The sequence below is a fragment of the Aquimarina sediminis genome, from assembly GCF_002895435.1.
Classification (GTDB): Bacteria; Bacteroidota; Bacteroidia; order Flavobacteriales; family Flavobacteriaceae; genus Aquimarina; species Aquimarina sediminis.
Genome location: NZ_POYJ01000001.1, coordinates 115,344 through 230,686 on the forward strand (window position 1 = coordinate 115,344; position 115,343 = coordinate 230,686).

106 protein-coding genes (2 of these 106 cut by a window edge) are annotated in these 115,343 nt (G+C 32.6%); 48 read left to right on the forward strand and 58 right to left on the reverse strand.

The features are described from left to right. Positions 1–530: the 3' portion of a threonine aldolase family protein gene (locus tag C1X07_RS00505; RefSeq protein WP_103068020.1), read on the forward strand. It extends 517 nt beyond the left edge of the window; only the last 530 of its 1,047 coding nucleotides appear in the window; the start codon falls outside the window, past its left edge; the stop codon is at positions 528–530. Between the two features lie 30 nt (positions 531–560). On the opposite strand, the gene C1X07_RS00510 is transcribed toward C1X07_RS00505, so the two are convergent. Beyond that, positions 561–881 (reverse strand): YegP family protein, encoded by a 321-nt coding sequence (locus tag C1X07_RS00510; RefSeq protein ID WP_103068021.1) that lies wholly within the window; start codon positions 879–881, stop codon positions 561–563. 233 nt (positions 882–1,114) lie between these two features. Here C1X07_RS00510 and C1X07_RS00515 point away from each other — a divergent pair, with 233 nt between their 5' ends. Further along, complete coding sequence (locus C1X07_RS00515) at positions 1,115–2,218, forward strand: OmpA family protein (RefSeq protein WP_103068022.1); 1,104 nt, start codon at positions 1,115–1,117, stop codon at positions 2,216–2,218. A gap of 55 nt (positions 2,219–2,273) precedes the next feature. Here the strand turns inward: C1X07_RS00515 and C1X07_RS00520 are convergent, their stop codons facing one another. Next, positions 2,274–2,723 carry a thioredoxin family protein gene (locus C1X07_RS00520; RefSeq protein WP_103068023.1) on the reverse strand — a complete coding sequence of 150 codons (450 nt, stop codon included), beginning with the start codon at positions 2,721–2,723 and terminating at the stop codon, positions 2,274–2,276. A 44-nt stretch (positions 2,724–2,767) separates the two neighbouring features. After that, positions 2,768–3,094 carry a YbaB/EbfC family nucleoid-associated protein gene (locus tag C1X07_RS00525; protein ID WP_103068024.1) on the reverse strand — a complete coding sequence of 109 codons (327 nt, stop codon included), beginning with the start codon at positions 3,092–3,094 and terminating at the stop codon, positions 2,768–2,770. A gap of 70 nt (positions 3,095–3,164) precedes the next feature. Here C1X07_RS00525 and C1X07_RS00530 point away from each other — a divergent pair, with 70 nt between their 5' ends. The 4 genes from C1X07_RS00530 (at position 3,165) to C1X07_RS00545 (ending at position 9,106) form a co-directional block, all read left to right on the forward strand. Further along, a complete protein-coding gene (locus C1X07_RS00530; RefSeq protein WP_103068025.1) occupies positions 3,165–5,300 on the forward strand; it encodes a S9 family peptidase in 2,136 nt (711 codons plus the stop codon). 88 nt (positions 5,301–5,388) lie between these two features. After that, entirely contained in the window at positions 5,389–6,429 is a 1,041-nt protein-coding gene (locus C1X07_RS00535) for a PLP-dependent cysteine synthase family protein (RefSeq protein ID WP_103068026.1), read from the forward strand. 276 nt (positions 6,430–6,705) lie between these two features. Continuing rightward, positions 6,706–7,965: an aminotransferase class I/II-fold pyridoxal phosphate-dependent enzyme gene (locus tag C1X07_RS00540; protein ID WP_103068027.1), complete on the forward strand. Its 1,260-nt coding sequence runs from the start codon at positions 6,706–6,708 to the stop codon at positions 7,963–7,965. Between the two features lie 697 nt (positions 7,966–8,662). Beyond that, on the forward strand, positions 8,663–9,106 hold the full coding sequence (locus C1X07_RS00545) for a methyltransferase family protein (protein ID WP_103068028.1): 444 nt from the start codon (positions 8,663–8,665) through the stop codon (positions 9,104–9,106). Between the two features lie 113 nt (positions 9,107–9,219). Here C1X07_RS00545 and C1X07_RS00550 read toward each other — a convergent pair whose 3' ends face one another. Next, entirely contained in the window at positions 9,220–10,338 is a 1,119-nt protein-coding gene (locus C1X07_RS00550) for a GNAT family N-acetyltransferase (protein WP_103068029.1), read from the reverse strand. A gap of 96 nt (positions 10,339–10,434) precedes the next feature. Next, positions 10,435–12,117 carry a transporter gene (locus C1X07_RS00555; RefSeq protein ID WP_164914061.1) on the reverse strand — a complete coding sequence of 561 codons (1,683 nt, stop codon included), beginning with the start codon at positions 12,115–12,117 and terminating at the stop codon, positions 10,435–10,437. A 100-nt stretch (positions 12,118–12,217) separates the two neighbouring features. Between C1X07_RS00555 and C1X07_RS00560 the strand changes: the two genes are divergently transcribed. The 5 genes from C1X07_RS00560 to C1X07_RS00580 all read left to right on the forward strand — a co-directional run bounded on the left by C1X07_RS00560 (position 12,218) and on the right by C1X07_RS00580 (position 19,624). Continuing rightward, complete coding sequence (locus C1X07_RS00560) at positions 12,218–12,487, forward strand: DUF4834 family protein (RefSeq protein ID WP_103068031.1); 270 nt, start codon at positions 12,218–12,220, stop codon at positions 12,485–12,487. 32 nt (positions 12,488–12,519) lie between these two features. After that, entirely contained in the window at positions 12,520–14,967 is a 2,448-nt protein-coding gene (locus C1X07_RS00565) for a YfhO family protein (protein WP_103068032.1), read from the forward strand. Between the two features lie 4 nt (positions 14,968–14,971). Beyond that, positions 14,972–16,255: a glycosyltransferase family 4 protein gene (locus tag C1X07_RS00570; protein WP_103068033.1), complete on the forward strand. Its 1,284-nt coding sequence runs from the start codon at positions 14,972–14,974 to the stop codon at positions 16,253–16,255. Between the two features lie 308 nt (positions 16,256–16,563). Next, the gene (locus C1X07_RS00575) at positions 16,564–18,051 is read left to right on the forward strand and encodes a BspA family leucine-rich repeat surface protein (RefSeq protein ID WP_103068034.1); all 1,488 of its coding nucleotides are present in this window, start codon (positions 16,564–16,566) and stop codon (positions 18,049–18,051) included. A gap of 115 nt (positions 18,052–18,166) precedes the next feature. Further along, complete coding sequence (locus C1X07_RS00580) at positions 18,167–19,624, forward strand: oligosaccharide flippase family protein (RefSeq protein WP_103068035.1); 1,458 nt, start codon at positions 18,167–18,169, stop codon at positions 19,622–19,624. A gap of 63 nt (positions 19,625–19,687) precedes the next feature. On the opposite strand, the gene C1X07_RS00585 is transcribed toward C1X07_RS00580, so the two are convergent. The 5 genes from C1X07_RS00585 to uvrA all read right to left on the reverse strand — a co-directional run bounded on the left by C1X07_RS00585 (position 19,688) and on the right by uvrA (position 26,793). Beyond that, entirely contained in the window at positions 19,688–20,992 is a 1,305-nt protein-coding gene (locus C1X07_RS00585) for a hypothetical protein (RefSeq protein WP_103068036.1), read from the reverse strand. Positions 20,993–21,201: 209 nt separating this feature from the next. Beyond that, the gene (locus C1X07_RS00590) at positions 21,202–22,296 is read right to left on the reverse strand and encodes an amidohydrolase family protein (RefSeq protein ID WP_103068037.1); all 1,095 of its coding nucleotides are present in this window, start codon (positions 22,294–22,296) and stop codon (positions 21,202–21,204) included. 149 nt (positions 22,297–22,445) lie between these two features. After that, complete coding sequence (locus C1X07_RS00595; RefSeq protein WP_103068038.1) at positions 22,446–23,111, reverse strand: hypothetical protein; 666 nt, start codon at positions 23,109–23,111, stop codon at positions 22,446–22,448. A 115-nt stretch (positions 23,112–23,226) separates the two neighbouring features. Beyond that, positions 23,227–23,871, reverse strand: a complete 645-nt coding sequence (locus C1X07_RS00600) for a peroxiredoxin-like family protein (protein ID WP_103068039.1) — start codon at positions 23,869–23,871, stop codon at positions 23,227–23,229. 141 nt (positions 23,872–24,012) lie between these two features. Next, positions 24,013–26,793 carry an excinuclease ABC subunit UvrA gene (uvrA, locus tag C1X07_RS00605; protein WP_103068040.1) on the reverse strand — a complete coding sequence of 927 codons (2,781 nt, stop codon included), beginning with the start codon at positions 26,791–26,793 and terminating at the stop codon, positions 24,013–24,015. A 240-nt stretch (positions 26,794–27,033) separates the two neighbouring features. On the opposite strand from uvrA, the gene C1X07_RS00610 reads away from it, so the two are divergent. Next, the gene (locus tag C1X07_RS00610) at positions 27,034–27,618 is read left to right on the forward strand and encodes an RNA polymerase sigma factor (protein WP_103068041.1); all 585 of its coding nucleotides are present in this window, start codon (positions 27,034–27,036) and stop codon (positions 27,616–27,618) included. Positions 27,619–27,849: 231 nt separating this feature from the next. On the opposite strand, the gene C1X07_RS00615 is transcribed toward C1X07_RS00610, so the two are convergent. The 3 genes from C1X07_RS00615 to C1X07_RS00625 all read right to left on the reverse strand — a co-directional run bounded on the left by C1X07_RS00615 (position 27,850) and on the right by C1X07_RS00625 (position 31,666). Next, positions 27,850–28,518, reverse strand: coding sequence for an endonuclease III domain-containing protein (locus C1X07_RS00615; protein ID WP_103068042.1), 669 nt, complete (start codon positions 28,516–28,518; stop codon positions 27,850–27,852). 130 nt (positions 28,519–28,648) lie between these two features. Further along, a complete protein-coding gene (locus C1X07_RS00620; RefSeq protein ID WP_103068043.1) occupies positions 28,649–29,395 on the reverse strand; it encodes a LytR/AlgR family response regulator transcription factor in 747 nt (248 codons plus the stop codon). Continuing rightward, complete coding sequence (locus C1X07_RS00625; RefSeq protein WP_103068044.1) at positions 29,396–31,666, reverse strand: tetratricopeptide repeat protein; 2,271 nt, start codon at positions 31,664–31,666, stop codon at positions 29,396–29,398. It lies immediately after the preceding gene. A gap of 341 nt (positions 31,667–32,007) precedes the next feature. Between C1X07_RS00625 and bcp the strand changes: the two genes are divergently transcribed. Then, positions 32,008–32,457: a thioredoxin-dependent thiol peroxidase gene (bcp, locus tag C1X07_RS00630; RefSeq protein ID WP_103068756.1), complete on the forward strand. Its 450-nt coding sequence runs from the start codon at positions 32,008–32,010 to the stop codon at positions 32,455–32,457. Positions 32,458–32,527: 70 nt separating this feature from the next. Here the strand turns inward: bcp and C1X07_RS00635 are convergent, their stop codons facing one another. After that, positions 32,528–33,976 (reverse strand): nicotinate-nucleotide adenylyltransferase, encoded by a 1,449-nt coding sequence (locus tag C1X07_RS00635; RefSeq protein WP_103068045.1) that lies wholly within the window; start codon positions 33,974–33,976, stop codon positions 32,528–32,530. Between the two features lie 166 nt (positions 33,977–34,142). On the opposite strand from C1X07_RS00635, the gene C1X07_RS00640 reads away from it, so the two are divergent. After that, positions 34,143–34,904, forward strand: coding sequence for an MBL fold metallo-hydrolase (locus tag C1X07_RS00640; protein ID WP_103068046.1), 762 nt, complete (start codon positions 34,143–34,145; stop codon positions 34,902–34,904). Between the two features lie 3 nt (positions 34,905–34,907). Further along, a complete protein-coding gene (locus C1X07_RS00645; RefSeq protein ID WP_103068047.1) occupies positions 34,908–35,405 on the forward strand; it encodes a hypothetical protein in 498 nt (165 codons plus the stop codon). A 148-nt stretch (positions 35,406–35,553) separates the two neighbouring features. Here C1X07_RS00645 and C1X07_RS00650 read toward each other — a convergent pair whose 3' ends face one another. Beyond that, positions 35,554–35,904 carry a hypothetical protein gene (locus C1X07_RS00650; protein ID WP_164914062.1) on the reverse strand — a complete coding sequence of 117 codons (351 nt, stop codon included), beginning with the start codon at positions 35,902–35,904 and terminating at the stop codon, positions 35,554–35,556. A gap of 421 nt (positions 35,905–36,325) precedes the next feature. Between C1X07_RS00650 and C1X07_RS00655 the strand changes: the two genes are divergently transcribed. The 3 genes from C1X07_RS00655 to C1X07_RS00665 all read left to right on the forward strand — a co-directional run bounded on the left by C1X07_RS00655 (position 36,326) and on the right by C1X07_RS00665 (position 39,877). Beyond that, the gene (locus C1X07_RS00655) at positions 36,326–38,722 is read left to right on the forward strand and encodes a glycoside hydrolase family 31 protein (RefSeq protein ID WP_103068049.1); all 2,397 of its coding nucleotides are present in this window, start codon (positions 36,326–36,328) and stop codon (positions 38,720–38,722) included. Positions 38,723–38,877: 155 nt separating this feature from the next. Then, positions 38,878–39,273 carry a hypothetical protein gene (locus tag C1X07_RS00660; protein ID WP_103068050.1) on the forward strand — a complete coding sequence of 132 codons (396 nt, stop codon included), beginning with the start codon at positions 38,878–38,880 and terminating at the stop codon, positions 39,271–39,273. Positions 39,274–39,286: 13 nt separating this feature from the next. Next, positions 39,287–39,877, forward strand: a complete 591-nt coding sequence (locus tag C1X07_RS00665; protein WP_103068051.1) for a YdeI/OmpD-associated family protein — start codon at positions 39,287–39,289, stop codon at positions 39,875–39,877. Between the two features lie 53 nt (positions 39,878–39,930). Here C1X07_RS00665 and C1X07_RS00670 read toward each other — a convergent pair whose 3' ends face one another. From C1X07_RS00670 to C1X07_RS00715, 10 genes are all read right to left on the reverse strand, one after another. After that, positions 39,931–40,659: a hypothetical protein gene (locus tag C1X07_RS00670; protein WP_164914063.1), complete on the reverse strand. Its 729-nt coding sequence runs from the start codon at positions 40,657–40,659 to the stop codon at positions 39,931–39,933. Further along, entirely contained in the window at positions 40,589–41,080 is a 492-nt protein-coding gene (locus C1X07_RS25245; protein WP_241507164.1) for a hypothetical protein, read from the reverse strand. The genes C1X07_RS00670 and C1X07_RS25245 overlap by 71 nt, the downstream gene beginning before the upstream one ends. Before the next feature lie 14 nt (positions 41,081–41,094). Continuing rightward, positions 41,095–41,550 carry a hypothetical protein gene (locus tag C1X07_RS00680; protein WP_103068053.1) on the reverse strand — a complete coding sequence of 152 codons (456 nt, stop codon included), beginning with the start codon at positions 41,548–41,550 and terminating at the stop codon, positions 41,095–41,097. 233 nt (positions 41,551–41,783) lie between these two features. Next, on the reverse strand, positions 41,784–42,176 hold the full coding sequence (gene tssD / locus C1X07_RS00685; protein ID WP_103068054.1) for a type VI secretion system tube protein TssD: 393 nt from the start codon (positions 42,174–42,176) through the stop codon (positions 41,784–41,786). Between the two features lie 102 nt (positions 42,177–42,278). Continuing rightward, positions 42,279–43,013 carry a DUF6261 family protein gene (locus C1X07_RS00690; RefSeq protein WP_103068055.1) on the reverse strand — a complete coding sequence of 245 codons (735 nt, stop codon included), beginning with the start codon at positions 43,011–43,013 and terminating at the stop codon, positions 42,279–42,281. A 341-nt stretch (positions 43,014–43,354) separates the two neighbouring features. After that, entirely contained in the window at positions 43,355–44,014 is a 660-nt protein-coding gene (locus C1X07_RS00695; RefSeq protein ID WP_103068056.1) for an alpha/beta hydrolase, read from the reverse strand. Positions 44,015–44,018: 4 nt separating this feature from the next. Further along, the gene (locus C1X07_RS00700; protein ID WP_103068057.1) at positions 44,019–44,828 is read right to left on the reverse strand and encodes a hypothetical protein; all 810 of its coding nucleotides are present in this window, start codon (positions 44,826–44,828) and stop codon (positions 44,019–44,021) included. 54 nt (positions 44,829–44,882) lie between these two features. Continuing rightward, a complete protein-coding gene (locus C1X07_RS00705) occupies positions 44,883–45,212 on the reverse strand; it encodes a DUF4870 domain-containing protein (RefSeq protein ID WP_103068058.1) in 330 nt (109 codons plus the stop codon). 60 nt (positions 45,213–45,272) lie between these two features. Then, on the reverse strand, positions 45,273–46,526 hold the full coding sequence (locus C1X07_RS00710; RefSeq protein WP_103068059.1) for a dihydroorotase: 1,254 nt from the start codon (positions 46,524–46,526) through the stop codon (positions 45,273–45,275). Further along, positions 46,523–48,448: a vWA domain-containing protein gene (locus C1X07_RS00715; RefSeq protein WP_103068060.1), complete on the reverse strand. Its 1,926-nt coding sequence runs from the start codon at positions 48,446–48,448 to the stop codon at positions 46,523–46,525. Before C1X07_RS00715 ends, C1X07_RS00710 begins: the two co-directional genes overlap by 4 nt. 243 nt (positions 48,449–48,691) lie before the next feature. Here C1X07_RS00715 and C1X07_RS00720 point away from each other — a divergent pair, with 243 nt between their 5' ends. Further along, positions 48,692–49,927: a DEAD/DEAH box helicase gene (locus C1X07_RS00720; protein ID WP_103068061.1), complete on the forward strand. Its 1,236-nt coding sequence runs from the start codon at positions 48,692–48,694 to the stop codon at positions 49,925–49,927. A 78-nt stretch (positions 49,928–50,005) separates the two neighbouring features. Here C1X07_RS00720 and C1X07_RS00725 read toward each other — a convergent pair whose 3' ends face one another. Continuing rightward, positions 50,006–50,554: a porin family protein gene (locus C1X07_RS00725; RefSeq protein ID WP_103068062.1), complete on the reverse strand. Its 549-nt coding sequence runs from the start codon at positions 50,552–50,554 to the stop codon at positions 50,006–50,008. Between the two features lie 149 nt (positions 50,555–50,703). On the opposite strand from C1X07_RS00725, the gene C1X07_RS00730 reads away from it, so the two are divergent. Next, complete coding sequence (locus tag C1X07_RS00730) at positions 50,704–52,263, forward strand: NAD(P)/FAD-dependent oxidoreductase (protein WP_103068063.1); 1,560 nt, start codon at positions 50,704–50,706, stop codon at positions 52,261–52,263. Between the two features lie 4 nt (positions 52,264–52,267). Here the strand turns inward: C1X07_RS00730 and C1X07_RS00735 are convergent, their stop codons facing one another. Beyond that, positions 52,268–53,476, reverse strand: coding sequence for a sensor histidine kinase (locus C1X07_RS00735; protein ID WP_103068064.1), 1,209 nt, complete (start codon positions 53,474–53,476; stop codon positions 52,268–52,270). Between the two features lie 437 nt (positions 53,477–53,913). Between C1X07_RS00735 and C1X07_RS00740 the strand changes: the two genes are divergently transcribed. Further along, positions 53,914–55,470, forward strand: a complete 1,557-nt coding sequence (locus tag C1X07_RS00740; RefSeq protein WP_103068065.1) for a PhoX family protein — start codon at positions 53,914–53,916, stop codon at positions 55,468–55,470. Between the two features lie 82 nt (positions 55,471–55,552). Continuing rightward, positions 55,553–57,379 carry a cytochrome c peroxidase gene (locus C1X07_RS00745; RefSeq protein ID WP_103068066.1) on the forward strand — a complete coding sequence of 609 codons (1,827 nt, stop codon included), beginning with the start codon at positions 55,553–55,555 and terminating at the stop codon, positions 57,377–57,379. A gap of 73 nt (positions 57,380–57,452) precedes the next feature. On the opposite strand, the gene C1X07_RS00750 is transcribed toward C1X07_RS00745, so the two are convergent. Continuing rightward, positions 57,453–58,226, reverse strand: coding sequence for a TIGR02757 family protein (locus C1X07_RS00750; protein WP_103068067.1), 774 nt, complete (start codon positions 58,224–58,226; stop codon positions 57,453–57,455). A gap of 235 nt (positions 58,227–58,461) precedes the next feature. On the opposite strand from C1X07_RS00750, the gene C1X07_RS00755 reads away from it, so the two are divergent. Together C1X07_RS00755 and C1X07_RS00760 are read left to right on the forward strand one after the other, a co-directional pair. Further along, positions 58,462–59,520, forward strand: a complete 1,059-nt coding sequence (locus C1X07_RS00755) for a helix-turn-helix domain-containing protein (protein WP_103068068.1) — start codon at positions 58,462–58,464, stop codon at positions 59,518–59,520. Positions 59,521–60,081: 561 nt separating this feature from the next. Beyond that, positions 60,082–60,918 (forward strand): M57 family metalloprotease, encoded by an 837-nt coding sequence (locus C1X07_RS00760; RefSeq protein WP_103068069.1) that lies wholly within the window; start codon positions 60,082–60,084, stop codon positions 60,916–60,918. Between the two features lie 105 nt (positions 60,919–61,023). On the opposite strand, the gene C1X07_RS00765 is transcribed toward C1X07_RS00760, so the two are convergent. Both C1X07_RS00765 and C1X07_RS00770 read right to left on the reverse strand, forming a co-directional pair. After that, a complete protein-coding gene (locus C1X07_RS00765) occupies positions 61,024–61,686 on the reverse strand; it encodes an ABC transporter ATP-binding protein (RefSeq protein WP_103068758.1) in 663 nt (220 codons plus the stop codon). Positions 61,687–61,739: 53 nt separating this feature from the next. After that, positions 61,740–64,175 (reverse strand): DUF5916 domain-containing protein, encoded by a 2,436-nt coding sequence (locus C1X07_RS00770; protein ID WP_103068070.1) that lies wholly within the window; start codon positions 64,173–64,175, stop codon positions 61,740–61,742. Between the two features lie 364 nt (positions 64,176–64,539). Here C1X07_RS00770 and folE point away from each other — a divergent pair, with 364 nt between their 5' ends. Both folE and C1X07_RS00780 read left to right on the forward strand, forming a co-directional pair. Then, positions 64,540–65,136 carry a GTP cyclohydrolase I FolE gene (gene folE / locus C1X07_RS00775; protein WP_103068071.1) on the forward strand — a complete coding sequence of 199 codons (597 nt, stop codon included), beginning with the start codon at positions 64,540–64,542 and terminating at the stop codon, positions 65,134–65,136. A gap of 63 nt (positions 65,137–65,199) precedes the next feature. After that, positions 65,200–65,499: a hypothetical protein gene (locus C1X07_RS00780; RefSeq protein ID WP_103068072.1), complete on the forward strand. Its 300-nt coding sequence runs from the start codon at positions 65,200–65,202 to the stop codon at positions 65,497–65,499. On the opposite strand, the gene C1X07_RS00785 is transcribed toward C1X07_RS00780, so the two are convergent. From C1X07_RS00785 to C1X07_RS00820, 8 genes are all read right to left on the reverse strand, one after another. After that, positions 65,496–66,017: a DUF6787 family protein gene (locus tag C1X07_RS00785; RefSeq protein ID WP_103068073.1), complete on the reverse strand. Its 522-nt coding sequence runs from the start codon at positions 66,015–66,017 to the stop codon at positions 65,496–65,498. The two genes, C1X07_RS00780 and C1X07_RS00785, sit on opposite strands and share 4 nt — an antisense overlap. 31 nt (positions 66,018–66,048) lie before the next feature. After that, positions 66,049–66,477 (reverse strand): DUF6146 family protein, encoded by a 429-nt coding sequence (locus C1X07_RS00790; protein WP_103068074.1) that lies wholly within the window; start codon positions 66,475–66,477, stop codon positions 66,049–66,051. A 47-nt stretch (positions 66,478–66,524) separates the two neighbouring features. Continuing rightward, positions 66,525–67,421 (reverse strand): hypothetical protein, encoded by an 897-nt coding sequence (locus tag C1X07_RS00795; protein WP_128755164.1) that lies wholly within the window; start codon positions 67,419–67,421, stop codon positions 66,525–66,527. Positions 67,422–67,424: 3 nt separating this feature from the next. Beyond that, positions 67,425–67,937 (reverse strand): hypothetical protein, encoded by a 513-nt coding sequence (locus C1X07_RS00800; RefSeq protein ID WP_103068076.1) that lies wholly within the window; start codon positions 67,935–67,937, stop codon positions 67,425–67,427. Between the two features lie 89 nt (positions 67,938–68,026). Next, entirely contained in the window at positions 68,027–68,665 is a 639-nt protein-coding gene (locus C1X07_RS00805) for a DUF937 domain-containing protein (protein ID WP_103068077.1), read from the reverse strand. Between the two features lie 188 nt (positions 68,666–68,853). Continuing rightward, the gene (locus C1X07_RS00810; RefSeq protein ID WP_103068078.1) at positions 68,854–69,804 is read right to left on the reverse strand and encodes a D-2-hydroxyacid dehydrogenase; all 951 of its coding nucleotides are present in this window, start codon (positions 69,802–69,804) and stop codon (positions 68,854–68,856) included. Positions 69,805–69,845: 41 nt separating this feature from the next. Then, positions 69,846–70,910 carry a 3-phosphoserine/phosphohydroxythreonine transaminase gene (gene serC, locus C1X07_RS00815; protein WP_103068079.1) on the reverse strand — a complete coding sequence of 355 codons (1,065 nt, stop codon included), beginning with the start codon at positions 70,908–70,910 and terminating at the stop codon, positions 69,846–69,848. 231 nt (positions 70,911–71,141) lie between these two features. Next, the gene (locus C1X07_RS00820; RefSeq protein ID WP_103068080.1) at positions 71,142–72,203 is read right to left on the reverse strand and encodes an acyl-CoA reductase; all 1,062 of its coding nucleotides are present in this window, start codon (positions 72,201–72,203) and stop codon (positions 71,142–71,144) included. Between the two features lie 66 nt (positions 72,204–72,269). Between C1X07_RS00820 and C1X07_RS00825 the strand changes: the two genes are divergently transcribed. From C1X07_RS00825 to C1X07_RS00840, 4 genes are all read left to right on the forward strand, one after another. Next, the gene (locus C1X07_RS00825) at positions 72,270–72,620 is read left to right on the forward strand and encodes a 4Fe-4S dicluster domain-containing protein (protein ID WP_103068081.1); all 351 of its coding nucleotides are present in this window, start codon (positions 72,270–72,272) and stop codon (positions 72,618–72,620) included. Between the two features lie 115 nt (positions 72,621–72,735). Continuing rightward, positions 72,736–73,329, forward strand: coding sequence for an outer membrane beta-barrel protein (locus C1X07_RS00830; protein ID WP_128755165.1), 594 nt, complete (start codon positions 72,736–72,738; stop codon positions 73,327–73,329). A gap of 103 nt (positions 73,330–73,432) precedes the next feature. Continuing rightward, entirely contained in the window at positions 73,433–74,302 is an 870-nt protein-coding gene (locus tag C1X07_RS00835) for an alpha/beta hydrolase (RefSeq protein WP_103068083.1), read from the forward strand. Between the two features lie 148 nt (positions 74,303–74,450). Then, on the forward strand, positions 74,451–75,098 hold the full coding sequence (locus C1X07_RS00840; protein ID WP_241507165.1) for an alpha/beta hydrolase: 648 nt from the start codon (positions 74,451–74,453) through the stop codon (positions 75,096–75,098). 77 nt (positions 75,099–75,175) lie between these two features. Here C1X07_RS00840 and C1X07_RS00845 read toward each other — a convergent pair whose 3' ends face one another. Both C1X07_RS00845 and C1X07_RS00850 read right to left on the reverse strand, forming a co-directional pair. Then, the gene (locus C1X07_RS00845; RefSeq protein ID WP_103068085.1) at positions 75,176–75,544 is read right to left on the reverse strand and encodes a hypothetical protein; all 369 of its coding nucleotides are present in this window, start codon (positions 75,542–75,544) and stop codon (positions 75,176–75,178) included. A 542-nt stretch (positions 75,545–76,086) separates the two neighbouring features. Next, a complete protein-coding gene (locus C1X07_RS00850; protein WP_103068086.1) occupies positions 76,087–77,793 on the reverse strand; it encodes an alpha-amylase family glycosyl hydrolase in 1,707 nt (568 codons plus the stop codon). A 199-nt stretch (positions 77,794–77,992) separates the two neighbouring features. On the opposite strand from C1X07_RS00850, the gene menA reads away from it, so the two are divergent. The 7 genes from menA to C1X07_RS00885 all read left to right on the forward strand — a co-directional run bounded on the left by menA (position 77,993) and on the right by C1X07_RS00885 (position 86,662). After that, complete coding sequence (menA, locus tag C1X07_RS00855; protein WP_103068087.1) at positions 77,993–78,892, forward strand: 1,4-dihydroxy-2-naphthoate octaprenyltransferase; 900 nt, start codon at positions 77,993–77,995, stop codon at positions 78,890–78,892. Positions 78,893–79,050: 158 nt separating this feature from the next. Then, complete coding sequence (locus tag C1X07_RS00860) at positions 79,051–79,731, forward strand: metal-dependent hydrolase (protein WP_103068088.1); 681 nt, start codon at positions 79,051–79,053, stop codon at positions 79,729–79,731. Beyond that, positions 79,731–80,771, forward strand: a complete 1,041-nt coding sequence (locus C1X07_RS00865; protein WP_103068089.1) for an o-succinylbenzoate synthase — start codon at positions 79,731–79,733, stop codon at positions 80,769–80,771. Before C1X07_RS00860 ends, C1X07_RS00865 begins: the two co-directional genes overlap by 1 nt. 18 nt (positions 80,772–80,789) lie before the next feature. Further along, entirely contained in the window at positions 80,790–81,710 is a 921-nt protein-coding gene (locus C1X07_RS00870; protein ID WP_103068090.1) for a CPBP family intramembrane glutamic endopeptidase, read from the forward strand. Positions 81,711–81,777: 67 nt separating this feature from the next. Beyond that, positions 81,778–82,884, forward strand: a complete 1,107-nt coding sequence (locus C1X07_RS00875) for an AMP-binding protein (RefSeq protein WP_103068091.1) — start codon at positions 81,778–81,780, stop codon at positions 82,882–82,884. A gap of 82 nt (positions 82,885–82,966) precedes the next feature. Beyond that, positions 82,967–85,210 (forward strand): TonB-dependent receptor plug domain-containing protein, encoded by a 2,244-nt coding sequence (locus tag C1X07_RS00880; protein ID WP_103068092.1) that lies wholly within the window; start codon positions 82,967–82,969, stop codon positions 85,208–85,210. A gap of 132 nt (positions 85,211–85,342) precedes the next feature. Further along, positions 85,343–86,662: a M24 family metallopeptidase gene (locus C1X07_RS00885; RefSeq protein WP_103068759.1), complete on the forward strand. Its 1,320-nt coding sequence runs from the start codon at positions 85,343–85,345 to the stop codon at positions 86,660–86,662. 160 nt (positions 86,663–86,822) lie between these two features. Here the strand turns inward: C1X07_RS00885 and C1X07_RS00890 are convergent, their stop codons facing one another. The 6 genes from C1X07_RS00890 to C1X07_RS00915 form a co-directional block, all read right to left on the reverse strand. Next, a complete protein-coding gene (locus tag C1X07_RS00890; protein WP_103068093.1) occupies positions 86,823–87,524 on the reverse strand; it encodes a TapB family protein in 702 nt (233 codons plus the stop codon). Positions 87,525–87,527: 3 nt separating this feature from the next. After that, positions 87,528–88,163, reverse strand: coding sequence for a VWA domain-containing protein (locus C1X07_RS00895; protein ID WP_164914064.1), 636 nt, complete (start codon positions 88,161–88,163; stop codon positions 87,528–87,530). Positions 88,164–88,263: 100 nt separating this feature from the next. After that, on the reverse strand, positions 88,264–88,896 hold the full coding sequence (locus C1X07_RS00900) for a hypothetical protein (RefSeq protein ID WP_103068095.1): 633 nt from the start codon (positions 88,894–88,896) through the stop codon (positions 88,264–88,266). A 132-nt stretch (positions 88,897–89,028) separates the two neighbouring features. Continuing rightward, complete coding sequence (locus tag C1X07_RS00905) at positions 89,029–89,778, reverse strand: LytR/AlgR family response regulator transcription factor (RefSeq protein ID WP_103068096.1); 750 nt, start codon at positions 89,776–89,778, stop codon at positions 89,029–89,031. Positions 89,779–89,803: 25 nt separating this feature from the next. Beyond that, a complete protein-coding gene (locus C1X07_RS00910; RefSeq protein WP_103068097.1) occupies positions 89,804–91,645 on the reverse strand; it encodes a tetratricopeptide repeat-containing sensor histidine kinase in 1,842 nt (613 codons plus the stop codon). Between the two features lies 1 nt (position 91,646). Continuing rightward, positions 91,647–93,275, reverse strand: coding sequence for an acyl-CoA carboxylase subunit beta (locus C1X07_RS00915; protein WP_103068098.1), 1,629 nt, complete (start codon positions 93,273–93,275; stop codon positions 91,647–91,649). A gap of 464 nt (positions 93,276–93,739) precedes the next feature. Between C1X07_RS00915 and C1X07_RS00920 the strand changes: the two genes are divergently transcribed. From C1X07_RS00920 to C1X07_RS00945, 5 genes are all read left to right on the forward strand, one after another. Beyond that, entirely contained in the window at positions 93,740–93,922 is a 183-nt protein-coding gene (locus C1X07_RS00920; protein WP_103068099.1) for a CAL67264 family membrane protein, read from the forward strand. 49 nt (positions 93,923–93,971) lie between these two features. Then, positions 93,972–95,663, forward strand: a complete 1,692-nt coding sequence (gene ettA / locus C1X07_RS00925) for an energy-dependent translational throttle protein EttA (protein ID WP_103068100.1) — start codon at positions 93,972–93,974, stop codon at positions 95,661–95,663. Between the two features lie 28 nt (positions 95,664–95,691). Beyond that, positions 95,692–96,021 carry a hypothetical protein gene (locus tag C1X07_RS00930; protein ID WP_103068101.1) on the forward strand — a complete coding sequence of 110 codons (330 nt, stop codon included), beginning with the start codon at positions 95,692–95,694 and terminating at the stop codon, positions 96,019–96,021. Positions 96,022–96,302: 281 nt separating this feature from the next. Then, complete coding sequence (locus C1X07_RS00940; RefSeq protein ID WP_103068103.1) at positions 96,303–96,995, forward strand: HAD family hydrolase; 693 nt, start codon at positions 96,303–96,305, stop codon at positions 96,993–96,995. A gap of 3 nt (positions 96,996–96,998) precedes the next feature. Further along, entirely contained in the window at positions 96,999–97,628 is a 630-nt protein-coding gene (locus tag C1X07_RS00945; protein WP_103068104.1) for a chloramphenicol acetyltransferase, read from the forward strand. Between the two features lie 3 nt (positions 97,629–97,631). Here C1X07_RS00945 and C1X07_RS00950 read toward each other — a convergent pair whose 3' ends face one another. Further along, positions 97,632–98,753 carry a histidine decarboxylase gene (locus C1X07_RS00950; protein WP_103068105.1) on the reverse strand — a complete coding sequence of 374 codons (1,122 nt, stop codon included), beginning with the start codon at positions 98,751–98,753 and terminating at the stop codon, positions 97,632–97,634. A 200-nt stretch (positions 98,754–98,953) separates the two neighbouring features. Further along, positions 98,954–99,544, reverse strand: a complete 591-nt coding sequence (locus C1X07_RS00955; RefSeq protein ID WP_103068106.1) for a pseudouridine synthase — start codon at positions 99,542–99,544, stop codon at positions 98,954–98,956. A gap of 308 nt (positions 99,545–99,852) precedes the next feature. Here C1X07_RS00955 and C1X07_RS00960 point away from each other — a divergent pair, with 308 nt between their 5' ends. Further along, on the forward strand, positions 99,853–100,302 hold the full coding sequence (locus tag C1X07_RS00960; protein WP_103068107.1) for a cold-shock protein: 450 nt from the start codon (positions 99,853–99,855) through the stop codon (positions 100,300–100,302). Between the two features lie 78 nt (positions 100,303–100,380). Here C1X07_RS00960 and C1X07_RS00965 read toward each other — a convergent pair whose 3' ends face one another. Both C1X07_RS00965 and C1X07_RS00970 read right to left on the reverse strand, forming a co-directional pair. Then, positions 100,381–101,139: an MBL fold metallo-hydrolase gene (locus tag C1X07_RS00965; protein WP_317046056.1), complete on the reverse strand. Its 759-nt coding sequence runs from the start codon at positions 101,137–101,139 to the stop codon at positions 100,381–100,383. Positions 101,140–101,407: 268 nt separating this feature from the next. Continuing rightward, positions 101,408–102,163, reverse strand: coding sequence for a sulfite exporter TauE/SafE family protein (locus C1X07_RS00970; protein WP_103068109.1), 756 nt, complete (start codon positions 102,161–102,163; stop codon positions 101,408–101,410). 160 nt (positions 102,164–102,323) lie between these two features. Between C1X07_RS00970 and C1X07_RS00975 the strand changes: the two genes are divergently transcribed. After that, positions 102,324–104,123 carry a SulP family inorganic anion transporter gene (locus tag C1X07_RS00975; protein WP_241507166.1) on the forward strand — a complete coding sequence of 600 codons (1,800 nt, stop codon included), beginning with the start codon at positions 102,324–102,326 and terminating at the stop codon, positions 104,121–104,123. 38 nt (positions 104,124–104,161) lie between these two features. Here C1X07_RS00975 and C1X07_RS00980 read toward each other — a convergent pair whose 3' ends face one another. Then, positions 104,162–105,127, reverse strand: a complete 966-nt coding sequence (locus C1X07_RS00980) for a carboxypeptidase-like regulatory domain-containing protein (RefSeq protein WP_103068110.1) — start codon at positions 105,125–105,127, stop codon at positions 104,162–104,164. Between the two features lie 338 nt (positions 105,128–105,465). Here C1X07_RS00980 and C1X07_RS00985 point away from each other — a divergent pair, with 338 nt between their 5' ends. Beyond that, positions 105,466–106,293 carry a DMT family transporter gene (locus C1X07_RS00985; RefSeq protein ID WP_241507167.1) on the forward strand — a complete coding sequence of 276 codons (828 nt, stop codon included), beginning with the start codon at positions 105,466–105,468 and terminating at the stop codon, positions 106,291–106,293. A gap of 157 nt (positions 106,294–106,450) precedes the next feature. Here the strand turns inward: C1X07_RS00985 and C1X07_RS00990 are convergent, their stop codons facing one another. Next, positions 106,451–106,702: a hypothetical protein gene (locus C1X07_RS00990; protein ID WP_103068111.1), complete on the reverse strand. Its 252-nt coding sequence runs from the start codon at positions 106,700–106,702 to the stop codon at positions 106,451–106,453. Positions 106,703–106,894: 192 nt separating this feature from the next. Next, a complete protein-coding gene (locus C1X07_RS00995; protein ID WP_103068112.1) occupies positions 106,895–107,530 on the reverse strand; it encodes a LysE family translocator in 636 nt (211 codons plus the stop codon). 117 nt (positions 107,531–107,647) lie between these two features. On the opposite strand from C1X07_RS00995, the gene C1X07_RS01000 reads away from it, so the two are divergent. Then, a complete protein-coding gene (locus tag C1X07_RS01000; protein WP_103068113.1) occupies positions 107,648–108,091 on the forward strand; it encodes an Lrp/AsnC family transcriptional regulator in 444 nt (147 codons plus the stop codon). 111 nt (positions 108,092–108,202) lie between these two features. Here C1X07_RS01000 and C1X07_RS01005 read toward each other — a convergent pair whose 3' ends face one another. Beyond that, the gene (locus C1X07_RS01005) at positions 108,203–108,559 is read right to left on the reverse strand and encodes a hypothetical protein (RefSeq protein WP_103068114.1); all 357 of its coding nucleotides are present in this window, start codon (positions 108,557–108,559) and stop codon (positions 108,203–108,205) included. Positions 108,560–108,685: 126 nt separating this feature from the next. On the opposite strand from C1X07_RS01005, the gene C1X07_RS01010 reads away from it, so the two are divergent. Beyond that, a complete protein-coding gene (locus C1X07_RS01010) occupies positions 108,686–109,522 on the forward strand; it encodes a helix-turn-helix domain-containing protein (RefSeq protein ID WP_103068115.1) in 837 nt (278 codons plus the stop codon). A 104-nt stretch (positions 109,523–109,626) separates the two neighbouring features. Here C1X07_RS01010 and C1X07_RS01015 read toward each other — a convergent pair whose 3' ends face one another. The 4 genes from C1X07_RS01015 to C1X07_RS01030 all read right to left on the reverse strand — a co-directional run bounded on the left by C1X07_RS01015 (position 109,627) and on the right by C1X07_RS01030 (position 112,596). Next, on the reverse strand, positions 109,627–109,983 hold the full coding sequence (locus C1X07_RS01015; protein WP_103068116.1) for a YciI family protein: 357 nt from the start codon (positions 109,981–109,983) through the stop codon (positions 109,627–109,629). A 46-nt stretch (positions 109,984–110,029) separates the two neighbouring features. Continuing rightward, positions 110,030–111,289 carry an RNA polymerase sigma factor gene (locus tag C1X07_RS01020; protein ID WP_103068117.1) on the reverse strand — a complete coding sequence of 420 codons (1,260 nt, stop codon included), beginning with the start codon at positions 111,287–111,289 and terminating at the stop codon, positions 110,030–110,032. A gap of 149 nt (positions 111,290–111,438) precedes the next feature. Further along, positions 111,439–111,930: a DUF2867 domain-containing protein gene (locus C1X07_RS01025; RefSeq protein ID WP_103068118.1), complete on the reverse strand. Its 492-nt coding sequence runs from the start codon at positions 111,928–111,930 to the stop codon at positions 111,439–111,441. 90 nt (positions 111,931–112,020) lie between these two features. After that, complete coding sequence (locus tag C1X07_RS01030) at positions 112,021–112,596, reverse strand: Crp/Fnr family transcriptional regulator (RefSeq protein ID WP_103068119.1); 576 nt, start codon at positions 112,594–112,596, stop codon at positions 112,021–112,023. A gap of 225 nt (positions 112,597–112,821) precedes the next feature. Here C1X07_RS01030 and C1X07_RS01035 point away from each other — a divergent pair, with 225 nt between their 5' ends. Further along, positions 112,822–115,343 carry the 5' portion of a carboxypeptidase-like regulatory domain-containing protein gene (locus C1X07_RS01035; RefSeq protein WP_103068120.1) on the forward strand. 316 nt of this gene lie beyond the right edge of the window, so 2,522 of the gene's 2,838 nt are visible here — the first part of the coding sequence; its start codon is at positions 112,822–112,824; the stop codon falls past the right edge of the window.

Below are 115,343 nucleotides of genomic sequence, written 5' to 3' on the forward strand. Positions count from 1 at the left end.
GATTATGGAATGCTTTAATTGCTAAAAAAGAAAGTGCTAAACAATATGGAGATGTTTTTGATACAATTTCTGTTTGTTTGAGTAAAGGGTTAGGAGCACCAATTGGATCTATATTGATTGGTGATGATAAGATTATGGAGAATGCAATTCGAGTAAGAAAGATTTTGGGAGGAGGGATGCGCCAGGTCGGATATCTTGCGGCTGCTGGATTATATGCTATTGATAATCATATGGATCGTTTAGCCGATGATCATAAGAAGGCTAAAGAAATTGGAGATGTTTTAGAAAAATTATCTTTTGTTAAGCATGTTGAGCCTATTGATACTAATATTGTCATATTTACGATTGACGGTGATGAAGAAGATTTTATTTCTACTATGAAATCAAAAGATATTTATTTCTATGGGATGGGGCAAGGTAAATTGAGATTCGTGACTCATTTGGATTATACTCAAAATATGCATGAATATTTTCTAGAAGTATTAAATACGGTTACCTTTATAAATAACAAAGCTGCTCATATACAATGAGCAGCTTTGTTATTAACACTTTATAAAAAATTAAATTTCTTTGGTATCTGCCCCAGAGGCGTTCTCTTTAACAGAATTGATACCGTTTTCCATTCCTGACTCCGAAGCATACATTTGACTACTCCCTATTACCTGACCATTACCAGCCTTTAGGTTAAAAAAGAATTTACCATTCTTAGCAGTCTTACGTTCATATCTACCATCTTCAGAGGCATTCTTTTTAACTGATGCGATTCCATTTTCTGCAGCAGCTTTACTGTTATAAACCTCGCTACTTAAGATTACTTGCCCATTTTTAGCTTTTAAAGTAAAGTGGTAGCTAGACCCTTCTTTATTTTTGAGTTCAAACATATTGTCAGATTTTAGTTAATTTTTTAGCTTTTGTTAAAAATATATAATTAAAAGGAGAAAGAAAAATGTATTAGAAAGTAACGTTACTTTAAAGGTGTATTTTGTCGAAAAAAGAGACTGGTTGTCGGTAATAATAAATTTTATTAATAATGATTAAGAAATAAAATGTGTGTTAAAAATTAATTTCGTAATTTATTATTTAAATTAAAATTCACTACAAAAACCATTCAACTATGAGAAAAATAACGCTATTAGTGTTTCTTATCTTTTTAGGGACTAATTTACAAGCTCAACAAGATTTGCCAGAAAACCCAAAACCGGGAAAATGTTATGTTCGTTGTACAACTCCTGATGTTTATGAAAACAAAACAACAAAAGTGCAAATTACCCCAGAATATAAAAAGTTAAAATCTTTCCCAGCAGAGTATAAAACGGTTACCGAAAAAGTAGTAATCAAAGAAGCTTCAAAAAAGTTAAGAGTTGTAGCTGCAAAATATGAGACAAAAACAGTTACATTTGTTAAGAAACAAGGGGCTTCTTCCTTAAAGGTTATTCCGGCTAAACTGACGAATAGCTCAGAAACAGTAGAGGTTAAACCGGCTTTTGCACAATGGGAATTAGGGTCTCCGGCACCTGATTGTGCTTCTAGTAATCCTGATGATTGCCGCTATTGGTGTTATAAAGGATACCCAGCAGAATATACAACAATACCTGTTAAAAAACTTGGAGCAGACGCTACGACTCAAAAAACTCCAATAACAGAACAAAGTAATACCTATACAAAAAGAGTAGTAGTAGAGCCGGCAAAAGTTATTGAGGAAGAAATTCCGGCAGAGTATGGAACAATAACCAAAACGGTTTTAGTAAAAGATGCATATACTGAAGAAGTAGTTATTCCTGCAACATATGAAGAAGTGTCGAAAGAAGTACTTACTCAAAAAGGAGGTTTAACAACCTGGAAAGAGGTAGAGTGTTCACTTGTAGAGTATTCAGCATTACCTATAAATTGGAATCTAGGAAGTTCTACTTTAACGGCAGAGGCCAAAAACTTAATAGACACAAGATTAATGCCAGTGTTGGCTAATAACGCAGGTACTAAAATGGAAATAGCATCCCATACAGATGCCAGAGGGTCAAAATCAAGCAACAAAGAGCTTTCTGATAGAAGAGCGCAATCAGTTGTAACTTATTTGATATCTAAAGGTATTAATGCAAGTAGATTGGTAGCTAATGGGTATGGTGAAACTAGACTTAAAAACAGATGTGCAGATGGTGTGTCATGTACAGAAAGAGAACATGCTGCAAACAGAAGAACCGAATTTAGATTAATTCAGTAATTTGTACAATGTTAAAAAAATTGCGAGAGACCTCAAATAGAGGTCTCTTTGTTTTTTATTTTGTAAACTTATCTAGGAGTTGAAAATGAAAACTAGGGTCCCTAAGTGAACTATATCCAGATATTTTATCAAGGACTTTCCCTTTTGATGATAAAATGACAACCAAAGGAAAAGATTTACCCTCGTTATATTGATCTAGCAATTCATAATTTTGTACCCTCTGTTCATCGGTGAGAATATCTGAACTTCTTGGGATATCTACTAGAACTAGAGTGAAATCTTTTTCGTATTTTTTAAACTTTTCATTGTCAAAGAAATCCTCTTTTAGCATCTTACAAGGAGAACACCAATCGCTTCCACTGAAATACATTAGAATTGGTTTTTTATTGTTTTTCGCCTTTAGTCTAGCTTTTTCAAAATCCTGTAACCAACTAAGATCTTTTGAATCTTGTTGTGAAAATCCTATAAAACTAAAAAAAACAAAAATTAAAAAAATCTTATTCATTCCTTATTCATAATTAAAAATCCGTTACCTAAAAATATCAAAAATTATTCCATAAACCTATCTAAACCTGGAATATTCGGCATACCTTCTTTTGCAACAGCGGCTAATTCGGTTTCATTAACTTTTGTGGCTTTGGTTATGGCGTTATTTAGACCTAAAATAAGATAATCTTCTAACTGCTCTTTATCTTTCAATAGCTCATCTGCAATAGTAATATTCTTGATCTCTCTATTAGCGGTGATCGTAATTTTGAGTAAACCATCTGTACTTTCTTCATCAACTAGAACAGAGTTTAACCTCATTTTTGTTTCTTCTACTTTTTTCTGGGTCTCTTTTAGTTTACCCATCATTCCCATCATATCTCCAAACATGATTATTTTTTTTTAAAATTTGTAAAAACAAAATTAGTATTTTGGCTGTTAATAAACTAACAAGATTATTATGAAAACTCCGCACATTATATTCTTATTATCTCTTACTTTTGCTACTTCATGTAAAAAAAATACCATGACTACATTGGATACTAAAGTTTTACCACCCATTGCTGATAAAGAACCAACGAATCTAGAAAAACACAATGATATTCGTGTCGATAATTATTTTTGGTTAAATGAAAGAGAAAATCCAGAAGTTATTGATTATTTAGAGCGAGAAAATGATTATAATGAAAAGATGACAGCCCATACAAAAGAGTTCCAGACGGCTCTTTTTGAAGAAATGAAGGGGCGTATTAAAGAGGATGACTCTTCTGTTCCATATAAACTAAATGGCTATTGGTATTTAACTAGATTTGAAAAAGGGAAAGACTATCCTATTTATTCCAGAAAAAAGGAAACGCTAGATGCACAGGAAGAAATTCTTTTTGATTGTAATAAAGAAGCAGAAGGGCATAGTTATTATAAATTGTCTGGTCTTAATATTAGTCCTGATAATAAACTAGCTGCTTTTGGTGTCGATACAGTAAGCAGGCGTAAATACACTATTCGAATAAAGAATATCGAAACAGGTGAAATATACCCTGAGGTTATAGAAACAACAACGGGAGGGAGCACATGGGCAGCAGATAGCAAAACCCTTTTTTATACCAAAAAAGATGATGAAACTCTTAGGTCAAACAAAATATACAGACATGTTTTAGGGACTCCCGTTTCTGAAGATGTAGAGGTGTTTAATGAGACAGATGACACTTTTTATACGTTTGTATATAAAACAAAATCTAAGAAATATCTTGTGATAGGATCTAGTAGTACGCTAACATCAGAGTATAGGATTCTACGTGCAGATGATCCTATGGGGCAATTTAAAGTCTTTCAGCCTAGAGTTAGAGGTTTAGAGTATGGAATTGCACATTATGAAGATCACTTTTATGTGCTAACCAATGCTGATAAAGCAACAAATTTTAAACTAATGAAAGTTTCAGAGGATGATACCTCAAAAGATAATTGGAAAGATATTATCCCACATAGAAATGACGTACTCATAGAAGATGTTGAGATTTTTAAAGATTATTTAGTAGTAAGCGAGCGAGACAATGGTCTCAATAAGATAAATGTCAAGAGATGGGATGGAACGGCTGATTATTACCTTCCTTTTGACAATGAGACGTATACCGCCTATGTGAGTACTAACCCTGATTTTGATACCCATTTGCTTAGATACTCCTATAATTCTCTTACAACTCCTAATTCTGTAATCGATTTTGATATGGAAACTAAGGAGAAAGAAGTAAAAAAAGAGCAAGAAGTACTTGGTGGCAAATTTGATAAAAATAATTATGTGTCAGAAAGAGTTTGGGCTACTGCAGAAGACGGTACTAAGATTCCTATATCCTTAGTGTATAAAAAAGGAATACAAAAGGATGGAAATAGTCCTTTATTGCAATATGGGTATGGATCTTATGGATCTACTATAGATCCTTATTTTTCTACAGTAAGACTAAGTTTGCTGGATAGAGGGTTTATTTATGCAATCGCTCATATTCGGGGAAGTGAATATTTAGGAAGATCCTGGTATGAAAACGGAAAACTATTAACAAAGAAAAATACATTTACAGATTTTGTAGATTGTTCTAAATTTTTGATAGACCAAAAATATACCTCACCAGATCATTTATATGCTATGGGGGGATCTGCAGGTGGATTATTGATGGGAGCAGTAGTTAATATGGCTCCAGAATTATATAATGGTGTAGTAGCAGCAGTACCTTTTGTAGATGTTGTAACTACTATGCTAGATGACAGTATTCCTTTAACTACAGGAGAATATGATGAATGGGGTAATCCTAACGAAGAAAAGTATTATACCTATATGAAGTCTTATTCGCCATACGATAATGTTACTGCTCAGGATTATCCAAATATGCTGGTTACTACTGGTTTGCATGATTCTCAAGTGCAATACTGGGAGCCTGCTAAATGGGTAGCAAAACTAAGAGAGTTAAAAACAGATGATAATCTATTATTGTTGCATACTAACATGGACGCAGGGCATGGAGGAGCCTCAGGGAGGTTTGAAGCACTTAAAGAAGTGGCTGAAGAATATGCATTTTTGTTAGATTTAGAAAGTATAAAAGATTAATTCAAAAAAATAGTGTAACTTCGTACCGTTTTTGAAACAGCTAGTGGTCTCCCCAATTTGTACCACATATCTGTTAAAACACTACTATATGAGAGAAGATATTAGGGCTTATAATAATATTTTGGAACTTATCGGTGACACCCCACTGATAAAACTAAATAGAATTATGAAAGGCTTTCCGGGAAATTACTACGCCAAAGTAGAATCTTTTAACCCAGGGCACTCGACCAAAGATAGGATCGCACTTTATATCATAGAAGAAGCCGAAAGAAAAGGTATTCTTAAACCAGGTGACACTATTATTGAAACTACAAGCGGTAATACAGGCTTTAGTTTGGCAATGGTAAGTGTGATTAAAGGCTATGACTGTATTCTTGCGGTTAGTTCTAAATCGTCAAAAGATAAAATAGCAATGCTAAAAAATATGGGAGCAAAGGTATATGTATGCCCTGCCCATGTTAGTGCTGATGATCCAAGATCGTATTATCAGGTAGCAAAAAGGCTTCATGAAGAAATTAAAGGTTCTGTGTATATAAATCAATATTTTAATGAATTAAATATTGATGCACATTACAATTCTACCGGACCAGAAATCTGGAATCAAACTAATGGAAAACTTACACATTTTATAGCTTGTTGTGGGACCGGAGGTACTATTTCTGGAACAGCTAGATTCTTAAAAGAAAAGAATAGTGATGTACGTGTTTTTGGAATTGATGCCTATGGGTCAGTTTTAAAGAAGTACCATGAAACCAGAGAATTTGATGAAGAAGAAATCTATCCATACAGAATTGAAGGTTTGGGTAAGAATTTAATCCCCACGGCTACAGATTTTGATGTAATAGATAAGTTTGAAAAAGTTAGCGATGAGGATAGTGCTCATACCGCAAGAGAGCTAGTAAGAAAAGAAGGTATGTTTTTAGGATATACTAGTGGAGCTGCCTTGCAAGGAGTGAAACAACTTGCAGAGCAAGGTGAATTTGACGAAAACAGTAATGTTATAGTAATTTTGCCTGATCACGGTTCTAGATATATGAGTAAAGTATTTAGTGATGATTGGATGGAAGAGCAAGGATTTTTTGATAGTAAAAATGAAGTCGATGCTACAAAAGTTCAATTTATTAAGTAATAAAAATATTTCAAAACGATTTAAAAAAAACATCCAGATTAATTCTGGATGTTTTTTTTATTCTGTTTCTTAATACTACCACCATAAAATCTTAGTGTTGGGATGTCAATTTTATTTACTAAATTACGGGAAATCATTAGTGTATATATAATTTGGGATGTCATAAGGTTTAGTTCGATGAAAATAAAACTTTATAAAAGTGAATTTAAATATAATTATGTCATCAATTCAATTTTATGTATTTTCGCAAACTTATAAGAAACAATTTTTTGGTAAATGAGAGATTTATTTGATAAGATTTACAAAGACAAAGGACCATTAGGAAAGTGGGCAGATAGGGCAGAAGGATATTTTGTTTTTCCAAAACTTGAAGGGCCTATATCAAATAGAATGAAGTTTCAAGGGAGAGAAGTTATTACCTGGAGTATCAATGACTATTTGGGGCTAGCAAATAAAGAAGAAGTTCGTAAGGTAGATGCAGAAGCTGCAGCTGAGTATGGTTCTGCATATCCAATGGGAGCCAGAATGATGAGTGGTCATACCGATCTTCACGAACAATTAGAGAATGAGCTAGCTGAGTTTGTTGATAAAGAAGCTGCATACTTATTAAATTTTGGTTATCAGGGTATGGTGTCTACAATAGATGCTCTGGTAAGTAAAGATGATATTATCGTATATGATGTAGATGCACATGCATGTATTATTGATGGAGTACGATTACATCAGGGGCAACGATATACTTATCGCCATAATGATATGGAGAGTATCGATAAAAACCTGATGAGAGCTACAAAGATGGCTGAAAAAACCGGAGGAGGAATTTTATTAATCTCTGAGGGGGTTTTTGGTATGCGTGGTGAGCAAGGAAAATTAAAAGAAATAGTAGCACTAAAAGAAAAGTATAACTTTAGGTTGTTTGTTGATGATGCTCATGGTTTTGGTACCTTGGGAGCTACTGGAGCAGGAACAGGAGAGGAGCAAGGTGTTCAGGATCAGATAGATGTTTATTTTGCCACTTTTGCAAAATCTATGGCTAGTACAGGTGCATTTATTGCTGCAGACCAAGGGATAATAGATTATTTGAAATATAATTTACGTTCTCAGATGTTTGCAAAATCTCTTCAGATGCAACTCGTAATTGGTGCACTTAAGCGTTTGGATATGCTTAGAACCATGCCAGAGTTAAAAGCTAAATTGTGGGAGAATGTAAATGCACTACAAAATGGGCTTAGAGAAAGAGGGTTTGATCTAGGAACAACGCAAAGTTGTGTAACACCAGTATATCTTAAAGGTAGTATTCCTGAAGCTATGGCTTTGGTGAAAGATCTTAGAGAGAACTATGGTATTTTCTGTTCTATTGTTGTATATCCGGTAATACCAAAAGGTTTGATTTTGTTAAGGTTAATTCCGACAGCATCTCATACCATGAAAGATATTGAAGAAACCTTAAATGCATTTTCTGCTATACGTGAGCGACTCGAAAATGGAACTTATAAACGCATGTCTGCTTCTGTTGCTGTGGCGATGGGAGAGTAAAATTATAGAATTCACACTGCTCAAAAGAGCTGACAAAATATTCTAATAAAAAATGTTTAAAACCAGTGAAGTTAACTTCGCTGGTTTTTTTTATCCCATTTATAGATTAAGACAATAGTTTTAAGCAAATCAAAAAAAACATAAACGAGTTCTATGGTAGAAATGGTTTCATTTGTTTTGAAGGAGTTCTTTTTGGTATTATAGTTCTATATTTCTTTACAAGGAAGTACGATTTTTTGGTAGGGGTGATGTTTTTTACGTCAGAATTGGTATTATCTAACAAGCAAGAGAATTTGTCTAGGGTGGAGGGTTCACTATTCCAGACGAAAGATGCTTTATCCGACACGGAGGACGAGAAGGTTCTTTATCTAACACGGAAGACAATTTATCCAAAGAGGAAGATGTTTTATTCAACATGAATAGTGATTTATCCTATGCGGAATACCTTTCTATAAACTTGTTAGAGTATAATACTATCTAAATGAAAGCGCTTATTACTTGCTTACTTACCTTATAAAATGAACTCTTAGTGGTAATTTGATAATACTATGCAATAAAAGAAAAAGGACAACGTGAATTTTTGATACTGGATGCAGGAACTTTGAGCACGATAAAAAAAAGATGACAGAATTAACTTATGTTAATGCAAATGGATTTTCAACTAAATAACTTTGTAGTATTGATAAATCCTTAATGCATGAAAAAGTTAATTCCACCAATTTTATTCCTGATCTGTATAGCTGCTATGATATTTATTAAAAACCTAATTATTATTCAGGAAATAATCCCAAGACCTTTTAATTATATTGGAATACTGTTTATCCTTACTGGTTTGATTATGACAATAAAAGTCAGAAAGCAATTTGATAAATCCCATACAGAAATACATACCTTTAAAAAACCAAGAAAACTGATAACAAATGGACTTTTTAAGGTTAGTAGAAACCCAATCTATCTAGGCTTTACGATAAGTCTACTCGGAGTTTGGGTGTTTTTAGGAACACTTCTACCCGTCGTTGGGTTTCTGTTTTTTATCTTGGTTACGAATAATTATTATATTCCCTTCGAAGAAGATTCAATGGAAAGAATATTTGGAACTGAATATAAAAATTATAAATCGAAAGTGAGACGGTGGATATAAAATTGCCATCAACACTGGTAGCCGCTGTACATGTCCGTAAAAAACGTGAGAAAACCAATGATCTGGATTTTAAATCCAGATTTTCTAAGCTATGTGGTTATCCAAAGAAAAAACTAAATACTTTTTCTATACGTTCTACGCATTTTATGTTGTTCATGTTCATAGCCGTTCCATAAAGCTTGAATAGCTTTGTTTTCCTCTAACTCCGGGTTGGTTTCTACAGTTTCGATACCATTGCGTAAAAAGGCTTCATTCATTTCTTTAAAGATAAGAGCTGTTACACCTTTATTTTGGTATTCAGGATCTACTCCTATAAGATAGAAAGCAGCAGTGTCATTTCTGCGTTGCGCCTTTAAAATATGTAAAAAACGAAGAGGGTATACTTTACCATTCATTTTCTTTAGTGCTTTAGAAAAAGAAGGCATAACGATTGAGAAAGCTATAAGCTTGCCTGTTTTATCAGCTATGCAAGTAATGTATTCAGGATTTAGATAGGGTAAGTATTTTTTCTTATACATATCTATCTGATACTGCTGTATAGGGACAAAAGTTTGTAAGCTACTATATGTTTTGTTTAGTAGATCAAACATGTCATCTGCGTATTGTAGTATTTCTTTACTTTTATTAAACTTAAGGAGTTTGAGTTGATATCGTTCTTTGATTACCTTGGCGAATTTGATTACCTTTTCTTTTGTCTCTTTAGGTACTTTAATTTTGTACTCTACCCAGGTAGCGGCAGGTTCAAAATTAAGTTGTTCCATATGCTTTGAATAATAGGGGTAATTATACCATGTGATCATTGTGTTTAATTCTTCAAACCCTTTGATTAGAATACCGGCTTTATCCATATTTGAAAACCCAACAGGACCTTCTATATACTCTAATGAGTGTTGAGACCCATATTCGGCTACCTTTTGCAAGAGAGCTTTAGTTACTTCAATATCATCGATAACATCAAACCATCCAAAGCGTACTTTTGGTTTTTTTTGTTCATTTACCTCAATCCAATTTATAATTGCTGCAATCCTTCCTACTATGGTTTTTCCTTTGTAAGCTAAGAAATACTTAGCATCAGCATTTCTGAAAACAGGATTTTTTTGAGGATCCATTACGTCTACTTCTTCTTTGATAATAGACGGCACGTAATATGGGGAGTCTTTATATAACTCAAAAGGAAATTTAACAAATGTGGTCAAATCTCCTTTTGAAGTAATTTCTTTAATCGTAATCATATATCATCTCTAATTCGCTACAAATATATAATCCTTTTATTAAATATTATGATTGCTTACAAATAATAATACAATAGATTCTTTATTTTGTTATTGTTACTGATCTATCTGGTCTAGTTCTTTATCTATATCAGAGTCTTCATTGTTTTCCTTTTCTTCTTTGGCTTTACGTTTTTCTTCTTCCTTTTTTCTTTTCTTTTCTTCTTTTTGACGCTTTTTCTCCTCTTTCTTCCTTCTTTTTTCCTCTTCTTTTTTATTCTTTTCTTGTTCTTTTTGATATTTTTCGTACTCAGCGTCTACATCTTCTTCTTGTTCTTTTTCTTTTTCTTCTTGTTTTTCTTCTTGTTTTTCTTCCTGCTCTTCTTTTTGTTCAAGGTCTAACTCTTTTTCCATTTTCTCCAACTCTTGTAGCTCTTTGTCGATATCTTGTAATTCTTGATCTACACCTTGTTCTTTTTCCATTTTATCAAGCTCGGCATCTATATCCTCAATCATTTTTTGCTTTTCCTTTTCTGCCTGTATCGCTGCTTTTTCTGCTTTTCTAGCTTCTTTTGCTTCTCTTTTTAGGCGTCTAGCTTCTTCTTTTTTAAATTTCTTGCCTTCTTTTTTAGCTATCTTTTCATTTTCGATACGTTCACGTTCTAATCGTTCGGCAGTTCTTCTTTCATCAAGATCTTTTTCGATATTCTCCCTTAGGCTATCATCTTCAAAATCATTAATAAAAGGTGTTTTTTCTAATTTAATACTATCATTTTCAATTTCTTCTCCTTCTTCTAACTCTTCTAATTCTCCGTCAATATTTTCTTCTCCATCTTCGGTATCTATTTCAGGTTTTTCTTCTTCTTCTTTAACACCTCCTTCTAAACCCGGTTGTTCGATAATTTCATCTTTGGTATGCCAATCAAATCTGTATGATGCTCCAAAGCTAACGGTGAAAATTGAAGGTGTGTCTTTAAAATTAAAAGCAATATTTGCATCAAACTGAAGGTCCTTATCATAGAGATATGCACCTCCCATTCTTAATATATTATCGCTGTAAAAATCACTTTTTTGCCCTTGATATTCTCCAAAAGCAGCCCATTTTTCATTAATTGTATGAGTAGAAGTGATGATCCAACCAATGATAGGATCATCTGTGGTAACTTTGTCAATTATTAAATTGGTCACTAATACCCAATCCCCATTTAGGCTTGTAGACCAGTTATTTTGTGTCATTAAAACAATTTTTGGGCTAAAAGTATCATCATTAGGAGCAGTAAAAGGATTGTCTGCAGAAACAAAATTGGCACCCAGATAAGCAGAAACTGCAGGGATAAGGCTTTTCCATTTAAATTTATGACGTTCTTTCCAACTTTTTAATTCATCATAATTGATAGAATCCTTTTTTGGCTTTTTATATGGATCATAAATTAGATATTTTGCTCCAAATGTATTTGCTTCAAAATTGCTTCTTTTTATTTTTTCTTCGTTAGCACCAATAGTTTGCTTAACTCCATCTGCTCTAAATGTTCCGTTTATTCTAAGCTCTAATTGTTCAATTAATAGACCATATCTCACTGCATAATCAATTTTGAAAACATTGGTCTTAGTATTCAGGATTTTATGTTTTTCTTTACCCAAGCCAAAGCCTCCTTCTAATTGTAATACATTATTACCAACAGAGAAGGCGCCCTGAGAGGTTCCAGGTCTATTCGTATTGATTTTCTCTGTGTATTGTGCAGAAACTGCTAAACAGGATAAAAACATGCTAGCTATTAACAGAAGAAACTTAGGGCTCATATTCAATAGATTTGGTTCAAATATAGCAGATTTTATCATTTTTTTAGGATTGTCTACCTGTAATTGTATACAGAGTTCATTATTTTTGAAAAAAAATAATATGCAAGAAGCATCACTGCAAGGGGTACTGAAGATAATTCTCATTATAATCTTAATATATTATGTATTTAAAGTATTAACGCGTTTATTTGGTCCTCTATTGTTTAAGTATGTTACAAAGAAAGCTGGAGAAAAATTTGAGCAGCAGTTTAATCAATATCAGCAAACTAGTCCATCTACAAAAGGAGAAACTACTATTGAAAAAGGACCGAAAAAAAAATCTTCTAATAAAGATGTTGGAGAATATATCGATTATGAGGAAATTGATTAATTTGGCGCTTCAATAGTAAACTCACACACATCATGTCTTTCATAAAAAGATTCTTACCCCATATTTTTGTTGTCTTAGGTTTTATCATCGTTTCTTTAGTCTATTTTAATCCTGTTTTGAGTGGGAAGAAAATGAGACAGGGTGATATTGTTCAATATACCGGAATGGCACGACAACAAACTGATTTTAGGAATCAAACAGGAGAAGAGCCTTATTGGGCAGATAATGCATTTGGAGGAATGCCTACGTACCAGTTAGGAGCACAGTATCCTCATAGCTATATTAAGAAGTTGGATAGGTTAATTAGGTTTTTACCTAGACCGGCTGATTACTTGTTTTTATATTTTGTTGGTTTCTATATTTTACTACTAGTATTAAGAGTGGATTACAAACTTGCTTTTTTGGGCAGTTTGGCTTTTGGATTTTCGACATATTTTATAATTATAATTGGTGTGGGACATAATGCCAAGGCTCATGCTATTGGTTACATGCCTTTAGTTTTGAGTGGTATAATACTTACCTTTAGAAAAAAATATATTTGGGGGTTTCTGTTATTGGCTATATCCATGGCTTTAGAGATAGCAGCAAATCACTTTCAAATGACTTACTATTTATTTTTGTTAGTACTGGTATTGGGAGTTTCTTACTTAGTAGATGCATATCGGAAAAAGGAAATACCAAGTTATTTTAAGTCTATTGGAGTAATGATGGTAGCAGTATTATTTTCTATACTGCTTAATGCTACTAGTCTTTTGGCAACAAAAGAATACACACAATTTAGTACAAGGGGGGATACAGGTCTTACGATTCAATCCGATGGAAAAGAAAAGAAAAGCTCTGGATTAGATTTTGATTATATAACTCAGTATAGTTATGGTAAATTAGAGAGTTTTAATCTTTTTATCCCTCGTTTTATGGGAGGAGCGTCTTATGAAAATTTGGGTACAGATTCTAATGTTTATAAGGAATTACTTAGACTAGGAGTGTCTCCATCACAAGCAAAGTCATATACAGAACATGTGCAAACTTATTGGGGTGATCAACCAATTGTTGGGGCACCAGCATATATAGGTGCAACTGTATTGTTTTTATTTGTATTTGCATTGTTTTTGGTAAAAGGTAGATTGAAATGGTGGATTGTAGGAGGATCAATTTTGGCATTGTTATTATCCTGGGGGCATAATTTTAGCTTTCTAACCGAATTCTTTATCAACTTTTTTCCATTGTATAACAAGTTTAGGGCGGTGTCTTCTATACAAGTAATTATTGAATTATGCGTTCCTGTTTTGGCTATAATTGGAATCCATAAATTATTAAATGATTCTGTTATCCATGAAACAAAGATTAAAGCATTAAAGTACACAACAGCAATAGTAGGAGGAATAGCACTACTCTTTTTGTTGTTTAAATCTACTTTGTTTAATTTTAGTGGATTAGGTGATAGCATGCTCCTTGAGCAAGGTGGTCCAGATTATTTGAGGGCTATAAAAGAGGATAGAAAAGAGATATTTACTATCGATACTATACGTTCTTTAGTTTTAGTACTGCTAATAGCTTCAGGATGTTGGTTTTATTTAAAAGGAAAATTAAAAGAAAATCTACTTTTGGTAGGGTTGGGAGCGTTAATTGTTTTTGATCTGGTATTAGTAGATTGGAAATATGTTAATAATAGTAATTTTGTTTCATCAAGAGAGTTTAATAAACCTTTTATAGCGAATGAAGCGGATAAAGAAATTTTTAAGGATAAGGGACATTTTAGGGTATTTGATTTAACGGCAAATCCTTTTAATTCGGGTAGAGCTTCTTATTTTCATAATGCATTAGGCGGGTATCACGCTGCTAAACCTGGAAGAATACAAGATTTATTTGAGTTCTATCTAGCAAAGAATGACGTCGAGGTGATGAATATGTTTAATATAAAATATATTATCACACAAGATAAAGAAGGTGTCAAAGCTCTTACGAATCCTTATGCTAATGGAAATGCGTGGTTTGTTTCGACAATCAAACAAGTGGATTCTGCAAACGACGAAATTTTGGCTTTAAAAGATTTAGATATCAAAACAGAAGCTATTATCAATTCTAAATTTAAAGAGGAATTTCCTAAAACTAAATATTCGACTGATTCTTTGTCTTATATTACTTTAATAGATCACAAACCAAATCATTTGGTGTACGAATCGAATTCTAAGGAAGATGGTTTTGCCGTTTTTTCTGAGGTGTACTATCCTGGTTGGCAAGCATTAATTGATGGGAAACCTATGAGTCATGCTCAGGTGAATTATATTTTGAGAGGAATGCCTATTTCTGCAGGGAAACATAAAATTGAATTTAGATTCGAACCTCAAGTTATAAAAACAGGAAGTGTAATTACCCTTACTAGTTCGATCATTTTTATGTTAATATTGATTGGTGGGATATATTTTCAATATAAAAAGACTGGGAGTATACTTCCTTTGACACAAGAGGAGGATAAGTAAAAATATTGTGAAAGCCTTAATTATAACATATTATTGGCCACCAGCCGGAGGTCCGGGAGTACAACGATGGCTTAAGTTTGTAAAATACTTTAGGGATTTTGGTATTGAGCCAGTGGTTTATATTCCTGAGAATCCTACATATCCAATTGAAGATAGTTCTTTGTCTTCTGAAATTCCGGAGGGGATAGAGGTGTTATCGAGTCCTATTTTTGAACCTTATCAATTTGCACAGTTTTTTTCTAAAAAAGAGACAAAAACTATTAGTAAGGGAATCATTACAAATCGTAAAAAGCAATCTTTTATACAAAAACTATTGTTATACATACGGGGGAATTTTTTTATTCCTGATGCTCGGAAGTTTTGGGTAGCCCCTTCGGTTAAATATCTAAAAAAGTACCTATTAGAAAACAAAATTGATGTAATAATCACTACAGGTCCCCCTCATAGCGTACACTTGATAGGAAAAGAATTGAAAAATCAACTTGATGTGAAATGGTTGGCAGATTTTAGGGATCCTTGGACTACTATTGGCTATCACAATAAATTAAAACTTACAAAACGATCAATACGAAAACATAAATTATTAGAGAAAGAAGTGTTGAATACTGCCGACCATATTGTTGTTACAAGTTTTACCACTCAAAAGGAGTTTACCAATATTACCAAGACTCCAATTTCTGTAATAACCAATGGATATGATACAGAAACTCTTTCTAAAGTAGTTTTGGATACTAAATTTACAATTTCGCATATCGGATCTTTGTTATCAGGCAGGGATCCAAAATATCTTTGGAAAGCGTTGTATGATCTGACAAAGGAAAATGAAGAGTTTTCGGAGATGTTTCAGTTACAATTGGTCGGTGCAGTTAGTGCCGATGTTTTATCTTCAATAAAAGAAGCAGGATTATCAGATTTCTTAATAACAAAAGAGTATGTTCCTCATATAGAAGCAATATCAATCCAAAGAAATGCTCAGGTTTTATTATTAATCGAAATAGATAGTAAGCAAACTCGATGTATTATTCCTGGAAAATTATTTGAGTATATGGTATCGAGAAGACCTATTCTGGCAATTGGACCAGAAGGTGCTGATGTATCAAAGTTAATTACAGAAACAAATTCGGGGTGCTTTTTTGAATATCAGGAATATGATAAAATAAAAACACAAATACTTCAATATTTTACCCAGTTTCAAAACGGAGAATTAGCTTCTCACGTTATTGGAGTAGGAAAATATAGTAGAAAAGAACTGACCAAAACTCTATCAGGACTTCTAAAAGCTCTATAGATATAGAAAACCAAAGTTTATTCCTTTTTCATTTTTCATGGTTTATGGCATTTTACATTTAACTCTAAAAATGTAATAGTTCAATAATGCATTATTTTTTTGTAAAAGATATAGTGTTGATATCAAATATCAAGTAAAGTGCAGCGTATATCAAACAAGATACAGCGAATAAAAAGAACTCTCTTTCCTTACAGAACCTCTTGTTATGTTTGTTTTAAAATTTAAACAAATTAGAATAAAAACCATGAATTCTCTACGCTTTTTGAATAAGAAAATCCAAGAGCGCGCTTCAAAAAAAATAATGCAAAATGATGAAACTAAAACAAATTAAAGGAGATATAACGATCTTGTTACTGATGATTATATTAAGTGTTGGATGTAATAATGATGATGATATTCAGCCTACGGTAAGCCCAGATGAACCTCCTGTAGTTAATACAGCTCCAGAAATCAATGCTCAAACATTTACCGTAAAAGAAGATATCACGGATGATGTATTAATTGGTAAGGTGGTAGCTACAGATGTAGAGAATGACCCACTTACTTTTGTACTGACTAAAAATAACAATGACCTTTTTGAGATGACCAAAACTGGAGAGTTGAGTTTGGTAGCTGATAAAAAATTGGATTTTGAAACTACAACTACTTATACAATAACCGTAGAGGTTTCTGATGGAACACTTAAAGCTAGTGTGGATATTACAATAAGCGTTGAGGATGTTATAGAAGCCTTTATTACCCGCTGGAAGACCACAACGCCCTATGAAATAGTTACTATTGGACTAAACAAGGATATTACCTATGGCTTTACAATAGATTGGGGCGATGGTACTGTCGAAAAGAACCAAACTACTACAGCAAGCCATTCTTATGCAACTGTTGGGACACATAAAGTTGCTATATCCGGAGTATTTCCAATGTTTAGGATTACTGAAGGAGCAAACGTACTTGAGTCAATAGAGCAGTGGGGAGATAATACATGGGAATCTTTTGATGGGGCTTTTGCAGGTTGTGTAAACATGACTTATAATGCTGTAGACATACCAAACCTGTCAAAAGTTACAAACATGTCTGATATGTTTTCTGGTTGTGCTAAGTTTAATGCAGATCTCAATAATTGGGACGTAAGTACAGTTACTAATATGCATCAAATGTTTTCTAATTGTACTAGCTTTACTATAGGCCTTAATGGTTGGGATGTTAGTAATGTTATGGATATGGAGAGCATGTTTTACAGAGCTACTTCATTTAATGGAGATGTAAGCAAGTGGAGTGTTGCTAAAGTTACAAGTATGTTGGGAATGTTTTATGGCGCCACTGCTTTTAATGGAGATCTTAGTTCATGGGATGTAAGTAGTGTTGAAAAAATGGATTATATGTTTATTGGAGCTTCTTCTTTTAATGGAGATCTTAGTACATGGGATACGAGTAATGTTACAAGTGTATCTAGTATGTTTTCTGGTTGTGGTAAGTTTAATGCGGATCTTAGTAAATGGGATGTGAGTAAAGTTACCAATATGAGATCAATGTTTTTTGGAGCTATTTCTTTTGATAGTGATATAAGTGATTGGGATATACAAAATGTAACAACAATGGATGGGATGCTAGATAATACGAATCTGTCGACAACACATTATGATGCTTTACTCGTAAAATGGTCGGCTTTACCAAATTTAGAATCAAATGTAACCTTTGGGGTAGAGGGGTTAGTTTATTGTAATGCCTATACCGAGAGAATTAATTTGACCGATGGTAAACGATGGAGAATTGTTGGTGATATTAGTTGCCCTAGGTAAAGTTAATCTTTAATAATCATTTAAAAAGAGACTATTTAGTCTCTTTTTATGTTTTGATAGCTCTGTATTTTGTACTTTTGAAATTTGAAATTAAAAACCCTGATGAAGTCTAAGTATGGGAGTAGTAGTTAATCAGACTATAAGGAATATTATTATTACTTGTCTTGGATTTGGTATCGGAGCTGCAAATACCTTGTTTTTGTTTACCAATTTTATGGATGAAGAACATTATGGTTTGGTTTCGTATTTGATGACAGCATCTAATTTGATATGGCCCATTATAGCTTTTGGCACTCCAAATACTATCATTAAATTTTTTTCATCTTATTCTGATCAAGACCAGCAGGATAGGTTTTTGACCGTAATGTTAGTGTTTCCTTTTTTTATTGCTATTGCTGTCGGAGGGATAGGAGTTATTTTTTATTCTTCAATCCTTGATTTATTTAGTACTAAAAACACAATAGTCCAACCTTATGTGTGGACAATTTTTGTACTGGCTATTTCAGGTGCTTATTTTGAAGTATTTTTTGCTTGGTCAAAAGTAAAACTCAAAAGTGTTTTTGGAAATATAATGAAAGAATTGTTCTTAAGGGTATGTATCAGTATTCTTTTGATTTTAGTGTATTTTGAAATACTTACAATTTCTCAATTCATTTATGCACTAATGGCTGCATATATATTGCGTATGGTTGTTATGAAAATATACGCAATGGGGCTTTATCGTTTTAGTCCCCGTTTTTTGTTACCAGACAATTATGTCCCTGTATTCAAGTATTCTGCTTTGATATTAATTGCGGGATCTGTTGCCACTTTGTTGATTGATATGGACAAGACGATGATCGAACGGTATCTTCCTATAGAGAATGTAGCCAAGTATGGTATATGTGCCTATATAGCAAGTGTAATTATAATTCCGTCGAGGGCAATGCATCAAATAACGTATCCTTTGACAGCTAAGTTGCTTAATGAAAAAGCAAACGACAAATTAGAAAGTTTGTATAAAAAAAGTTCTTTGAACCTTTTAGTTACAAGCGGGTTGCTCTTCGTTTTAATTATTTGTAATGTACAGCAGCTTTTTAAAATTATTCCTAATGAATATGAGTTATTTATATGGGTAGTAGTTTTGATTGGATCAGCCAAATTATTTGATAACCTTTTGGGAAATAATAACTCAATTTTATACAGTTCTGATTATTATAGGATAGTGTTATATATTGGTGTAGGAATGGTTGTTATTACCGTGATTTTAAACATTCTTTGTATTCCGGTTTTTGGAGTTACTGGCGCCGCAATTGCTACGGTTATTGCAGTTTTTTGCTATAACTTGGCTAAGTTATGGATTGTTTATGCTAAGTTTAAAATGCACCCTTTCTCTAAGAAAACTATCATTTCTCTGGTACAAATTGTGGTTTTTACGTTTGGATTTTATTTTTGGGAACTACCATTTCACCCTATTTTCAATATAGTTCTTAAAAGTGTTTTAATTGGTATAGCATATGCAGGAGTAGTGTATGCTCTTAATATATCTAAAGATATTAACGATTTAATAAAGAAAATCCCTCGAGGTGCTTAAGCATTCAACTCTTGAGGGATTTTCTAACTAACCAACCAAAAAAATAAATATTTTTATGTCTTATTAACTTCTACTTCTAGAGGTACGAGAACGAGTGTTACTTGATCTTGATGCTCTACTATTAGAAGTGTTACTTCTTTGTCTTTTTACATTTGCTCTAGAAGAACTTGTTCCTCTATTATTACTACTATAACGACTATTATTAGAACGTTTTGTTACATTTCCAGAGTATTTTTTATTTGTATTTCTTTGTCTCTGAACCGGAGTACTTCTAGATATTGACCTCTTATTACTACTCTGATACCTTGATTTGCTATCTGTTCTAGGAGATCGGCTAGTTACCGTATTTCTGGTTCTTTGGGTCGTTTGCACATTTCTTCTAGGTGTTGCACTTCTATTATTTGATCGTACTCTCTGTTTTGGTTGTACAGATCTACTTGCCGTACGCGTTCTGGTATTAGGTGTTGTAGTACGCGTTCTACTTGTATTTGTAACTTTAGATCTACTTCTGTCTGTACTTCTAGTACCATAATTATTTGATCTATTTCTACTATTTGTACTTCTGTTGTTATAATTAGATCTGTTACGTGTTATTTTACTATAGTTACGATCATTTCTTTTATACATAGCCGTTCTGTGGCTTCTTGTTCTGTAGTTAAGACCTCTTGCTGTAGTGCCTCTATATCCTCTGTTGTAGCTTGATACTCGACTATGCGGTCTGTAGTAATTACGACTTCTGTATGGTCTAGTATAGTATCCATTATAATAGTTGCTTCTATAAGTTGTGTAAGAACATCTGTAAGGTGTATAGTATCTTCTGTATGGTCTATTGTATACAATACATCTTGTAACTACAGGAACGGTAAAGTAGGCATGAAAAGGTCTGTATTCATAATATCTGTTATAACGGTTGATGTATCCTGTACAGTTTAGAAAATTTCCATAACTGTTATAGTGTACATATAATCCACCTACTCTAGATATACGACCATAGTCATTATAATTAATGTAAATATCACCAGCCTGCGTAATTCTACCATAGTAATCATAAAAGATGGGTACGTTTTCTACTTGTACTACAGCTCCGTAATCATCATATTGTACATAAGCGTCATAATCATATCCAGAATTGAAACTTATATTTACTCCAGGAGTATTAACACCAATACGAACACCATTTCTACGACCATTGATATAAAAATCAAATTGTCCGTCTGCATACACCGAAAAATCGATTCCTCCTTCTGAGAAGATAAATGATTTCCCATAGTTATAATATCGAGCAGATGATTCTGTATTGGTTTCTGTTGCGTTAGCTGTGAATGAAGCTAACAATAAACCTGCAAAAAGTAAAACAAAATTTTTCATAATCTGTGATTTTAAAATTAGAATAGAAATTAATTTTCGATTCTCAATTTTATAGTATCAAGCAGCGTGCCAAAAAAATAAATTACTGATAAACAGTGGTGTATGTTTTTTTGCGAAGTTTGTTTTACAAGGACTTAAGATATATTTAGTTATTATGTCATAAAAAAAAGGAACAGGTATTACGATAGAAAGCTGTTTTTTATCACATCTCATTTTGGAAACAAACTCTTATCGATATTTGGAATTACCTGTAAAGCATTTTTATAGTATAATTTTCTCAATACTTCATCATCGAGATCTAGACCATACATTTTCCAAAAGGCATGATATCTTTTATAATATGGAAAATACTCATCTTTTGATTCTAAAACCCTAAAGTAAGTATAGTATTCTTCAGGATTCCACGAATCTTTTCCAAACATAATTCTATCTTGATATTTGGTAAGAAAAGCTTTTGCATGACGAGGTTGGCGACCCAATTCTGCAATGACAGCTCCGATCTCACTATACATATTTGGCATTTCATCCATGAGTTTTGCCAGCTTTGCTAGATCGTTTCCATACCAACCTAAATGTGCATTGATAAATTTAGTGTTTTTATGTTTTCTAAAAATATTATGTTGCTCTTGTATAATGGTCTCCCATGAACCTGTAACTTTTGAATCTCTTTTTCTTCTGGATCTTAGTTTAAGTTCTAACCAACGCTCATTTTGATTATCATGAGCATCCCAAAATGGTTTAGGGTCTGCAGAGTGTATTAAAACAGGGATTCCTAACTCACCACATTTTTCCCAAACAGGATCAATTCGAGGATCGTCAATTTTGATACGTTTTCCTTTACTATCTTTATTATCCATTCCTTGGCTTTTATAGATCTTTAATCCATTGGCTCCCATAGCTACATCTTTTTCTAATTGAGCTACTGTTTTTTTTGTCCAATCAGGATCATCAATTCCTGTAAGACGAATATTGGTAAATACAATAAACCTGTTTGGAAAATTTGTTTTTACATTTTCTAAAGATTTGTGTAAGTGTTCATCAGATCCTCTTCCTCTTCCAGATAAGTTTACCATTACCATCATATTGAGTTTATCCATTTCTGTAACGACTTCCTGTAGGTTTTGAGTTGGCATCCTAAATTGATGATTATGTACATCAATAAAAGGAAATTTTGCTTTTTTGATTTCGGTACCTGGAACAACGAGAGTAGATGGAGGATCATAATCCTCAAACTCCATTTTTTGAGCGGTCATTGAAGTTAAGGAGATGATAAATAGAAATAGGAGTGTTTTATGAAAATTCATACCGATAAGAATATATATTGAACAGAATAAATATAGGACAATCATCTTTTTTTGAAGAAAACTTAACAACACTTTATAAATAGAAGAACCCGCTACCAAATATATTAGGTAACGGGGTCTAAACAACTAACCAATTCTTAATTTATATCTTAATCATCATCATCATCATCATCATCGTCATCATTATGATGTTTTTTTATTCTTCTTCGGTTCTTATAGTAATGATCATCATCATCGTCGTCGTCATCGTCGTGATATTTTGGTTTCCAAGCTTTCTTGTAATATGGTCTATGTGTAATTGAACATCCATCAATCCCACAATATCCACAGCCATCATAATGCACATTACCTTCTGTATAATGTATTCGATCATATCTTTTGTAATAGATATATAATCCACCAATTCTATGCACTAATCCTCTTCGATTGTATCTTATTGAAATGGTTCCGATTCTACGTACCCTGTTATATCTATCGTAGTTGATATAATTTGGTCCTACTTTCTTTAATCTACCATAATAATCATATCTAATAAAGTTATTATATGGTCTATGGCGTTCATAGGAACCAGGCGCATTATAAACATTATTATTCCAACTATTGTGGGGTCTGTGCCTTCTTCTAAGAATTTTGTAATCAATACCTCCATCTGGGTAGACAAAAAACTTTATGCCACCTTCTATAAAGATTATAGGTTGTGCGTGGTGATAGCGTTTTGTAACCCTATCCTTATGATCCGAGTAATTTTGATCGGTCGCTTGTGCAGTTGTTCCTACTAGTAATAATACTGCAATAAAAAGTATCATTTTTTTCATAACTTACATGTTTTGGGTTTATGCCTACTTATTAGCTTTTCGGCTTTCGCTATTTGATTAGTACCTTCTCAAATCATGTGCCAAAAACATATAAGAAATGAAGAGTAATATTTAACTATTTGTTTTTGAGTTGTTTAATTATTTCTTTAGGATCAGCTCTTTCTTTATAATCTTCTTTAATAAAATCGTAGACAATTGTTCCATCTTGATCAATTATATAAGTTGCTGAGACTGGTAATTGTTGATTTTTGTTTCCATTGCTTTTTTCTAGATCAATGTTAAAACCTTTATATACCTCTATAAGGTCATCAGGTAATGAAAAGGCAAGATTAAATTCTTTTGCAATTTTGTTATCGATATCTGAAAGAACTTCAAAGCTTAAATTATTTTTTTCTGAAGTAGTTAATGAATTATCCGGAGTTTCTGGGCTAATTGCGATTAGTGTAGCGCCATATTTTTCGAACTCGTGTAATGATCGTTGTAGTGCAATTAGTTCCAGGTTACAATAAGGGCACCAACTTCCGCGATAAAAGGATAGTATAACTTTCTTATCTAATAAAACTTCCTGAACAGAGATGTTTTTATGCGCTGCATTCGGAAGTGTAATTTCTGGTATTAGATCTCCCGTTTTTAGGGCTTTGGAAATCATATTTGTATCCTTTAGAATTTGTATTCCGTTACTCATTACTTTACGAATATTCTCAGGATACTTTTTTGCAGATACTTCTGCACGAGCTTTTAGATCTTCGGTAAGTGACATTATATTTTGGTTTATAATTAGACACTTTTAGCCGAAGTGGCTATAATAACATTACATCAACATCTAATATAATAATGTTAATGTCTTAATATTATAATGAATTCACTCTTAGAAACAGTGTTGGATATGGTGATTTTTTATTTATAGTTTTTCTTTTAGAAATGTTGCTGTATACGATTCTTTGACTTTTACGATTTCTTCGGGTGAGCCTTTCGCAATAATATTTCCTCCATTTTTTCCACCTTCGAGCCCTAGGTCAATGATATAATCTGCGCATTTAACAAGATCAAGGTTATGTTCTATAACCAGAATAGAATGTCCTTTGGATATTAGTTCATTAAAAGATTTGAGTAGTTTTTTGATATCATGAAAATGTAGACCGGTAGTGGGTTCATCAAATATAAAGAGTGCTTTATCCTTTGTATTACCTTTTACCAAGAAAGAGGCAAGTTTGATTCTTTGTGCTTCACCACCGGATAGGGTAGAAGAACTTTGTCCTAACTGCACGTACCCAAGACCAACATCTTGTAGAGGTTGAAGCTTTCTTTGGATTTTGGTTTGGTTGTGTTCAGTAAAGAAATCAATTGCATTATCAATAGTCATAGAGAGGATATCATGAATATTCTTATCATGAAATGTCACTTCAAGAACGTCTTTTTTGAATCTTTTTCCGCCGCAGGTTTCACATTCGAGATGTACATCTGCCATAAACTGCATTTCGATGGTAACTTCTCCTTCTCCTTTACAGGTTTCACATCTACCTCCATCTACATTAAAAGAAAAGTGTTTTGCTTTATAATTACGTATTCCGGATAGTTTTTGAGTAGCGAATAGGTTACGAATATCATCATAAGCTTTGATATAAGTAACAGGGTTGGAGCGAGAAGATCGACCAATAGGGTTTTGATCTACAAATTCTACATGTTTAATATTGCTATAATTTCCCTTTAGTTCAGTAAATTCTCCAGCTTTTTCACCATACCCACCTAATTGTTTTAAGACAGAGGGGTATATAATTTTTTTGACCAATGTACTTTTACCACTCCCGGATACTCCTGTTATGGCTGTAAACATTCCAAGTGGAATTTTTACATCTATATTTTTTAAATTATTTTCCCGGGCACCAATAATCTCTAGATAATATTTTGAGGTTCTTCGGGTTTTAGGGACTTCAATTTGAAGAGTTCCATTAAGATATTTTGCGGTAAGAGAATCTGCTTTAAGAATCTCATCAAAGGTGCCTGTAGCTACTACATGTCCTCCATATGTTCCTGCCTCTGGACCAATATCAATGATTTCATCGGCAGCTAGCATAATATCTTCATCATGTTCTACAACAATTACAGTATTGCCTAAATCTCGGAGTGATTGTAGTACTTTTATTAGTTTTTCAGTGTCTTTTGGATGTAATCCTATACTAGGTTCATCCAAAATATACATGGAGCCAACAAGGCTACTACCTAATGATGTTGCTAGATTGATACGTTGGGACTCTCCTCCGGATAACGTATTAGATTTTCTATTAAGTGTTAAATATTCTAACCCCACATTTTGTAAGAATTCTAATCGGCTGTTTATTTCTTTGAGAAGACGTTTAGCAATTTTAGAGTCATATTTATCAAGAGTTAGGTTTTTGAAGAAAACTGCTAATTCATTTAATGGCTTCTCGACTAGATCTGTTAACGTAGCTTCTGCAATTTTTACATAATCAGCTTCTTTTCTCAGTCGTTTTCCTTTGCAAGTAGTACATTTTGTTTTTCCACGATAGCGAGACAGCATTACACGATTTTGAATTTTATATGCTTTTGCTTCTAGTTCTTCAAAAAAACCAGTAATTCCTTCAAAGTACTCATTTCCTTTCCAAAGGAGCTCTTTGTCCTTGTCAGATAATTCAAAATAGGGTTTATGAATAGGGAAATCAAACTTATACGCGTTATTTACCAGTTGATCTTTGTACCATCCTATACTATCTCCTTTCCAGGGAAAAACGGCTCCCTCAAAAACACTTAATGAGGTATTGGGAACAACCAAATCTTCATCAATACCAATAACATCTCCATATCCTTCACATTCCGGACATGCCCCATAAGGGTTATTGAAGCTAAATAGGTGAATGTTTGGTTCTAAGAAAGATATTCCGTCTAATTCAAATTTATTACTAAACTGTCTTTGATTGCCATCATTTAGAGTTTCTATAAAACAAGTTCCTTTTCCTTCAAAAAAAGCAGAATCTATAGCGTCAGCGAGGCGATTAAAAAAATCTTCTTCATCTCTTTTTATGATTCTGTCAATAACGAGATAGTACTTTTCTTTTTCATTAATAATCACTTCTTCTATTCTGGATACAGCACCGTTACTCTTTATTCTTGCATATCCTTGCTGTTGTAAGACTTTTAGTTTTCCTTCTAGTGTACGACCTTCTTCTATATGAATTGGAGCAAGTAGCAGTAGTTTTTCGCCATCATTAAAAGTTTTTACATATTCTATAACATCGGTAACTCTGTCTTTTTTTACTTGGTTTCCCGAAATAGGGGAGTACGTTTTTCCAATTCTTGCAAAGAGCAGCTTTAGATAATCATAAATCTCTGTGGTAGTACCAACTGTTGATCGTGGATTGGTAGAATTAACTTTTTGTTCTATAGCTATTGCAGGGGCAATACCTTTGATATAATCTACTTTGGGTTTATTAAGCCGTCCAAGGAATTGTCTTGCATAAGAAGATAGACTCTCAACATATCTACGTTGCCCTTCTGCATACAAAGTATCAAAAGCAAGACTAGACTTCCCAGAACCAGATAACCCAGTAATTACAACTAGCTTGTTTCTAGGTATAACAGCATCTAAATCTTTCAGATTGTGAAGCTTAGCTCCTTTGATGATTATATTTTCTTTTGGATCTACGGTTGTAATGTCTTGAATCATAGTAAATACGCGGTAAGAGCGCAAAGATAAGGATTACTATAAAAGTATAATACACTATGTATATTGAAAGTTTAGTTAAAAAAATTAACAGGAAATTGTTTGAAATTAAATGATTGTTACTATATTAGCCCCTCATAAAGAATCAAAAAATTAAACAAAACTGCCTATAGCATACCTTTACTTTTAAAGTTTAACATAGCACGAGCCCCAAGCTTGTTGGTACTAAAATAAAGTCTAGGTATGAAAAATTACACCCTGTCAGACGCAGTTCTGGTTAATAACTACATTAAAGGAGACGAATGTGCTCTTTCTGTTCTAATTGAACGTCATAAGCAACGTATTTATAGTTTTATATACTCTAAAGTTTTTGATAGAGACATTTCTGAAGATATTTTTCAGGACACTTTTATTAAAGTAATTCGTACTTTAAAGAATGGTAAATATAATGAAGAAGGTAAATTTCTTCCTTGGGTAATGCGTATTGCTCATAATTTGGTGATTGATCATTTTAGAAAAGGGAATCGTATGCCAAAATTTGAAGATAACGGAGAGTTTAGTATTTTTTCTGTTATCAGTGATGGAAACCTTAATGCAGAGAAGAGATTGATAAAAGATCAGGTTGAAGAGGATTTAAGAAATTTAATCCAAGAACTACCAGATGATCAGAAAGAAGTGCTAATTATGCGTATGTATCGGGATATGAGCTTCAAAGAAATATCTGATAAAACAGGTGTTAGTATTAATACTGCTTTAGGTAGAATGAGATATGCTCTAATTAACCTAAGAAAGGTAATAGAGAAAAATAACATTGTTTTAACGAATTAATAATTTTTTTATACAATAAAGTATAATTAGTGCCGTTATCATCTTATAATATTTTAAATAAGATCATATAATATGGCAAAATTTTACTTTAAGTCTTCAAGAAAAGAAGAAAAACATTTAGTACCAAATAGAAGAACAATAGATTTTCTTCTTAATTATTCAAAATCGTTACAAGTGGTAGAATACCAAAAAATTAAATTCGAAACGATTTTAAACTAAACATATAAAAGCCTATTTTTTAATAGGCTTTTTTCCTTTTTGGTATTCATCAAGAACCGTTTTTCTACCGATAGTTTTGGTAATTATATCTTTTTCAAGATCCCAGCCTCTTGCAGGAGAGTATTCTCTTCCATACCATATGATCTGAAGGTGTAAATCATTCCATAGCTCTTTTGGAAATAATCTTTTGGCATCTTTCTCTGTCTGAGTCACGTTTTTGCCATTCGTAAACCCCCAGCGATACATTAGACGGTGGATATGAGTATCTACAGGAAATGCTGGTACTCCAAAAGCCTGTGACATAACAACACTAGCAGTTTTATGACCCACTGCTGGTAATGCCTCTAGAGCTTCAAAACTTTGGGGAACCTCTCCGTTGTGTTCATTTATCAGAATATGTGATAATTCATAAATCCCTTTAGATTTCATAGGGCTCAAACCAACAGGTTTTATGATTTCTCTAATTTCTTCTACAGAGAGTCTAATCATCGCATGTGGATTATCTGCCCGTTCAAAGAGAAGAGGAGTAATCTTATTAACTCTTACATCTGTACTTTGAGCACTCATCAATACGGCTATTAGCAAAGTATAAGGGTCTTTATGATCTAATGGAATTGGTATTCTAGGGTATAGTTCCTTAAGTGTCTGTATAGTAAAATCTACTTTTTCTTGTTTAGTCATATCTCGAGCTTAATTTGTACTAATGTATGAAATAATGAAATTTTGGAATTAATAGAAAAGATTAAATTTTCTTGAAAAGTTGTTTTTTGTAGAATGGGTAAGATTATCAAATAAAAATTGGGGAACCAAGCTATTTTGCATTAATGATTTTCAGTAGGCTTTCTTTTTTTCTAGTTGCTAAAGGAACTTTGCTTTTATCCTTTAAAACAAGAAAGTCTCCGTCTCGTTTGTCATACCTTAATAAATAATCTAGATTAATCAAGTGAGATTGATGGCATCTAAAAAAATGCTGAGAAGAAAGGATGTTTTCATAATCCTTAAGACCTTTGGATACTAATAGATTATCCTGCCCATTGATAAAAAATTTTGTGTAACTCCCATTCGCTTCGAGATGAATGATATCTTTAATAGATACGATTTGAATACCATATTTATCCTTTAGAATTAACTGTGTAGGTTCTTTTGATTGACTACTAATGTTATTTATAAGTGTTTGTACTCTTTGTTGTGTTTTGTGATGTTCAAATTCGGATTTTGCTTTCTCCACGGCTTCGACTAATTCTTCTGGGTCAATAGGTTTAAGTATATAATCTAGCGCACTTGATTTGATAGCTCTCAGTGCATATTTTTCATGAGAGGAAACAAATATTACTTGAAAACTAATCTCTGGTAACTTTTGTAGTAAATCAAATCCGTTACCATCGGGCATTTCTATATCCAAAAACATGAGGTCAGGTTGGCTGGCACTAATCGTAGCTATTCCTTCGGCAACATTTGAGGCTTGACCTATAAGTTGTATATCGGGACAATACTCATTAAGTAGGTTTAAAAAACTTTTTCTGGCAGATGGGTTATCTTCTATAAGGATTGCTTTCATTTATAAATATTGAAATGGTAAATTAAAGGTTACTTGGGTACCTTGCGAAAGATCTTGGATATCAAATGAAATTCTTTTCTTTTGCATTCGACGATAGAGGTCAATTCTTTCTGTTGTGATTTTTATAGCGTGAGACTCGTGATTTTTGCGTTTTATGCTCATAGCTTCTTCTATTCCTGATCCATTATCAGATATTTTTAAAACCAGATGATCTTTTTCAACAGAAAAACAGATACGAATAATTGCCCCTTCTTTTATAGAAGAAAAACCATGTTCTATTGCATTTTCAATAAATGGTTGTGCAAACATTGGAGGGATTGTAATTTCATCACTTAACAAACCATCTTCTACTTCTATTTTAAAATTAAAGGGATATTCTCGTTTTAAGTTCTGGATGCTTAAATAGTTATCCAGCATGTTTATTTCCTGTTCTAGGCTAATGAATTCGGTTCTAGAGTTATCTAAAACTTGCCTGATTAGCTTAGAGAATTTTACCAAATACATACTTGCTTGCCTGGCATCTCCTTGATTCATAAAATCCTGGATAGAAGTCATGGCATTAAAAATAAAATGTGGATTCATTTGTACACGCAATAGGTTTTGTTCTATGTTTTGTGCTTTTTGCTTTAATGCTAAACGTTTTTGTCTACTTATCAAATATAGGATCAATCCAAGTAATAATAAAACTATACAAATGGCACCAAAGATGGTTTTGTTAAAATTAGCTTGTTTTAGTTGAAGAGATTGGATTGAGGCTTGCTGAGCTAGGCTTTTAATTTTCTGTTCTTTTTTTTCGGTTTCATACTGCACTTGTAATTGAGAGATTTGTTTTGATTTTTCTTTACCTAATAATGAGTCATAGGTAGAATGATACATCTCGTAGTTCTCTAATGCTAATTTGTAATTTCCTAAAGCTTTATGAGTGTCTGATAATAATTTAGTACCGTATCTAAGTGCACTTAAATACCCAAGTTCTTTGGATAGGTTAACCCCTTGGCTAAGGTATTTTGTAGCGCCAAGATAATTTCCTAAGCGTAATTGAACTTCTCCTAAGGCATTAAAAGTTTTTGCCATAATTGGCTTGTTACCGATTTCTTGGCTATTACTTAAGGCTTTTTCATAATAATGTGTTGATTGGAGGTAGTTTTCTTGAGCCAAATAAACATTTCCGATATTTAAAAAACTTGAAGCTAAGCCTCTTTTGTCTTTTATTTCTTCTCTTATTTTGATGGCTTTTTGGTGATACTCAAGAGCTTTGGGGTAGTTTTTTTTACGATAGTATATAATCGCAATATTATTGCAACTCGATGAAACACCACGTTTTAGCCCTAGTTTTTCTTTAATTTGCAATGATTTATGGTAATGTTCTAGTGCCTTTACATACTTTCCTTGTTCATGATAGATACCACCAATGTTATTATAACTTCTTGCTGTTCCCTTTTGATCTTCTAATTCTTGACTAATTTTTAAAGCTTTAAAATTATATGATAGGGCTTTAGTATAATTACCTTGCTTCACATAGTTTATACCTATATTAAGGTAAGTTGAAGCTAAGTCTCTTTTGTGCCCTGATTTTTCGATTATCTCAAGTGATTTAAGGTGATAAACAAGGGCATTGTCAAAATCACCTTGTTTAGAATATATAATACCCATGTTCGTATAAATCTTTGAAACTAGATTTATGTGATTAGAATCTTCTATCAATTCTAAAGCTTGGGTCAGATAGTCTAGGGCTTTTGGGTAATTAGCTTGATTATAATAAATACGACTTACCCCTACATAGGCATCTGCAATATCTTTATCTTTTTTTAGTTTTTTTCTTACCTCAATAAGTTTTTCATAGTAATCTAGTGCTTTTGAATAGTTCCCTTGGTCGTTGTAGATTGTTCCTAAACCACTATACATTTTTGCATACCCATTTAGGTAATTGGTTTTTTCTATAAGAGGCAGGGTTTTCCTAAAGATATCAATAGCTCTTTTATACCTTCCAAATTTCATGTTGGTCCATGCAATCTGATGATAAGAATCGATAGAACCTTCAGAATACTTTATTTGTTTTGCTATTTTGATGGCAAGATTAGAAAAATAGATAGTTTTAGTAGAATCAGACTCTGCATGTTCTATTGCAAGAAAATTGTATATATCTACTTTTTCTTTCTCTGTAATTTTTGTTTTTAAGACTTGTAAAAGAGAATCAATTCTTGTTTGATTTTGAGAAAAGACATTAAGTGCAAAGAGGTGTATAAAGACGACTAGCGTAATTTTTTTCATGCTAAAAATTATGAGTTGAAATCAATGTGAGGGATTATGAATAGGTTGGTAGTTAGTTATTGTATCAATACTTTTTTATGTATTAACATGCTTATAAAATATTAGGGTTATAAATTAATGGATTTTATAAGATATAAGAAGCATATTTTTAATAATAATTTATACTGATAGTTGAGGAAGATCAAAAAGTAAAAAAATCTAATTCGTTTCTTATATTTTATAATTCCATAATTTGCCATACTTTTATGGTAAATAAAAAAATAAGCAAATTATAGGGTTGGTGTTCTATGAGAAATGAATACTCTGCGGTATACTTTGATTATAAATACAATTTATATACAGTGATAGAATTAAAAAAAGGAGATAAAGCTCCTAATTTTTCGGCATTAGATCAGGATGGTAATACAATTTCTCTTGAAGACTATAAAGGGAAAAAATTAGTAGTTTTTTTCTACCCAAAGGCTAGTACCCCCGGATGTACAGCAGAGGCTTGCAATCTTAGAGATAACTATCAAACATTTTTGAATCAAGGATACGAGATTATTGGAGTTAGTGCAGATAGTGCAAAGCGACAACAGAATTTTAGAAATAAGCATGAATTACCTTATCCTTTATTGGCAGATGAAGATAAAAAAGTAATTGAAGCTTTTGGTGTATGGGGACCTAAGAAATTTATGGGTAGAGAATATGATGGAATACACCGTTCTACATTTGTAATTGATGAAAAAGGGGTGATTTCTGAGGTTATTGTTAAGGTAAAGACCAAAGACCACGCGTCTCAAATACTATAAGGTATTTGTTTATAACAAAAAAAAGCAGCTTATCTTCATAGGTAAGCTGCTTTTTCTGATATATATAATTCTATTTTACAGATTGTTTTGTTTTATATCCAAAAAAGTTATTGGCTTTAATCATTTCAGGAATAAGTTCTGGCAACTGTTCTTCCCATCCAGGTTCTCCTTCTTGGATTTTACGCAGAACTTCTCTAGAGAAAATATCCATTATAGAAGGATCATAATCTTTGATGTCTTGTAATTTTCCATTGTACTTAAAGAATTTATACAATTCTTTCATTCGTGGATGTACTTTGAGGGTGTCACTATTGGTTAACTCTCCTGTTTTATGGTTTTTTAATGGATATAGGTATACTTTTAAATCTTTAAAGAATAATTTACCAAAAGCTTCTAGAATACCACCACTTAAATGTCGGTAGTATTTTTCGTCAAAAATATCTATTAAATTATTGATTCCCATAGATAGAGCCATTCTCTCTTTGGTATAATTGGAGAAATATTCAACTACTCTATAATATTCTTTAAAATTAGAGATCATTACAGTTTGTCCCAAAGAGCAAAGTAATCTTGCTCGAGCCATAAAGTCTTCTTCATCGATTTCACCTTCTGCTCTTAAGTTAGACAAGGTAACTTCAAAAATAACCACGGTTTTATCTTTATTTACTTTGTTTTCACTCAAAAACATATTGAGTGATTTTTTGTAAATATCCATATTCACCTTAGTCACAGGTCTAAAACTCCCTCTAAGGGCTAATATATTTTTCTTATACAATATAGCTGCAGGTAGTATATTATTACCATCAGGACCAAACATTACGGCTTCGGTCATCCCATTTTTAACCAATTGTAAGCTCATCAAGCGGTTATCAACTTTTGTAAACCTCGGACCAGAGAAATTGATGGTGTCAATCTCTATTTGATCTTTATCTAGATGATCATACAGATATCGTAATAATTTTTTGGGATTATCATACTTGTAATATGCTCCATATATAAGGTTAACACCTAATATCCCCAAAGTCATCTGTTGTAGCTTGGCATCATTTTCATGAAATCTAATATGCAGGGAGATTTCATTATAATCCTCATTCGGAGTAGTTTGATAGCGAATACCTACCCAACCGTGACCTTTATATTTTTTTGCAAAGTCAATTGTAGCTACTGTATTAGCATAACTAAAGAATAGTTTGTTAGGATGTTTTTCTCTAGTAATCCTCTCTTCAATTAGTCCGACTTCATGTCTAAGCATCTTTTTTAACCTGGCTTCGGTAACATAACGCTTATCATTTTCGATACCATAAATGGCATCACTAAAATCTTTATCATAGGCACTCATTGCTTTTGCAATAGTACCCGAGGCACCACCTGCTCTAAAAAAGTTACGCACAGTTTCCTGACCAGCACCTATTTCTGCAAAGGTACCGTAGATATTTTGATTCAGGTTAATACGTAAAGCTTTACTCTTTATTGAAGGGACAGATTCAAATTCTTTATCTCCCATTATCTTAATAGGCATAGTAAAAAGGGCTTTTTTTGTTTAATGTAAAGGTAGTAATACCGTAAGTATTAAAAAAGTTTGAATGTAAATTTCTATTGCATCTTAACCCTTAACTTATAATTAAGAAAAATAAGTGATTTTCGACCAAAAAAATATAAGTACATTTGTCCAACTTAATTAGGATATGGAAGTAATATTTCTTGGTACAGGCACATCTCAGGGGATTCCGATTATAGGGAGCGATCACCCTGTTTGCCTAAGTAATGATCAAAGAGATAAACGGCTTCGAGTGTCGGTACTTATTTCTTGGGATAAATATCAATATGTGATTGATTGTGGACCAGATTTTAGGCAGCAAATGCTTGCAAATAAGATCTCTAGAATTGATGGCATTGTTTTTACTCACGAGCATGCTGATCATACAATGGGATTAGATGATATCAGACCATTTTTCTTTAGACAAGGAGATATTCCTATATATGGGCACAAAAGAGTATTAGAAGCACTTAGAACCCGATTTGAATATATTTTTTCTTCAGAAAACAAATATCCGGGAGCACCTAGTGTAATAGAAAATGAACTGGTTAATGAACCTTTTCTGCTTGGAAATCTCGATGTTATCCCTATTAATACACTGCATAACCGCCTACAGGTATTTGGATTTAGATTTAAGGATTTTGCATACTTAACAGATGTAAAAACTGTGGATGAACAAGAAAGGCTGAAGTTAAAAGGAGTAAAGGTTTTGGTTGTAAATGCCCTGAGAATCGAACCGCATCATTCGCATTTTAATCTTGAAGAAGCTTTGCAGTTTATTCGTGAAATAGAACCAGAGAAAGCCTATCTTACTCACATCAGTCATATGTTAGGTTTTCATGCCGAAGTAGAGAAGATATTACCCAAAAACGTTTATATAGCATACGATAACCTAAAAATAACTATCTAAAGTATGAGAAATAAAATCTTTTTATATCTATTCATTTTTGCATCATTGTTTATTCTTTTTCAATTTATGAATGCAAAAAAGGCAAAAGAATCTTATGATAAAAAAATTGACAATTTGCAAGCAGAGGTTACAACCAAAGAAACAACGATAGACTCATTAATAAGTGCCAATATGGATCTTACCTATTTTACTTTGGATAGTAATGAAGATGCTGTAAGTTATTTTGAAGAAATGGGGTATGATGCTAGTAAACTGGCAACAACAATCAGTGATCAAATTATTGGACAAAATAAAGCCGGAAAAGATAACCCAATAATACCATTTGTAGGGATGGAAGGTAATATGAATGTTAATAAAGTAAGATTGTTAAATCATAAATGGATTATTGCTGACTTTACTGATGGAGTTTATTGGGGAGAACTTTTTATTATTTATGAAGTAAAAGAAGGTGGAGTAATTGATTTTGAGGTAGAAAAATCCTTTTTGTATCCAAGGGATTAATGATTAACTATAAAATAAAACCTATTTAGATACTAAAATATGTTTTTGAAATATTTTTTATAATAAAAGCTGCCGATTAAGGCAGCTTTTGTTTTTAAGTGATAATAGTTGAGTTATTTGTACTTTTTTTCATATTCAAAAAAACGTTTTAGTAGAATCCTATCTTTTTATGAGCTAACATATTGATTCTTTTTGGGAGCAGTAAAGCATTATTAATTGATACACCAAAAGGTTGTTCGAAATTAATTAATGATGGTACGAACTTTAAAGCTTGTTGTTTATTAATAAAAGGAACTGGCTGTTGATTGATTAATCCCTGATTAGTGTATTGTCCTACGGAGGGTCCTTGAGAGAAACTAGTTGTAGGAAAAATTATTCCAAATGTTATAACGTCTTCAAAGTGTATAAAGGACTTGCCAGTTCCTTTTGGATAAGTTTTTTGATATTGCTGCTTGTATAGAGGGATGTCAAATCTTTCATTTTGCAAATCTTGTTTCATAAAAATTGGCGTTTGCGCTTGTATCGAGAATATGCTCGTATATAATACACCAAAAAGTACACTATGTTTTATTTTGAAAATAAACTTCATACCATGTAATACCTTTAGAGTTATTCTGATTAATGATATTCTAAAATTACATACTATATGTTACTTAATTGTTTATAGTTTTTAAACAAATAATTAGTATTAGGTTAAGAAAGAATAAGATTCACTTGATCGCAATATTGATAGATAAAATAGTTACGAAATCGTTGTAGTAAAATTTTAGGATTCTTATTAGATAAAGTGAAATTATATGAAAATTTAATAATTCTATGGTTTCAAAGACTCTGGTGATATTATTTTATAGAGATTCCTATTATATTTGATATTCTTTCAATTAGTAATCCTAAAAGGAAATCATAATAAATCTATGTGCATGAATCATAAGTCTCTATATATCCTATCAGTAATTGTAATTATAATATCGGTTTCATGCAAAAAAAAATATCTTGGTACTTATCAAGGATATAAAAATGAGAAAACACATATAGAAGTTTTTAGAAACGATGGTAAATACATTATAAAACCGTATTCTAATAAAATTATAGAAACATCTTTTATTCCTGCGGGAGAAACTTTTAACGCAAAATCGCATGCTGTTGTACTAAAGCCAGTTAATAATAAGCTAGTAATTTTAGAGAATGATAGTGTGTTAACCATTAATACCAATGGAATAGATGTTCATGTTATCAAAGAACCATTTCGAATATCATATACTTACAAAGGAAAAGAATTAATATCAGAAGGAAAAGGGTATATAAAAACAGATTCTACAGAGATATTGGATTTTAATCTCGATAAGAACGAGGTAATTTATGGAGCAGGGGCAAGGGTAGTAGGAATGAATAGAAGAGGAAAAAAGCTTCAATTATATAATAAAGCACACTATGGGTATGAAGGACATTCTGAATTAATGAATTATACCATGCCATTGGTACTATCTTCAAAGCTATATGCAGTTCATTTTGATAACGCTCCTATTGGTTTTCTTGATATTGATAGTAAAAAAGATAATACACTACAATATGAAACAATAAGTGGGCGAAAAACATATCAGGTAGTCGCGGGAGATGATTGGAAAGACCTAATGAATCAATATACAAATCTTACAGGAAAACAACCACTCCCTCCACGATGGGCATTTGGAAACTTTGCCAGTCGTTTTGGATATCATTCTGAAAAAGAAACCAGAGAAACCATAGCTAAGTTTAAAGCAGATAGTATCCCACTAGATGCAGTAATCCTGGATATTTATTGGTTTGGTAAAAATATCAAAGGAGAAATGGGAAATCTAGAATTTTTAAAAGATTCCTTTCCTAATCCAAAACAAATGATCAGTGATTTTAAAAAGGAAGGAATAAAAACAATATTAATAACCGAACCCTTTGTCTTAAGTACTTCCAAAAAATGGGAAGAAGCAGTAAAAGAAGGCGTTTTGGGTAAAGATTCTATTGGGCGACCATATACTTATGAGTTTTATTTTGGTAATACAGGGATCATAGATATTTATAACCCAAAAGGAAAAGATTGGTTTTGGGATATCTATAAAAAGCACACCGAAGATTATCAGGTAGCCGGTTGGTGGGGAGATCTAGGAGAGCCCGAAGTACATCCGTCTGATCTACAACATGCTACTGGGAGTGCAGATGAGGTTCATAATGTTTATGGACATGATTGGGCACGATTGGTTCATGAAGGATACCAAGAAGACTTTCCCGAACAGCGACCATTTATATTAATGAGAGCAGGGTATTCGGGATCACAGCGTTTTGGTATGATCCCATGGTCTGGTGATGTAAGTAGGAGTTGGGGAGGATTGCAAGCACAAACAGAAATAGCATTGCAGATGGGAATGCAAGGGCTGGGGTATATGCATTCTGATCTTGGAGGATTTGCTGGAGGAGAAGTTTTTAATGCAGAGTTGTATACTCGTTGGTTGCAATATGGAGTATTTCAACCAATTTTTAGACCTCATGCTCAGGAACATATAGCACCAGAACCTGTGTTTCATGACGTTCGAACAAAAGCTCTAGCCAAAAAAAGTATTGAACTCAGGTACAGCCTTCTACCTTATAACTACACAATTGCTTTTGAGAATAATCAAACAGGTATGCCATTAATGCGCCCATTGTTTTTTAATGACATTGATAATGTTGAGTTACTCGATATGAGTTTTACATATATGTGGGGAGATGATTTTCTGGTATCACCAGTAGTCAAATCTAATATATCTTCAATGGATGTTCCGTTTCCAAAAGGAACAAATTGGTATGATTTTTATACAGGACAAAAGTATGAAGGAGGAAGGTACCATACTATTACCATAGTAGATGATCATATTCCTGTATTTGTAAAAGCAGGAGCTTTTATTCCTATGGTGCCTCCAATTCAAAATACGCTAGCCTATTCTACAAAAGAATTAATGCTCCATTTTTATTATGATGCATCAATAAAAGAAAGCTCAGGAAAACTTTATGACGATGATGGCAAAACACCAAATGCCTTTGAGAAAGGAAAGTACGAGATTTTGAAATTTGATAGTAAAACAAATGGTAGAAATGTAAATATACAATTATCTTCAATTAAAGGCACTGATTATACGCCTGTTAATAGATGGGTTACATTGGTAATTCATAATGTTAAAAGTGCGCCTAAATTGTTAACCCTTGGAGAAAACTCTGCTGCATTTGATTGGGACGAATCAAAAAGAGAATTGAAACTATCTTTTGATTGGGCATCACTGAAAACTAAAAGTTTACATATTTCTTTTTAAAATCAGGATGAAGTAGGGTAATTACTGGTGTTAGAAGTTCAAATAGTATAGAAAGACAAGTTAATCAAACAGTTGTAGGAAATATAGTAAGGGTATAGTGAATAAAATTTCTTTAGATTTGTATAAAGTACTAATAATCTTTATACCCAAACAATATGAAACCTATTAACCAACTTATTTTCTTGATTGTCCTATTTTTAGCTAGTTGTAATCCTAATGGAGATAAATGGATTAATGGTCAATGGGTAGGTGTTGGCTACCAATTGGATTCTGTAGAAAGTGATACGTGGTCTATTGATTTAGAGATAGACATGGAGAATGAGTTGTTTAATATAGAGTACCCTAGCTTAGAGTGTTCTGGGCGATGGGAACTTATTGAATATTCTGATGAACGTGCTATTTTTGATGAATTGATATTAGACAATACAAGCATTTGTATAGAAAGAGGGATTGTAATATTAACTAAAGTGGATGAAAATCATATTAGTTTTAGTTATTATACATTGGACGAAGAAGAAGTTTTAGCCTATTCTACGTTGAAAAGAAAATAAAGTATAATATATCATGCAAAAGAATAAATCTGTTGAAGAGTTTATTTCTAAAAATAAAAGATGGAACGAGGCTTTACTACTTCTTAGATCAATCATGCTTTCTACCGAAATGGAAGAAAACATAAAATGGGGCGTTCCTGTATATACTATAAATGGAAAAAATGTCGTAGGGATAGGAGCGTTTAAGTCTTATGTGGGTATTTGGTTTTACCAAGGTGTATTTCTAGAGGATAAAAACAAAGTGCTTATCAATGCTCAAGAAGGGAAGACTAAAGGGCTACGCCAGTGGCGATTCAATGCTACAGATGAAATTGATTCTGACAGTGTTTTTAACTATGTTCAAGAGGCAATACAAAACCAAAAAGATGGTAAAGAAATTGAGATAGAGAGATCTAAAGTAATAGATATTCCAGAAGAGTTACGCGTTGTTCTAATGTCTGATGCTGATCTAAACGATTCTTTTGTGGGATTAACTGCTTACAAACAAAAAGAATATGCCGAGTACATCGCTACAGCAAAAAGAGAAACTACCCGTATATCGAGATTAGAGAAAATAACTCCTATGATTCTAAAAGGTATTGGATTAAATGATAAGTATAGGTAGTGTATATAATATAACTAACTTAATAGTTCGATCTACTGCCAGAGGCGTTTTCTTCATCTGGGATTAGAGATAACTTCCTTTTTGTTAATAATTTCTCCGGTAACTGCATTAACTCTATATACCCAACTTTTTTCTTCTTCTTTCTTTTTATCTATTTCTCGTACAAAAACTTCCCAAGTTCTTACGGTATCCTTTGTTTTGGTTACCCATTTACCCTTCCCAAGACTAAATATGGTATCTCTATTAGCCATTCTTCTTTTTACAATTGCCATGGCTTCTTTATAACATATAGGGTATTTGTCTGCCTGCCTGTGATCTATCACTTTGGTTATTGTACCATCTGTATCGTAGTGTGTTTCTTTGCCAATATTTTCCCCTCCTTTGACATAACTAAAAAAAGAACCAATTAACTTACCTTTTTCATAAACCAATGATTTTTCAATATTTGTTTGTTTGTTTGTTAGCTTGTTTGTTATAGTTCCATAAGTGGGATGTTTAAACAAAGTGCTTTCAGTTGATTTGTTATTGATTACTTCTATCAGTTTTTTATGCAAAAGAAGGCTATCTTGTTTTTTACTTAAGGATAGTGTTTTTTCTTTTAGTAATATATCATCGTCAAATCCGCACAGGTTATCATTTTTGACAAACCTTTTTTGCGAGTTACAACTGTATATGACAACACTACATAGTAGTATTGCCATGATTTTTACCTTATTTTGCATAGCGGCTTTTATATAGTTTATCCCACTGCCAGTGCCAGAGGTGTTTTCTTTTTGCTTCATTATTATAATCCATATAGTTATCAGTACTGCCCTGTTTAAAGATATGGGTTTTTGCTTTGTCTTTTTCTGTAGTTTCTTTAAAAGAATGAGGCAATCCCGCCCCATGCATGATCTCATGAGGTATTTCTTGATGGGGTCTTATATCATTGTTTGCCATAAACATCATAGATATTCCGGATTTAGTGATTCCATTACCATACTGATTTTTACCTTCTTGGGTTGTTTTCATACACTTCATATTAGTAAAGATAAGCAAGAGTTGCCTGCGATCATACGGCTGTCCTGCATTGGTACGTTTTAATATATAGAGTTGCCCCAAGTTATTAAAAAAATCATCTTTATCCCGTTCAGTAAATTTAACACTATGGGTGCTGCCTTCTGTCATAGTATCCTGTATCTTTTTTAGATAATGTTGCCCCATCTGGTCATCTGCTGCTATGGTGGTAATATCAAAAACTTCGGTGTATCATCTACCAGTTGTATATCGATCTGGGCAGGATCTAGTACAGCTTTAAAATACTCTTCCAGTTTTTCTCGGGTGGTTTTGTTTACTAATCTACTAACATCGTTGTCGATTCTACCTCCCTTAGCTTCTAGTATTACTGTTTTTACGGTTATAGTTTTGGGTTCGGGATGTCTTATATCAATGGCTCCTGCTACTGTGCCGTCTGCCAGTACCTGTATGGTGGTAGGGGTTTTGGTATCACCATAGGTGGTGCAGGTGATCTTTACCTTTCCGGCTTCGACTAGATCAACGGGGTTACCACGATTATCTACTGGGGTGATGGTAAACCCTGCAGGGGTGGTAAAGGAAATATCGCTGTATTCTTCTTCTCGGTGCAGGTCTTTATCCAGGTCCAGAGTGATGGTACGATTGATACGCAAAGTCATCTTTGGTACACGATAATCCTCATCTTCTACCAGTATGCTGCGATAGGAGTCTTTGTAGGTGATTGTTCTGCCAGCAATACCATTTGATTCATAGATTTAGTATAGGTATCAAAGCCAAAGAGTCCATCTTTTAGATCGCTGCTATCTGCTTTGAACTCGATTCTGCATTTTTTGGGTCGTTCTTCTTCTGTTTCTGTTGTTGGCGATGGCGATGATGCAGGGAATGGTGTTTGCTACCAATGGTTAGAGTATGCTGTACCTGATACAGAGTCTTTGATCCCGCCGGCAGAGATCGATACGGTTTCTGTCATAGAGTTGTTGTCATTGGCAGTAAATCCTGTTTTGTGACCGATGACTACAAAATCTGCAAAATATAGGGTTCTGGATCGCCCCCCAGGTATGGCATCAGTAAATACAAGTTTACCCTGATCCTTTTTGGTAGGGTGAGTAGCCATATCAAAAAAGTAATTATCATGGGTAGACTCGATCATCATGGTTAATCCTTTAAAGGCAGATCGGTAATTGGTAGGCCTGCCGGTCTCATCACTGCGCTGGGAGAACTCATAACCTGCCTGGAGAACATTGTATGCTTTGTCTCCAATATAGAATTTGGCGATTATAGCCATTTGTTTTGCGATTTTAACAGTTAGTGATTTGTGCTATGTAAATAAGACTGTCTAAAAAATCCTCTTTAGACAGTCTTATTCTGAAAATTAGATACGAGCTTATTAGTAGGCAGTACTACTATCGGTTGTGGTATCTTTTTTTGTTCTACCTTCTATTAAAATTTTATATTGCTCTATCAGAGTATTGATCTGATTTACAATATTTGTTAATTCTTGAGTGGGATTTAAAATAGCGTGGGAGCTTATGTGGGAGATCAATACTTTATAGTCTTTGTCCGCATCTTTTCTAAGAGAGGTAACGGTCTCTTCGCTTGCTTTAGAGAGTTCTGTATTACGCTCCAGGTATTTGTTATTAAAATCATTATTTACGGCATCAAGTTGTTCTGCCCAATCTGATAAATGAAGTTGTTGCAGTGCTTTGCCAAGTGATATATCGGTTTCCCAATCATTTTTCAGGTTACGAATGGTCGTTGTTTCTGCCTGGTAATTTTGATCATAAATCAAGGAATCATACTTGCTTATGCTATCTGATAACAGGATAGCTCGTAGTTTTACTTCGGGATCATAATGATAGGTATATCCTTCTATCACCTTTTTGATACCTATAATAGAGAAATCTCTCTGTCGATCGAGTTCGCGTATCTCTCCGGTAGTATCGCTACCTAATTGTTTTTTGAAAACAGATTCTAGATATTCTTTCTGTTTTTCGAGAGTAGTAAGTTTTTTGTTTACTAATTCAACTACAGCATTTTCTTTTCTTATTGTTTTTGTAGTATCCACAATAAATTGAATATACTCGTCATTGCGTAATTTTGATAAATCGATTTTTTCTATCATAATATATTTACTAGTGGTTAATACAGTAAATATCTATTATGTATTATTTTTTTCAAAATATTATTGTCCTAAAATGCTGATTTGTAGGGGTATTAATACAAAATATTGTATGATACAATCCTATAGGTATTTTTTGAGTCAAGACAAGGTTTCAGGAAACTCCGAAAACGTCTCCTGACCCAGGGCAAGGTTTCGGGAAGCTCCGAAAGCGTCTCCTGACTCAGGGCAAGGTTTCGGGAAACTCCGAAAACGTCTTCTGACCCAGGGCAAGGTTTCGGGAAACTCCGAAAGCGTCTCCTGACCCAGAGCAAGGTTTCGGGAAAGTGAATAACGGTAAAGTACTATATTTTAGAACTTAACCATTCTTTGAACTGATAAAAATTTTGTGGTGCCACTCCATGACCTACCGGAAATTCGTTTAAAGAGGTCTGTATGCCTAATTTACCTAGTGTAGTTGGAGCTTTGCGAGCCCAATCTATAGGAATTACCTGATCTACACTACCATGTGAGCAGTAGATATTAAGTTTTGAGAAATCATTTGTAGTGTAGTTTTCTGCCAAAATATCTTCGTTAAGATACCCGCTTAGCGCGATTACATTTTTAATCTTTTCAGGGTAGGAGAGTGCCACTGCATAACTAAGTATTGTTCCTTGGCTAAACCCTAAGACAGTAACATTATCAGCATCCAGATCATAAGTGTCTATGGCTTCATCAATAAAGTTAGCAATCTTATCTCTGGATTCTATTGCTTGCTTATCATCACTAAATTTTCCTTGGGCTGCATCAAAGTATATTGCATACCACGCATTACCATAAGGCTGCATTGGATATGGTGCTCTTACAGAGATGATAAAAAGTTCTTCTGGTAATTCTGAGGCGAAAGAAAAAAGATCTTTTTCGTCACTTCCGTACCCATGAAACATAAATAAAACTGGAGTTTTGTCCTTTTTTATGGTTGGCTCTTTAACGATATGATGTAATGATAGTGTTTTGGTTTGCATAATTTTATCTTAGTTGTAGATGAATATGATCATCATGCCTTACAGCTCTGCAGCCATGAAATCTTATTTTACTACTTTGTATTTTAAATCTATTTTTGAGATGAGGTTCTATAAATACTTTATTAACCTGCTTCTGTTTTATAATTGCCAAAAGTAAATCTTTTGTTGCTTTTTCAGAAAACTTTAAGTCTTTGTTTACAGTTCCTAAAGTTACATATTTTGTAAAATCATATTGCCAATTTCCTTTTTGTTTACAGATCTTATTTTGATTGTATTCATATTTCGTTGGCGTTTCGAATACTCCATATCCACTAAAAGAAGGTTTTTTATTGACGATCTCTTGATATTGATCTTCATAAACAAAAGAAACATCAATTTTTTTACCATCGTTGTGACTCAAATGCGGGAGAAGAGGAAAACCGTTTATATAAGGAAAATTGGCATCTAGATAGACTAATGCAACCCCAGAATTAGATTTTTGAAAAGATTCAGCTACATTTTCTAATGCTGTATATAGCTTGGGAGATACATAATCTCTATTCAAAAGTTTGGTAAAAACAGAATGTGCTTTTATCTGCGCAGTATCTTTAATCCTTACCCGACCTAATAATGGGGCGGTATAAGGGACAATTAAAAAAGTAGCTACACTGTAAACTAATATAAAAAGAAAGAATTTTTTAAGTCTATATTTTTGAGAAGTTCTTTTGATAAATAATTCAGAAAGTAAATATACAACTCCACCAATTTGAGTAACTACAGTTAATAAACAGAAAAGAAAGAATTTTAGAATACACCTTAAAAATTTATTTAACATACAAAAAGACTCTAATTACCATATAGTAACAAGCTACCAATCGTGGATTGAGATTTACTTAATAAAGCCAAACCATTCCTGAAAATATGGACCAAGTAGAGGAACTGGTTTTTGCTCTTCTTTTAATGCGGTTATAAGACCAAATATCCAAAGAACAAAAATGAATATATAAAATGCTGATGATACTCCCCAAGAATCAAAAATACTTGCCAATGCACCCAAAAGGTAGAAACTAATATTGATTCCTAATCCTTGTCTGATATGAAAGCTAGCAAACTGATTCTTGTTTTCCTGATTCATAAAAAAAGCGATGATTGTTCCGATAATAGTAATATATGCGACTATAGCCGCTGTTTTACCTTGTTTTGCGTAATCAGATTGCATGATTGATTTTTTTTATTATTTATTATTGATTGATCTATACTGGATAAATCGGTATTGGTTTTATTTTAACACGTTTTTTCCATTGGCTATAATACCATACGAAGTTCCTTTGGTTTGTTGCTCAAAAAAGGCACTGTTTTTTGATGTAGAAATTACATCCTCCTTTGTAAAAGTAGCTTTGTGTTTTGGGGTAAATAACGATAGATCTGCCTTATTTCCTTTATCGATAGTTGGGCTTTCAACACCAAAAATTGATTTTCCTTTTGTTAGCATTGCTATTGTTGTGTCAATTCCCAGTTTCTCATTAAGAATCCCAAAAGCACTTTCTAATCCAATGGTACCGTATTTGGCATTGTCAAATTCTACTTTTTTGTATTCTACATCCATTGGTCGATGATCACTGGTTACCATATCGATGGTGCCATCTGCAACACCTTCTACTAATGCAGTTATGTCTTTTTGAGTTCGTAGTGGAGGAAGCACCTTATAATTTGCATCAAAAGTAACCAGTTCTTTATCTGTTAGTGTTAAATGATGAACGGTAGTACTACAACTTACTTGTAGTCCTTTTGCTTTGGCTTCTCTAATTAGATCAACAGATTTTGCAGTCGAAACGGTAGGGATGTGCAAAGTACCTCCGGTATATTCTAGTAAAAACAAATCTCTAACTATTTGTAACTCTTCTGCCAATGCAGGAATTCCTTTTAATCCCAGTAAGGTGCTCTGTTCTTCTTCGTTTACCATTCCCTTTCCTGCAATACAATCTTCTTGAGGATATGACATTACTAACCCACCAAAATTCTGTGCATATAATAATGCAATTTTTAATAAGTTAGGGTTCTTAACTGCTTTTTTATAATCACCAAAAGCAATTGCTCCGGCCTGTTTCATATCGTATAGCTCTGCCAAATCAATCCCTTTAGATTGCATGGTTAATGCCCCAATAGGGTATAGGGATACAGCATTATTAAGAGCTTTTCCTTTTAAAAAACCAATAGAGGCACTATTATCTATTATCGGAGATGAATTGGGGTGTAAGGCAATAGCTGTAAATCCACTTTTTGCGGCGACTAGCAATCCATTATCAATTGTTTCTCGCTCTTCATAGCCAGGCTCTCCAAAACAAACACTACTATCAAACCACCCTTGCGAAACATGAAGATCATCTAATTGTATTTCTTCTATATGATTAGAGGAGTTGATGGTAGTATTTATATCTGTAATCGTTCCATTTTCTATCAAAATATCAACTGTCTGATGATGATATGGAGAAGCAGGGTCAATTACAGTAGCGGCCTTTAATAAGAAATTCATTTTAGGTATTTTAACAGTAGTATTTCAATTAGTAAGAATATCAAGGCAAAAATAATAAACCATTTCCAAAGTTCATTAACACTGGTCTCTTCTTTTATTTCATCAAAAAGCTCGGTTATAGATGTACTGACTTGATAATTTTCGGAAGTACTTAAATTATAATACTGTAAATCACTTTCTGCACTATTATAATTGTAACTTACATGCTGAATAATATTCGTTTTGTCCTGTAAGCTATAGATTCCTGATTTAGTGGGTACTTCATCTGTAGTAATTCGAACTTTGGTAGAAAAGCTTTGTTGTAGCGGGATTATACTTTCATTATCAGAAACCAAGGACAATATTCTATCCTGATTTAACGCAATAGGAATATCATAGGAGTTCGTTTGACCAATTGTATAAGAAATATCAGTAAGTTGTAAGCTTTGTTTCCCCATGTTATATAACGCCGGAACAATTAATGGAGAATTTTTGAAATTAGAATTCTCTTTGTTTATAGCTGCGGTAAACACATATAGATTACTTATTTTATACAAAAAAGGACTACTATCCTCGAACGATAATGCGATGTTAGAGGCATTAGCCCGATAGTAGCTGTTTACTTTTGGATATTGAAAATTACTAACCTTTTTGTCAAATACCCCACTAAATAGTGGATGAGAAAAGTTTATTGAAGTTATTTTTTTTTCTTGAGAATGTTCTGTTAACAGCCCTTGAGAAGAATATCCACTTATAAGTTGTTGGTACGATGCCAAATCTCCGTTGATAGCAGGAATAAAACAAACAGTACCTCCTTGATCAGTAAATGGTTTTAAGGCATTGATAAGTGATATTGGTAATTGCTTTACTTCATTAATAATCACAAGATTTGCAGTGCTAATATCATTATAGTTAAGATTATTTATAGAACTATTTTGTAATCTAAACTCATCAGGTGTAAATATATTTTTGATAAAATTACCATTTGACTCATTAATCGCAACTACCTTAATCTTTTCTGGAGAGTTTATAGTAAAATATCTCGAATTATCGAATGTTATTGCTGGATCTTCGAGAGTCACTCTACCGTTAATCTTTATATTTTCTTCTAAACGAAATTCTGTTGTCGCCCTTCCATTTTTTGGAATTGAAACGGTCGTTTTAGCAATTAACTTATCCCCATTGTATAATGCAATCGACGTATTTTCTCCATTAGCATCTATATTGCTCAGTAATACATTAAGTATTAGGTTGTTATTTGGGTTGTGACTCAAATACAAACTGTCGATTGCTATATTTTGCCTTGTGACTGGTTGTAACTGAACAAGGTGTGTCTTTGCATCAGTATCCTTTGGCAGACTAAAAGAGCTTTCTTTTTGCTGAAAATCAGAAACCATAATTACTCTTTTGATGGTCTCAGGAGACGAACTAAGTAGCTGTTTGGCTTTAAGGAAAGCAGAACGGTAAGAAAGCTGATTTGAAGAGTATTCTATTTGTAAGAGGTCATTTTTGATATCCTTTTTTGTAACATTGAGGAAAACGTCAGTATTAGTAAAAAGAGATATTGTTTCTTCTTCGGGTAGCTCACTAAGGATTTCTTGGATCGTACGTTTCAGAAGTGTCCCTTTAGAACCCTTGGCCTGCATGCTAAAAGAATTATCCAAATAAATTGCCGTTTCACTTTTTTTACCAACTATTTCTTCTAAGGCTAAAAAAGGTTGGGCAAAAGCAATAATAATCGCTGCCAGTGCAAGCAAACGGGTGACTAGTGTAAGCCATTTTTTAATCTGAGAGCTCTTTCGAGTTTGAACCGTAACCGCTTTAAGAAACTTAACATTAGTAAAGTCGACTTTTTGAAAACGTCTTAACTGAAATAAATGAACTAGAATTGGAATGATAAGAGCAAAAAGGGCATAAAGAAATTCTGGATGTTTAAACTGCATTCCTTAATATAGTTTGTCAAATATACTATAAGATTTGAAAATAAAGATTTGGAAGAAGATATTTTTTATGAGAGAATAGATTTGTAATTTAATTTTCTTTTTCTCCTTTGCTGTGGCCTAAGTTTATATAAAACCACTGGTCTAAGCCATTATATTAATACAAATCATAAAAATAGATGTACCTTTGCCCATATACTCAGAAATGGCATTTCCCTTATAATTGTTATTTCTTAAACAATTTATATGTCATTTAATACATTAGGACTTTCTGATGCACTTTTGCGTGCTATCGATAAAAAAGGATATACAACACCTTCACCCATTCAAGAAAAAGCAATTCCACCAATATTAGAAAGAAAAGATGTTCTGGCATCTGCACAAACTGGAACTGGAAAAACAGCTGGATTTACATTGCCAGTATTGCAGATTTTGTCTCAAGGACAAAAACTACGGAAAAGACCTGTACGAGCATTGGTGTTAACACCTACAAGAGAATTGGCGGCGCAGATTTTGGACAATGTGAAAGCATATAGCGAATTTCTAGACCTTAGATCGATGGTGATATTTGGTGGAGTAAACGCCAAACCGCAAATCAGAGCATTAAGAAATGGCATTGATATATTAGTAGCTACCCCAGGGCGATTGTTAGATTTACATAGTCAAAAAGCGCTTTCTTTGGCGAATATAGAAATTTTGATTTTGGATGAAGCAGATCGTATGCTGGATATGGGTTTTCAAAGAGATATTAATAAGATTTTGAATTTATTGCCCTCTAAACGGCAAAACTTGTTGTTTTCGGCAACCTTTTCGAAAGAAATAAAACAATTGGCTAACGGGATCTTACATAACCCTGTGTGGGTTGAAGCTACTCCCCAAAATACAACCGCAGAAAAGATTGACCAAAAAATATACAGAGTAGATCAAAAAAGGAAATCAGAGCTGATTATTAAGTTTATAACAGAAGGAGATTGGAAACAAGTACTAGTTTTTACCAGAACAAAACATGGAGCAAATCGATTGAGTCAAAAAATGGTGAAAAATGGTATTACTGCCGCTGCAATTCATGGAAATAAGAGTCAAGGAGCTAGAACAAAAGCTCTTGGAGGTTTTAAGAAAGGAACTATTAGGGTATTGGTAGCAACAGATATTGCAGCCCGAGGATTAGATATTCCTCTATTACCTCATGTAGTAAATTATGAATTACCAAATATCTCTGAAGATTATGTACATAGAATAGGTCGTACAGGTAGAGCAGGAGCAAGTGGACAAGCTATTTCTCTGGTAAGTCAGGATGAGATTAGTTATGTAAGAGGAATAGAAAAATTACTTGGTGAAAAATTACAAAGCGAAATTGTAGAAGGTTTTGAACCAACCTTGATTTCTGAAAACACCAATTCAGAAAGAAACAATAAGAGTAGAAGTTCTAAACCAAAAGGGAATAGTAGAAATTATAACAGACGTAGGAGAACCAAAAAATAAGGATGTAGAGGTTTAAGTAAATTAAAAAAGCGGAAGTATTACTTCCGCTTTTTTTTTATATGTTATTTATCTTCTTAATTAGAAGATATAATATCCAACAGAAACTTGGAAGTTAGAGTTTTTAGTCTCTAAACCTTCAATGTCAATTACATCGGTAAAACCAAAGTTATATCTTAATTGACCGAAAAAAGGACCGAACTCTACTCCAGCACCTACAGCACCACTAAGATCAAAACTTTTCGTTTCTACATCAGAAACAAGACCTGAAAAAGCAGTATCCAAATTATCATTTACTACAAAGCCAAATTGAGGTCCCGCCTCAACACTAAATAACTTAGCAAATTTAAGTTTTAATAAAATCGGAATGTTCACATAGTCAATATCAACATCTTTAACTCCTTGAGCAGAGTATAAAAGCTCAGGTTGTAAAGCTATTGTTTCGGCAAGACTTACTTGAGCAACAGCACCAATATGGTATCCTGTTCTTCCATCTGGATCACCAGCCAAATTATCTCCATTTAGTGTAGCGAAGTTTAATCCCCCTTTAAAACCAAATTTGATGTCTTGTGCTTGTGAAGAAATAGAAAAACTAATTACTGCAATTGCTAATAAAAAAAGCTTTTTCATAATTGTAAATTTAAGGTTTGTTTGAGGTCAAAGATAGGAACTTAAATCTTAAGAAAAGGTTAAAATTGGTAGTAATAGGTTCACTTATAAGTTTATTTTGAAGTTTAGAATATTGTATCTTCGCCACAAAATTTGAAATAACATCAGCATTGCAACACGAGTTTACTATACAAGTTTCGCCTGAAGTAGCTGCTTATCCCGATCGATTAAAAGATAGTGTAGCTCATAAAAACGGCATCCCGAAGACAGAAATCAGACATATTGAAATCCTGAAACGTTCTATAGATGCAAGACAAAAAGCAATTAAGGTAAACCTGAAACTGAAAGTGTATGTAGAGGAGGATTTTGTAAATAACCCTATAAAACTACCTCATTATCCCGATGTTTCTAACGCGCAAGAAATAGTTATAATAGGAGCAGGACCGGCAGGTTTGTTTGCAGCTCTTCGCTGTGTAGAGTTAGGGTATAAACCCGTTGTTCTTGAGCGGGGAAAAGACGTACAATCGCGTAGGAGAGATCTTAAAGCAATTAATCGAGACCATATTGTAGATGAAGATTCCAACTATTGTTTTGGAGAGGGAGGAGCAGGCACCTATAGCGATGGTAAGCTGTATACTCGATCTAAGAAAAGAGGTGATGTTAATCGTATTTTAGAACTTTTGGTTGGTTTTGGAGCAACGGATCAAATTTTGGTCGAGGCTCACCCTCATATTGGTACAAACAAATTGCCAAATATTATAGCCGCAATACGCGAAAAAATAATAGAATTGGGGGGAGAAATACATTTTGAAACTCGCGTAATTGATTTTGAAATTAAGAACTCGCAAATTAATGGTGTAACGTTGTTTGATAAAAGTACTATTGCTACACAAAAAGTAATTTTGGCAACGGGACATTCTGCTAGGGATATTTTTGAGCTTTTGTATCGTAAAAAAATTGAGATTGAAGCAAAACCTTTTGCTTTAGGAGTTAGGGTAGAGCATCCGCAACAACTTATCGACCAAATCCAATATAAATGTAATGTTCGTGGTCCATATCTACCTCCTTCGCCTTATAGTATAGTTAAACAAGTAGCAGGTAGGGGGATGTATTCTTTTTGTATGTGTCCCGGAGGGGTCATTGCGCCATGTGCTACCAGTCCTGGAGAAGTTGTTACAAATGGGTGGTCTCCATCCAAAAGAGATCAACCCACGGCTAATAGTGGAATTGTTATTGAATTAAGAAAAGAAGATTTTGAACCTTTTGCAAAATATGGCCCATTGGCAGGAATGTATTTTCAGAAAAATATAGAACAACAAGCTTGGCGTGTAGGAGGAGAAACCCAAAGAGTTCCTGCTCAACGATTAGTTGATATGACTAATGGTAAGATGTCTGTAAATATGCCTGTTACATCTTATAAACCTGGTTTAACATCCGCCGATATGAGTACTGTGTTTCCTGGGTTTATCCACCAGGTCTTACAAAAGGGTTTTGGTGCTTTTGACAAAAGTATGAAAGGCTATCTTACCAATGAAGCTGTAGTACATGCTCCAGAATCTCGAACGTCATCACCTGTTCGTATACCCAGAGATTGGAAAACACTAGAACATATACAAATTAAAGGACTATATCCATGTGGTGAAGGCGCAGGTTATGCTGGGGGAATAATTTCTGCCGCTATTGATGGAGAGAAATGCGCTCAAGCGTGTATAGAGGCATTGAAACCCTAAGTAGTTAGCTGCATTTTTTTAGAGAAAACTCAAAGGTAGTATAGATATCTTCTTCAGAGATCACTTTAATAGATCCTCCTAGTTTTTCAATAAGGTTTTTTACAGTAGACAAACCGATCCCATTGCCTTTGTTACCGCTTCTATCTGTGGTATTTGCCGTAGTAAAGAGATCAAAAATTGTATCTAGTTTATTGTGTGGAATACCCATTCCATTATCAGTTATTCTAAAATAATAGAATTTGTCATCCTCACTTGTTTCAATGGATATGATAATTTGATCTTTATTATTATATTTAATACTATTTCCTATAAGATTGAAGAAAACTTGTTTTAGTGCTAGTTTATTTGATTTTAGAAGAGGATCCTTCTCAGGAAAATGGATAGTAAAATCTGGTTTTATACTTAGTAGGTCAACAATTTCTTTTAACAAGTGATTTAGATAAAACTCTTCAGGTTTGTTGTTTATTAAACTATCACTTTCATAATGATCAAGTACATCGTTGATATAGTTGCTCATAGAGAAGGAGGAAGTTTTTATGTATTCAAAATATTCTAAGCTTTCTTGATCTAATTTATCGCTCAATTTTAGTTTTAATAAATCTGTAGAAGTAACGATATTCGCCAAAGGCATTTTAAGGTCATGAGAGATTACTCTGGCAAACTCTTTTAAAGATTCATTCTTTTTTTTAAGTTTTTGCTGAACCTCTTCTAGGTCATTATTTTTTTTATTAAGCTCAAAGAGAATAATTACTTGTTTAGCCAAGGCATTAAGAGATTCAATCTGCTTTTCAGAAAGTTCTCTAGGTTTACTATCCATAACGCATAGAGTACCTAATGCAAAACCATCTTTATCGACAAGCGGAATTCCAGCATAGAAAATAACCATTCTGTCTTCTAAACAAATATGACTTTTATTAAAAAGACTATGTTCTCGGGTATTTTTAATGATTAGCGGTTTATGAGGAGTAAGAATTGCATGAGAGCAAAGAGAGTTATTACGTGGAGTCTCACAAAGGGTAGTTCCGTTTTTTGATTTGAACCATTGTCTATCCACATCCACAAGTGAAATTAGTGCTACTTCAGTATCACATATAAAATTTGCCAAAGCCGTAATTTCATCAAATTCTTTCTCAGATTCTGTATCTAGAATATCTAATGATTTTAAAGCTTCGAGCCTAAAGTTTTCATTTATGGGTGTAGTAGTTGATATCATCCAATATTGAGGAATTGATTTGACTAAATGCAATTCTTAATAAAATTAACAAAAATAAGTCATATATAACGAATTAATTGCCATTATATCCCGATTTTACGTGATAACCATAGCGTATTAAAATTTATAACTTAATCAATAAACAAGGGCAATACACATTTGAGTAAACTTGTCAGATATACCTTTGGGTGAAACTGGGAATATAAGGTAGTTACTACCTTATAGTAATATATTGTCAATCATATTTGAGGTAACATTTTATAAAATTAATGACACTATTTTGCTAATAGGATTAATTCTAAATAGTAATAGTTAGGTAACCGGGGTAACATAAACTTAAAATTATGTTTACCTAATCACTACCATTAATTAACCATTCTTCTATCTGCTGCGAATACTTTTACGGGAAAACAATAACAAATTAAATTAGAGAAAAAATGAAAAGTTTACGCAATGTTACCTTACAAATATTTATGATATCTATCGCTTTTATATCTTTTATGAGTTGTGAAGATGGAGAAGATGGTCTTAATGGAATTAATGGAGTTGATGGAGTTGATGGTCAGGATGGTGCTGATGGAGAAGATGGAGAAGATTTTGTTCCTTCTCCAACAATCTTTTCGAATAAATCATCTTATGATCCATTGGTTGCTATAGCTCCACAGTTTAATTATGTGCAGGCCTATTCTTTAATAACTACTCCAGATGTAATAGGAGGTAGTTTTCAGTTAGCTGGATCTGCAGACGGCGCTGGATTTTTAAAAAATGAAAATGGAGGGTATATGTATGTAGTAAATTGCGAAGACAGTTATGCGGTTGCAAGAATACATCTTGATGAAAATTTGATTCCTACATCAGGAGATTATTTATTACATTCTGGGGTATCAGATTTTGCTCGTCAATGCTCAGGTACAATGTGGGAAGCAGAAATTCATGGAGGTACCAAGGATATCTTTTTATCAGCTTCAGAGAGCATTAATTATGATGTAAAAGGAATTGACCCAAGGGTTACAACTCCAACACCAGATGCAGATTTTGGATTAGATGCCTTGGGAGAGTTTTCTTGGGAAAATGCGGTTCCGTTACCAAAGAATACGTATACAGGGAAAACGGTAATTATTGGTGGTGATGATGACTCTAGTGGTTCAGAAGGACAAGTAACTTTATATTACTCAGAAAATGGGGATGATGATTTGGATAATGGAAAAATTTATGTTTTACGTTTTAAACAATTCTCCGATGGAGCGGGAGGAACACAAAACGTAGTAGCAAATACTACGTATAACGAAAGTCAACTTGATTTTCAAGTTACATATGATATAGAGTTTGTAGAAATCCCAAATGGTAAGGATTTAACCAAAAGTGAGATGGAAACTGCTTGCACAAATGTTTTTGCCTCTCAATTTATGAGAGTTGAAGATGTGGATTATCAAAAAGGAAACGATGCAAATGGTCGAAACGTATTCTTTGCAGTAACGGGAAGAGGACCAGGAAGAGGAACTTATAATGATTGGGGTACAGTATATAAATTAGAGCTTGATGAGGCTTCTCCTTTAACAGGTAAGTTAACCCAGATCGTAAGTGGTAATACCGATACAAATAATATGGATGGTAATTTAGGAATGCTTCAAAGTCCTGATAATATCTGTGTAACAGAAAACTTCGTATATATTCAAGAAGACCCTAACTCATTTAGTAGAGGTCATTCGGCATATATTTATCAAACAGATATCAATGGTAACAATCCAAGCAAAGTATTAGAATTAGTAGTTCGCCAAGATTTGGACCCCAACAATAGTACAGGGATTAGTGGAGAATTTGGTTCTCTAATCGATGTATCTGATAAAGTTGGTATTCCTGGAACATTTCTTTTAGCAGTACAGCCACACTATTGGGAAAGTCCAGATTTTATGAATCTTGATGGTCATACCAATACAACCAAAGAAGATGACCAGGCATCCCAGATTGTAATATTACAAGGACTTCCTAGGTAACACTATTGAAGTATTAAAATTTTAAAAAAGGGCTCCATTATCTTAATGGAGGTCCTTTTTCATTTGCATAAAACTGTATAAAATGATAAATATTTCTCGCAAAGTAATAGGTGTAATTAGTTTATTTTTAGTGCTTATATCTTGTAAAAAGAATGTAGTTTATTTGGATAGTACAACACCAGACTGGGAAGTAGCACAAGGGTATTACCTAGAGCATATTGTAAACTCTATCTCATATCTGGACAAACTTAGGGATGAAGGAGTACAAGGAAAAAATGCAAAGACTTTTTTTGTAAAAGCTAGAGCATCATTTAAAAGATCAGAACCTTATGCATCTTACTTAAATCCAGAAGTAGGACATAGAGTAAATGGTCCTGCACTTCCTGTTTATAAAGAAGATAATGGTAAGATTTTAGAGCCTGTGGGGTTTCAAAAAATAGAAGAAAGTGTGTATGAAGGAGGCGTTAGCAATGTAGATTTTGTGAGAGAAGTTGATATTACCAAGGGATTATTAGTAAACCTTAAAAAAAACATCGAAAAAAGAGCATTAAATCCTCAACGGTTTTTCAAAGCAACTCACCAACAATTATTTAGAATAATTAGCCTTGCTATCTCAGGATTTGATACGCCTGTAAGTCATTTGGGAATAGAGGAAACTATTATCTCCTTAGAAAGTTTGAGGTACGTATATAAAAACAGCATTCAATTTTTGATAGTAAAGAAGAATCCAAACCTGAACAAGGAGTTTATTACTAATATCAATAATTCAATACGATTTATTGAAGGAAATATCAATTTTGAAACTTTTGATAGGTATACTTTTATAAGAGATTACATGAATCCAATAACCAGAAACTGGGTAGCTATAAGAAAAGAAAGCGGATTGTGGAATGGAGAGGATATACAACCATTTAACTATGATGCTCCGACATTTTTTGAAAAAAACAGTTTTAATCTTGATTATTTTACACCAACCGTTAACCGAAATCCGACAGATAAGCAGATAGTCTTAGGAGAAAAACTTTTTTTTGATGAGAACCTTTCCAAAAAAGGAACAATGTCTTGCGCCACTTGTCATGTACCAGAAAAGGCATATGCAGATGGTATGGTTGTAAACCTGAGTAATAAGGGGCAACCTCTTCAAAGAAATACTCCAACACTTATAAATTCGGCATTTCAACAAAGTTTTTTCTGGGATGGCAGATCACAAACATTGTTAGATCAAATATCATCAGTATTTATAAATGATAAAGAGTTTGATTCATCTGTTCATGAGTTTTCTGATACTATTCTAAGAGATACAACTTATATTAGATTGTTTACAGAGGCGTATGGAGGGATATCTACAAGAAATACTGAAGTTATAAAAGCTATATCTTCTTACATCTCTACTTTGAATGGTTTTGATTCTAAATTTGATAAAAACATAAGAGGAGAACTCAATACATTTACTAACGAAGAAAAATTAGGGTTTAATCTATTTATGGGTAAAGCTCTGTGTGCTACTTGTCATTTTATACCACTTACTAATGGCACAGTGCCTCCTTTTTTTACAGAAACAGAGAAAGAGGTTATAGGTATTCCCGAGACTTCAGAAAATAAGAAAATTGATGATGATTTAGGGTTTTATTGGAGATTTAAAGAACAACTGCATAAAGGAATGTTCAAAACACCCTCGATTAGAAATGCAGATCTTACAGCTCCATACATGCATAATGGAGTGTATAGTACCCTAGAAGAAGTGATGGAGTTTTATAATCTAGGAGGTGGAGGTGGATTAGGATTTGATTTACAGCATCAGACATTGCCTTTTGATGAATTAAGCCTAACAAAAGAAGAATTAAACGCTATAGTGGCATATGTAAAAACGTTGTCTGATGATAATGTGACAACCTCAAACTATAACTAAATCTCCAATAGTTATAAATAGAGCCTTGAATTTTAGTTTTACTTTTAAATATACAAGATTTAGGGCTCTATTTTTAGAATTTTTCAAAAACTCCTAATCCAAATAATGCATAATCGTATTTAACGGGATCATTACTATCTAGAGATCTTAGTTGAGTATCAAGTTCTAACAAAGCTTTTCCATCGTTCTGTTTTCGCTTAAGTATTCCTAGCTTACGAGCTACATTTCCAGAATGCACATCCAGAGGGCACGATAGTTGAGCAGGAGAGAGATTTTTCCAAATACCAAAATCGACACCTGCTACCGAATCTCTTACCATCCATCTAAGAAACATATTGATGCGTTTGGCAGCAGAGTTTTTATTAGGGTCACTTATATGTTTTTCTGTTCTAGATTGATGCGGAAGACAAAAGAATTCTTTTTTGAAGTTGTGAATTGCATTCTGTAAGTTGTCTTCATTTTGATACTGCATAAAGAAACCCTCCATGTCATTATATTTGGTATAGATATGCTTTAAAGCGGTAACAAAATAAGAAAGATCTATACTATTGAAAGTTCTGTGTACAAAACCTTCAAAACGATGGAAATCATTCTCAGTATGATTAATAATAAAATCATAAGGGCTATTACCAAGAAGCTCCATTAACTTATGCGCATTTTTTAAAATACTTTTTCTGTTCCCCCACGAAATAGTGGCAGTTAAAAAACCAGAAATTTCTATGTCCTGTTTTTTAGTAAATAAGTGAGGAATCTGTATAGGGTCTGTTTCGATAAACTTTGGTTGCTCATAAAAAATGGATTTTTCATCTAAGAAATCTTTGAGCTCTGCTTTACTAAGTCTTTTCACAACGGTCTATTAAAAAATCTTTATCATTGTCTATTGAAGATACAAAGATTAGAATTATTTAAAAATCATATGCGGTTAAAACGTATTTTTAATACAATAAAACGAAGAGTAATATAGTTTAGTTACTTTAGTCTGATTAAAAAATCATATTTTTGATTTTACTTAATATTCTTGTTTACATGAATCTAAATAAAATAGTAGTCAGTGATTTTTTGCTATTTAAAAGATTTTTGAAATGGAAATTATAGATTACCTAATTTTAATAAGTGCCTTACAAACGTTAGTTATTACCGTTGTTTTACTTTTTTATCGATCCAAAAAAGTACATGTTAATCGTTATTTGGGATTGTTTTTTGCTACCTTATTTGTAGAGCTGACGATATACTTTGTTTTTAAAGTAGTAGAGCATCCAGCTCTTTATTACCAACCTTTTCGGTTTGATTTTTTAAGTCTGAACTTCTTGTTGTTTTATGCTGTAGAAACAGCGGGGATTCAAATAAAAAATAAACTACATTACTATATTCCTGCGATTGTTGAATTTCTACTTTTATCTGTACTTTTTGGTATAGTACTATATAATCCAGAGATACATATAACTTTTCAAGAAATATATCTCAATACCATTATTTATATAGCATCTTCAATTTATATTGTAATAATATCTATAATGATTATCAGAATTAATGGTAAACATAAACAACAATTGCCTCATGTATATGAGGTTACAAAGTTCAAATCATTAAATTGGCTGACAATTTTTTGTGTCGTATGTATTTGTTTTAATGTTACTTCTCAACTGTTAAGGGTATTTCCAGATGATGAGTTTATTCAGATTGCTTTTGATTCGATTTATTTACTATCCCTTTATTATATTACCATAGCTAGTTTAGTTCAGATTAATATTGTTAATATAATCTCTCCCAAAATAGAAGAAAAAGAGACCAAGGCAGAGTTAGAGCATATCATACGAATTATTGATGATTATATGGTTGAAACCAAAGCATATTTAAACCCTTCTATTAGTTTAAAAACATTTTCTAAAGAGGTTAAGCTTCCTGAAAGATTAATTTCTAAAGCAATTAACAAAATAGAACATAAGAACTTTAATAATTATATTAATTACTACAGGATCGAAGAATTTAAGAAACTTTTGTCCATGGATAGGCACAAAAAATTTAGTATTTCTGCTATAGCAAATGAGGTTGGTTTTAATTCTAGAGCCTCTTTCTATAAAAATTTCAAGGAAATCGTAGGAGTACCACCTTCTTCATATGTTAAAGATTCAAGTATTTGATTTTTAAATATTTATGTTGTTTTGAAACACGATTTAAGATGTCCTAAATCACGTTAATGGACACTTAATTGTTGATATAGGTGTTTTTTTTGTTGAATTTAGCATCAACTATTCTAACACAAACTCAATATTATGAATACTTTTTTTAGCATCAATTCGATCCTATTTTTGACTTATAAAGAAAATAGCCTATAGAATTACTATAGATAATTGTTCTTGGTTGTTTACAAAGTAATAAACCGGCATTTAATTTTAACCAACTTTTTTGAGATTCATATAGGTGTTTAGCCTAAGTATCTTGGAAATTTGGGTTTACTATTATTTGATCGAGAATTGTCATCAAAAATTACTTACCAAATTTTGATATAGAGGGGTCTGCATATTTTCGACCCGGTTTTTACTTTGTTTAAGATACCTTTTGAACCATTAGACGATTTACTATCCTAATTACGCTCAACTTAACTATTAAGGTTTCAGAGTTCTTAATAATTAACTTTTAAAATTGAAACTATAAAGACTTATAGGTCTTTATGCATTTTACACAAATTAACTACAAATAACATGAAAATTATTAAATTATTAGCGCTTAGCGCTATAGTGGCAGGATGTATAACTTCTTGCCAAAAAGAAGAGGTCGCTTCAGAAATAAATGAAGTGGATAATGTTCCTACAAAAGAACAGCTTCTTAAATTAACAAAAATGGGGGTTAATACAAAAAATGTTACTATCGAGACAATAGAAGATCTTGATGGAAGTGTTGGAGATTATTTCGTAAATGGAACTGATCTAGGAATACCTGTTCAGGGTCTTTCGGATCAAGTTGCATTAGAAACACTTGAGAATGGAAATAAGCAGTATAGAACCCGTAACCTGATATCTAGTCGTAACCGTACTATCAATGTACTTGGTTATACTGGCGGCGGCGGTAATGGGTTGTCTAATACAGGAAGACAGGCTTTACAAAGAGCAGTGGCGAATTTTAACAACCTAAATACTTCTCTTAATATGAGACTAAGTTTTGGTACGAACTATCAGGCTGCCGATTTAGTGGTGTATGTAAGAAGTGACTTGGGTGCAGGAGGGTTAGCAGGATTTCCTTCTGGTGGTAGAGCTTATAAATGGGCGAGAATTGGACCTAACGTTGCCAGAAATGGTGTAACTTATGCTACGCATGTAATTACACATGAGATGGGGCATTGTATTGGTTTGCGTCATACAGATTGGTTTGCAAGATCTTGTGATGGTAGTAACGAAGGACAAGGTTCTGATGGTGCTATTCATATTCCTGGAACTCCTACTGGTATTGATAGGACTTCTATAATGATTTCTTGTGCTACTGGTAATGAGAACGGAGTTTTCAATAGAAATGATGCTAGAGCGATACAGTACCTATATTAAGATATAACAAAACAAATTAAGAACTTTGAAGCTTTATTATAAAATGGTCACATAATAGTGACCATTTTTGTGTTTAAATAAAGAAAAAGTAACGTTGTATTGTTATTACCCTACAATTTTACCATCTACCATAACCAATTTTCTATCTGCCATATTGGCTAGTTCTTGATTATGTGTTACAATTACAAAAGTCTGCCCAAACTCATCTCTAAGTTTAAAAAACAGCTGATGTAAGTTTTCTGCAGCTTCACTATCCAAATTTCCAGACGGTTCATCTGCAAAAATTACCTTTGGGTTGTTTACTAATGCCCTAGCAACCGCTACTCGTTGTTGTTCTCCTCCAGAAAGCTCACTAGGTTTGTGGTCATATCTATGAGCAAGTCCAAGAAAATCCAAAAGCTCTTTAGCTCTTTTTTCTACTTCAGCTTTTGGAGTTTTTTTTATAAATGCAGGAATACATACATTTTCTAGCGCTGTAAACTCGGGTAATAATTGATGAAACTGAAAGATAAAGCCTAGCTGCTCGTTTCTAAATTTTGAAAGTTGTTTCTGAGATAATTGGTTGATGTTGGATTCGTTAATAAACAAACTACTTTCCTTAGATTCAGTAATATGATCCAAAGTCCCCAAAATTTGCAATAATGTTGTTTTTCCTGCGCCAGAAGCTCCAACAATAGAAATAACTTCTCCTTTTTTAATATGTAGATCCACTCCTTTAAGTACATGAAGGTCTCCATAGTTTTTATGAATATTACTAGCTTTTATCATCTGTTTTTTACTTGAAAGAGTGAAAGTAATCAATATCATCAGAATCCCCAAGATTATCCTTTAGAAGAACGTTTTAAATTATTCACATCTAGGAAATATACTACTCTAAGCGATAAAGTATGCTGTATTGGCTGATTAAATAAATTATCTAAACTTTGCGTATAATTTAGAGTAGATAGTTCATCGTCATTAAAGATTTTATTACGATATAGTAGAGTAGCTTCACTACCAGGAGCGAATCTCCAATTAAAACTTAAATCGAGATTCCAAATATTAAAATTAGTATTAGGGTTGTCTTCTGAGATATCATAATCTATTTGAGACCTAGAACCATCTTCATTTAAAACATAAAAGACATTATCAGAGTAATCTGCCGTACTCCAGAAATTTCTAAAACGTAAACTTACGGCTTTATAGGGGTCAAAATTATAACTGGCGCTTAAGGAGTTTTCTAATGAGATAATATCCCGCTGACCCAAAAACACATCATTATCATTATCATCGATATACCCAAAATTATTCGGGCGATTAAAATATTCTGATCGCCAGATGAGTAATAACTTATCCGTAAAACGATATCTAGGTGAGACTTCTATCCTATATATTTCTTGTTGATCACCAAACCATTGTCTGGTTCCGGCGCTGATATCATATGCAAATTTTTTTCTATAATCAGAAGAGACAAACATTCTACCTCCCAAACTAGAGTTAAATGTAACAAACCGACCATCGACACGAGGTTCAAAATAGTCTTTGGTTTTGGAATTGAAAGCAGCTCTGCCTCCAAAAGCAAATCGTTTTTTGGTTATAAAGAACCAGTCTCCGCCAATTGTATTTTGAGTTTTTATACTTGGGTCGTATAAGCGTTGATGTCTCACAAAAACGTTAAATCGATACCTATTAAACCATCCTTTAGGTTCAAAAATCTGATAAGAAGCATTAACTCGAAAATTATTAAAATTATTTCGAAAATTCACTCCTAAATCATTAATGTCATATGTTTTATTCGCTAAATCATAACCGAATCCATATCTTATTTTACCTTTTATTCTATCAAAATCAATTTCTGTAGCAAAACCAGCGATATTATCACCAGGCAAATTAATATGACTAACTATAGATCTTCCTGTGAGGCGGTGTGAATTAGCCTTGTTAGAAAGATTCCATACCAGTCCAGAGACATTAGCATTTCTAAATTCACTTCCATTTCTTATGACACTTGTATTGATTAGTGATAGAGATGAGTTCTTATTAAATTGCTGATCCAAAACAATAATATTGTAATTTGCTAATGGTTCAATAACTTTTTCACGGCTATTACCTGTTATGGTATCGGTAATTCTAAGTTTTGTTTTTTCGGTAATTGCATTAAATACTCCTATACCAAGGTTGTTTTTGGTTCTACCAGAAACTTTGAGAGCGTTAAGTAGGTTAATTTTAGAGGGAGCATCTTCTGCAACTTCATTTTCATAAAGATCATCATCAGATATTGATGTCGACGCTTTTCCTCCAACTCTTCTAGAAAAGAAGATGTTTCCTTTATTAAAAAGCTCTGTCCCTTCAGTAAAAAACTGCCTGTTTTCTCCAAATGTTTGTTCAAATGGTCCTAGATTAAGACGGACTTCATCAAAAGCTGCTTGCCCAAAGTCCGGTATAAGAGTAGCATCTAGCGTAAAACTATCACTCAGTCCATATTTTACATCCATACCTGCGCTAAAATCAGTTTCGGTTTCCCCATCTGTACTCGATACCAAGCCTTGTACAAAAGGGAAAAAAGTTAGTCTTACAGGAGGGTTAATGTTTTTTACACCTTTAACCAAACCGTTGTATTGTGTAGGTTGCCCAATTTTATTATCTATAAAATTCCAGGAATGAGTTTGATTTTTATGTTGTAATCTTCTATAAAAATTGATACTCCAATCCTGTACATCCACTTCAGGAAATCTAAGGGCATTGTAAGGTATCTTAAATTCGGCATACCATCCTTTATTATCAAAAGAAACTTTGGCATCAAACACCACATTATAGCTAAAGTCCTCTCTAAATTGATCAGCTCTAGCATCGCCTATAGTACCAGCACTAGTTATAAAAAAACGTGTTTCATTGATCCCGTCATTATAAGTGTTAATCGCAATACTAAAAAAATCTGCTTGTACAAAAATATCATCACGTTGACTAAATTGCCTTAATATTTTATCAGGTTGGTCATCATATAAGTATGCAGCAAAATAGACAGCTTTATTGTCATATGCCATTTTTACCTCTGATTGCATGTTGTTTGATATACTACCTTCATTTCCTGGTTTCCACATTACAAAATTGCTGTGTGCAGGAAGAGTTTTCCAGATATCATCATTTAATACACCATCAATTTTTGGAGGAGTAGTGATTCGTTGTGCAATAATTTCTTTCTTTTCTTGAGCAAAAGAGAATAATGTACAAAAGAGTACTATAAATGTATTAATGTTTGAACGTAGTTGTATATCCATAAAACTGTAATAAAAATCTTACCTTTTTTTGCTTTTTGTGCAAAACTAGGCTTGTGATAGGAGATGTCGTACTAACGAAAAGTTAAAAAGATGCGAAGTATTGAATATTTATCCTCTTTTGTTAAAAAATTAAGAATACAGAAACGAGTGTATACGATTTGCAAAATAGGAAATATGTAATATATCTGGCTCCAAATTTTTATCAAAGAAGTTATAATGAAGGAAACATAATGTTTGAATTAACTAAGGTGAAATTTTATTTAATTTGTAATTATTATATAGAATAGGTTAAAATGTTTTTTGCAAACATGATTCTATCAAATTAAATATTACCTTTAAAAAAAAGAAATTAGAATTAGTGGCTATGCTATACAAAAATTTTGAAGAGTACAATATTGATGTAACAGAAGAAGTTAAAGAAAAATTTGAATCAATTATAGAAAACCTAGGTGAGGATGTTAAAAGAGAAGGTATTGTAAAAACTCCAGAAAGAGCTGCTAAGGCAATGCAGTTCCTAACCCAAGGATATCATCAGGATCCTGCAGATATACTTAAAGGAGCTATGTTTAAAGAAGATTATGATGATATGGTTATCGTTAAAGATATCGAACTATACTCTTTGTGTGAGCACCATATGTTACCTTTTTTCGGAAAAGCTCATATTGCATATATACCAAATGGGCACATTGTAGGGTTGAGTAAATTACCAAGAATTGTTGATGTTTTTGCCAGAAGGCTACAGGTTCAGGAAAGACTTACACATGATATTTTGGAATGTATTAATAATACATTAAAACCTAAGGGAGTAGCAGTGGTTATTGAAGCCTCCCATATGTGTATGATGATGAGAGGTGTGCAAAAGCAAAATTCTGTTACTACTACTTCGGGTTTTAGAGGTCAATTTGAAAAAATTGAAACACGTACAGAATTTTTGAGATTAATTACTGCTGATCTAGGGTAGTAAATTTTTGGAATACTCTTTGCTTTATTTATTGTATATTAAACATAAACAATTCATAAATATATGGCAAAAGAAAAATACAAAAAACTAGGATTAAGCTTACTTTTTGATGGACTAGGGATGGTTACTTATGTAATCCCAGGAGTAGGGGAGTTCGGTGATGTTATTTGGGCACCAATAGCAGGTTGGTTAATGACAAGAATGTATAAAGGTAATGTAGGAAAAGCAGCAGGAGTATTCACTTTTGTAGAAGAAGCATTACCTGGTTTGGATGTAATACCTACATTTACAATTATGTGGGTGTATACTTATGTGATTAAAAAGGAAAAAGTTAAAGAAGTTATCGACATAGATGTTTCTTAATCTTTTATAAAGCGAGCGAACCCCATTCTACGTAGCATTTTTTTCTCAAAATTCCAGAAAAACTTAAACTGCCCAAAAAGCCAGCCTACAACAAGAAGCAATACCTGATAAACAGGGAATATTAGAAAAATTCTGGCAGACCAATAGATCCAACCATTTGTAGTTTCTTCTTGCAAACCTATAAACGAAAGTATTGGGTCAGAAATTCGTGCTGCTGTAGACCCTGTTATTGCAAAAGCAATAAAGATTGCGATTAACTCCCATCTATAGGAAACAGCCCATTTGGTTCTTAGAATTTTGAAAAGCCTTAGCGTAATAAAAAGAAATAGGAAAGAGAAGAAAAGGATTAAAGTCGATAGTATACCAAGATACATACTATCAGTTTGATCTATCTTTATTATATCCAATATGTATATACTAAGTAAGTAAGAAGAAAATGCCAAACTTAACAATCCCAATACAGGGAATATCAATTGCCAATTACTCTTTATTTCCCAACGATCCTTGAATTTTTGCATGATGTAAAAATACAACTAAAATGGAAGTAAATCAATATCGATTACCTCTTGTTACAATAAATCGTTGGCGATATTGTCTTTCAAAATATAAGAAGTAATTATAAAGAAGGTAGTTCACTTCGTACCCATAACGAATAGTGGGGTCATAATTAATTTGTTGTACATATAATGCGGGATCATACCGTAAGGGTTGCAAGACGCGATTGTTGTATTCTGTCACATATATTCGATTCCTGTTTTCTAAATACGTCTCTCCATAATATCCTCTTGGTCTTTGTGTTACCAGCCATGAATTAAATCCTGGCTCAATAATAAGAATTTCATACTCGAGACTATCATTCGCTATTCGCAATGTGTCCGAAGTAGAATTAATAGAAGCCGTATCTGATTTTTTTGATTTGGTAGTAGCGCAACTTACAATAAATAAAAAAAGTAGACTAAAAAAGATAAAGTATTTCATAACCCTATAAATATATCCAAAAAAGAAATAGAGTAGTGTTGTAGAAATTATAAATTCCAAAAATCAATTTGATTTTCTTCAATTTCCTGAATGTCTGTGAGGTTAATATCCATGCGATACATAATTAGCTCTGTAAACCTATTGGTTGAAAAGTTTGAATTTACCCCATTCGAATACAAAATCCCGGCTCCATTAGTAGCAGTACAACGCCCTAATGTATAGTTGCCTGTTCTTAAAACAGTTCCAGATCGTCTAATCGTTTGTACAATATTAGCCCTGATAAAAGAGAATTGTTGCCATTGATTATTGACATTTGTAGCCCACCGTACTGGGTTGCTACAACAAATACCAGAATCAAAATATACTCTATTGTTGGTCCAATTGACATGAACAGACCATCTGTCTGCACTAGCTCCTGGTCTTCTGGTTCCAAAAGAAAAATTATTATTGGATGTAGAATATATAACTGTTAGTAAAGATCCGTTTACACCAGCATTGGTCAATATTTGTATACTAGTATTAATATCTAATCTATCGTCGGTACCATCACCAAAAAAATAGGGTCTAATAGGGTCTGTTATAAAACGAGGCTGAAAGGCATTTGTGTTTTGAACGGCATTTCTACCTAGTCCACTTTGGTCATACCATGTAACAACAAACACATTTGCAGCTCCACGCCAAGCATTTATAGCGTCTATATCCACTATATCATTATCAGCCCAACCAAAATCTTGCTGCGCATTATCACTATCCCTTCTTAAACGTATCAAAGGACCATTGTAATCAGATTCTACTACCCTTAATGAAAATGCAAAGCTAATATCTGTCAGTTTCTCATCCAGAATATGAGATGGTCTCATCGTAGGGAAATGATTGTATTGACTAATTTGGCTATTACAAATGCTAGAAAAAAGAATTAATATGCAAAGCAATACTTTTGTCATAGCTTAATTTCTTTTTAAATCTCCTGTTACGTGAAATACGTTTGTACTAGTACAAACGATTCCTGCACCAGCATCTAATCCAGCTGTACTAAATCTAAGTAATCTATTTTTTATAGTAACTCCACCTGCTCCTGTTATGGTGACTTTTCCATTTCCAATCTGATATATACTAACATTAAAACCAATGGGAAGGGCAGAAGGAACTGTCAAAGTAACATCTGTTGTACTATTAAAAGTTAGAATATTCCCATTGTCGGCTTCTATGAGGGTATAATTTCCAGTCTTAGGAAATACAGAAGGAGGGGTGAGTAGTTCTTTCCATTCGGTACCATTATACTCAAAAACTTTCTTTTTATCGGTATCAAATATTAATGCGCCTTCTTGTATTGTGGCTATAGGAATACTGTTTATACTGGTAGTAGTTTCTGCAGGGAGTACTAATAAGGCATTTGCATCAATTTGAGAAGCACTATTAATCGTATATAGAATGAGTACCGAAACTAGTAATTTTCTCATAACAGGGAAGGGGTTTTTAAAACAAAAGCTTATTAAAGTTTTAAAACTTTAATAAGCTTTTATTCAGTTCTAAATTAATAAAATTTAGATTATTTTCCAAAAAGTCCACCTAGGAGTCCTCCAAGACCACCTTTTTTACTTCCTCCACTATTTAATAACATACCCGCAACATCATCTAATATACTACCATCTCCGTCGGCATCAAGAAAAGATTCTATTAAAGATTGTTGTTGTGACCCTTTACCGCCTCCAGACATGCTACCAAGTAGGCTTGACAAGCCATTGGCATCACTTACATTACCTTGTTTAGCTTGCTTTCCTATTACCCCTAAGAGTATTGGTGCAGCAACTTTAAGTATTTGAGCTACAGAACCAGCATCGATTCCAGATTTTTGGCTTAGGGCATTTTCAACTGCTGGTTGCTTACCACCAAGAATATGACCAAGAATACCGGCTCCATCATCTGTAACACTTTGGTCAACACCACCATCAAAAAGCCCACCTAGGTTATCCAAAATTCCTCCAGAATGTTTACCTGTTAATGCGCCTAATAAGCCAGATGCACCTTCGGGTGTAGATGCATTACGTTGCATCGCTCCCATTAATACAGGCATTGCCATACTTAATAAATCTCCTGTTTTACTTTCAGATTGCCCCGTTTGAGAACTTACACCGTTAATAATTTGTTTTCCCATTGGGCTATTTAATAGCTCTAAAATTCCAGACATAGTTAATGTAGTTTTTTTATGAACCTAAATTTACATTTTTAATGCTAGAATTAGAAAAAGAAAAGGGTTTTATTTTGACAGAAATAGGATGAAAGGCAGAATAGGAAGATAAAAAGCAAAAAAAGCGCTATTTCAAATATAGAAATAACGCCTTCTTAGTACTTAGTACTAACACTTATGTTTTAGAACTAATTTAGAATATTAATAATCTGTTCAGCCAACTCCTGACCAATACGATCTTGTGCTTCTCCAGTAGCTGCACCAATATGAGGAGTTAATGATATCTTATTATTCATTAATACTTTGATTGCAGGGCTAGGTTCATTTTCGAACACATCAAGACCAGCAAAGCCAAGTTTTCCATTTTCCAAGGCTTCAACCAATGCCACCTCATCGATTACTCCACCACGAGCAGCATTAATAATACCTACTCCATCCTTCATTTGTTCTATTTCAGGTTTTCCTATTACATATTCTTTCTGTGCAGGAACATGCAACGTGAAAAAATCAGAATTTTTAAGCACCTCTTCTTTAGATACTGTCTTAATTTTGAAATTTAGTGATTGCCCGTCAAAGAACTCTAATGGGATTTCTACTTCCTCAATAAAAGGGTCATATGCAATAACATTCATCCCAACACCAATTGCAATCTTTGCAGTGGCCTGACCAATACGTCCAATACCAATAACCCCAAGAGTTTTTCCTCTTAGCTCGATACCGCTACCATAGGCTTTTTTAAGATTTTTGAATTTGCTATCACCTTCTAAAGGCATATTACGGTTGGAGTCATGTAAAAAACGTACACTACCATATAAATGTGCAAAAACCAGTTCGGCCACAGACCCAGATGAAGCTGCCGGCGTATTGATTACATGCAATCCTTTTTCCCGGGCATACGCTACATCAATATTATCCATACCAACACCACCACGACCAATAATTTTTAGAGAAGGGCAATTATCAATAATATCGGTTCTTACTTTGGTAGCACTACGAACAAGTAATACTGTAATTTCATTTTCATTAATGTAATTTACCAATTGATCTTGAGCGACAGTTGTTGTCAAAACCTCAAATCCTTCTTTTTCTAAAGCTTTAATTCCACTTTGGGATACTCCGTCGTTTGCTAATACTTTCATGGTTGTAAATCTTAAGTTTTTAATTTAGGTGATATTAGAATTTATGCTTTTCTCTCTAGGTCGTCCATTATATCTACTAATGCAGCAACACTTTCTAAACTCAGTGCATTATACATACTTGCTCTATAACCTCCGACGCTTCTATGACCATTGATCCCATTGATTCCAGCTTCTTTCCACATCGTATCAAAAGTTTCTTTAAGATCTTCATTTTGCAAGGTAAAAGTTGCATTCATGTTAGAACGATCTTCTTTGGCAGCAAACCCTTTAAAAAGTGGGTTTACGTCAATTTCTGAATAAATAAGGTTAGCCTTTTTTTCGTTCAATTCTTCTATTGCAGCTATTCCACCAAGTTTTTTTAACCAACGCAGTGTAAGCATGGAGACATAAACAGAATAAACGGGAGGTGTATTAAACATACTAGCCTTACTTATATGAACTTGATAATCCAACATAGAAGGGATATCTCTTTCTATCTTACCAAGGATATCTTCTTTGACAACAACGAGAGTTGTTCCTGCAGGTCCCATATTTTTTTGTGCACCAGCATAAATTAAACTAAACTTAGAAAAGTCTAATTGTCTAGAAAAAATATCACTACTCATATCACATACCAATGGGATATCTGTAGTAGGAAAATCCTTTAACTGTGTTCCGTAGATAGTGTTATTACTAGTGAGGTGTAAATAATCCAAGTCTGTTGGAATATTTAATTTTTTGGGAATAAAATTGAAATTTGCATCTTTTGAAGAGGCAACTTCAATTACTTCACCAAACTTTTTTGCTTCTTTTACAGCTTTATCGCTCCATGCTCCAGTGTTTAAGTATCCCGCTTTTGATTGTAGTAAATTATAGGCAGTCATTAAAAATTGAGTACTTGCTCCTCCTTGAAGAAATAATGCTTTGTATCCCTTACCTTCGAGACCTAATAATTCTAAAGCCAGACTACGGGCTTCTTCCATAACATCAACAAAATCTTTACTACGATGCGATATTTCCAGGATGGAAAGACCAGAGTTGTTAAAATCTAACACTGCTTGTGATGCTTCTTTAAATACTTCTTGTGGTAAAATGCAGGGTCCAGCGCTAAAATTATGCTTTTTCATGTGCTAATGTTTGTTGTTTTAAATGGCCACATGGAATCTTTAACAATTATAAAAAGACCTTAAACATTTATGTTTTTGACTATTTTTAATTGTATCCGTTTCATTAGTAGTTTTTAATTGTTGTTAAATATTTAATTTATGATCTTTTCCTAACTCAAAAAAGGAGTTCGAAAAAACACAACAAAGGTGCTAATAATATGATAAAAATGTATTGTCAAAATGATAAATTATTCAATTAATTTTTGATAAAAACTTAATAATGTCTATGCCATCTGCATAATCTGAAAGTTGGGGGCTTTGTGTTTTTCCGAAATCGACACATTCTTCTGAGAAATCGAGACTAACGGTACATTGAATTTTTTCCTTGTCAGCCTCTATTTTTTTTGTTAGATCATCTTTAGAATGATAAGTTTCATAAAACAGTGTTGCTATTGGAGAAGCATAATTCTTATCTTCTTTGAGCATTAAAAATCCGTTTTCGAATAATTTGTAATTGCTCATTAGGTACACAGCTTTATTATAGTCATAATTGTTTGCGTACTTTGCACTATTGATAATGTCATTGTATGGGTACATTGCCTTAAAAAAGGTATCAAAATCATAGTTTTCTGGAACCATTATTTTGGACACACTTCTACAACCCAATCCATAATATCTAAAAATGTCTTCTCCAAGAGCTTCGAGTTGTTCTTTTGTCTCTTTACCAGTTAGAATAGCAATTGAGTTTCTATTTTTTCTGATAATGTTAGGAACTTTACCAAAATAGTACTCAAAATAGCGCGAAGTATTATTACTACCTGTGGCAATTACTGCATCAAAACCTGTTAGCCGCTCCGTTGTAAATTTTATCCGTTTTTCGAATAGAGGTTCTACTGCTATTAGGTATGAAGCTAAAAAAGGAAGTATTTGATTATCATTAGAAGATTGCTTTACCAGAACATTATGTCCTGAAATAAGTACCGAAAGAAAATCATGGAATCCAACTAGTGGAATATTCCCTGCCATGACAATACCAATAGTTTTTGGCTCAATTTCTTTTAATGCGTATACGGATAACCAATCTTTTATATTGTCTTCTGTTAAGGCTTCGCTCCATTGTTGTATGGAGAAAAGAATATTTTCTTTGGTAAACCACCCATTATAATGAATAGCATTATTTATCTTATTAATCATTTCATCATAGAAATCATCAGTGTAAGGGACACTAGTAATCTTATGATAATCAGTGGTTTTAAATTGGCTAAGAAACTTTCCTAATTTAGAAAAAGCTTGGATTCGATCATTTAATAGCATTTCTTATTTGTTTATCACTAGTTTACGAGTTATTTTTGTGCTGCAAATTTAGAATAAAAAAGAGCTATGGCAATTATAATAACAGATGAATGTATAAACTGTGGTGCTTGTGAGCCAGAATGCCCCAATACGGCAATTTATGAAGGTGCTGATGATTGGAGGTATTCTGATGGAACAGATTTGGAAGGAGATGTAGTGCTTCCTGGTGGTAACGAGGTAAATGCCGATGAGGCACAAGAACCAGTTAGTGATGAGATTTATTATATAGTACCTGATAAATGTACAGAGTGTAAAGGTTTTCATGAGGAGCCTCAATGTGCTGCTGTGTGTCCGGTAGATTGTTGTATTCCTGACGAAGATATCGTAGAAACAGAAGAGTTTTTGTTACAAAAACAAGCTTTTATGCATAAAGAATAAGATCATAAATACAATTATGACCATAAAAAAACCCATCATATGATGGGTTTTTTTATGGTCATTTTTTAAATTTTAGTATTTTGCGCCTTAATTCAACCTCAAATCTAAACATGAAATGATGAAAAAAACAGTATTCTTTGTCCTCTTTTTGGTAATTTCTCTTACCTCTTATGGGCAATATAGATGGGAAGTTTCTGCTGGGGGAACTTTTTCTAAATTAAACCTAGACAATGTTGAAACAACCGGAGGAGCCGGTTTTTTTGTGAATGCAGGGTATGGATATGTAATGGGAGTTAGAGCTAGAACAAGTATTGTTTTTTCTCTAGATCTTTTGCAACGTAATAGCGAAATAGAAGGGGTAGGTGATGCAGAGACCCTTCAGGTAGGTTTTAACCCAAAATTTAGATATTTAACAGGAGATGGAAAAGATCGATTTCGTGGGTTTATTAATGTTGGACCTTCTTTTAGGGTAAATACAAATTTTAAAGTTGCAGGGATAGAATTAGAAGATGAAGCCTATGAGAAGCTTATTATTGGTGGAGTCTATGGTGTAGGTTTCTCTCAGATGGTAGGTGAAATGTTTGATATTATGGCAGAAGTAGGTGTTATGAATGATTTTGTTGATAATTTGACCGACGCGAATAGTAAATTCTTTGATGTATATGCAAGAGTTGGTGTTCGATTTAGAATTTATGATGCACGGCGATAAGTAAATTATATAAGATAATTTCTAGAATCCTGCTTTGGCAGGATTTTTTTTATACCTCAATTTAATTTTTTGTAAATTAGGTACTTACAAAAAGAATAATTAAATGCCAAACTGGGGATACATAGCAATTATTGTTCTTATACTATATGTTGTTGTAAGTATAGCATTATATTATTTACAAGAGTATTTTATTTTTAAACCCGAAAAATTAGATAAGGATTTTGAGTTTCATTATAATAATCAGACAGTAGAAGAATATAATCTGGAAACACGTGATGGAGCAGTACTTAATGGCTTGCATTTTAAAGTTAATAACCCAAGGGGTGTTGTTTTATATCTTAAAGGAAATTCTAAGAGTATAAAAGGTTGGGGTAAGTTTGCTGTTGATTTTACACGACATGGATATGATGTATTTATGCTAGATTATCGAGGTTTTGGAAAAAGTACAGGTAGGCGTTCTTTTAAAGCTATAAAAAGAGACCTTCAGTTTGTATATAATAAGATTAAAGATAAAGTAGAAGAAAAGTATATAATCTTATACGGTCGTTCTATGGGTTCAGGGTTTGCCACTAAATTAGCTTCAATTAATAATCCAAAAATGTTAATACTGGATGCCCCTTATTATAGTTTAACCAAAGTAGCTACAAAGTATATACCATTTATGCCGGTATCCTTAATAATGAGATATCCAATACCTACTTATAAATGGCTTAAGTATGTGAATTGCCCAATTCATATTATTCATGGAACACATGATAGGCTAATTCCTTTTAAGTCAAGTGTTAAATTATCCAAAATTAGACCTAAACTTACCCGATTGTATACAGTAATAGGAGGTGGACATAAAAATTTAAATAATTTTGAATCCTATCATAAAATGCTTGGAGAGATTATTAATTCTAAAATAAAAAAAATAAATCTCTCAAATACGAGTATGGGGGTTATGCATTCTACAAAAAAAATTAATGCATAAATTGAAAAACATAATGTTGTATGGAGTCTTATTTTATTGTGTAATACTTCTAGTGCTTTATTTTTTTCAAGAAAAAATTATTTTTCAATCACAAAAGCTCTCTCAGGAGTATGTTTTTCAATTTGATCAGCCTTTTAAAGAAGTTTTTTTGAAAACAGAAGATGGTAACCATCTTAATGCGGTTCATTTTATCAATAAGAACCCTAAAAGAGTGATTTTATACTTTCATGGAAATAAAGGTAGTTTGAAACGTTGGGGAGAAATAGTTTCTTTTTTTGCAGCAAAGCAATACGATGTGATTATAATGGATTATAGAGGTTATGGAAAAAGTACTGGAGAAATCAATGAACAAAAACTATACGATGATGCGCAGTTGTTCTATAATTATGCTTTGAGTAAATATAATGAGGATCAAATTATAATCTATGGCAGATCCTTGGGGACTGGGGTTGCTATAAAAGTGGCATCAGATAATCAACCCAATAGTTTGGTATTAGAGACTCCGTATTACAGTATGAAACATTTGATAGAGAATTGGCTTCCATTTTTTCCTTTAGATATAATTTTGAGATACCACATCCCTTCAAACGAATTTATAAAAAATGTAACTTGTGATATTACAATTTATCATGGTACAAGTGATAGAGTAGTCCCTTACAAATTCGGATTGCAGTTATTTAATAGTATACCTATACCAAATAAGAGGATGTTCACTGTAACTAATGGCAAGCATAATAATTTAATGGAGTTTAATGAGTATCTAACTACCATAGATGAAGTTTTAAAAAACAATTAATGTTATTAAAAAAGAAAAGCACCAATCTAACGTAGATATGGTGCTTATAAGTGGTAATGCTACAATTTTATAATTGTTTAGTATTTAATTAAAGCATCTCTATATTCTTTTAAGTCAGATATGTTTGTTCGGTTTTTAAGACTTTTTGTTAATGATACCAAATATTTTAGGCTTTCTACAGGGTCTTTTACTTCTTCAGCATTGGATACTCCTTCAGTATCTTCATCGATAGGTTCATCATCTGGGATAGGTATGAGAAAAGAATCGTTTGCCTCAATATGTTCGTAAGTAAACCTCAGTACTTTTACGACTAGTGGTATTTGCTCTTCCAAAGCGTAGCTTCGTAATGTTTTGAGATCTTCGATTAGCGCATCTGTGTTGATACCTGTTTGTTCTAGATCTACTAGAATTTTATCGACTAATTTAATTGCTTTTTTATTTTCCAAGAGGGTAAAGTTATATAGATGATTAACGACTAATGATTGCAAATTTATATTTTTCCTGTATTATGAGAAATCAAATATGATTATTTATTTACTTAGATATATTTTTTTTTATTTTAAGATTTTTTAACAATTATTAAGTTTTTGATGTAAATAACTGTTAATCAGCAAATTAAATTGTATTTTGTTGTTTTATAAGACTATTCCTGCTAAAGTTTGAGGTAAAACCGTAACCATATATGCCCTAATCCTCTTTATCTTTGACAAGTATTCCAATTACAATTTTTCCCTTACTTTTTTTGTTTTCCCCAACACTTACCTCCTTATCCTAAGGAGGTAAGTTCTTCATGGGGTATAGCGAACTCATGTAAATGCAATAGTCTTAGTCTTACAAATTTGATTGAAATAAGGTTGTAAATATTTAATAAACAGGTTTTTATGGGTGTTTTGAATGCTTGAGGTTATTAGGGTTTAACGAGGTGTTCTAACAAAACATTGTCCAATCAGCTTTTTTTTGAACTAGGTATAAGATGAAATCCTTTTACTTATTTATTTGCTAGTTTTTGCGCCAGAAGTACAGTTTCATAATTAGAATTAATCATGACAGAGTCTTTAAAAACTTTTGTTTCGATACCAGAATACTGATCGATTAGCACGGTACCTTCAGGAAAAACAGAGTTAATCTTAATTTTTTTTTCTCCTTTTAGAAGATCCAACCCTATTACTACTTTATCAGAAATCCCATTTTTGGTATACTTTCTAGAGAATAGATATGGTTTTTTGGAGATTATCTTGTGTTTACCTGCCCCTACAGAAGGATGATCTCTTCTAAAGCGTCCTAGTTTTTGCCAATGACTTAATAATTCTTTTGTATCGTCATTATTTAATGTCTCCCAATCCATATTAGATCTAAGAGAGGCATCTCCTTTTGTATCCTCAATAATTAATGGTCTTGCTATCTCATCACCATAATATATTTGGGATATACCTGGGGATAGTAACAATTTGGTAGCTGATTCATATGTTTTACTTCGATTTAGGTCAAAAGGTTTTCCATCATCATGGGAGCTTATATAATTTACGATACCTTTTCCTATTAAAAATGTATATAGAGCTTTACTATATTTGCCAAACAAATCTTCATAGTTATTTTGAGTTGCATCATATTTAAATTGAAAATTGATCATACTATCAAAACCATAAGCAAAGAAATCAACTTTACGATTTCCAAAGTTGTAATATCTTTTGGCATCGATACCATACCCATAGAGTTCTCCTAGAATGTAAAATTTATTATCATCAAGTACTTTATCTGGATTTTTTAGCTTCCATTCTGTAAATGCCAATTGTGCTTGTTCGGCAAGGATACTCCAGCTAGTTTCTTCTACATGTTTTACGGTATCTACCCTATATCCATCAATGCCTAATTCTCTTACATAATCAGTAAGCCATTTAATGATATAGTTCTTTGGGGATCGTTTTAATCCTGTTTTAGTAAAGAAGATGTCAATCTCGGATAGTTCAATTTCTAATCGCCCTTCGGTTTTCCATTTATCTAACAACGTTTTAGGCAGTTTTACGTTTTGGTTACTTTCGGTTTTGATATCTGGTAGGTTTTTTACCAAAGTGCAGGCTACTGTACTTTCATAATCTTTATATTTACATTGAGGAGAAGTTCGTACCCAATCATCTGGCCAAACAGGATCTCGATCAGTTACAGGACCTGTGTGATTCATTACGACATCCATAAGAATTCTTATACCTTTAGTATGGGCTACTTCTACTAAATGTTTAAGGTCTTTTTCGTTGCCGTAATTTGGATCAATTTTTGTCCAATCTTTAGTCCAATACCCATGAAAAGGGTAGGTGTCTCCGGTACCTTCGTTTACAACTCCATGAATTTGTTCTACAACAGGGTTGAGCCAAATTACATTTATACCCAGGTCATTGAAGTATCCATCTTCAATTTTTTGAATAATACCTTTGATATCTCCACCTTCAAAACCTCTCAATTTACCAGTTTTTTTAGTTCGATCTAAAGTTTTATCATTAGTAGCTTCTCCATTTTTAAACCTATCAGTTAGTAAAAAATATATATTTGATCCCTCCCAAATAAAAGGAAGCGTACCAGAAACAGGCGATTCTTCTTTATGAGTTTTGGTAGTTTTAGGTATTTCTTCCTTTGGTTTATTTTTACATGCAATTGAGAGGCAAAGGAATAGAAGGATTATAGGTTTTAAAATATTATTCATGGAAGTTTAATGTATTATCAAAACGCTAAGCTATAAAAGTCTTTACAAAAATTGAATAGTTAGAATTGCGAAATTCGTAAAAATGTTCATATTACAATTTGAAACATTTTATACAATGGTAAGTAAGGTAAAGAATTGATGTAATTAATTTTTATTTTTTTATAAAAATACTGTTCCTTTGAAGTCAAAATTATAAACAATGACCAAATTTAAAGCCTGGGTATCTGCAGCGCGTTTGCGAACTTTGCCATTATCGATTTCGGGTATTATTACAGGCTCTGCTTTAGGAGATATCAATTTTTTTGTTACCTGTATATTCTGGCTAGCCATTCTAACTACTCTCGGTCTTCAAGTTCTTTCTAATTTTGCAAATGATTATGGTGACGGGGTAAAAGGAACAGATAATGTAGATAGAGTAGGACCACAAAGGGCTTTACAAAGTGGAGCTATTTCTAAAAAAGAAATGTACCGAGGTATTGTCTTTATGGCACTAGTATCACTTGGAGCGGCAATTGCTTTGATATATGTTTCTTTTGGAAAAGAGAACTTTTTTTATTCTACATTGTTTTTTGTTCTAGGAGTTGCTGCAATTATTGCTGCTATAAAATATACAATGGGTAGTTCTGCTTATGGATATAGAGGACTTGGTGATCTTTTTGTATTTGTGTTTTTTGGATTGGTTAGTGTAGTGGGATGCTATTTTTTGTATACCAAGCAATTAGATTTTTTTGTTTTTCTACCAGCCATAACGGTAGGACTATTAAGCTCTGCAGTGTTGAATTTGAATAATATGAGAGATTATCATAATGATAAAAATGTAGGTAAAAATACACTTGTGGTAAAGTTAGGAATTAAACGAGCTAGAGTTTATCATTTTTCTTTGCTAGTTATCGCTATGATATCTATGTTGATTTACCTTTGTTTTACATATGATAACCCAATGAATTTAATCTTTTTAATTGCCTTTATCCCACTTATTGTCCATATGATTAAAGTTGCCAAAACTAAAGACTCTGAAGTATTGGATCCAGAACTCAAAAAAGTAGCTTTATCCACATTTTTGTTATCTATTTTATTTAGTTTAGGACAGATTTTATGACTTATGCTAATACTATAAAATCTATACTAGGAGGCAGATATAGATAGAAACAGTCAGAAGGTTATGGTATGGTTTAATATAGAGAAGAATTTTTTGAAAAGATTCGACCTATAAAGTTTTTATTTTAGATAGTTGATTAATTTAAATTATATTCACGCATGAAAATTACATTCTACGGGCAAAACACACTGCTAATTCAAATTGGCGATATTCATGTTTTGGTTGATCCATTTATCTCAGGAAATCCATTGTCAAAAGATACCATAGATATACATGATATTAAAGCCGACTACATTTTGTTAACGCATGCGCATCAAGATCATGTTTTGGATGCAGAATCGATTGCCAAAAGGAATAATGCTACAATTGTTTCTAATTATGAAATAGCAATGCATTATCAAAATATGGGTATTGAAGTACACCCAATGAATCACGGAGGTACGTGGAGTTTTGAGTTTGGAAAGGTAAAATATGTTAATGCGATACATACCAGTAGCTTTGCTGATGGTACGTATGGAGGTCAACCAGGAGGATTTATTATAGAAGGTGAGCATAAAACAGTATATATAGCAGGAGACACGGCTCTAACTATGGATATGAAACTAATTCCTTTAACACATACATTGGATTTAGCTATTTTACCAATAGGAGATAATTTTACAATGGGAGTTGATGATGCGATTATAGCCAGTGATTTTGTTGAGTGTGATAAAGTACTGGGGGTGCATTATAATACATTTGGGTATATAGAAATTAATAAGGAAGAGGCGATACAAAAGTTCTTTAAAAAAAATAAAGACCTTATGTTATTAGAAATAGGAGGGAGTATAGAGTTATAATGAACGCCAAGTATTATAAATATATTTTACAGTTTAAAAGACCCAGTGGTACGTCCAGAGGAATTCTAAAGACTAAAGAGACTTGGTTTATTGTAATTTCGGATGGCTTAAATCAAGGAATTGGAGAATGTGGAATTCTTAGAACGCTTAGTGTCGATGATCGTCCTGATTATGAAGAAAAATTAAAATGGACTTGCAATAATATACAACTAGGTGTTGATCAACTTTGGAAAGAACTTATCGAATACCCCAGTATTCAATTTGGAGTAGAAATGGCATTTAAATCCTTAGAAAGTCCTTCTCCTTTTTTATTATTTCCTTCAGACTTTACAATAAAAAGTGATCCTATAGCCATTAATGGGTTGATATGGATGGGGGAAAAAGAATACATGAACAAGCAAATCATTGATAAATTAGATCAAGGGTTTGATTGTATAAAAATGAAGATAGGAGCTATTGATTTTGATACCGAACTAGCTTTGTTATCGCATATAAGAGAACAATTTTCTTCAGATGTTATTGAGTTAAGGGTTGATGCTAATGGAGCCTTTACTCCCGAAGAAGCCTTAGGTAAATTAAAAAACCTTTCGACTTATGATTTACATAGTATTGAACAACCAATACGGCAAGGACAACACCTACATATGGCAGAGTTATGTAAAGTAACTCCGTTGCCCATTGCATTGGATGAAGAATTAATAGGTGTATTTGATGTAACAGAAAAGAAAAAAATGCTACAAACAATACAACCACAATATATTATTCTAAAACCGAGTTTGATAGGCGGTTTTAAAGGTACCAAGGAGTGGATTGAAATCGCTAAAGCGTTAGGGATAGGTTGGTGGATAACCAGTGCACTAGAAAGTAATATAGGACTTAATGCTATAGCACAATTTACCCATACATTACACAATGAAATGCCACAAGGTCTGGGTACAGGAGGATTGTACACAAATAATTTTGATTCACCCCTGGTGGTAACTCAAGGAAAATTAACATATAACCCAGAAAGAACATGGGTTGTGGATTATTTAAATTAATATAAACTCTATAGATAGATGTATATTACACAAGGAAGACAAGGAAGATTAGGAATGTGGAAATATTTGCCGATTCCAATCTTGTTTATTGGATTAATGGGAATAAATTATCTAGTAGTAAAAATGTTAGGTAATGATGTTACTGCTATTATGGAACAACAAATAAGTAGTAAAGGAAAGAATAGGTTTTTTGCAGAAAACATGATATTTTTTGTTGTATTGTTGGGGGGCTTGTTTTTTTGGGTACGCTATGTACATCAACAGAGTATTTTGTCTCTAACTACTATTAGAAAAAAAGTGGATTGGAATCGGGTGTTTTTTGTTTTCTTTTTAATGGCATCTTTTATAATTGTATCCACTCTTATTGTTTATTATACAAGTCCAGAAACATATCAGGTTAATTTTAAACCGATGCCATTTTTAATTCTTACCCTGATTGCAATTGTATTAGTACCAATACAAACTAGTTTTGAAGAATATTTGTTCAGAGGATATATGATGCAAGGGTTAGGATTAGCTGTTAAAAATAAGTGGGCACCATTGATTTTGACATCTGTACTTTTTGGTATAATGCATTCGGCTAATCCAGAAGTTGAAAAAATAGGACCAATTCTTATGGTATATTATATTGGTACAGGATTATTTTTGGGAATCATTACGTTAATGGATGAAGGATTAGAGCTTGCTCTTGGTTTTCATGCTGCTAATAATTTAATTACTGTACTTTTAGTAACGGCAGATTGGACTGCACTTCAAACAGAATCAATATTTATTGATGTTTCTGACCCAAGTGCTGGATTCGAAATATTAATGCCTATACTGATTGTTTTCCCTATCTTTATTTATATTCTATCAAAAAAATATAAGTGGTCAAACTGGAAAGATAAGCTTTTTGGAAAGGTGCCTTCAGCTGTTCCTGAGAAAGAGGTTACAGAATGATAATATAATCTTTACGTGTTCATAACCTTTAGGTATGTTAGAAAATTGAAATTTGGATATGCAAATGATGAGGACATTTTATAAGCCAAAAATACACCAAAGTTTCTCAATAAATAAGAATACTTTGGATAGAGAAGAATTGAAACGTTTAGCCTATAGTTTTATAAAAGAAGGTGAAATATATGAACAGGAAGCTGGTAATTTTTTGTTAGACTGGCTAGATGAGAAAGATCATATCATAGTGCAAACTTCTGGCTCTACAGGAAAACCAAAGAAGATAAAGATATTTAAGGAGCATATGGTCAATAGTGCAAAAGCTACCGGAAAATTCTTTAAATCTGAAGAAAACACTACCGCTTTATTATGCCTTTCTGCAAATTATATTGCTGGTAAAATGATGTTGGTTAGAGCTATGGTCTTGGGGTGGAAAATTGATTTAACACCTCCAAAAACAAACCCTCTGGATACTGTTTATAAACAATATGACTTTTGTGCAATGGTGCCATTACAATTGGATAACTCTCTAAATAGACTTCATCTTATTAAAAAATTAATAGTAGGGGGTGGTCCGGTTTCAGAAAATCTAAAAGGGCTGGTTCAAGGTGTGAAAACAAAAATATATGAGACGTATGGCATGACAGAAACAGTTTCACATATTGCAGCAAGAAGAATAAACCCAAAGAAAAAAGATAAAAAAGATGCCGGTTTTTTTAAAGCCTTACCCAATATTACACTTAGTGTCGATAATCGAAATTGTTTAGTTATCAAAGCGCCTCAGTTAAATAAAGAAACTATAATAACTCATGATGTTGTAGAGCTTAAAACATATAAGAAGTTTTTATGGAAAGGTCGCTATGATAATGTAATTAATAGTGGAGGAATTAAGCTATACCCTGAAGAGATAGAAACTAAACTTCAACTATTAATAGGTCATCGTTTTTTTATAGCAAGTGTTCCAGATGATACACTGGGAGATAAAGTGGTTTTAATCATTGAACGTGAATATGACAAAATCGCCTTGCTTGCATTAAAAGAAGGAATCCAAAATCTAGAAACCTTGGACAAATATGAAATACCTAAAGAAGTTTATTTCCTTCCGCAATTTATAGAAACCGAAAATGGTAAGGTACAAAGGTCAAAAACGTTGGAGGTTGTACTGGATACTATTGCTTAATTTTTTTCAGAAATAATTGGTGTCATTTGCCCCAAGAGTGTTAGTGTTTTTTTAGCGATGCAATTTTCATTAAATTTAGCTTATGAGAAAATACTATTTTATCACAATTTTATTCTTTTGTACTACTACAATTCTAGCAAAGAATTCTTTAGTAGAAAGTTTTAAGAATACTGCTATTTATTGGGATGCTTCTTTGTCTCAAAAGGATAAAAATATAAACAAAGAATTCGAGTTTTTAGATGCTTATTTTAAAGCTTATCCTAATTCAAAGGTTAAACTGGTTGTTTTTAATACAGCAATAGTGAGTACAGAAGACCTTGAAGTCAAACAATCAAATTGGAGTTCATTAAAGAATAAACTTAAAGAAGTGGTGTATGATGGAGCTTCAGATTTTAGTTTGGTCAATACCGATTTATCAGAAGAGATGTTACTCTTTTTTACAGATGGTCATAATAATTTCGGCAAATTTGAAGCAAGCCTATATAGTCCCAGGATTGTTACAATAAGTAGTAAATTGGATATTGATAAGAAATTCCTTCACAAAACCGCTTTCTATAATAGTGGTTATTATGTAAATCTTTTGGAATCTGACATTTCTTCATCAATAAAAGCCATTAAGGAAGAAGCTATATTACCTAAATTAGAATTTGTAACCGAAAAAAGCAATACCACTGCTAAGAAGTATATAGAAGGAAGTGTGACCGATGAGAGCAAAGGAATTCCTAATGTAAATATTACAGTAAATGAAAAAAACAGAGGAACAATTACTGATCAGTACGGCAGGTATAAAATAGCTGTAGACATAGGTGATATTTTGGTCTTTAGTACTGTTAATATGAAAAAAGCAGTGATCGAAGTAGGAGAAGAAGATATCATAAATGTTAAATTAACACCTACTATTAATGAGCTTGATCCCGCTATAATTAAGTCCAAAAAAAGTGATAAACCAGAGATGGTAAAAATTGGTGATAGAGAAGTAAATATAAAAGCTATTGGATATGCAGTACAAAGTGTAAGCTCAGAAGAAATTAAAGGAGAAACCAAGCTTGGGCTAGGAGAAGCAATTGCAGGAAAAATTGCAGGAGTTAAAGTAGGAAGTAGTGGTAATGCCGGTGATATATTAATACGAGGTATAAACTCTATTCAGCTCACAAGTCATCCCTTTTTTATTGTTGATGGAGTTCCGCTTCCGCAGAGTGAAATAGGTTGGGATAAAGCAAATTATGATTTTATTGACCCCAATAATATAGCTGATATAACAGTTCTTAAAGGATTAGCAGCAACAAATAGATATGGAGCCGTAGGGCGTAATGGGGTAGTTTTAATTACAACAAAAACAGCGGGAAATAAAGCAGTTCAAGAAGAGGTAAAAGATGATAAAGCAGCCGATATAGAATATAGAATATATGAATCCCCATTGAGTGTAGTGACAGCGAATGATTCTAGTTTTATTACATTACTCCATAAGTTTTCTAAGGATAAAAAATCTTATGAGCAGTATTTGAGAATGCAACAAAGCAATAAAAATAATATTACCTTTTTTATAGAAAGCTCTGATTATTTTTTTGGTATTAATAAACCAGATATTGGATTACGAGTTCTGTCTAATTTAATAGAACTGTTTCCAAATGATACCTCTGTTCTTAAAATATTAGCCTTTAATTTAGAAAAACACAGTTTGTTTGACCAGGCAGAGTATGTGTATAAACAAATTATTACTATTTCGCCTACACTATCTCAGACTTATTTAGATTTGGCAAATACTTATTTTGAAGGGCAAAAATATCAAGAATCGGTAAATCATTTTAAAAATATTACGGCGAATAAAATAAGTGAAATTGAAACATTTAAGGGATTGGATAACCAAATTACTAATGATTTTAGAAACTTATTGTCTAAACGTAATCAAAGATGGAAGATCAATAATGTAGATCAGCGTTATTTTATGTTGCCCAAATATGATCTTAGAGTTGTTACAGAGTGGTCACATCCACAAACAGAATTTGAGTTGCAATATATAAACTCCAAAAAGCAATACTTTACATTAACTCATACTCAGGAAGAAAATAAAAAGAGAATGCAAGAGGAGATTAAAGAAGGCTTTACATCTGATGAATATATTTTATCCAATATTGAAGCGGGAGAGTGGTTCCTTAATATTCTTACTCCTGTTAATTATATACCGGATCTTACATATCCCAAATTTCTTAAAGTAAAAGTGTATACTAAGTTTGGTTCGCCGGATCAAAAACTACAGACACATATAATCAATTTGGATAGAGTTAATAACGGAAGAATATTTACCTCCTTTAATAAAGGCAACTAAAATGACTCTTAATTTGATAGAAAGAAAAAACTAATGTTTTCCCAATATAGTTAGCAAATTTTGTAGGCGTTTGTTTTTGTGATACTTTTAGCAAGGTTAATACCTGAAGACAAAATACTAAATTATACCTTCATGAAACAAATCATTTTTTTTGTTGTACTATTCTCATATACCTTACAAGCACAAATCCTTACAGAAAAAGAAAGAGCCACAGTAATTGATATGGTATTAGAGGATAGGTTTAATAACCTTTTGCCTCAATTAATGGATCGTACAGGATTTGATATGTGGATTTTAATCTCTAGAGAATACAACGAAGATCCTGTACTCAAAACAATGTTACCGTCTACCTGGCTAAATGCAAGAAGAAGAACTATTTTGGTATTTTATAGAGATAAAGCAAAAAATACTATAGAGAAATTAGCGGTAGCTAGATATAATGTTGGAAAAAATATTGATTCGGCTTGGGATAAGGATAAGCAACCTGATCAATGGAAGGCTTTGATAGATATTATCAGTGAGAGAGATCCTCAAAAAATAGGAATAAATCATTCTAAAAACTTCGGAATTTTGGATGGTATAGTTAAAACTGATTATGACGAGTTTATAGAAGTATTACCTAAAGAGTATCACGCCAAGGTAACTTCTGCCGAGAAATTGGCAATCGCCTGGATAGAAACTCGTACAGAACAAGAGATGGAAATGTATAAAGAGTTAGTAAGGATTACTCATAATATCATTGAAGAAGCATTTAGTACCTCTGTAATCCAACCAGGAACTACTACCACAGATGATGTTGTATGGTGGTTAAGGCAAAAAGTAATAGATATGGGGCTAAAGACTTGGTTTCACCCTACAGTAGATATACAACGTTCTGGAGAAATGTTACAAAATCATATTGTTTCGTTTTCTGATCGACCAAAGGATAAAGTGATTCGTCCTGGAGACCTAATACATTGCGATTTTGGAATTTCTTATTTAAGATTAAATACAGATTGCCAGCAGCATGCTTATATTCTTAAAAATGAAGAGATAACCCCACCAGATTTTTTGGTTAAAGCATTTGCAGATGGAAATCGAGTACAAGATATCTTTACTTCAAATTTTGAAACAGGTAAAACAGGAAATGAGATTTTATTAAAATCCTTAGCTCAAGGGAGAGAAGAAGAACTTAGACCTTCAATCTATACACATCCATTGGGATTATATGGTCATTCAGCAGGACCTACTATTGGGATGTGGGATGCGCAGCAAGGAGTTCAGGGAGCTGGAGATTATCCTTTATACGAAAATACTGTTTATGCTATAGAATTAAATACTACAGTTACGATACCAGAATGGAAAAAAGATATCCGTGTAATGCTTGAAGAAGCTGGATTCTGGGGTGCTTCCGGATTTAAATATGTAAATGATAGGCAAACAGAATTGATTACCATTCCTAAAAGAAAGTAAGGCAATTGATTTTTATCGGTTTTTAACATAAAGAAGCTGAATTCTAAATAGGTAATTCAGCTTCTTTTTTTAATGTATTCGAATTTTACTTTTGATTAGATAACATATGAACTACTTTTTTCGTTTTGTGTTTTTTGCCTAAAAAAGTATATGCTGTAAATTATTGTATTCCGGTTAGTTGGTGATACCCTGTTAGGTTTCCTTTTTTGTTATATGATTCTGATTTAATGACTACCACATTATCATGGTACCATTCAATACCACTACCTTTTACTTTTATGAATCCAAACTTACTTTCAAAATCAAAAGTTATTTTTTGACAAGCAAAAGTTCCTGCGGGAGTGGTAATATTTTCTTCGCCAATAATTTTTCTGTTTTTTATATCAAATGTCATTGTAACGAGAGTAAAGCCTTGGCTGTTTAATTTTAAATTAATATGACCATCATCCAATTCATCACCAACATTACTATTAACAGGGAACTCCAGAACATCTCCGTCTATTTCTAATGCAACTCCTTCTTTTTGTTGTTCAGATAATTTATCATAATCCATAAAGCGCATCATATCTACACTAAATAGACCACCATTACATCTGGTATTAAAATTGGTTGCAAAAGTTTCTTTACCTTTCTTATCTTTTTTGGTCGCTTTAATTACGGCATGATGTTCTTCGTTTTCTTGTGTAACCGATATTGTTTCATGAACAGTCGAGCTTAGTTCTTTTCCCTTTTTACTATAATCGGTATATGTCAGTAATGCTCCCTTTTTCATAAAAAGAACATCACTACATTCCTGAGCACTAGTATTTGCAAAACAGGTTACACTCAGAATAAATAATAAGATTCCTATATTGGTTTTCATGTATTACATTTTTGAAGTGACAAACACACCGTTGTTTTCTTGCGCTAATGTTCTCATGAAGTTATGATCTGCATCTTCACCAAATGCAATAGTGTGTATAATGATATTGTTGGTGTTTACTTTTCTTATTTCCTCTAGTACAGCTTCGGGACCTCCGTTGGGTAGCCCATCACTCATTAGAACAATCTCTTGTACTTGATTAAAAGATAATGCTTCTAGTAATCCACCAAGTGTATTTGTACCTCCACTGGCTTTTAGATTTTCAACAAAAATATTTGCTGATGTTCTCGACATGTTGCTTGATACTCTAAATTCTGTGGACTGTTTGGTAACCTGATTTTCGTAGGCAAAAACTGCGAATTTTTTTCCGTCAGGTAGTCCTTTTATTGCAGGGATGAGTTTTCGTTTTACTGCGCCAAGCTTGGTAGCTTGTTTAGTAACCTGTTTACCAAGTATACTACCAATTTTTCCTCCAATAACATTACTTACCTGATTGCCAGCTTCGTTACCTACTTGTCTCATAACCTGATCTTTTATAGAGCCTTCATCAATGCCTTCCATACTTCCTGAGATATCAATTAAGTATAGTGTATTATGTGTTGATGTTTCGATTCCAAAAAACTCATTGGATTTTTTCATCACGTAGCAGGATTGAAACATAGAAAATACAAAGCATATAGATAATATTGATACTACTTTTTTCATTTTTAATTTTAATTAAATTTATTTGATTTCGAGATTATCCAGCTTTATGTTCTAGAGCTTTAAGATTTAATTGATTTACAGCGCTTTTTAATTGTTTCAAAGAAGTTTTTTCCCCTTCCAGAGTAATGATAAATCTGTTAGAAATAAGAAGTTCTATTTTAGAGTCTTCACTATCATCATAATCATTTTTCTCTATTTTTTCAATAGCGCTGTAGCCGTTGATTGTTGTTGATTTTTTATAGCCCCTATCACTTTGTTCTTCAAAATCTCTTGAGAATCCTAGGCGGGCAAGTGTAACCATAGCACTTCCTGTCTCTCCAGCACCATCTATAACAGAAAAAGATATAATCTTTCCATCTTCATTTTCGTACTCGGCTTCAGCCATAATCATATCAGGCATAAATTGATTTCCTATAGAAAACTTTTTTCTTGGGTAGTCAATCAGATTATTGGGCAAAAGAGCCTTTAGCTCCTCATTAGAGATAGGAGTAGCGTTTATTAACTCTTGACTTTCTTCCTCAATTTTTTCTGCTTCTTCTGCCATTTTACTCAGGTCAGATACATCTTCTATAATATCAAATAATCCTGGTTCTTTTTCCTCTTTCTTATCTTTCCCACAGGAAAATAGAAATACAACTGCCAGTATTACTATACTTACTTTTTTCATTGTTTTAATTGTTATACGATATGAGTGATATTGTGTTTTAATGCACGAAGTTATATCTATTAACAGTGGTATTTTTTGAAAATGAGAATTTGAAGTAAGGATTTTAGTAACTAATGGGATTTTGCGAGAATTCTAAAAAAGTTGATCAATATAATCGATTAACTTTTTTTTTCTACTTTGAGCTACAGGAATGCTATAAGTTTGTTTTAAGATAACCTCTTCATTACGTTTATCAAAAGAGGATATATGACTTAGATTAATCAAAAAACTTTGATGTACCCTAAAAAAACCGTAGTCAACCAGCTTTACATCATAAGATTTTAGCGGTTTTGAAACTAGTATTTCTTTGCTATTGGTGAGTAAAAATGTGGTATAGTTATTATCAGATTTTGCATATAAGATATCCTTTACATCTACTATATGCATAGCATCAGCATTTTTAAGTACGATTTTTTTTGATTCTCCTTTGTTGGATAGGTTATGGAGTAATGTGTTGAGTTGTGATTGGTAATTAGTTTTATGGATATCTTCAATAACTTTATTTAAAGCAGTAATTAACTCTTTCTCTTCATAGGGCTTTAATAAGTAATCTAATGCACTAAATTTAAAGGCATCAATAGCGTATTTTGCATATGAAGTAGTAAAGATAATTCTAAAATCAACCTGATCAAACATTTCAAGAAACTCAAAAGCATTACCATCTTCTAAGAAGACATCAAGAACTATAAAATCGGGCTTAAGTTTTTTGATTTGATTAGCAGCATTTGTAATCATTTCTGAATGACCAATAATATCAATATCTCCAAATTGTTGTATGATAGATGTAGCATAGGCAAGTGCCTGAGGATCATCTTCGACAATAAAACAGGAAATGTTACTCATGAGGTAAAGATACTACTATACTTTGTTACGCGGCTGTGATAAAGGTTAAAAGAACTTCTGTTCCTTTTGGAGAGGATTCTATAGAAATATCCCCTTTAAAATCTTTAGAGGATTTATTTAGATTTTTTAATTGCTCTCTAATAATACTCATACTCATAGATTTATGAAGGCGTTTAGAGTCTTCTTTCTTAGTTTCAAAACCTTTACCGTCATCAGTAATAGAAACACATAAAGTATTGTTTTTCTTGTAATATCTTATTGCAATATTTCCTTTGGGTGTATTTTTTAATCCATGTAGGATTGCATTTTCTACAAAAGGTTGGGTTATTAAAGTAGGTAAGATATCAAAATCTTCTTCGACAGTGTCTTCAATATCTACAGTATAAGAAAAAGTATTATTAAGATTGAGTTGTTGCAAATTAAGATAAGATTCTAACGCTAGTTTATCTTCTGCTATACTTATAAAGTTGTCATCGGATTTTTCTAGTACTAATCTAATTAGTTTAGAATAACTAGTTAAATAAGAACTTGATTTTTCTTTATTATTTTCTCTGATGAAATTTTGAATACTTTGTAAGGCATTAAACAAAAAATGTGGATTAAGCTGTGTTTTTCTTAACTTTTGCTGAAGTAGTAATGTATCCAACTTTTGTTTGGTTTTGTAACTTTTGAACCCAAAATACCCTAAAATCAGAATTAAAAAGGTGAAAATCACGAAAACAACTAACAAATAGTTCTGTTGTTTTATGGTAAGTGCTTGTAATTCGTTTTTTGTGTCTAAAATATTAATCTGCTGTTGTTTCTTTTCTGATTCAAATTTTTCGGTTAGTTCTGCTACTTTTTCTTTCTGCTTACCATTGGTAATAGAATCCTTTAGAGTGTCTTTTAAATCTGCATAATATAATGCAGTTTTATAATCATTAAGACCAGAATAAGCTTCTTTTAAGTTATTATAAATATTGGATTTAGACATTTCTTGAGCATTAGATAATGCGCTGTCAAGATATGTAATGGCTTTTCCGAATTCTTCTTTTTTTAGATAAGAGTATCCTACATTATTGTATGTGTAGTATAGGTTTTGTTCTCGGTTTAATTCTTTTTTTAAAGAAATAGCTTTTTTTCCATAAGTAATGGCATAATCAAAATTATCACCTTCATCTGCATAATATTTAGACTGATTGGTGTACACAACCGAAAGTATACTTTTTGAGTTATATTTTTTGGCTAACTTTTCTACTTCAATGATATTGTCGGTATACTTTTTAAACAATTTTTGCTCATAGTAGATATTACATAAATTGACTAATATTTGAAGTCTTATCATTTCATTAAAATCACTTAATGGAAGTGCTTTTTCTAAATATTTTTGGGCATTTTCGAAATTTTTTAAGGCTGCGTTAATAGTTCCTATATTGGTCAACGTATTTACTAATTGCTTAGAATTTTTTGTTTCTTCAAGGATTGTTGCTGCTTTTAGATAAATATCTAAGGCTTTTTTAAAATCTTGCTTATAATACTGTATGGTAGCGAGATTATGCCATGTTTGTCCTTCTATATGTTTTGGTAGTTTTTTTGCTAGATTATTTTGTAGTAAAGAGTCTGCTTCAGTGAAACCTTTTTTAAAAATAAGAGCGCTACTTTTTTGCAAATACGATTTTGCTAAAAGAGTATCATTTGCAAGTGATTTTGATAGTAGTAATGCTTTGTTAGAATAAAACAAGGAGCTATCTAAGTTTTTTTGCAGTAACTCTTTAGACTTCTTTAGCATACGCTCTATTTCTAGAGTTTTATCAGTATTGGATTGCGCATGTATCGTTGAATATATGCTACAAGATAGCACACACAGAAAAAAATAAAGGATTTTCATTTTATACCTGGATTATCCCTAAGTTGAATTTTTTTTCGATAGGAGCATGGTCAGCTGCTTCAATACCCATTGATACCCATTTTCTAGTATCTAATGGATCTATAATGGCATCCGTCCATATTCTTGAAGCTGCATAGTAAGGCGAGGTTTGTTTATCATATCTGGATTTGATTTTATTAAACAATGCTTTTTCGTCTTCTTCAGATAATTGTTCTCCTTTCTTTTTTAAAGAGGCGGTTTCTATTTGAAGCAATACTTTTGCGGCTTGTGCACCACCCATTACAGCTAATTCAGCACTAGGCCAAGCTGCGATCAATCGAGGATCGTACGCTTTACCACACATTGCATAATTTCCAGCTCCATAAGAATTACCAATTACAATAGTAAATTTGGGTACAACACTATTACTTAAGGCATTAACCATTTTTGCCCCATCCTTAATGATACCCCCATGCTCACTTTTACTTCCAACCATAAAACCAGTTACATCCTGAAGAAACACTAGTGGGATTTTTTTTTGATTGCAGTTAGCAATGAATCGGGTCGCTTTATCTGCAGAATCTGAATAGATAACACCTCCAAATTGCATCTCACCTTTTTTGGTTTTTACAATTTTACGCTGATTAGCTACAATACCAACTGCCCATCCATCAATACGAGCATATCCAGTTAGTATTGTTTGTCCATATCCTGATTTATATTCTTCAAAATCAGAATTATCAACTAATCTGTTGATAATTTCCATCATGTCATACTGTTCATTTCTGGCTTTTGGCAGGATCCCATAAATATCATCTTCATTTTCTTTAGGAGCACTAGGTTTGATCCGATTAAAACCAGCTTTTTCAAAATCACCAATTTTAGACATTATATTTTTTATAGTATCCAAAGCATCTGCATCATCTTTGGCTTTATAATCTGTAACACCCGATATCTCGCAATGTGTAGTTGCTCCACCTAATGTTTCATTATCAATAGTCTCACCAATTGCAGCTTTAACTAAGTAGCTTCCTGCGAGAAATATACTTCCGGTCTTATCTACAATTAGTGCTTCATCACTCATAATAGGTAGATAGGCTCCTCCGGCAACACAACTTCCCATTACTGCAGATATTTGAGTAATGCCCATACTACTCATTACAGCGTTGTTACGAAAAATTCTACCAAAATGTTCTTTGTCAGGGAAGATTTCATCTTGCATAGGTAGATATACACCAGCACTATCAACAAGATATATAATAGGTAATTTGTTTTCAATAGATAGTTCTTGCGCTCGTAAGTTTTTCTTTCCTGTTATCGGAAACCATGCTCCGGCTTTTACTGTAGCATCATTAGCAACAACAATACACTGTTTTCCACTAACATATCCTATTTTTACTACAACGCCCCCGCTAGGGCATCCACCATGCTCTTCATACATTTCTTCTCCAGCAAAAGCTCCAATCTCTATAGATTTAGTATCTGTATCCAATAGATAATTGATTCGCTCGCGAGCGGTCATTTTGCCTTTGGCATGTAGTTTTTCTATACGTTTTTCTCCTCCTCCTAGTTTTACTATGGCAAGGCGTCTTCGTAATTCTGATACTAATAACTTATTATGATCTTCGTTCTTATTGAAGTTTATATCCATTTGTGTGTATTGTTTGCACGAAAATACAAAAAAACACAGTGTTTATGAATGATAAGAGAGTTATTTAAAGATATCTGTTGTTTTGCTCTAGATATGTTATTTATTTGTTTTTTAATATATTGATTTTTAATAATTTAGTTGCTGTGTTTTTATATAAGTATCTTATGGATATACATTGTGTATAAGGCTACTAGCGGTATTAATTGTAAATTTATGATTTGATAAGAGAGTTAGAGTAAATCATATTTGTGCAGACAATTAATTAAATAATTAGGTTAAAACTATAGTAACATTAAGAAGAAAATTAAAAAATAACTTTTAAATTGCTGTATGTTAAGAGTTAAGCTTTTTTTTTGCTTTAACAACTCTATAAAAATCTATGTTTTGACGATAAAATACCGATATTTGCACCTGCTTATGCGTAAAAAACATAACTAACCGTACTAAACTAAAAAAAATAATTTATGGGAATGAATAAAAATACAGTGTTAGCTTGGGCGACTTTTATAATGATTGTTGTTGGGCTTTCTCTTATTGCATTAGGAGCTTTTAGATATAGAGATGTATCAGGATATGGTTTTGCTGCCGTTGGTGTTGGTTTCTTTGCAATAGCCTGGGTTTTTAATGCTTTAAAAGGAAGAGTTTAACTCTTTAGATACAAAATCATTTTTTTAAAATAATAATATAAAAGGGCTTATGTCAGACGATAAAAAGGTAATTTTCTCAATGTCGGGAGTTAGTAAAACTTTTAAAAGTGCTAATACTCCTGTTCTTAAAAATATATATCTCAGCTTCTTTTATGGAGCCAAAATAGGAATTCTTGGTCTTAATGGTTCAGGTAAATCTACCTTGCTTAAGATTATTGCAGGGATTGATAAAAATTATCAAGGAGATGTGGTATTTGCACCTGGATACTCTGTTGGTTTGTTAGAGCAAGAGCCAAAATTGGACCCAGAGAAAACAGTTTTGGATGTTGTAAAAGAAGGTGTAGCCGAAACAGTTGCAGTCTTAGATGAGTATAATAAGATCAATGATATGTTTGGATTACCCGAGGTATATGAGAATCCTGATAAAATGCAGGAGCTTATGGATAAACAAGCAAATCTGCAAGATCAAATTGATGCCAGTAATGCTTGGGAGCTGGATACTAAATTAGAAATAGCAATGGATGCGCTTCGTACTCCTGACCCTGACAAGAAAATTGGTGTTTTATCTGGAGGAGAAAGAAGAAGAGTAGCCCTTTGTCGTCTATTATTACAAGAACCAGATGTCTTGCTATTGGATGAGCCTACTAACCATTTGGATGCAGAATCTGTACATTGGTTAGAACATCATTTACAGCAATATAAAGGAACCGTGATTGCAGTAACTCACGATAGATACTTTTTGGATAATGTAGCTGGATGGATATTAGAACTGGATAGGGGTGAAGGTATCCCATGGAAAGGAAATTATTCTTCATGGCTAGATCAAAAGGCTAAGAAACTTAATCAAGAGCAAAAACAAGCTTCTAAGCGACAAAAAACGTTGGAACGCGAGTTAGAATGGGTGCGTATGGCTCCCAAAGGGCGCCAGGCTAAACAAAAAGCCCGTTTGAGTAATTATGATAAACTTTTAAGCCAAGACCAAAAACAGGTTGATGAAAAACTGGAAATTTACATTCCTAATGGTCCTAGATTAGGAACCAATGTTATTGAGGCCTCCGGAGTAAGCAAAGCTTTTGATGATAAGTTATTGTATGAAGATTTAAATTTTAATCTTCCTCAAGCTGGTATTGTTGGGATTATTGGTCCTAATGGTGCAGGAAAAACTACAATATTTAAAATGATAATGGGTGAAGAACAACCTGATAAAGGTAGCTTTGCTGTGGGTGATACTGCTCAGATTGCCTATGTAGACCAAAGTCATAGTAATATAGATCCTGAGAAAACTATTTGGCAGAACTTTAGTGATGAGCAAGAGTTGGTGATGATGGGAGGCAGACAAGTAAACTCAAGAGCTTATTTAAGTCGTTTTAATTTTAGCGGAAGCGAGCAAAATAAAAAAGTATCTACGCTATCAGGAGGTGAACGTAATAGATTACATCTTGCGATGACATTAAAAGAAGAAGGTAATGTATTGCTTTTGGATGAGCCTACGAATGATTTGGATGTAAATACACTGAGAGCATTAGAAGAAGGTTTAGAAAATTTTGCAGGATGTGCCGTAGTCATATCTCACGACCGTTGGTTTTTGGATAGAATATGTACTCATATCCTGGCTTTTGAAGGAGACTCACAAGTTTACTTCTTTGAAGGAAGTTTCTCTGATTATGAAGAAAATAAGAAGAAACGACTTGGTGGAGATCTAATGCCAAAACGTATTAAATATAAGAAGTTGGTTAGGTAGCTTTTGAGATTGTAAATATCAAGTAGATATGAATGTGAAAATTTGGATAGTAGTATTTCTGTTACCTTTTACAATGTTTTCCCAACAGAAATTACTTTCTCCTATGAAAGAAGCTACTCTTATTCTTAGAAATAATACCATTCTTAATGGGTTTGCTAGAATTATGTCGAACTATAAAATTATTTTTAAAAAAGACAAGAATAGCAAAAAGGAAAAGTACGATGCTAAACAAGTTAAACAATTGATAGTTTTTGAAGAAGAAGGAGAATCTAAATTCGAATATAAAAAAAGCGGTAAAAAAGGAAAATACTTGTTGTTAAATATAATTGTTGAGGGAAAATGTCTTTTTATAAGTTAGTAGAATATGTTCTTGACAGATATTATGACAAAACAGATACTCTTGTAACACTTTATTACATATCAAGAAAGGGTCAAGATTTTGCTGATCGAGTAAGGGTTGGTATAAAATTTAAGAAGTTTAAAAAAATTAGTGATCTTTATTTTAGGGATTGTCCTGATTTAATTTCTAAAATTGAGTCTAAGTATTTCAAAAGAGAGGATCATGAAGGGGTAGAAGATCTTGTAATTTATTATAATGAGAATTGTGTGAACTAAATAGAGAAACTCAAAACAATAAAAATGCCTTTAAAAAAAATCAAAGTTATTGCTTTTGATGCAGATGACACCCTTTGGGTAAATGAAACTTTTTTTAGAAAAGCCGAAGAAGAGTTTTGCATACTATTGCAAGAGTATATGTCTAAAGAAGAAGCAAATAAACTTCTTTTTGATGTTGAAATGCAAAACCTACCATTATATGGATATGGTATCAAGCCATTTACACTATCATTAATTGAAGCTGCAATTCTTGTTTCTAATGGTAATATGAAGATTGATTTGGTTCAAAAACTCATCGATAAAGGAAAAGAAATGCTTCAAGAACCTGTAGAATTAATTGACGGGATTGATGAAACATTACACGAGTTATCCAAGAAGTATCGTTTGGTGATGGCAACCAAAGGGGATTTACTGGATCAGGAACGTAAGCTTATAAAATCTGGATTGGAGAACTATTTTCACCACACAGAAATTGTTTCTGACAAAACAGAAAAGCAGTACAAAAAACTAGTAAAACATCTGGATATTAAAGAAAATGAATTTTTGATGGTCGGAAATTCTTTAAAATCAGATGTTTTACCTGTTTTAAATATAGGAGCACATGCTTTTCATATTCCATTTCATACTACCTGGGTGCATGAAGAAGTAGAAGATAAAATTGATCACCCAAATTTTAGGAGCTTTGAAAAAGCCAGCGAGTTATTGCAAATATTATAAAAAATGAGAACCAAACTCGATCTTACTACATGGAATAGGAAAGAGCACTTTGATTTCTTTGGAGGGTTTGATGAACCGTTTTTTGGGATAACAACTACTGTTGATTTTACCAAGGGATATCAAAAGATACAAGATTTGGGGTATCCTTATTTTTTATATTACCTGTATCAATCTCTTCGTGCAGCAAATACCATCGAGGCTTTTAGATATCGTATCGAAGACAATCAAGTATATATATACGATAAAATTCATGCATCACCTACTATTGGTAGAGAAGATCATACATTTGGATTTTCTTTTATGGAGTTTGATGAAGATTTTGAAGTGTTTAGCAGCAAAGCTCAAAAAGAAATTGAAGAGGTCAAAAATAGCACAGGACTGCGTCATAACGACAATGCCAAGCGTATAGATACCATCCATTATTCTTCTATTCCTTGGTATAATTTTACTGGACTAACGCATGCCAGACATTTTCAATTTAAGGATAGCGTTCCAAAAATTTCTTTTGGTAGATATACCAAAGAAAAAAAGAAACTTAATTTACCTATAGCTATAAATGTACATCATGGAATAATGGATGGTTATCATATTGGCCAATACCTCGAAGAGTTTCAGCGGCTTTTAAATGAATAGGTATTATGCAAGACACATTTCTAATTTCATATCTGCAATAAACTCATCGATTTGCTCATGAGATACATTTGGCATACAGATGATATGTGATTGCCCTTTTTCGGTAGCTAGTTGCCACTTATCAATAATTTTCTTATTTGGAGCAGGAAAAATTATAGTTATGGCATTTGGATTTCGCCATGCTTCAATGCCTAGCTCTTTTAGCTTGTTTTCGGTATAAGTAGCTACAGATAAACTATGTTCTGTGCGTTTTTTAAAACCTTCAACTCCTAATTTTTTTATAGCATACCATAAAAATAAGGGAGTATGTCCATTCCTGGATCCAGTTATGGTTGCATCCGAACTACCTATATATGCAATTCTTCGGGCAATCCTATCTCTATTATCTTTTTTTACAATGACAACTCCCGATGGCATAGGAGAACCAATAAATTTATGACCACTTATAGAGATACTGTCAATACCATCTTTAAAATCAAACTCAGGTCTTGGCGTTACAAATGGAGCAAAACCTCCAGCCAAGGCAGCATCAGCATGTATATAGTGTTTTTCTATAGCCATACCCTCTAGGGTAGCTTTAATTTTTTTTGTGTTGTCTTTGGCTTCAGTCATGGTAGTGCCAATGTTTGCCACTACAATGGCTGGTCTGTGCCTATTGTAACCGATGGCTTCCTTTAAATCATTATAGTCAATTTCTCCATTTGGCAAAGATTTTACAATAACATAGTCTGTGTTAAGGAGAGTTACATTCTTTTGGATACTGTAATGTGTAGCTTCAGAAAAGTATACCATTCCTTTTGGAAATAATTCTCTTGCAACATATAATCCATATAAATTTCCTTCCGATCCACCATTTGTTACATAACCCCAGATATTGTTTTCCTCAGCTCTAAATAGTTTAGCAAAAAAGTTTACAACTTCACGTTCCATTGTTCTTGAGTCTACTCTATAAGTAGATTCGCTAAATGGGTCACCCAGATTATTTAATGGAAATTGTAGAAAAGGCATTAACTCAGAATAATCAAAATCTTTGGATACAGGATATCCGAGAAAATTTTGAGTAGTGTTCTTTATGCTATTAAATAATTGTTCAAGTTGCTGTTGTTCAATAGTATGTAATTTCATGACCGTTTTAATATTTGGTCAAAACTACGTATTGTGGTTTTATATTCTAAATAGTAATAAATAATTGGAATAAAAATCTATATTTAACTTTTTAATAGATATATATTCTTTTTAAAGAAAGAGAAACTAATGTTTATAGAATATCATTCTTTGATAGAAAAGAAAAAGGGGTTTTGAGAATTAATTATGATCAAAAGTCTTTATAGTGTACTAAGTTTTTTAACTTCTCCAGGTTTCATTTGATTTAGGTGTATATCACCAACCCTTATTCTTACTAGGCGTAAAGTAGGAAAACCAACAGCTGAAGTCATTTTTCTTACCTGACGAAATTTTCCTTCTTGTAATGTAATCGAAACCCAACTTGTTGGACCATGTCTATCATCTCGTATTTTTTTTGATCTTTCTGGAAATTTTGGAATAGTACTTATCTTAAAAGCTTTACAAGGTAGTGTGGTATACTTTTTCCCTTCTATGCTGATTTCTATTCCTTCTTGTAGCAACTTGATAGCACTTGCTGTGATTTCACCATTTACTTGGGCATAATACTCTTTTTCTATACCACTACTACAAATATGGTTACTTGTTTTTCCATCAGTAGTTAGTAATAATAAACCTTCTGATTTTTCATCAAGTCTGCCAATAGCCATTATTCCCTTAGGAAAATCATATAACTCTCTTAATAGTTTTTTTGAGTTTTGTTTTTGCCCATTATTAACAAATTGACTTAGATATCCATAAGGTTTATAAATTGCGTAGTGGATATGATTTTGTCTTTCGGTAGTGCTTTCCATTCAAAAAATATAGAAATCGATATTTGATATAAAATAGTAAACTTGCCAATTTACGGATTTAGTTTTATCAAATTGATATTTAGTTTATAAAACAATGATTTTAATAAAGAGTTTTTTTTAATTCTAAGATGAAAACTTATCTTTGTATAAGTTTTATAATAGATAGTATTATAAGTTATTGCAACAACTGGGTTAATTATTCGGTAAATCAATCATCTAAATTGTTATTTTCCAATCGTTTGTTTAGTATTTCAATGACAACCTTTTTAGGTTTAACACAGGTTTAATTAAAAAGAGAGCAAAAGCGAATGGCAAAATCACAACAGACTTTTAGTAAAATTGAAAAAGAGAAGAAGAAACTAAAAAAACGAGAGGAAAAGCAAAAGAAAAAGGAAGAACGTAGAGCTAATTCAAATAAAGGTAACGGTTTGGATAGTATGATTGCTTATGTAGATGAACACGGTTATAGTACAGATACGCCACCAGATCCAACAAAGAAAAAGAAGATTAAGGCTGAGAATATTGAAATTGGAGTTCCTAAAAGAGAAAAAGAGGAATTTGATCCCGTAAGAAGAGGGAAAGTTGCATTTTTTAACGACTCAAAAGGATATGGCTTTATTAATGATGAAGAAACGCAAGAAAGATATTTTGTGCATGTAAACGGTCTTATGCAAGAGGTAAAAGAAAATGACAAAGTTACTTTTGAACTTGAAAAAGGACAAAAAGGAATGAATGCTGTTCGTGTAAAAAAAGTGTAGTAGTTGCTACATTAGATAATATAAAAAGGGGTTGTTGTTATACAACCCCTTTTGTGTTGTTACGTTTTAAAGCATTTTTTACTTTGTATCGATATCAGGATACCAATCCAATTGTATTACTTCTATATCAGAATCTTTTGAAACGAGTTCTTTAAACTTGGCAATGTTACTGAATCCATCTGTACCTCGATAATGATAAGGATAGACTTGTTTTGGTTTAAATTCTAACACAGCATCTGCTGCATTCTCTATGGTCATCGTATAAGGAAGGTTCATACTGATAAATGCCATGTCTATATACTTTAGTGATCTCATTTCGGGTATATCTTCTGTATCACCAGAAAAGTAAATGCGTTTTTTTCCTAACGTAATTACATATCCATTTCCTCTTCCTTTTTTATGAAATTTTAAGGCTTCTTCACGTAGGTTATACATCGGGATTCCTTCGATTGGTATGCCTTGTATCTCTTTGGTTTCTCCATTGTTAATGATGATTAGTTGATCAGTATATTTGGCTGGGAGTTTTTCTGCCACTGATTGAGGAACAACAATTTCTGCATTAGAGAGATCTAGACTATCCAGAGTTTCAATATCCATATGATCTCCATGAATATCGGTAATAAGCACTAGGTTTGCGAGCCTTTTATTTTTAAATGCTTTGGCTCCACCAGTTGGATCAATGTAAATTATTTTCTCTTTCCACTCCAGAATGGCAGTAGCATGTTGTATCGGGTCAATGTACACATCACTTTTAGGCTTTTTTAGAGTCTCTTTTGGAGCTTCAATAGTAGTTGTGTCGGTGTCAGCACCTTCTTCTTTTTTTGATTTACAGTTCAAAAAAACAAGGCATATTAGTATAATGTATAGAATATGCAGTTTCATGATTTGATGAATTTTTTGGTTTATTAGATTTAAAAGATATGAATAATGCTCGAGAAATATCCTATGGTAACGTTATCTTAACCTAGTCATAGTTACTTTAAATAGTTGGTTGTTGATGTAATGTATTGTAATACAGGTTAAAAACATTGGGCTAAAAATATTGATATATTTGTCTCCAAATTATAAGAAATTGTTAGCAAGAATATCTTTTAAGTGTTATTGATTAATTATCTAACCATAATTTGATTGCCATAGCGATAACCATAATAACCAAAAATATTTTGACTAAACCATCTCCTTTTTTAACAGACCATCTACTTGCTATCCAACCCCCAGAGGCATTACCTAAAGCAAGAACAAAACCATATAGGTAATTGATTTGATTGTTATAAATAAATATGACCAGAGCCCCAATGGTATAGATAAAAACAACCAAAACTTTTATAGCATTCGAAGAAACTAGATTTAAATAATTTATAGAGGTTAGCGCCAATAGAATGAATATGCCAACACCAGCTTGAATAAAACCACCGTATATACCAATAAAGAAAAAAGTAAAAATAGAAATCCACATATATTTTCCTTTTGTTCTTTCTACCAAAGAGTTAATGTTTACTTTAGGTTTGAAGATCATAAACAATACTACTGCAACCATGACTATTGCCAATATTTTATTAAAAAGGTCTCCTTTTATTTCTATAGCAATTTGAGCACCAATAAGAGATCCAATAAGAGCAGATATCCCAAGATAAACTCCAAATATAGTAGGGGCAATGCCTTTACTTTTGAAACCAGCAATAGAGGAGATGGATTGTATGAAGATTCCGATACGATTTGTACCATTGGCAATAGCAGGGGGGAGTCCCATAAATATTAGCATTGGTAATGTAAGTAGAGAACCTCCTCCAGCGATTGTATTTATTACTCCGGCTACAAATCCAACCCCTGCAAGAATTAACAAAAGTAAAGTTTCATTCATTTATTTAATATAAGAGGAAAACCAAAAGTTATTAGCATCAAAATTAGTTAATTCATTATGATAAAAATGTATTTGAATATAAAAAAGAGTAGATAAACAGCGTATAAATTACTTAGACTAATTTTTAAAATTGATGAATTGTAAATTCTTTTGGTAAAACTTGTTAAACTATTGTAGTTTTACGTTATCAACCAAAACCGTCAATACTGTTAAAACAATTCATAAAATAATTCCGTTTCTTCAAACCTTCAAGGATAAAAAGTATACTAGTTCTCTCTTTAAGGCTGATAGTATTGCTGGTATTACGGTAGGAGTAATTCTGATACCTCAGGCAATTGCATATGCTTTACTTATGGGAGTGCCTCCAATCTATGGGCTCTATGCTTGTTTGGTACCTTTGTTACTGTATGCTTTTTTTGGTACGTCAAAACAACTTAGTATTGGTCCCGTTGCCGTAACGGCTATTTTGGTAATGAGTGGGGTAAGTCAACTGGCAGATCCATTTACAGAAGAGTACATTGAACTAGTTTTGTTTTCTGGCTTTCTGATTGGAGTATTGCAAATAATTATGAGTGTATTGCGAATGGGGTTTTTGGTTAACCTTATTTCTCAGCCTGTTATTTCAGGTTTTATTTCGGCTGCAGCAATTATAATTATTGTTTCTCAATTAGAACAAGGTTTAGGAATTGAAATCCCCGATTTTAAACATACCCATCAAACTATATGGTATGCTATAAGCCATTTTCATGAAGTAAATTGGGTTACTTTAGCAATTTGTTTATCCTCAATACTAATTATTAATGTACTCAAAAAATGGAAAAGATCTTTTCCAGGGGCACTTACTGTATTGGTTATAACTACTCTGATTACTTATTTTTTTAATTTAAATGATAAAGGGTTGGCTATCATAGAAGATGTGCCAAGTGGATTACCATCATTTGGTATTCCTGAAATGAATTATGATACGATGATGGCACTTATCCCGTCTGTGTTAACTGTTACTTTTATTGGGTATGTAGGTAGTATTGGTATTGCAAAGTCTATGGAGATGAAAAACCGAGATCATATTATACGACCCAACCAAGAGTTGTTTGCTTTAGGAATTGCTAAGGTTATTGGTTCTTTTTTTCAGGCTGTACCATCATCTGGTAGTTATAGTCGTTCGGCAATTAATGACGAAGCAGGAGGAAAGACTACTGTATCATCTATTATAGCGGCTATAATGGTTATTTTTTCTTTGTTGTTTCTTACTTCATTTTTTTATTTTATACCAAAATCAGTTCTTGCTGCAATTATATTGGTTTCTGTATTTGGGCTGATCAATATTAGTGAAGCAAAATATCTGTTTAGTCTACGAAGAAGAGATTTTATTGTAATGATAATTACTTTTATCGGAACATTAATTTTTGGCGTTGAAAACGGTATTTTTATTGGAGTAATATTATCTTTTGTCTTTCTACAGTATTATAGTGCACGCCCACATATCGCTGAGCTTGTAAATATACCTGATACTAAATATTATAGAAATATAAATAGATTCCCTGATGCTATTCAGTCAGAGATATACTTAATTATTAGGTTTGATAATCAGCTTTATTTTGGAAACTCTAGTTATTTTAAGGATTCTGTTTTGTCCTATGTTGCTAGTCGAAAATTATTGCCAAAATTCTTGATTCTTGATAATACAAATATGCATGATATCGATAGCACAGGTTTACATGTTCTTGAAGATATACAACAATATCTTGATGGTTTAGGTATTCAATTATTAATTGTGGGTACAATCGGACCTGTAAGAGATTTTTTAAAACGATCAGGTTTTACAGATGAATTAGGAGAAAATCATTATTACTTGACAATTTCTGATGCCGTTGATTATGCAGAAAACCGGACAAAGCATGAGGAAGTACATAGAGCTGCAGTGCAGTTTAATCAAAAACGAAGATCATTTTTGGATTAACAATACCCTTACCGTTTTTAGATTGTGAGAATATGATTTTAATCTTGGTCATACAAATGCAATTTTAATCCCATACCATAATTGGTATTATTGTTTTTGATCAAATTATTCGTTTTACTGTATTGATGGTCAAAACGTTGCCAGGTTCTATTTTTAAAAAATATCCTTCTGGTAAAGGTATTATAACTATTAATTTTATCAGTAAAAGGGAGCAAGGGTCTAAAAGTTGTAGAAACCTTAACTATTCCTTTTTTGGTTTCTATTTGGCTATATTTTTTGGTTTGCTGGAGTTTACCTTCTTTATCAGCATAACCGAGCACCTGTATGGATACAAAAATACCCTCTTTTGGAATAAATATTTTATATTCTGAAATGTCTAGTTCAAAATTAGGTTTATCCTTTTCACTTACTATAAACACTATATCCTCATAAAACAATCTTTTTCCTGGAAATCCATTCTCATTACCATAAAATTGCATTTTGAAAAGGGTAGAAAAGGATTGCGATTTTCCAGAGTGTCGATTAGAAGATTCTATTTTTATCGGTAAATATACAGACGCTATTTTTGTTGATTTCTCAGAATTCTTAGGGAAAAATACTGCAATTTCTGACTCCACCGTAGGAAGCCAGCTTTTGAAATAATCATTATGAACTTCTGAAGCTAGTTTTTTGGTTTTGTATTTTCTCTTTTTTTCAGCCGTAATATATACTTCTTTGAGCTCGGCTATATTCTGAGTTAAAATAATTTTTTTGTGTGTTGATGTTGTGGGGATTACTCGCTCTTTATAGCCAACGGCAGAAATGTATAAAGAATCTATATCAGGATACCACTTTTTTGAAAAAAGAAAATTACCATCAGCATCGGCAAAAGTTCCGTTTCCATTACCAAAAGAAATTGTGGCATAAGAAATAGGAGTTTTTTGCACAGAATCAAGTACAGTGTAGGTCTGTGAGAATACTATTTGTGCTAAAAAAAGCAGCGATAGGGAAAACAGCTTTTTCATTAGATATTTTGGGGATTAAAGTAACTAAAATAATAAAATATATTCATAACTCAGCGATAACCATGCCAAAGAGTTGTAATTTATTGACAGTTTTTCTATCCGCTATAAAGGTTTTTGCCACTCAGGAGATTTACTTTAGACAAATTAACCAATCTACTGTAGATATAGTAAAATACCTTATGTTTTGTTTAGGTTTTCTGATTTTAAGTAGATTAAAATTACTGAATTAGAATAAAGAGAATACTGAAGTGTTTTTAGCCAGTTTATTGCCCTTTTTATGTTTACCTTTAGAATATTTGATTTCAGATAGTCATCGTTACAATGATTAATTAGAGTACATGAAAAAAGCCATATATTATATGCTTCTTAGTGCTATTTCTTTTACAGCAATGAATTTGTTGGTAAAATTTCTGGCACACTTTGGCGGAGCTCAACTAGTATTTTTCAGGGCATTTGGTTCATTGTTTTTTACCATGACCTATTTGTTATTGCATAAAATACCAATACTTGGAAACCAAAAAGGATTAATGATTTGTAGAGGGCTAGCAGGAGTAACGTCTATGGGATTGTTTTTTATGTCTGTAAACTATTTGCCCATTGGTTCTGCAGTATCGTTGCGGTATTTATCACCTATTTTTGCCACAATATTTGCAGTGTTTTTTCTTAAAGAATTTGTAAAACCGGTACAATGGCTATTTTTTTTGATGGCATTCGGGGGAGTACTAATGATCAAAGGTTTTGACCCAAATATAGATTCTATAGGTCTATTACTAGTATTGGGATCAGCAATATTTAGTGGTGTGGTATATGTATTAATCAATAAAATTGGAAATAGAGACCATCCTGTTGTGATTGTAAATTACTTTATGTGGATTTCTGTTGCCGTAGGTGGGGTTCTTTCAATATTTAATTGGACTACACCAATTGGTGTAGAATGGTTACTACTACTGAGTCTTGGAATTTTTGGGTATTTTGGACAATTATTTATGACCAAAGCATTTCAATCTCAGGCAACCAACAAAGTCGTGTCACTGAAGTATGTTGAAGTTCTTTTTACCATGATCGCTGGAGTTTTCTGGTTCTCTGACATATACCCTTTCTTAAGTATTATAGGTACGTTATTAGTGGTTACAGGTCTAATACTCAATATATGGTATCGAAAATAATGATAAGTGGTAGTGATAAAAATTCATGGCCAATAAGTAGTCAGTTACGATCTAATATAAAGATCAAAAAATTGAATGTCATGTTATTAGATGAGTCAACTTATTAATTTATTTTCAAAATGTTAAATGGAATACAAATTATTGACCATGAATTATATTATGAAAAATCTTCTCTTAAATAATACATCAATTTGGATTTATCAGTAAAGCTTTTTATAGCAATTATTTCTCCTGAGATTTTGTTATAAATTACTTGTACAAAAAGTAAGTCTACATAGAAAAAACAGTAATGAAAATCACGATTCATATCGTTTATCGAAAAGAGGTGAATTCCTCTATCCCAAATATCTTTATATTTAAGGTTTAAATTTCTAGCGTTGAACTGCTGTTCTAGGGTAATTTTTTGCATAGGTTATAAATTTTATCATATGAGGCATGATAAAACTACGGAAAAACCGTAATATATGCAAGTTTAATGTGTATAAAATGTTGGGGTACAATGTTTTTGCTTATGTAAAGTAAAATTAAAAATATTAGTTTTTAGCTAGAATTACTTAAGTAAGTTGTAATATTCTTGGAATATTTTGACAGTAATCCATAGCTATTTCTTATTTAAGGCTAGTTGAATTCCTAATACAATAAAAAGTACCCCTGTAGTTTTATTTAACCAAGAGTTTACCTTTCTATTTTGTTTGATCGTACTTGCAAGTTTAGCAGAAAAAACAGCTAGTGTAAGACACCAAATGGTACCCGTTGTCACAAAAGTTAACCCTAAGATTAGAAAGGGTATTGCATTAGTTGCATGTTCTGGAGAAATAAATTGAGGTAAGAATGCAAGAAAAAAGAGCGCTATTTTGGGATTTAGAAGATTTGTTAATACACCTGAGAGGTAAATCTTTTTGTAATTTTGAGTGGTTTTGTTTTTTTGTAAGATGATGTTTCCTAGGGTCGATTTAGTTGTTAACGATTTAATTCCCAGAAAGATTAGGTAAGCTGCACCAATGTATTTTATGGCATTAAAGGCTGTAGCAGATTTAGCAAGGAGGATAGATAATCCCATAACCGCAAAAATACAGTGCAATAATGCTCCAGAAGAAATACCTAAAACAGATATGATTCCTGTTTTTTTTCCTTGTGATATACTACGCCCCAAAATATACATTGTATCTGCTCCAGGTGTGAGGTTAAGGAGTATACCAGCTATAATAAATGCTTCAAAATTAACTATACCAAACATAGAGTGTAAGATTTATCCAAAATTATATGTTTAGATTTCCATTAAGAAACGGAATCATTGGTATACTTTTGTATTTATGATTAAATACTTTGTTTTTTTATTTAAAAACCATTGATTATGGTAAAAGATGATTTAGACTGGAAAATTTTAGAAGTTCTACAAGAAAATGCCCGTTTGCCTTTTGCTCAGATTGGAAGAGCAGTAGGTTTATCACCTTCTGCGGTTGCAGAGCGTATTCAACGTATGGAAGATACTGGGGTTATAATGGGGTATAAAACTCTGGTATCCCCATTAAAAATGGGATGGTCGCTTTCTGCCTATATTATGATGAGTGTAAGTCGAGTTAATTTTCAACCATTTATCGATTCGTTGAAGTCATATCCAGAGATGGTCGAATGCTCCCGGGTTACAGGCAAGGATTGTTTGATTATGAAATTTCATGTAAAAGACAGTCAGCATCTCGAAAAAGTAATAAACAGACTTACACAGTTTGGAGATCCTACTACCTTACTTATACTAAACGAATTATTAAAAAATGGTAATATAGAGAGAGGAATGTAAAAAGGTTAAAAATACCAAACTGAGCATATCGAGATGTGTACAGATATTGATGGATGCCCGACTTACCTTGCCTTGAGATTGACAAAGAACCCAGTTTGGCTAAAAACTGAATTATGCGTGATAATATCGTTCTCTATATATTTTTCCATCTTTCCATTCGGTAACTACTGTTTGTTCAGAAAGCATTGTACTACCATTTTTGAGCTTTAGTTCCATAGTAGCATCATAAAAAGAATGGTTGTCTTTGATAGCATAATTATTTACATCATACCTTACAAATTCTTCGAGTTGATTGTTTATAAAGTCCTTTTCGAATTTCACATTAAATGCCTTACCCTTTTTTGGAGCATCATTAGCTTCTCTTAGCTCTACATCATCGTGCAAATAGGTTTCCATTGCTTCAATAAATTCTCCTTTTGCTAATAATTCATGAATATGTTTAAGGTTTTTTTCAATTGTATTTTCCATTTATGTTTTTGATTTTAGATTATTAATAAGGCAAATTTAGAAATGTAGATAGGGCTAATGAATGAAGATTTTTCCTTATAGATTGTAGATTCTTCTTTTTGATAAAATTTATTCGTTTATTTAGGTATGAAATTAGAGTATTCAAGTATAAAGGATGAGAGTTCTTTTGTTCTTACAGATTTTAATTGTTCTCCATCCCTGGGGTTATTAAAAAGTAGAGGACTTTATAAGATTATATGGTGCAAAAAGCATCCAGTTCGTATAAAAATTGATGGGTATTGGATAGATTTAGAAAAAGATCAGGTTGTGTTTTGTACCCCTATTAATATTCTAGAAATCGAAAAGAATACTGATGGTATTATTTCGTATGTATTTAATAGAGAATTCTATTGTATTAGAGAGCATGATGAAGAGGTTTCCTGCAATGGGTTTTTGTTTTTTGGTTCTTCGTTACCACAGATAGTATCTTTAAATAAGAAGGAAAGAAAGAGTTTTAAAATGCTACTTTATTTTTTTAAAGAAGAATTTGAAACCAAAGACCATATACAAGGGGAGATGCTTCGTACGCTTTTAAAAAGGCTATTGATTAAGGCAAGACGAATGATAAAAGAAGACTTGATCGAACCAGAACTGCCAAGCTCACAGCTTGATATCATTAGAAGATTTAATTTACTAGTAGAGCAACATTTTAGAGAGAAGCATCAGGTTGCTGATTATGCAGCTTTATTATTTAAATCTCCTAAGACATTATCAAATTTGTTTAAGAAGTATAATGACAAAACTCCTTTGGGAACCATAAATGATCGAATTGTGATTGAAGCCAAGCGATTATTATTGTATTCTAATAAAACATCTGAAGAAATTGCATATGAGTTGGGGTATAAAGAAGCTGGACATTTTTCAAAATTTTTCAAAAAACATGTAGGCTGTAGCCCCATAGAGTTTAAAAACAAGCAGAGATAGTAGCTCCAAGTAAGAAACATAAAGTAGGCATACTAAAAATCAACTTTGGCAAAAGCTATTTTACTCTTGCCAAAGTTGTTAGAATAGAAGTTTTAAACTAGTTTTTAGTTAATACCTTCAACTTTCATAACGGGACGAATTTCTATACGCCATATGCCTTCTTCGAATCTCGGATCCCCTTTTGTAATTTCAATTGCCTCCTCTAGATCTTTTGCCAATATATGATAATATCCAGAGATAATTTCTTTGGTTTCGTTATAGGGACCATCAATGATTTTTCCATTTTTATAGGATAGTATTCTTCCTTTCATTTCTAATGGTTGTGCTGATTTCATTTTTCCCTCTTCAGTTAACCGTTTAATAAAACCGCCTACTTTTTCAATATGTTGCTGTAATTGTTCTGGTGATAGATTGGCTTTTGGTGTTTCTTCGCTTCTAATAAATAGCATGAATTCTTTCATTGTTTTATATTTTATGATTTATACCCTTATAACAATTGGATTTGCATTATAGGGACACATCTTTTATTTTTTTTTCTAATTGGAGAATATCACGTTCGTTATTACATAATGATATTGCTTGATGTAGAGACTCTATTGCATTTCTGGTTTGTTTTTCTTGTATATAAAATTCAGCTAAAGTGGCATGAAAGAGATAGTGATTCCCTATATCAGAATTTGCTTTTAGGTCTAGTAAAGTATGAATACCTGTGATATTTCCTTTTACCTTTGCAAGAGGAATACTTCGGTTTAATCGAACAAGAGGAGTGTCCTGTAGCTCTAGGAGGCTATCATATAGCATTAATATTTCACTCCAGTTGGTGTCTTCAAAACTTGGAGCAATACAATGATAACCAGAAATAGTTGCCAAGATATGATATATAGAAATTTTATTTTCTTTGATTGTTTTATTGAGATATTCAATACCTTGATTAATTAGTGCTTGATTCCATTTTTTTCTATTTTGTTTGTGCATTTCTACCAAAATACCGTCTTCATTTCTAGATTCAAAACGCGCAGTATTTAAATACATTAAGGCTAGAAGGGCATAGATCTCTGATTTCTGTTGGATATGAGTATTGTCTATTAAAATCTCTCCTAACCTAATTGCTTCAAAGCAAAGATCATGACGAATTACCTTATTTTGTTGGGATGGGCTATATCCTTCATTAAAAAGGAGGTAGATTGTTTTGAGGATACTATTAAGCCGCTCTTCGTGGTTTTTGGGAAGATCAAATGAAATTTGAGAAGTTTTTAACTGTTTTCGCCCTCTAACTAATCGTTTGTTTATAGTATCTTTTGTAGTAAAAAAAGCGTTAGCGATCTCAGTGATACTAAATCCACATAGAATTTTTAGGATTAATGCAATTTGAGAATTTTCTGAGATTGAGGGGTGGCAACAAACAAACATCATTTTAAGTTGCTGGTCTTTAATAAGATCCTCAGTGATTTGTAGATTTTGTAATTCTAAGTGGGTGGATTCTTTTTTAATCTTAGATTCATATTCTATTTTGTGTTTTTTTCGTTTTAAAATATTTAGAGTATGATTTTTAGCTGTGGTATACAACCAAGCTTGGGGATTATTGGGAATTCCGTGATGTTGCCAATAATCGACAGCTTTTAGTAAAGTTTCTTGTACAATGTCTTCTGCTGTTTCTACATTATTGGTTCCGATATATTTGGTGACAACAGATACGATTTTTCCATATTCATTTCTAAAAAAATGATCGGCAAGTTCTCGGCTATACTTTTTATCAGATGAATTCATTACATGAAAAGTAGTAAAAAATTATAGGACTCATCCTATTTGTCTTTTCAATAATCAATGTCAAGTGTGTTTTTCTCTATTTGTTTTTAAAACATAATCAAATAGAATTTATTTGGTATTTTGACAAAACGAGATTACTTCTGTTTTAACTAGTTGTTATATGCCTGTTTCACCATTTTTATAACTACTAATCGATGAAATGGTTTTATGATACTCATATAGATTCGTCCCATTGAGTTATTAAACTGTACTAAGGTGGTCACTTTAATATTATGTATTGGAGAGTGGGTATTATTAATTATGGCTCTAAAGTTTAAATGAGAATCATTAGCACCCAGTACTACTTCATTTTCTGTAATTTCATATATTTTAAAAAATTTTATATACCCACCAACTTCAAACTTGGTGTTGTAATCTTTTGGCATACTAGTTTTCAAACCGAAGAGTTTAACAATTCCATTTCTGATTTTGAATAAAAAACCAACCCACTTTGGGGATGTATTAAAAACTAGATTAGAAATCTCCATCATAGTATTCGTATGATTGGTGGTAGAAAACGTATCAATAAAATCAATTTTTTTAAAAAGTTGCCTCGATGTTTCCGTTAGATAGGCTTTCTCTTCTTTTACTTTTATTGGCATATGGAATATTTGAGAGGTTTTTATTTCGAATTATAACTCAAATGTACAACTCGGTATGATTCTTTTTCTTGACATAGATCAAGAAAAATACTATTCTAAAACTATTTTTCTTCGCACTCTACTTAGCGTACTGTCGGTAATTCCCAAAAATGAAGCAATATATTTTAAAGGAGTTTTCTTAACTATAGAAGGTCTTACGGTAAGTAGCTGTCGATAACGCTCTTCTGCAGATAAATGAATGTTTGATAAAAGATACTTTTTTATATCAATGATAAGATCTTGGTTTACTAATTTGGTATATATATGCATTTTAGGAATACTCTTATAAAGGTTATGAAGATCCTTATAGGTAATATAAAGAATTGTTGTTTCTTCGAGGCACTGTATATACTCCTGAGCTGGTTCTTGATTTATAAAGCTAAGTATTTCTGTAATTAGTTCTTGATCTGTAGCTAGCCAGTTTGTAGTATCATTAGATAAGGAGTCAATATTGTAGATTCTCATCAATCCCTTTTCTATATACCCAACTTTTCTACATATTGAACCTGGTTCTATAAAGAAATCATTTTTTGCATACGTTTTTGTCCTGATTATTGATAGTAAGTGTTTTTCTTCTTGGGTAGTCAGGTCTATTTTATCTTTTATTTTCTGTATAAATAGATTCATTTTTTATGATTTGCAATCGAATTGGCTGTCATACAAAAGTACGTATGTTTTGAGGTATGATACTAAGAAATGACGCAAGACATTGCTTTGGCTTAATTACAAGATGTGATAATTATCTTTCTTGCATTCGAATATGTTGCCTCAACGAAACGGCTACTTCCCTCATTTACGATTTTCTTAACATAATTGATGTGATATTTTTAATGGTAACTAAAAATCATCTCTATGAAAAATCAACTATTCCATCGATGTATGAGCATTATAATGCTGGTATTATCTATCAATGTATTTTCTCAGCAACATACAGTTACCGGGATTATGACTGATAATGAAGGGTTACCGCTACCTGGAGTTAATATATTTGTGAAAGGGACTAACATAGGAACACAAACAGATTTTGATGGGAATTATACAATAAATTGTAATGTTGGGGATGTTTTAAGCTTTAGTTATGTTGGGTTTTCTACTAGAGAGGTAGTTGTTACTTCGGATATGTTCGATACAATAGATACTACTTTAACAAAAAACATAGCCGTTATACCAATACAGAATAAGGCATATACCAATGCTGTAGAGCAGTACTTTACAAAAGAGTTTGTAATTCCGAATATAGCTAACAGTACTGCTACTTATAATAAAAACGGCTTGTCCTTTGAATATGAAAGAATCAAAAATATTAAAGCCAGAGATGATGAGGGTAATTTAAAACTGACCTATTTTAAGCCAGATATTTTTTATGAAATAGAGTTTAGTACAACTACAGGCTTGCAATTTGTACAGCAACGTAATCTACCCAAACTCCAGAATATATTTAGTCAGGGACAGCCTGCTCATGGTCAAAATACTTATTTTGGTCCTGATGAAGGTGTTATATTCTCTTATGGACCAAGATTAAGTAGTTTATACTTCGATGGTAGCGCATATCCATATGATCAAAACGGAAGATTGGTAATAGGAGAGGATAGAACCAAAAAGCCAGCGATTGCTTATGATAATTCTATATTTTCTAGTGTAATAAAAACCAAAAATTACTTGTTGTTTAATGTTTCGACTTCCAGAAATATTTTGAAGTTAGAATATAGAGATAATAGAGCAGAGGACATTTTTAAAGAAGAAAGAAGCCGTTTTAATCAAGTAGCACTGCGATATAACACACCGGCGAATCTTGATCGTAAAGTAAAATGGAATGCCTATATATCATATGATAGGGGTATAGATAACCAACCAAACTTAAATGGTTTTTTAAACACCGTAATGCTTAATGCTTGGGCGACTCCCACGAGTTTTGAAAACAAACAAGGTACTTTACTTTCGGAGGGTGCACAACGAAGTTTTAGTTCTACTAGTTTTAACAACCCTATTTGGATGTTACAAAACAATAGAAACAAAACTACGAATAGTACTTTTTTGGCTAGCCTTCAAAACAAAATCCGAATTTCTGATAATGCCTCGATACATTCTAATATTAACTATACTCATAGTGTTGAAAAACAAGACTTCGGTGTGTTTCCTTCGACCGTAGGTTATATCAATGGATATAGCAGTGATAAAAATGTTACTTCAGATATTTTTAATACACTAGTGACTTTTAAATTAAATAGGAATAAAGGAGTATCCGAAATTGATTTTACCTCTACAGCAAACTACTCTCATAATCATATGGCGTATGAATTGTCTGAAAAACATGGTTTTGATGCTTTTTCATTTAATAACCCTACTACAATCATTGATAGACATAAAAGTATTGGAAGGAATACATTACAGTTTTTAAACAAATTGAATTACAGAATCTTAGATTGGGAAACTACTATATCCTTAGCAAACACTTCTTTTGCTTCTTCTATTCAAAATAGTGAATGGTTACTACCTAAAATAGAGGTTACAACCGATCTAAGAAATCTTTTTGATAACTATTGGGTTAGAAACCTTAAGTTTTTTGCGAGCACTTCTTTTGATGCAAAAGACATGTCATTATATTATACTAACCAAAGTCATAATACCTTAAATGATAATCCTTCTCAAAACCTTGGATTTACATTTAATGATGATTTATTTATTAAAAATGACTTAAAACTAGAGAAGAGGAGTGGTTATTCTTTTGGAACCTATTTTGGTTTTAGAGAGATTAGCTTTGACTTTTCATATTACAACCAAAAAATTAAGAATAGTGTATTTCCTGTAAAAGATCAAGGTCGCTTTGAACTTAAAAATATCGCCGATATTGAAAAGTATGGATTCGAAGGAAATCTTAATATCTTATTATATCTAAATGGTAATTTTTCTTATTCTCCTGGAGTTGTATTTTCTTTGTATAGAAATAAGGTAGTAAAGATATATAGTGATCAATACCGTATTCCTATAGCTGGATTTTCTTCAATATCTAAGAATCTTATTTTAGGACATCCTGCGGGGGTGATAGTAGGTACTACCTATGCCAGAGATAACCAAAATAACCTTGTGATCAATAGTGATGGATATCCTATTCTGGCTCCAGAACCACAAATAGTTGGAGATCCTACTCCTGATTATGCTATTGGGTTTTCTAACGATTTTCGGTGGAAAAATTTCAAATTTAGTTTTCTAATTGATTTCCAGAAAGGAGGGGATGTGTGGAATGGTACCCAAAACACACTGAATTACCTGGGTACCTCAGAGCAATCGGCAAAAGAAAGAGAAATTACAGGATATGTGTTTGATGGAGTAAATCAACTTGGGCAAACTAACGTGGTATCTGTAGATTTTGCTAA

What these genes read in the sequence shown, in the direction of transcription:
- C1X07_RS00945 (WP_103068104.1), top strand. Translation starts at nt 96,999, where the DNA reads ATGAGAACCAAACTCGATCTTACTACATGGAATAGGAAAGAGCACTTT.
- C1X07_RS01025 (WP_103068118.1), bottom strand. Translation starts at nt 111,930, where the DNA reads ATGCCAATAAAAGTAAAAGAAGAGAAAGCCTATCTAACGGAAACATCG.
- C1X07_RS00720 (WP_103068061.1), top strand. Translation starts at nt 48,692, where the DNA reads ATGTCATTTAATACATTAGGACTTTCTGATGCACTTTTGCGTGCTATC.
- C1X07_RS00515 (WP_103068022.1), top strand. Translation starts at nt 1,115, where the DNA reads ATGAGAAAAATAACGCTATTAGTGTTTCTTATCTTTTTAGGGACTAAT.
- C1X07_RS00880 (WP_103068092.1), top strand. Translation starts at nt 82,967, where the DNA reads ATGAGAAAATACTATTTTATCACAATTTTATTCTTTTGTACTACTACA.
- C1X07_RS00620 (WP_103068043.1), bottom strand. Translation starts at nt 29,395, where the DNA reads ATGAAAGCAATCCTTATAGAAGATAACCCATCTGCCAGAAAAAGTTTT.
- C1X07_RS00735 (WP_103068064.1), bottom strand. Translation starts at nt 53,476, where the DNA reads ATGATATCAACTACTACACCCATAAATGAAAACTTTAGGCTCGAAGCT.
- C1X07_RS00760 (WP_103068069.1), top strand. Translation starts at nt 60,082, where the DNA reads ATGAAAATTATTAAATTATTAGCGCTTAGCGCTATAGTGGCAGGATGT.
- C1X07_RS00780 (WP_103068072.1), top strand. Translation starts at nt 65,200, where the DNA reads ATGGCAAAAGAAAAATACAAAAAACTAGGATTAAGCTTACTTTTTGAT.
- C1X07_RS00895 (WP_164914064.1), bottom strand. Translation starts at nt 88,163, where the DNA reads ATGAAAAAATCCAATGAGTTTTTTGGAATCGAAACATCAACACATAAT.
- C1X07_RS00740 (WP_103068065.1), top strand. Translation starts at nt 53,914, where the DNA reads ATGAAAAGTTTACGCAATGTTACCTTACAAATATTTATGATATCTATC.
- C1X07_RS00835 (WP_103068083.1), top strand. Translation starts at nt 73,433, where the DNA reads ATGCCAAACTGGGGATACATAGCAATTATTGTTCTTATACTATATGTT.
- C1X07_RS00820 (WP_103068080.1), bottom strand. Translation starts at nt 72,203, where the DNA reads ATGCTATTAAATGATCGAATCCAAGCTTTTTCTAAATTAGGAAAGTTT.
- C1X07_RS25245 (WP_241507164.1), bottom strand. Translation starts at nt 41,080, where the DNA reads ATGGGGCAACATTATCTAAAAAAGATACAGGATACTATGACAGAAGGC.
- C1X07_RS00670 (WP_164914063.1), bottom strand. Translation starts at nt 40,659, where the DNA reads ATGAAGCAAAAAGAAAACACCTCTGGCACTGGCAGTGGGATAAACTAT.
- C1X07_RS00535 (WP_103068026.1), top strand. Translation starts at nt 5,389, where the DNA reads ATGAGAGAAGATATTAGGGCTTATAATAATATTTTGGAACTTATCGGT.
- tssD (WP_103068054.1), bottom strand. Translation starts at nt 42,176, where the DNA reads ATGGCTATAATCGCCAAATTCTATATTGGAGACAAAGCATACAATGTT.
- C1X07_RS00930 (WP_103068101.1), top strand. Translation starts at nt 95,692, where the DNA reads ATGAATGTGAAAATTTGGATAGTAGTATTTCTGTTACCTTTTACAATG.
- C1X07_RS00830 (WP_128755165.1), top strand. Translation starts at nt 72,736, where the DNA reads ATGATGAAAAAAACAGTATTCTTTGTCCTCTTTTTGGTAATTTCTCTT.
- C1X07_RS00705 (WP_103068058.1), bottom strand. Translation starts at nt 45,212, where the DNA reads ATGCAATCTGATTACGCAAAACAAGGTAAAACAGCGGCTATAGTCGCA.
- C1X07_RS00550 (WP_103068029.1), bottom strand. Translation starts at nt 10,338, where the DNA reads ATGATTACGATTAAAGAAATTACTTCAAAAGGAGATTTGACCACATTT.
- C1X07_RS00870 (WP_103068090.1), top strand. Translation starts at nt 80,790, where the DNA reads ATGTATATTACACAAGGAAGACAAGGAAGATTAGGAATGTGGAAATAT.
- folE (WP_103068071.1), top strand. Translation starts at nt 64,540, where the DNA reads ATGCTATACAAAAATTTTGAAGAGTACAATATTGATGTAACAGAAGAA.
- C1X07_RS00860 (WP_103068088.1), top strand. Translation starts at nt 79,051, where the DNA reads ATGAAAATTACATTCTACGGGCAAAACACACTGCTAATTCAAATTGGC.
- C1X07_RS00645 (WP_103068047.1), top strand. Translation starts at nt 34,908, where the DNA reads ATGAGAAATAAAATCTTTTTATATCTATTCATTTTTGCATCATTGTTT.
- C1X07_RS00650 (WP_164914062.1), bottom strand. Translation starts at nt 35,904, where the DNA reads ATGAAACAAGATTTGCAAAATGAAAGATTTGACATCCCTCTATACAAG.
- C1X07_RS00990 (WP_103068111.1), bottom strand. Translation starts at nt 106,702, where the DNA reads ATGCAAAAAATTACCCTAGAACAGCAGTTCAACGCTAGAAATTTAAAC.
- C1X07_RS00770 (WP_103068070.1), bottom strand. Translation starts at nt 64,175, where the DNA reads ATGGATATACAACTACGTTCAAACATTAATACATTTATAGTACTCTTT.
- C1X07_RS00865 (WP_103068089.1), top strand. Translation starts at nt 79,731, where the DNA reads ATGAACGCCAAGTATTATAAATATATTTTACAGTTTAAAAGACCCAGT.
- C1X07_RS00710 (WP_103068059.1), bottom strand. Translation starts at nt 46,526, where the DNA reads ATGAATTTCTTATTAAAGGCCGCTACTGTAATTGACCCTGCTTCTCCA.
- C1X07_RS00960 (WP_103068107.1), top strand. Translation starts at nt 99,853, where the DNA reads ATGGCAAAATCACAACAGACTTTTAGTAAAATTGAAAAAGAGAAGAAG.
- C1X07_RS00905 (WP_103068096.1), bottom strand. Translation starts at nt 89,778, where the DNA reads ATGAGTAACATTTCCTGTTTTATTGTCGAAGATGATCCTCAGGCACTT.
- C1X07_RS00980 (WP_103068110.1), bottom strand. Translation starts at nt 105,127, where the DNA reads ATGAAAAAGCTGTTTTCCCTATCGCTGCTTTTTTTAGCACAAATAGTA.
- C1X07_RS00910 (WP_103068097.1), bottom strand. Translation starts at nt 91,645, where the DNA reads ATGAAAATCCTTTATTTTTTTCTGTGTGTGCTATCTTGTAGCATATAT.
- C1X07_RS00700 (WP_103068057.1), bottom strand. Translation starts at nt 44,828, where the DNA reads ATGTTAAATAAATTTTTAAGGTGTATTCTAAAATTCTTTCTTTTCTGT.
- C1X07_RS00695 (WP_103068056.1), bottom strand. Translation starts at nt 44,014, where the DNA reads ATGCAAACCAAAACACTATCATTACATCATATCGTTAAAGAGCCAACC.
- C1X07_RS00795 (WP_128755164.1), bottom strand. Translation starts at nt 67,421, where the DNA reads ATGACAAAAGTATTGCTTTGCATATTAATTCTTTTTTCTAGCATTTGT.
- C1X07_RS00995 (WP_103068112.1), bottom strand. Translation starts at nt 107,530, where the DNA reads ATGTTTGGTATAGTTAATTTTGAAGCATTTATTATAGCTGGTATACTC.
- C1X07_RS01030 (WP_103068119.1), bottom strand. Translation starts at nt 112,596, where the DNA reads ATGAATCTATTTATACAGAAAATAAAAGATAAAATAGACCTGACTACC.
- C1X07_RS00890 (WP_103068093.1), bottom strand. Translation starts at nt 87,524, where the DNA reads ATGAAAACCAATATAGGAATCTTATTATTTATTCTGAGTGTAACCTGT.
- C1X07_RS00900 (WP_103068095.1), bottom strand. Translation starts at nt 88,896, where the DNA reads ATGAAAAAAGTAAGTATAGTAATACTGGCAGTTGTATTTCTATTTTCC.
- C1X07_RS00875 (WP_103068091.1), top strand. Translation starts at nt 81,778, where the DNA reads ATGAGGACATTTTATAAGCCAAAAATACACCAAAGTTTCTCAATAAAT.
- C1X07_RS00580 (WP_103068035.1), top strand. Translation starts at nt 18,167, where the DNA reads ATGGGAGTAGTAGTTAATCAGACTATAAGGAATATTATTATTACTTGT.
- C1X07_RS00755 (WP_103068068.1), top strand. Translation starts at nt 58,462, where the DNA reads ATGGAAATTATAGATTACCTAATTTTAATAAGTGCCTTACAAACGTTA.
- C1X07_RS00915 (WP_103068098.1), bottom strand. Translation starts at nt 93,275, where the DNA reads ATGGATATAAACTTCAATAAGAACGAAGATCATAATAAGTTATTAGTA.
- C1X07_RS00530 (WP_103068025.1), top strand. Translation starts at nt 3,165, where the DNA reads ATGAAAACTCCGCACATTATATTCTTATTATCTCTTACTTTTGCTACT.
- C1X07_RS00715 (WP_103068060.1), bottom strand. Translation starts at nt 48,448, where the DNA reads ATGCAGTTTAAACATCCAGAATTTCTTTATGCCCTTTTTGCTCTTATC.
- C1X07_RS00885 (WP_103068759.1), top strand. Translation starts at nt 85,343, where the DNA reads ATGAAACAAATCATTTTTTTTGTTGTACTATTCTCATATACCTTACAA.
- C1X07_RS00850 (WP_103068086.1), bottom strand. Translation starts at nt 77,793, where the DNA reads ATGAATAATATTTTAAAACCTATAATCCTTCTATTCCTTTGCCTCTCA.
- C1X07_RS01000 (WP_103068113.1), top strand. Translation starts at nt 107,648, where the DNA reads ATGGTAAAAGATGATTTAGACTGGAAAATTTTAGAAGTTCTACAAGAA.
- C1X07_RS00725 (WP_103068062.1), bottom strand. Translation starts at nt 50,554, where the DNA reads ATGAAAAAGCTTTTTTTATTAGCAATTGCAGTAATTAGTTTTTCTATT.
- C1X07_RS00810 (WP_103068078.1), bottom strand. Translation starts at nt 69,804, where the DNA reads ATGAAAGTATTAGCAAACGACGGAGTATCCCAAAGTGGAATTAAAGCT.
- C1X07_RS00540 (WP_103068027.1), top strand. Translation starts at nt 6,706, where the DNA reads ATGAGAGATTTATTTGATAAGATTTACAAAGACAAAGGACCATTAGGA.
- C1X07_RS00595 (WP_103068038.1), bottom strand. Translation starts at nt 23,111, where the DNA reads ATGAAAAAAATGATACTTTTTATTGCAGTATTATTACTAGTAGGAACA.
- C1X07_RS00555 (WP_164914061.1), bottom strand. Translation starts at nt 12,117, where the DNA reads ATGAGCCCTAAGTTTCTTCTGTTAATAGCTAGCATGTTTTTATCCTGT.
- C1X07_RS00625 (WP_103068044.1), bottom strand. Translation starts at nt 31,666, where the DNA reads ATGAAAAAAATTACGCTAGTCGTCTTTATACACCTCTTTGCACTTAAT.
- C1X07_RS01010 (WP_103068115.1), top strand. Translation starts at nt 108,686, where the DNA reads ATGAAATTAGAGTATTCAAGTATAAAGGATGAGAGTTCTTTTGTTCTT.
- C1X07_RS00785 (WP_103068073.1), bottom strand. Translation starts at nt 66,017, where the DNA reads ATGCAAAAATTCAAGGATCGTTGGGAAATAAAGAGTAATTGGCAATTG.
- C1X07_RS01015 (WP_103068116.1), bottom strand. Translation starts at nt 109,983, where the DNA reads ATGAAAGAATTCATGCTATTTATTAGAAGCGAAGAAACACCAAAAGCC.
- C1X07_RS00955 (WP_103068106.1), bottom strand. Translation starts at nt 99,544, where the DNA reads ATGGAAAGCACTACCGAAAGACAAAATCATATCCACTACGCAATTTAT.
- C1X07_RS01020 (WP_103068117.1), bottom strand. Translation starts at nt 111,289, where the DNA reads ATGAATTCATCTGATAAAAAGTATAGCCGAGAACTTGCCGATCATTTT.
- C1X07_RS00640 (WP_103068046.1), top strand. Translation starts at nt 34,143, where the DNA reads ATGGAAGTAATATTTCTTGGTACAGGCACATCTCAGGGGATTCCGATT.
- C1X07_RS00765 (WP_103068758.1), bottom strand. Translation starts at nt 61,686, where the DNA reads ATGATAAAAGCTAGTAATATTCATAAAAACTATGGAGACCTTCATGTA.
- C1X07_RS00585 (WP_103068036.1), bottom strand. Translation starts at nt 20,992, where the DNA reads ATGAAAAATTTTGTTTTACTTTTTGCAGGTTTATTGTTAGCTTCATTC.
- C1X07_RS00745 (WP_103068066.1), top strand. Translation starts at nt 55,553, where the DNA reads ATGATAAATATTTCTCGCAAAGTAATAGGTGTAATTAGTTTATTTTTA.
- C1X07_RS00615 (WP_103068042.1), bottom strand. Translation starts at nt 28,518, where the DNA reads ATGACTAAACAAGAAAAAGTAGATTTTACTATACAGACACTTAAGGAA.
- C1X07_RS00790 (WP_103068074.1), bottom strand. Translation starts at nt 66,477, where the DNA reads ATGAAATACTTTATCTTTTTTAGTCTACTTTTTTTATTTATTGTAAGT.
- C1X07_RS00680 (WP_103068053.1), bottom strand. Translation starts at nt 41,550, where the DNA reads ATGACTTTGCGTATCAATCGTACCATCACTCTGGACCTGGATAAAGAC.
- C1X07_RS00920 (WP_103068099.1), top strand. Translation starts at nt 93,740, where the DNA reads ATGGGAATGAATAAAAATACAGTGTTAGCTTGGGCGACTTTTATAATG.
- uvrA (WP_103068040.1), bottom strand. Translation starts at nt 26,793, where the DNA reads ATGATTCAAGACATTACAACCGTAGATCCAAAAGAAAATATAATCATC.
- C1X07_RS00610 (WP_103068041.1), top strand. Translation starts at nt 27,034, where the DNA reads ATGAAAAATTACACCCTGTCAGACGCAGTTCTGGTTAATAACTACATT.
- C1X07_RS00655 (WP_103068049.1), top strand. Translation starts at nt 36,326, where the DNA reads ATGAATCATAAGTCTCTATATATCCTATCAGTAATTGTAATTATAATA.
- C1X07_RS00520 (WP_103068023.1), bottom strand. Translation starts at nt 2,723, where the DNA reads ATGAATAAGATTTTTTTAATTTTTGTTTTTTTTAGTTTTATAGGATTT.
- C1X07_RS00545 (WP_103068028.1), top strand. Translation starts at nt 8,663, where the DNA reads ATGAAAAAGTTAATTCCACCAATTTTATTCCTGATCTGTATAGCTGCT.
- C1X07_RS00575 (WP_103068034.1), top strand. Translation starts at nt 16,564, where the DNA reads ATGATGAAACTAAAACAAATTAAAGGAGATATAACGATCTTGTTACTG.
- C1X07_RS00800 (WP_103068076.1), bottom strand. Translation starts at nt 67,937, where the DNA reads ATGAGAAAATTACTAGTTTCGGTACTCATTCTATATACGATTAATAGT.
- C1X07_RS00590 (WP_103068037.1), bottom strand. Translation starts at nt 22,296, where the DNA reads ATGAATTTTCATAAAACACTCCTATTTCTATTTATCATCTCCTTAACT.
- ettA (WP_103068100.1), top strand. Translation starts at nt 93,972, where the DNA reads ATGTCAGACGATAAAAAGGTAATTTTCTCAATGTCGGGAGTTAGTAAA.
- C1X07_RS00660 (WP_103068050.1), top strand. Translation starts at nt 38,878, where the DNA reads ATGAAACCTATTAACCAACTTATTTTCTTGATTGTCCTATTTTTAGCT.
- serC (WP_103068079.1), bottom strand. Translation starts at nt 70,910, where the DNA reads ATGAAAAAGCATAATTTTAGCGCTGGACCCTGCATTTTACCACAAGAA.
- C1X07_RS00940 (WP_103068103.1), top strand. Translation starts at nt 96,303, where the DNA reads ATGCCTTTAAAAAAAATCAAAGTTATTGCTTTTGATGCAGATGACACC.
- C1X07_RS00635 (WP_103068045.1), bottom strand. Translation starts at nt 33,976, where the DNA reads ATGCCTATTAAGATAATGGGAGATAAAGAATTTGAATCTGTCCCTTCA.
- C1X07_RS00985 (WP_241507167.1), top strand. Translation starts at nt 105,466, where the DNA reads ATGAAAAAAGCCATATATTATATGCTTCTTAGTGCTATTTCTTTTACA.
- C1X07_RS00510 (WP_103068021.1), bottom strand. Translation starts at nt 881, where the DNA reads ATGTTTGAACTCAAAAATAAAGAAGGGTCTAGCTACCACTTTACTTTA.
- C1X07_RS01005 (WP_103068114.1), bottom strand. Translation starts at nt 108,559, where the DNA reads ATGGAAAATACAATTGAAAAAAACCTTAAACATATTCATGAATTATTA.
- C1X07_RS00970 (WP_103068109.1), bottom strand. Translation starts at nt 102,163, where the DNA reads ATGAATGAAACTTTACTTTTGTTAATTCTTGCAGGGGTTGGATTTGTA.
- C1X07_RS00565 (WP_103068032.1), top strand. Translation starts at nt 12,520, where the DNA reads ATGTCTTTCATAAAAAGATTCTTACCCCATATTTTTGTTGTCTTAGGT.
- C1X07_RS00805 (WP_103068077.1), bottom strand. Translation starts at nt 68,665, where the DNA reads ATGTCTGGAATTTTAGAGCTATTAAATAGCCCAATGGGAAAACAAATT.
- C1X07_RS00560 (WP_103068031.1), top strand. Translation starts at nt 12,218, where the DNA reads ATGCAAGAAGCATCACTGCAAGGGGTACTGAAGATAATTCTCATTATA.
- C1X07_RS00825 (WP_103068081.1), top strand. Translation starts at nt 72,270, where the DNA reads ATGGCAATTATAATAACAGATGAATGTATAAACTGTGGTGCTTGTGAG.
- C1X07_RS00525 (WP_103068024.1), bottom strand. Translation starts at nt 3,094, where the DNA reads ATGTTTGGAGATATGATGGGAATGATGGGTAAACTAAAAGAGACCCAG.
- C1X07_RS00665 (WP_103068051.1), top strand. Translation starts at nt 39,287, where the DNA reads ATGCAAAAGAATAAATCTGTTGAAGAGTTTATTTCTAAAAATAAAAGA.
- C1X07_RS00600 (WP_103068039.1), bottom strand. Translation starts at nt 23,871, where the DNA reads ATGTCACTTACCGAAGATCTAAAAGCTCGTGCAGAAGTATCTGCAAAA.
- menA (WP_103068087.1), top strand. Translation starts at nt 77,993, where the DNA reads ATGACCAAATTTAAAGCCTGGGTATCTGCAGCGCGTTTGCGAACTTTG.
- C1X07_RS00690 (WP_103068055.1), bottom strand. Translation starts at nt 43,013, where the DNA reads ATGATAGAAAAAATCGATTTATCAAAATTACGCAATGACGAGTATATT.
- C1X07_RS00950 (WP_103068105.1), bottom strand. Translation starts at nt 98,753, where the DNA reads ATGAAATTACATACTATTGAACAACAGCAACTTGAACAATTATTTAAT.